This is a genomic window from Natronorubrum texcoconense (assembly GCF_900100335.1).
Classification (GTDB): domain Archaea; phylum Halobacteriota; class Halobacteria; order Halobacteriales; family Natrialbaceae; genus Natronorubrum; species Natronorubrum texcoconense.
Genome location: NZ_FNFE01000009.1, coordinates 54375 through 169717, shown reverse-complemented (window position 1 = coordinate 169717; position 115343 = coordinate 54375). Strand labels below are relative to the sequence as shown.

At 64.6% G+C, this 115343-nt stretch carries 100 protein-coding genes and 2 pseudogenes (2 of these 102 cut by a window edge); 54 read left to right on the top strand and 48 right to left on the bottom strand.

The annotated features are described in order from the left end of the window. The 3 genes from BLT08_RS21340 to BLT08_RS21330 all read left to right on the top strand — a co-directional run. Positions 1–610, top strand: partial view of a DUF91 domain-containing protein gene (locus BLT08_RS21340; protein ID WP_090312118.1) — the 3' portion only. It extends 167 nt beyond the left edge of the window; only the last 610 of its 777 coding nucleotides appear in the window; its start codon lies beyond the left edge, outside the window; the stop codon is at positions 608–610. A 351-nt stretch (positions 611–961) separates the two neighbouring features. Next, positions 962–2026: a tRNA-intron lyase gene (gene endA, locus BLT08_RS21335; RefSeq protein ID WP_090312114.1), complete on the top strand. Its 1065-nt coding sequence runs from the start codon at positions 962–964 to the stop codon at positions 2024–2026. Between the two features lie 54 nt (positions 2027–2080). Next, positions 2081–3220: a tubulin/FtsZ family protein gene (locus BLT08_RS21330; protein ID WP_090312112.1), complete on the top strand. Its 1140-nt coding sequence runs from the start codon at positions 2081–2083 to the stop codon at positions 3218–3220. Between the two features lie 264 nt (positions 3221–3484). Here the strand turns inward: BLT08_RS21330 and BLT08_RS21325 are convergent, their stop codons facing one another. From BLT08_RS21325 to BLT08_RS21310, 3 genes are all read right to left on the bottom strand, one after another. Continuing rightward, positions 3485–5254 carry a gamma-glutamyltransferase family protein gene (locus BLT08_RS21325; protein WP_090312110.1) on the bottom strand — a complete coding sequence of 590 codons (1770 nt, stop codon included), beginning with the start codon at positions 5252–5254 and terminating at the stop codon, positions 3485–3487. A 287-nt stretch (positions 5255–5541) separates the two neighbouring features. Then, positions 5542–5742, bottom strand: coding sequence for a hypothetical protein (locus BLT08_RS21315; protein WP_090312106.1), 201 nt, complete (start codon positions 5740–5742; stop codon positions 5542–5544). Positions 5743–5850: 108 nt separating this feature from the next. Then, entirely contained in the window at positions 5851–6780 is a 930-nt protein-coding gene (locus BLT08_RS21310) for an ornithine cyclodeaminase family protein (protein ID WP_090312174.1), read from the bottom strand. 188 nt (positions 6781–6968) lie between these two features. On the opposite strand from BLT08_RS21310, the gene BLT08_RS21305 reads away from it, so the two are divergent. Next, positions 6969–7289 (top strand): hypothetical protein, encoded by a 321-nt coding sequence (locus BLT08_RS21305; protein WP_090312103.1) that lies wholly within the window; start codon positions 6969–6971, stop codon positions 7287–7289. A gap of 39 nt (positions 7290–7328) precedes the next feature. Here BLT08_RS21305 and BLT08_RS21300 read toward each other — a convergent pair whose 3' ends face one another. Then, entirely contained in the window at positions 7329–7727 is a 399-nt protein-coding gene (locus BLT08_RS21300; RefSeq protein ID WP_090312101.1) for a methylated-DNA--[protein]-cysteine S-methyltransferase, read from the bottom strand. A 107-nt stretch (positions 7728–7834) separates the two neighbouring features. Here BLT08_RS21300 and BLT08_RS21295 point away from each other — a divergent pair, with 107 nt between their 5' ends. The 3 genes from BLT08_RS21295 (at position 7835) to BLT08_RS21285 (ending at position 12483) form a co-directional block, all read left to right on the top strand. Further along, complete coding sequence (locus BLT08_RS21295; protein WP_090312099.1) at positions 7835–9205, top strand: geranylgeranyl reductase family protein; 1371 nt, start codon at positions 7835–7837, stop codon at positions 9203–9205. Between the two features lie 110 nt (positions 9206–9315). Beyond that, positions 9316–10941 (top strand): tryptophan--tRNA ligase, encoded by a 1626-nt coding sequence (locus tag BLT08_RS21290; RefSeq protein WP_090312097.1) that lies wholly within the window; start codon positions 9316–9318, stop codon positions 10939–10941. A gap of 72 nt (positions 10942–11013) precedes the next feature. After that, positions 11014–12483 (top strand): hypothetical protein, encoded by a 1470-nt coding sequence (locus BLT08_RS21285; protein WP_090312094.1) that lies wholly within the window; start codon positions 11014–11016, stop codon positions 12481–12483. A gap of 13 nt (positions 12484–12496) precedes the next feature. Here the strand turns inward: BLT08_RS21285 and BLT08_RS21280 are convergent, their stop codons facing one another. Both BLT08_RS21280 and BLT08_RS21275 read right to left on the bottom strand, forming a co-directional pair. Continuing rightward, the gene (locus tag BLT08_RS21280) at positions 12497–14161 is read right to left on the bottom strand and encodes a sensor histidine kinase (RefSeq protein WP_090312093.1); all 1665 of its coding nucleotides are present in this window, start codon (positions 14159–14161) and stop codon (positions 12497–12499) included. 125 nt (positions 14162–14286) lie between these two features. Further along, the gene (locus BLT08_RS21275; RefSeq protein WP_090312091.1) at positions 14287–15228 is read right to left on the bottom strand and encodes a UbiA family prenyltransferase; all 942 of its coding nucleotides are present in this window, start codon (positions 15226–15228) and stop codon (positions 14287–14289) included. 530 nt (positions 15229–15758) lie between these two features. Between BLT08_RS21275 and pheS the strand changes: the two genes are divergently transcribed. Both pheS and BLT08_RS21265 read left to right on the top strand, forming a co-directional pair. Then, complete coding sequence (gene pheS / locus BLT08_RS21270; RefSeq protein WP_090312089.1) at positions 15759–17285, top strand: phenylalanine--tRNA ligase subunit alpha; 1527 nt, start codon at positions 15759–15761, stop codon at positions 17283–17285. Then, positions 17285–19159, top strand: a complete 1875-nt coding sequence (locus tag BLT08_RS21265; protein WP_090312086.1) for a phenylalanine--tRNA ligase beta subunit-related protein — start codon at positions 17285–17287, stop codon at positions 19157–19159. Before pheS ends, BLT08_RS21265 begins: the two co-directional genes overlap by 1 nt. Before the next feature lie 231 nt (positions 19160–19390). On the opposite strand, the gene BLT08_RS21260 is transcribed toward BLT08_RS21265, so the two are convergent. Beyond that, complete coding sequence (locus tag BLT08_RS21260) at positions 19391–19588, bottom strand: SymE family type I addiction module toxin (protein ID WP_090312084.1); 198 nt, start codon at positions 19586–19588, stop codon at positions 19391–19393. Between the two features lie 241 nt (positions 19589–19829). Between BLT08_RS21260 and BLT08_RS21255 the strand changes: the two genes are divergently transcribed. The 3 genes from BLT08_RS21255 (at position 19830) to BLT08_RS21245 (ending at position 23603) form a co-directional block, all read left to right on the top strand. Beyond that, complete coding sequence (locus tag BLT08_RS21255; RefSeq protein ID WP_090312173.1) at positions 19830–20138, top strand: non-histone chromosomal MC1 family protein; 309 nt, start codon at positions 19830–19832, stop codon at positions 20136–20138. A 414-nt stretch (positions 20139–20552) separates the two neighbouring features. Next, on the top strand, positions 20553–21881 hold the full coding sequence (locus BLT08_RS21250; protein WP_090312080.1) for an MFS transporter: 1329 nt from the start codon (positions 20553–20555) through the stop codon (positions 21879–21881). 198 nt (positions 21882–22079) lie between these two features. Beyond that, positions 22080–23603 (top strand): amidase, encoded by a 1524-nt coding sequence (locus tag BLT08_RS21245; RefSeq protein WP_090312078.1) that lies wholly within the window; start codon positions 22080–22082, stop codon positions 23601–23603. Positions 23604–23635: 32 nt separating this feature from the next. Here the strand turns inward: BLT08_RS21245 and BLT08_RS21240 are convergent, their stop codons facing one another. The 4 genes from BLT08_RS21240 to BLT08_RS21225 all read right to left on the bottom strand — a co-directional run bounded on the left by BLT08_RS21240 (position 23636) and on the right by BLT08_RS21225 (position 26275). After that, entirely contained in the window at positions 23636–24310 is a 675-nt protein-coding gene (locus tag BLT08_RS21240) for a type 1 glutamine amidotransferase (RefSeq protein ID WP_090312076.1), read from the bottom strand. A gap of 124 nt (positions 24311–24434) precedes the next feature. Beyond that, a complete protein-coding gene (locus BLT08_RS21235) occupies positions 24435–24767 on the bottom strand; it encodes a DUF7344 domain-containing protein (RefSeq protein WP_090312074.1) in 333 nt (110 codons plus the stop codon). Positions 24768–25014: 247 nt separating this feature from the next. Then, entirely contained in the window at positions 25015–25236 is a 222-nt protein-coding gene (locus BLT08_RS21230) for a hypothetical protein (protein ID WP_090312072.1), read from the bottom strand. Positions 25237–25315: 79 nt separating this feature from the next. Further along, positions 25316–26275, bottom strand: coding sequence for a DUF368 domain-containing protein (locus BLT08_RS21225; RefSeq protein WP_090312071.1), 960 nt, complete (start codon positions 26273–26275; stop codon positions 25316–25318). A gap of 309 nt (positions 26276–26584) precedes the next feature. Here BLT08_RS21225 and BLT08_RS21220 point away from each other — a divergent pair, with 309 nt between their 5' ends. The 3 genes from BLT08_RS21220 to BLT08_RS21210 all read left to right on the top strand — a co-directional run bounded on the left by BLT08_RS21220 (position 26585) and on the right by BLT08_RS21210 (position 30418). Continuing rightward, entirely contained in the window at positions 26585–28639 is a 2055-nt protein-coding gene (locus BLT08_RS21220) for a MutS-related protein (protein ID WP_090312069.1), read from the top strand. A gap of 88 nt (positions 28640–28727) precedes the next feature. Then, complete coding sequence (locus BLT08_RS21215) at positions 28728–30152, top strand: amidohydrolase family protein (RefSeq protein WP_090312067.1); 1425 nt, start codon at positions 28728–28730, stop codon at positions 30150–30152. A gap of 98 nt (positions 30153–30250) precedes the next feature. After that, entirely contained in the window at positions 30251–30418 is a 168-nt protein-coding gene (locus tag BLT08_RS21210) for a DUF1059 domain-containing protein (RefSeq protein ID WP_090312065.1), read from the top strand. A 132-nt stretch (positions 30419–30550) separates the two neighbouring features. On the opposite strand, the gene BLT08_RS21205 is transcribed toward BLT08_RS21210, so the two are convergent. After that, entirely contained in the window at positions 30551–31807 is a 1257-nt protein-coding gene (locus BLT08_RS21205) for an RNA-guided endonuclease InsQ/TnpB family protein (RefSeq protein ID WP_090312063.1), read from the bottom strand. Positions 31808–32308: 501 nt separating this feature from the next. Here BLT08_RS21205 and BLT08_RS21200 point away from each other — a divergent pair. Beyond that, entirely contained in the window at positions 32309–33439 is a 1131-nt protein-coding gene (locus BLT08_RS21200; RefSeq protein WP_090312061.1) for an ORC1-type DNA replication protein, read from the top strand. Positions 33440–33452: 13 nt separating this feature from the next. Here BLT08_RS21200 and BLT08_RS21195 read toward each other — a convergent pair whose 3' ends face one another. The 4 genes from BLT08_RS21195 to BLT08_RS21180 form a co-directional block, all read right to left on the bottom strand. Further along, positions 33453–35480 carry an SLC13 family permease gene (locus BLT08_RS21195; RefSeq protein WP_090312172.1) on the bottom strand — a complete coding sequence of 676 codons (2028 nt, stop codon included), beginning with the start codon at positions 35478–35480 and terminating at the stop codon, positions 33453–33455. 268 nt (positions 35481–35748) lie between these two features. Beyond that, positions 35749–36759, bottom strand: coding sequence for a DUF7972 family membrane protein (locus tag BLT08_RS21190; RefSeq protein ID WP_090312059.1), 1011 nt, complete (start codon positions 36757–36759; stop codon positions 35749–35751). After that, positions 36752–36955, bottom strand: coding sequence for a Sp36 family protein (locus BLT08_RS21185; RefSeq protein WP_090312057.1), 204 nt, complete (start codon positions 36953–36955; stop codon positions 36752–36754). Before BLT08_RS21185 ends, BLT08_RS21190 begins: the two co-directional genes overlap by 8 nt. 129 nt (positions 36956–37084) lie before the next feature. Continuing rightward, positions 37085–37351 (bottom strand): DUF7553 family protein, encoded by a 267-nt coding sequence (locus BLT08_RS21180; RefSeq protein ID WP_090312055.1) that lies wholly within the window; start codon positions 37349–37351, stop codon positions 37085–37087. A gap of 124 nt (positions 37352–37475) precedes the next feature. Between BLT08_RS21180 and uvrB the strand changes: the two genes are divergently transcribed. Beyond that, positions 37476–39530 carry an excinuclease ABC subunit UvrB gene (gene uvrB / locus BLT08_RS21175; protein WP_090312047.1) on the top strand — a complete coding sequence of 685 codons (2055 nt, stop codon included), beginning with the start codon at positions 37476–37478 and terminating at the stop codon, positions 39528–39530. 221 nt (positions 39531–39751) lie between these two features. Continuing rightward, positions 39752–42046, top strand: coding sequence for a vWA domain-containing protein (locus tag BLT08_RS21170; RefSeq protein ID WP_090312045.1), 2295 nt, complete (start codon positions 39752–39754; stop codon positions 42044–42046). A gap of 23 nt (positions 42047–42069) precedes the next feature. On the opposite strand, the gene BLT08_RS21165 is transcribed toward BLT08_RS21170, so the two are convergent. Beyond that, complete coding sequence (locus tag BLT08_RS21165) at positions 42070–42258, bottom strand: hypothetical protein (protein WP_090312043.1); 189 nt, start codon at positions 42256–42258, stop codon at positions 42070–42072. Between the two features lie 435 nt (positions 42259–42693). On the opposite strand from BLT08_RS21165, the gene BLT08_RS23525 reads away from it, so the two are divergent. Next, a complete protein-coding gene (locus BLT08_RS23525) occupies positions 42694–44022 on the top strand; it encodes a hypothetical protein (RefSeq protein ID WP_245724309.1) in 1329 nt (442 codons plus the stop codon). Then, positions 44015–44707: a hypothetical protein gene (locus BLT08_RS21155; protein ID WP_090312041.1), complete on the top strand. Its 693-nt coding sequence runs from the start codon at positions 44015–44017 to the stop codon at positions 44705–44707. The genes BLT08_RS23525 and BLT08_RS21155 overlap by 8 nt, the downstream gene beginning before the upstream one ends. 963 nt (positions 44708–45670) lie before the next feature. Here the strand turns inward: BLT08_RS21155 and BLT08_RS21150 are convergent. From BLT08_RS21150 to BLT08_RS21135, 4 genes are all read right to left on the bottom strand, one after another. Beyond that, positions 45671–46147: a GNAT family N-acetyltransferase gene (locus tag BLT08_RS21150; protein ID WP_090312039.1), complete on the bottom strand. Its 477-nt coding sequence runs from the start codon at positions 46145–46147 to the stop codon at positions 45671–45673. A 115-nt stretch (positions 46148–46262) separates the two neighbouring features. Continuing rightward, positions 46263–46559: an SUI1 family translation initiation factor gene (locus tag BLT08_RS21145; RefSeq protein ID WP_090312036.1), complete on the bottom strand. Its 297-nt coding sequence runs from the start codon at positions 46557–46559 to the stop codon at positions 46263–46265. Between the two features lie 287 nt (positions 46560–46846). Further along, positions 46847–48604, bottom strand: a complete 1758-nt coding sequence (locus BLT08_RS21140; RefSeq protein ID WP_090312032.1) for an excinuclease ABC subunit C — start codon at positions 48602–48604, stop codon at positions 46847–46849. Between the two features lie 26 nt (positions 48605–48630). After that, the gene (locus BLT08_RS21135) at positions 48631–49362 is read right to left on the bottom strand and encodes a hypothetical protein (protein ID WP_245724308.1); all 732 of its coding nucleotides are present in this window, start codon (positions 49360–49362) and stop codon (positions 48631–48633) included. A gap of 123 nt (positions 49363–49485) precedes the next feature. Between BLT08_RS21135 and BLT08_RS21130 the strand changes: the two genes are divergently transcribed. The 4 genes from BLT08_RS21130 to BLT08_RS21115 all read left to right on the top strand — a co-directional run bounded on the left by BLT08_RS21130 (position 49486) and on the right by BLT08_RS21115 (position 52966). After that, the gene (locus BLT08_RS21130; RefSeq protein ID WP_090312029.1) at positions 49486–49755 is read left to right on the top strand and encodes a DUF7967 family protein; all 270 of its coding nucleotides are present in this window, start codon (positions 49486–49488) and stop codon (positions 49753–49755) included. Positions 49756–49920: 165 nt separating this feature from the next. Continuing rightward, a complete protein-coding gene (locus tag BLT08_RS21125) occupies positions 49921–50847 on the top strand; it encodes an ABC transporter ATP-binding protein (RefSeq protein WP_090312026.1) in 927 nt (308 codons plus the stop codon). Then, complete coding sequence (locus BLT08_RS21120) at positions 50844–51815, top strand: ABC transporter permease (protein WP_090312024.1); 972 nt, start codon at positions 50844–50846, stop codon at positions 51813–51815. Before BLT08_RS21125 ends, BLT08_RS21120 begins: the two co-directional genes overlap by 4 nt. A 143-nt stretch (positions 51816–51958) precedes the next feature. Further along, the gene (locus BLT08_RS21115) at positions 51959–52966 is read left to right on the top strand and encodes an ArsA family ATPase (RefSeq protein WP_090312021.1); all 1008 of its coding nucleotides are present in this window, start codon (positions 51959–51961) and stop codon (positions 52964–52966) included. Positions 52967–53045: 79 nt separating this feature from the next. On the opposite strand, the gene BLT08_RS21110 is transcribed toward BLT08_RS21115, so the two are convergent. The 3 genes from BLT08_RS21110 to BLT08_RS21100 all read right to left on the bottom strand — a co-directional run bounded on the left by BLT08_RS21110 (position 53046) and on the right by BLT08_RS21100 (position 57015). Continuing rightward, positions 53046–54290: an MFS transporter gene (locus BLT08_RS21110; RefSeq protein WP_245724307.1), complete on the bottom strand. Its 1245-nt coding sequence runs from the start codon at positions 54288–54290 to the stop codon at positions 53046–53048. 121 nt (positions 54291–54411) lie between these two features. Next, positions 54412–56496: an NAD-dependent DNA ligase LigA gene (gene ligA, locus BLT08_RS21105; protein ID WP_090312015.1), complete on the bottom strand. Its 2085-nt coding sequence runs from the start codon at positions 56494–56496 to the stop codon at positions 54412–54414. 123 nt (positions 56497–56619) lie between these two features. Further along, positions 56620–57015: a 2Fe-2S iron-sulfur cluster-binding protein gene (locus BLT08_RS21100; RefSeq protein WP_090312012.1), complete on the bottom strand. Its 396-nt coding sequence runs from the start codon at positions 57013–57015 to the stop codon at positions 56620–56622. A 172-nt stretch (positions 57016–57187) separates the two neighbouring features. Here BLT08_RS21100 and rio1 point away from each other — a divergent pair, with 172 nt between their 5' ends. The 5 genes from rio1 to thsA all read left to right on the top strand — a co-directional run bounded on the left by rio1 (position 57188) and on the right by thsA (position 61809). Continuing rightward, a complete protein-coding gene (rio1, locus tag BLT08_RS21095; protein WP_090312010.1) occupies positions 57188–58063 on the top strand; it encodes a serine/threonine-protein kinase Rio1 in 876 nt (291 codons plus the stop codon). Between the two features lie 106 nt (positions 58064–58169). Next, the gene (locus BLT08_RS21090) at positions 58170–58352 is read left to right on the top strand and encodes a hypothetical protein (RefSeq protein WP_090312007.1); all 183 of its coding nucleotides are present in this window, start codon (positions 58170–58172) and stop codon (positions 58350–58352) included. Between the two features lie 57 nt (positions 58353–58409). Next, positions 58410–58913 (top strand): metallophosphoesterase, encoded by a 504-nt coding sequence (locus BLT08_RS21085; protein WP_090312005.1) that lies wholly within the window; start codon positions 58410–58412, stop codon positions 58911–58913. A gap of 336 nt (positions 58914–59249) precedes the next feature. After that, on the top strand, positions 59250–59807 hold the full coding sequence (locus tag BLT08_RS21080; RefSeq protein ID WP_090312003.1) for a KH domain-containing protein: 558 nt from the start codon (positions 59250–59252) through the stop codon (positions 59805–59807). A 340-nt stretch (positions 59808–60147) separates the two neighbouring features. Then, complete coding sequence (thsA, locus tag BLT08_RS21075; protein ID WP_090312000.1) at positions 60148–61809, top strand: thermosome subunit alpha; 1662 nt, start codon at positions 60148–60150, stop codon at positions 61807–61809. A gap of 319 nt (positions 61810–62128) precedes the next feature. Here thsA and BLT08_RS21070 read toward each other — a convergent pair whose 3' ends face one another. The 3 genes from BLT08_RS21070 to BLT08_RS21060 all read right to left on the bottom strand — a co-directional run bounded on the left by BLT08_RS21070 (position 62129) and on the right by BLT08_RS21060 (position 64152). Next, positions 62129–62557: an HVO_A0114 family putative DNA-binding protein gene (locus BLT08_RS21070; RefSeq protein ID WP_090311996.1), complete on the bottom strand. Its 429-nt coding sequence runs from the start codon at positions 62555–62557 to the stop codon at positions 62129–62131. Further along, a complete protein-coding gene (locus BLT08_RS21065; protein ID WP_090311994.1) occupies positions 62554–62835 on the bottom strand; it encodes a toxin-antitoxin system TumE family protein in 282 nt (93 codons plus the stop codon). Before BLT08_RS21065 ends, BLT08_RS21070 begins: the two co-directional genes overlap by 4 nt. Before the next feature lie 81 nt (positions 62836–62916). Further along, positions 62917–64152 (bottom strand): MFS transporter, encoded by a 1236-nt coding sequence (locus BLT08_RS21060; protein ID WP_175529407.1) that lies wholly within the window; start codon positions 64150–64152, stop codon positions 62917–62919. A 225-nt stretch (positions 64153–64377) separates the two neighbouring features. Between BLT08_RS21060 and BLT08_RS21055 the strand changes: the two genes are divergently transcribed. Continuing rightward, positions 64378–65376: an ornithine cyclodeaminase family protein gene (locus BLT08_RS21055; RefSeq protein WP_090311991.1), complete on the top strand. Its 999-nt coding sequence runs from the start codon at positions 64378–64380 to the stop codon at positions 65374–65376. Between the two features lie 18 nt (positions 65377–65394). Here BLT08_RS21055 and BLT08_RS21050 read toward each other — a convergent pair whose 3' ends face one another. From BLT08_RS21050 to BLT08_RS21025, 6 genes are all read right to left on the bottom strand, one after another. Then, on the bottom strand, positions 65395–66225 hold the full coding sequence (locus tag BLT08_RS21050) for a YqjF family protein (protein WP_090311989.1): 831 nt from the start codon (positions 66223–66225) through the stop codon (positions 65395–65397). Between the two features lie 103 nt (positions 66226–66328). Beyond that, positions 66329–68989 (bottom strand): leucine--tRNA ligase, encoded by a 2661-nt coding sequence (gene leuS / locus BLT08_RS21045; protein ID WP_090311987.1) that lies wholly within the window; start codon positions 68987–68989, stop codon positions 66329–66331. Positions 68990–69148: 159 nt separating this feature from the next. Then, entirely contained in the window at positions 69149–69568 is a 420-nt protein-coding gene (locus BLT08_RS21040; RefSeq protein ID WP_090311985.1) for an Hsp20/alpha crystallin family protein, read from the bottom strand. A 74-nt stretch (positions 69569–69642) separates the two neighbouring features. Beyond that, complete coding sequence (locus BLT08_RS21035) at positions 69643–70101, bottom strand: peroxiredoxin (protein WP_090311982.1); 459 nt, start codon at positions 70099–70101, stop codon at positions 69643–69645. A gap of 139 nt (positions 70102–70240) precedes the next feature. Then, complete coding sequence (gene pheA / locus BLT08_RS21030) at positions 70241–71053, bottom strand: prephenate dehydratase (RefSeq protein ID WP_090311980.1); 813 nt, start codon at positions 71051–71053, stop codon at positions 70241–70243. A gap of 69 nt (positions 71054–71122) precedes the next feature. Further along, positions 71123–71488: a group I truncated hemoglobin gene (locus BLT08_RS21025; RefSeq protein ID WP_090311978.1), complete on the bottom strand. Its 366-nt coding sequence runs from the start codon at positions 71486–71488 to the stop codon at positions 71123–71125. Between the two features lie 205 nt (positions 71489–71693). Between BLT08_RS21025 and hemC the strand changes: the two genes are divergently transcribed. The 5 genes from hemC to BLT08_RS21000 all read left to right on the top strand — a co-directional run bounded on the left by hemC (position 71694) and on the right by BLT08_RS21000 (position 76460). Then, entirely contained in the window at positions 71694–72839 is a 1146-nt protein-coding gene (gene hemC / locus BLT08_RS21020; protein WP_090311976.1) for a hydroxymethylbilane synthase, read from the top strand. Then, positions 72840–73667, top strand: a complete 828-nt coding sequence (gene cobA / locus BLT08_RS21015) for a uroporphyrinogen-III C-methyltransferase (RefSeq protein WP_090311974.1) — start codon at positions 72840–72842, stop codon at positions 73665–73667. Between the two features lie 12 nt (positions 73668–73679). After that, positions 73680–74432, top strand: coding sequence for a uroporphyrinogen-III synthase (locus BLT08_RS21010; RefSeq protein WP_090311972.1), 753 nt, complete (start codon positions 73680–73682; stop codon positions 74430–74432). Between the two features lie 117 nt (positions 74433–74549). After that, a complete protein-coding gene (locus tag BLT08_RS21005; RefSeq protein ID WP_090311970.1) occupies positions 74550–74909 on the top strand; it encodes a hypothetical protein in 360 nt (119 codons plus the stop codon). Positions 74910–74954: 45 nt separating this feature from the next. Beyond that, positions 74955–76460, top strand: a complete 1506-nt coding sequence (locus tag BLT08_RS21000) for a RecJ family nuclease (protein WP_090311967.1) — start codon at positions 74955–74957, stop codon at positions 76458–76460. A 17-nt stretch (positions 76461–76477) separates the two neighbouring features. Here the strand turns inward: BLT08_RS21000 and BLT08_RS20995 are convergent, their stop codons facing one another. Next, positions 76478–77233: a PHP-associated domain-containing protein gene (locus tag BLT08_RS20995; protein WP_090311964.1), complete on the bottom strand. Its 756-nt coding sequence runs from the start codon at positions 77231–77233 to the stop codon at positions 76478–76480. Between the two features lie 821 nt (positions 77234–78054). Next, positions 78055–78444 (bottom strand): hypothetical protein, encoded by a 390-nt coding sequence (locus BLT08_RS20990; RefSeq protein ID WP_175529403.1) that lies wholly within the window; start codon positions 78442–78444, stop codon positions 78055–78057. 196 nt (positions 78445–78640) lie between these two features. Between BLT08_RS20990 and BLT08_RS20985 the strand changes: the two genes are divergently transcribed. Next, entirely contained in the window at positions 78641–79012 is a 372-nt protein-coding gene (locus BLT08_RS20985; RefSeq protein WP_090311960.1) for a DUF5783 family protein, read from the top strand. Positions 79013–79084: 72 nt separating this feature from the next. After that, complete coding sequence (locus BLT08_RS20980) at positions 79085–79450, top strand: NifU family protein (protein WP_090311957.1); 366 nt, start codon at positions 79085–79087, stop codon at positions 79448–79450. 181 nt (positions 79451–79631) lie between these two features. On the opposite strand, the gene BLT08_RS20975 is transcribed toward BLT08_RS20980, so the two are convergent. Then, positions 79632–80537, bottom strand: coding sequence for a ketopantoate reductase family protein (locus BLT08_RS20975; protein ID WP_090311955.1), 906 nt, complete (start codon positions 80535–80537; stop codon positions 79632–79634). Between the two features lie 40 nt (positions 80538–80577). Next, positions 80578–80877 carry a TFIIB-type zinc ribbon-containing protein gene (locus BLT08_RS20970; protein ID WP_090311953.1) on the bottom strand — a complete coding sequence of 100 codons (300 nt, stop codon included), beginning with the start codon at positions 80875–80877 and terminating at the stop codon, positions 80578–80580. A gap of 463 nt (positions 80878–81340) precedes the next feature. On the opposite strand from BLT08_RS20970, the gene BLT08_RS20965 reads away from it, so the two are divergent. Continuing rightward, on the top strand, positions 81341–82249 hold the full coding sequence (locus BLT08_RS20965) for an alpha/beta fold hydrolase (protein WP_090311951.1): 909 nt from the start codon (positions 81341–81343) through the stop codon (positions 82247–82249). Positions 82250–82730: 481 nt separating this feature from the next. On the opposite strand, the gene BLT08_RS20960 is transcribed toward BLT08_RS20965, so the two are convergent. After that, positions 82731–87863 carry a DNA polymerase II large subunit gene (locus BLT08_RS20960; protein ID WP_090311949.1) on the bottom strand — a complete coding sequence of 1711 codons (5133 nt, stop codon included), beginning with the start codon at positions 87861–87863 and terminating at the stop codon, positions 82731–82733. A 1-nt stretch (position 87864) separates the two neighbouring features. Further along, positions 87865–88284 (bottom strand): PPC domain-containing DNA-binding protein, encoded by a 420-nt coding sequence (locus tag BLT08_RS20955; RefSeq protein ID WP_090311947.1) that lies wholly within the window; start codon positions 88282–88284, stop codon positions 87865–87867. Between the two features lie 305 nt (positions 88285–88589). On the opposite strand from BLT08_RS20955, the gene BLT08_RS20950 reads away from it, so the two are divergent. From BLT08_RS20950 to BLT08_RS23225, 6 genes are all read left to right on the top strand, one after another. Next, a complete protein-coding gene (locus BLT08_RS20950; protein ID WP_090311945.1) occupies positions 88590–90191 on the top strand; it encodes an ABC transporter substrate-binding protein in 1602 nt (533 codons plus the stop codon). 93 nt (positions 90192–90284) lie between these two features. After that, positions 90285–91283 carry an ABC transporter permease gene (locus BLT08_RS20945; protein WP_090311943.1) on the top strand — a complete coding sequence of 333 codons (999 nt, stop codon included), beginning with the start codon at positions 90285–90287 and terminating at the stop codon, positions 91281–91283. Positions 91284–91303: 20 nt separating this feature from the next. Next, complete coding sequence (locus BLT08_RS20940) at positions 91304–92323, top strand: ABC transporter permease (RefSeq protein WP_090311941.1); 1020 nt, start codon at positions 91304–91306, stop codon at positions 92321–92323. Positions 92324–92325: 2 nt separating this feature from the next. Continuing rightward, entirely contained in the window at positions 92326–93606 is a 1281-nt protein-coding gene (locus BLT08_RS20935; protein ID WP_245724306.1) for an ABC transporter ATP-binding protein, read from the top strand. Continuing rightward, a complete protein-coding gene (locus BLT08_RS20930; RefSeq protein ID WP_090311939.1) occupies positions 93603–94958 on the top strand; it encodes an ABC transporter ATP-binding protein in 1356 nt (451 codons plus the stop codon). The genes BLT08_RS20935 and BLT08_RS20930 overlap by 4 nt, the downstream gene beginning before the upstream one ends. Positions 94959–95184: 226 nt before the next feature. Further along, a complete protein-coding gene (locus tag BLT08_RS23225) occupies positions 95185–95340 on the top strand; it encodes a hypothetical protein (RefSeq protein WP_175529402.1) in 156 nt (51 codons plus the stop codon). A 128-nt stretch (positions 95341–95468) separates the two neighbouring features. Here the strand turns inward: BLT08_RS23225 and BLT08_RS20920 are convergent, their stop codons facing one another. From BLT08_RS20920 to BLT08_RS23220, 3 genes are all read right to left on the bottom strand, one after another. Next, on the bottom strand, positions 95469–95975 hold the full coding sequence (locus tag BLT08_RS20920; protein WP_090311934.1) for a hypothetical protein: 507 nt from the start codon (positions 95973–95975) through the stop codon (positions 95469–95471). A gap of 58 nt (positions 95976–96033) precedes the next feature. Further along, a complete protein-coding gene (locus BLT08_RS20915) occupies positions 96034–96552 on the bottom strand; it encodes a DUF7974 family protein (RefSeq protein WP_090312170.1) in 519 nt (172 codons plus the stop codon). A gap of 449 nt (positions 96553–97001) precedes the next feature. Further along, on the bottom strand, positions 97002–97163 hold the full coding sequence (locus tag BLT08_RS23220) for a DUF7556 family protein (RefSeq protein ID WP_175529401.1): 162 nt from the start codon (positions 97161–97163) through the stop codon (positions 97002–97004). Positions 97164–97293: 130 nt separating this feature from the next. Between BLT08_RS23220 and BLT08_RS20910 the strand changes: the two genes are divergently transcribed. Continuing rightward, entirely contained in the window at positions 97294–98145 is an 852-nt protein-coding gene (locus tag BLT08_RS20910; RefSeq protein WP_090311933.1) for a CBS domain-containing protein, read from the top strand. Continuing rightward, a complete protein-coding gene (gene glyS, locus BLT08_RS20905) occupies positions 98138–99922 on the top strand; it encodes a glycine--tRNA ligase (RefSeq protein WP_090311931.1) in 1785 nt (594 codons plus the stop codon). Before BLT08_RS20910 ends, glyS begins: the two co-directional genes overlap by 8 nt. A 128-nt stretch (positions 99923–100050) precedes the next feature. Here glyS and BLT08_RS20900 read toward each other — a convergent pair whose 3' ends face one another. Next, positions 100051–100368, bottom strand: coding sequence for a hypothetical protein (locus BLT08_RS20900; RefSeq protein WP_245724305.1), 318 nt, complete (start codon positions 100366–100368; stop codon positions 100051–100053). A gap of 253 nt (positions 100369–100621) precedes the next feature. On the opposite strand from BLT08_RS20900, the gene BLT08_RS20895 reads away from it, so the two are divergent. The 6 genes from BLT08_RS20895 to BLT08_RS20870 all read left to right on the top strand — a co-directional run bounded on the left by BLT08_RS20895 (position 100622) and on the right by BLT08_RS20870 (position 111805). Further along, positions 100622–101212 (top strand): diacylglycerol/polyprenol kinase family protein, encoded by a 591-nt coding sequence (locus tag BLT08_RS20895; RefSeq protein WP_090311927.1) that lies wholly within the window; start codon positions 100622–100624, stop codon positions 101210–101212. Between the two features lie 184 nt (positions 101213–101396). Continuing rightward, positions 101397–102872, top strand: a complete 1476-nt coding sequence (gene dacB / locus BLT08_RS20890) for a D-alanyl-D-alanine carboxypeptidase/D-alanyl-D-alanine endopeptidase (protein ID WP_245724304.1) — start codon at positions 101397–101399, stop codon at positions 102870–102872. A 183-nt stretch (positions 102873–103055) separates the two neighbouring features. After that, the gene (locus BLT08_RS20885; RefSeq protein WP_090311922.1) at positions 103056–104708 is read left to right on the top strand and encodes an HTTM domain-containing protein; all 1653 of its coding nucleotides are present in this window, start codon (positions 103056–103058) and stop codon (positions 104706–104708) included. A 315-nt stretch (positions 104709–105023) separates the two neighbouring features. Next, positions 105024–107537, top strand: coding sequence for a DEAD/DEAH box helicase (locus BLT08_RS20880; protein ID WP_090311920.1), 2514 nt, complete (start codon positions 105024–105026; stop codon positions 107535–107537). A gap of 204 nt (positions 107538–107741) precedes the next feature. Next, a complete protein-coding gene (locus tag BLT08_RS20875; protein ID WP_245724303.1) occupies positions 107742–109835 on the top strand; it encodes a cation:proton antiporter in 2094 nt (697 codons plus the stop codon). Between the two features lie 380 nt (positions 109836–110215). Next, entirely contained in the window at positions 110216–111805 is a 1590-nt protein-coding gene (locus tag BLT08_RS20870; RefSeq protein ID WP_090311917.1) for an HTTM domain-containing protein, read from the top strand. Between the two features lie 25 nt (positions 111806–111830). On the opposite strand, the gene BLT08_RS20865 is transcribed toward BLT08_RS20870, so the two are convergent. The 3 genes from BLT08_RS20865 to BLT08_RS20855 all read right to left on the bottom strand — a co-directional run bounded on the left by BLT08_RS20865 (position 111831) and on the right by BLT08_RS20855 (position 113589). After that, entirely contained in the window at positions 111831–112544 is a 714-nt protein-coding gene (locus BLT08_RS20865; RefSeq protein WP_090311915.1) for an Sjogren's syndrome/scleroderma autoantigen 1 family protein, read from the bottom strand. A gap of 91 nt (positions 112545–112635) precedes the next feature. Further along, positions 112636–113064, bottom strand: a complete 429-nt coding sequence (locus BLT08_RS20860; protein WP_090311912.1) for a GNAT family N-acetyltransferase — start codon at positions 113062–113064, stop codon at positions 112636–112638. A gap of 60 nt (positions 113065–113124) precedes the next feature. Beyond that, positions 113125–113589 (bottom strand): TIGR00725 family protein, encoded by a 465-nt coding sequence (locus BLT08_RS20855; protein ID WP_090311910.1) that lies wholly within the window; start codon positions 113587–113589, stop codon positions 113125–113127. A gap of 253 nt (positions 113590–113842) precedes the next feature. Here BLT08_RS20855 and mdh point away from each other — a divergent pair, with 253 nt between their 5' ends. Then, positions 113843–114757 (top strand): malate dehydrogenase, encoded by a 915-nt coding sequence (mdh, locus tag BLT08_RS20850; protein ID WP_090311908.1) that lies wholly within the window; start codon positions 113843–113845, stop codon positions 114755–114757. Between the two features lie 54 nt (positions 114758–114811). Here the strand turns inward: mdh and BLT08_RS20845 are convergent. Continuing rightward, positions 114812–115057: pseudogene (locus BLT08_RS20845) on the bottom strand (cytochrome P450); the annotation flags it as partial. A 41-nt stretch (positions 115058–115098) separates the two neighbouring features. Here BLT08_RS20845 and BLT08_RS20840 point away from each other — a divergent pair. Next, positions 115099–115299, top strand: a pseudogene (locus tag BLT08_RS20840) (helix-turn-helix domain-containing protein); the annotation flags it as partial. Between the two features lie 34 nt (positions 115300–115333). Here the strand turns inward: BLT08_RS20840 and BLT08_RS20835 are convergent. Next, positions 115334–115343, bottom strand: partial view of a ferredoxin gene (locus BLT08_RS20835; RefSeq protein WP_090312169.1) — the final stretch only. The gene runs 236 nt beyond the window's last position; 10 of the gene's 246 nt are visible here — the last part of the coding sequence; its start codon lies off the right edge, out of view; it ends in the stop codon at positions 115334–115336.

The window sequence follows — 115343 nt, the reverse complement described above, 5'->3', positions numbered from 1 at the left end:
CGACAGCGTCTCGAGCGACCGCGCGAACGACTTCACGCTCGTGGCGAAGAAGGACACCCAGACGCTGCGGATCGCCGCCCACGACCAGGACGGCTTCGCGCACTATCCGGCCTCGGCGGCCGGGACGCCCGTCGGGCGCTGTCCCGACTGCGACGGCGCGCTTGTGCGCTCGAACGGCGTCCACTGCGTCGGCTGCGGGGATCGGTACGGAGTGCCTCGAGACGCGACGATTCGCGAGGAGCAGTGCGACTGCGACTGTGGCCTCCCGCGGATGCGCGTCGAGCGCGGGCTGGCGTTCAACGTCTGTCTCGACCGCTCGTGCGAGTCCCTCGACGACGCCGTCCGAGAAGCGTTCGACCGCGAGTGGGCCTGTCCGGAGTCGAACTGCGATGGCGACCTTCGAATCCTCCGACGCGGCGGACTCATCGCCGGCTGCGAGCACTACCCAGACTGCGACACCGGCTTCGCCGTCCCCGCGGGCGTCGTCGACGGCGAGTGCGGCTGTGGGCTGCCGACGTTCGAAACCCGGAGCGGGACCCGGTGTCTCGACGCGACGTGTAAAGAGGTGCTCGGAGAGCCGCTCGAGGCCGAATCGACGGCAAGGGACTAATCTAACAACGCGCTCCAGAGCGAACCCCATCCACCGCGCTACAGCGACCCGACCAGCCGCTGCGGTGGGTGGGACTGAAAGGGGCTGGCGTTGAGCGGACGCTTTGCGTCCGCGATGCTCGGAAGAGCTTGCTCTTCCGTTGTGCTGGGCGAAGCCCGACAGCCCAAGCACCGCAATCGAACGAAGTGAGATGCGGAGCGCAGGGTCGGCGCGCGAGTTCAGCGTGCCAGGGGCTTTCGAGACGGTCGAATCAGTCGCCGCTGCTCGAGTATCGTCCGCCGATGCTCGCCATCCGTCACCGACTAGGAATCGATCCGCAGCCCCTTAGTCCCGGCCGGCGAAACCCCGACTATGACACTCGAGGGGCGGTTCGACGAGGATGCGGGCGTCGTCCGCGTGGGGAGCGACGCGCGGCAGCGCTATCACGACTCGCGGGGCTACGGCTACCCGCTCGAGGGCAACGAGATCGCCCTCGCACCGATCGAGGCGGCGCACCTCCTGTATCGCGGGGACCTCGAGGCGGTCGTCGACGACGCGAGCGGCGACCGTCTCGACTTCCGCGCTTTCGCGGCCCGCGAACCCGGCGAGAAGTTCGGCGTCCGGTTTCTGGTCTACGCCGACCTCCGTTCTCGTGGCTTCTACCTCTCGCCGGCCGCGGAGCCGTGGGTTCCCGACCCGCCCGAGGGAGCGGTCGATTTCGCGGTCTTCCCCCGCGGGAAGGGGCCACGAGACGGCGAGACCGAGTACGCGCTGCGGGTGATCGGCGAGCGGACCGACGTGCCCGCGAGCGACCTCGAGGACGCCGTTCTCGCGGTGGTCGACGAGGAGAGCGAGATCACGTACTTCGACGTATCGTCCCGCGATCCGTCGGGATCGTCGACCCCCGACGCCGCGTTGCCCGACGGCTGCGAGGCCGACCTGCTGGCCGATCGGGTCGTCGTCTGGGAGCCTCCGTTGTCCCTCTACGAGACCACCTTCTACGGCCAGCCGCTCGAGGGCAGAGAGTACGACGAGCCGACGCTGCAGTTGTCGCTGCTCGAGGCGGCCTTCCTCGCCGAACGCGGGGCGATCGATCTCGATCCGGAGACGGTTCGCGACCGGGGCCACGAGGTCGAAGGCGAGCGGTTCGCCCGACGACTTGCGGTCTACACCGAACTGCGCGAGCGGGACGTCGTCCCGAAGACGGGCTACAAGTTCGGCGCGGACTTCCGAACCTACGCCGACGTGGAGTCCGTCGAGAACCTGGGTCACTCCGAGCTGCTGCTCCGGGTCCACCCCGACGACCACGTCTTCGAACCCCGGGACCTCGCGCTCGACGTGCGCCTCGCCCACGGCGTCCGCAAGACCATGGTGTTCGCGCTGGTCGACGGGGCCGGCGGGATCGACTGGTGGTCGGTCGAGCGGTTGACGCCCTGATCCGGGCCCCGCGCGAGCGCAACCATAAAAACCCCGACGCGAGAGGGTAGCCGTATGCAACTCGAGGTGATCGGCGTCGGCGGCGCGGGCTGTCGGATCGCCGACGCGATTCGGGCGGCGGAGCCGGCTGGAGGCTCGTTTCTCACGGACGTCTTCGCGTTCGATACCGACGAAGCCGACCTACAGCGGACGGTGCTCCCCGAGTCACACCGCTATCGCTACGGCGCGGAATCGGCGTTCGACGACGGGCTCGAGGCCGCGACGGAGACCGGACAGGAACACGCCGCGGAACTGCTCGAGGTACTCGAGCGCGGTAGCCCCACCGAGGCCGACGCGTTCCTCGTCGCGGTCGGTCTCGGTGGCGTGACCGGCGGCGGAACGGTCCCCGCGCTCGTCGCGGCGCTGCAACGAACCTACGACGAGTCGGTGTACGTCCTCGCGACGTTGCCGGCTGACCGGGAGTTCGATCCGAACGCCGGCGAGCCGTCCGGCCTCGGCGGTGGCTCGAGGAAGGCCTCGGCCGGGGAGAATACGCCGCCGCGACCCGACGCGGCAACGAACGCGGTTCGGACGCTCGAGCGACTCGAGGGGGTGGCGAGCGCGATCGTTCCGTTCGACAACGAGACGTGGCTCCGACCCGGCGAGGAGCTCGCCGATGCACGCGATCGGTCGAATCGAGCGCTTGCGACGCGAGTCGCGGCCGTCTTCGCCGGCGGCGGCGAGTCGGATGGTCCCGTCGCCCAAACCGTCATCGACGCGAGCGACATCGAACGGATCGTCGGCAACGAGTCGGCCATCGTCACGCTCGGCTACGCCGAACAAACGGTCGAGACCACGAGTTCGAAGTTCGGACTCGGACTGCTGCCGACGGAGCGGGAGGTCGAAGCCAGAGAGGCCGTCAGCGCCGTCGAGACTGTCGTCCGAAAGGGAATAAGGGGGAAGTTGACGCTCGAGTGCGAGCCCGAAACCGCGGCGCGCGGACTCCTGATCGTCGGCGGCCCGCCCGCGTGGCTCAACCGACAGGCGATCGCCGAGGGCCGGCGGACGCTCGAGTCTGCCATCGGCGGCTCGGGAATTCTGGGCGGGGACGCGCCGCGGCCCGACGGCGAGACGGTGTTCGCGGGCGTGGTGCTGGCTGACGTGGAGTCCGATCGACTCGAGGAGTTGCGAGCAGCTGCGGCCCGCTCGACGTAACTCCAGTACGAACACGGCGTCGGGCGAAGAAACTATTTTTCGCACTCCGACGAGACGAGTGTTCTGCTCACCCTGGCAGCAGTGATTTCCACGTCCTCCCCAACCGATTCATTCAGTCGCTGGCGCTCCTTCACTCATCCCTCACACGAGTTCGAGCCGCGCCTCACCTGGCTCACGGGTCGCTTCGCTCCCCCTTCGCTTCGCTCGTCGCGGCTCAGCGCGTGCCACCGCACGTGGTCTGATCGGTACAGAACAAACGTCGGTTCAATCCGTCTCCGGCTCCGTAACCTCACCCTCGGCAGTCGAGATTCTGGGTTCGGCTCCGGTCTCGAGTGACTCCCCATCCTCCTCGAGCACGATCATCGTCGCGGAGCCGACCGACGGGGCGTCGACGACGTCGTGACCGCGATCTGCGAGCTCCTCGCGGACGTCCTCGGGGTACTCCGCCTCCATCTCGAGCGTGTTCTCGGCCTCCCAGGGAACGTCAGTCGACGGGAACGCCGTGCTCACGAACCGGGGGTGGTCGATGGCCGCCTGGGCGTCGTGGCCGAACTCGTGGACGTGGAGGAACTGCTGGGTCTGGCCCTGCGGCTGGGTGTCCACGCCGGTGTTGCCGCCCAAGATGTAGGGCTGGCCGTCGCGGACGGCCATGTAGGGGTTCGAGGTGTGTCGGACCTTGTACCCGGGCGTGAGCTGATTCGGGTCGTCGTCCTCGACGGAGAGCATTCGCATTCGGTTGTTGATGTGGATGCCAGTGTCGCCGACGACGAGGAACTGCGCGCCCAGACTGGTCGTTACCGCGGCCGCGTTGCCGTCGCCGTCGACGACGTGGAACGTGGTGGTGTGATCGGCGTTTCCGACGGACGAAACCGGGTCCTCCTCGAGTCCCGAGTCGAACGGCCACTCCACCGCACTGTCCATCTCGATCCGCTCGGCCTGGTCCGCGGCGTACTCGTCGTCAAGCAACTCCTCGACGGGGACGTCGACTCGCTCGGGATCGCCCACGTGGTGGTAGCGGTCCGCGAACGCGAGTTTGATCGCCTCGGCCTGCAGGTGGACGGCGTCGGCGTCGGTCGAGTCGAGGTCGTCGAAGTCGTACTCTTTCAGGGTGTTCAGCGCCAGTAGCTGCGTGATTCCCTGACTGTTGGGCGGGTTCTGGTAGACGTCGACGTCATCGTCGTACTCGATCGAGAGGGGGTCGACGATCTCGGCTTCGAACGCCTCGAAGTCCGACAGCGTGAGGTAGCCGTCGTGTTCGTCGCTAAACTCGACGATTTCCTCGGCGATCGGACCGCGGTAGAAGTAGTCTCGAGCCGCCTGTATCGCGTCGCTGCGGTCCTCGTCTCCCTGTTCGTCGGCGGCGTCGGCGAGCGCCCCGAACGTATCCGCCATCTCCTCCTGATAGACCGTGTCACCTTCCTCCAGGAGGTCGCCGTCGGAGTGGTAGATCTCGGCGGCGTCGGGACGGTCGTCGATCTCGTCGGCCTCGTTCTCGAGCCAACTCCGCAGTTCCGGACTGGCGGGATACCCCTCTCGAGCGGTCTCGATAGCGGGTTCGAGCACCGCATCGAGGTCAAGTTCGCCGTATTCCTCGAGCCACAGCATCCAACCGTCCCAGGCGCCGGGAACGACGGCCTGGTGCATCCCGGCTCTCTCCGCACGTTCTTCGTACTCTTCCGGCGAGGCCTCCGATCCGACGGGTCCCACGCCGTCCAGACTGGTGATCTCCTCGTCCTCGGCGTCGTAGTAGAGCGCCCAGGTACCGCCGCCGAGCGCGGAGGAGAACCAGGGCTCGACGACGCTCAGAGCGCAGGCGACGGCGACGGCCGCATCGGCGGCTGTTCCCCCGTCCTCGAGAACCTCGAGTCCGGCCTCGGTCGCGAGTTCGTGCTGTGAGACGACCGCGACGGATCCGGCTCCGTTCTGCGCTTCGTCGGACTCCTCGACCGAGAACCCGGTACACCCGGCAACGCTTACGGCACCGATCCCGCCGGTACCCGCGAGAAACTCGCGGCGGCGGACGTTCGTGTCCATGCCGGGTAGGCGGGTGACGCGAAGTAAAGTGGCGCCGGACGTTTCGGGACGTAGTGAGATATTATGGGTGGGGGTGTCGAGAAGGCGGAGACGAGGTCGGGGCTAGTCGCTCGGTACAGCCAACCGAACGGCGCGCGTCTGGGCCGCAGTCGACGCGCGTGCCGTCCCGAACGGCGTCTCGCTTCGCAACAGTCGGTTACCAGTGTTCGGACGATGGGCCGCTGCGAAGCCGAATCGGCCACCAGTGTCTCCGATGATCGACGGTCGACGAACGACGGCGAACTGCACTACAGGTCTCGAAACTCGGGGTAGGGACCACTCACGAGAGAATACGCAAGAACCAGTATCGATGCGCCAGCGAGGTAGAGCCCAATTTCGTCCTGATTCGCGAGAAACGGCACGGCCAGAATTGCGAGCACTACCGCGGCCAAAATCGTCCGAATCGAGCGAAGATAGGCTTCCAGCGCCGGACTGATCTCCTCGGCCATACGCGTCCGGTACCCGAGGAAGTTATAAATAATTACTGATACGAGGTGTTCGACAGCATCTGCCTCGAGCCTCCGACGATGTCGAGCGCGTTGCGCGACTGGCGGTGGTCACGCGAACGCCTCGAGGAATCGCGATCCGAGCACGACCTCCGTGCCGGCCAGCCCGACCGAGCAGAACAGCGTCACGTCGGCCGCGGCCGTCCGTCCGAGAGTCGGCTCCTCGAGCACTTCGGCGAGTTCGAGGAGCCGGCCGTCGTACTCGCTCGAAACGAGATGGGGACGGTCGTCGGCGTCGACCTGTGGCCGGGAATCGGTCGCGACGGCGTCGGCTCGGTCGACCACCTCGAGCGGCAGTTCGTGGGCGTCCCGGAACTTCGGTCCGATCGTGGTGACGTGGGTTCCCGACTCGAGCCAGTCGGGGTCGAAGACGGGCTCCACACTGTCGGTCGCACAGACGAGTGCGTCGGCCTCGCGGACGACCGACTCCGGATCGTCCACCGCGCGGGCGGCCGGTTCGACCTCGTCGTCGACCGTCTCAGCGAACGCGTTTCGGCTCGCTTCCGTCGGGCTGTAGACCAACACCTGATCGAAATCCCGAACCGCACAGGCCGCGCCGACCTGCGCTCGAGCCTGAAAGCCGCTGCCGAGCACGCCGAGCGTCTCGCTGTCTTCGCGTGCGAGGCAGTCGACCGCGACGCCGCCGATCCCGCCCGTTCGGAGGCCGCCGACGGCGTGGCCGACGAGCAGCCCCTCGAACGCGCCCGTCGTCGCGTCGAAGACCGCGACGAGTTCCGTGTGGGCCGCGCCCGATTCGGGGTAGGTCTCGTAGACGCGAAATCCCGCGGCGTTCGTCGATCCGGTCGCGGCGCCAGCGGTGAACACCAGGTCGCCCGCGCCGGCGTCGACGGACCAGCGCGGCGGCGCCTCGAGCGTTCCCGCCGCGCGTTCGGCGAACGCGTCGGACATCGCGTCGACGACGGTTTCGTAGTCGAACTGGGCGTAGACGTCTCCGTCGGTGAGGATCGGAAAGCCGGGCATGCTCGATCCGTCGGTCGCGACTGACATAACGGTTCAGCGGCTACTCGAGCCAGTTACGAAGACTCGAGCGGGAGCGCCAGCCTCGAGGCGAACCCGTGTCACCGACGACTGAAATCGAGTTCGGTAAGCCGCCTTACTGAAATGTTTTTCAGATTACAATTATGCCGAACGGCTCCCTCTGTAACAGTATGTGGAGACACCACCCGTCGCACCCCGAACCCGTCACCGCCCGCTCGATCGCCGCCGGCTTCCTCGTGGTCGCCGGTCTCGTCGCCGTGCTGGTCGCCGTCGACTACCCGACAGCCGCCGTCACCACCCTCGCGGTGGTGATAGCCGGGGTTCTGCTCGTCCGCCGACTCCGGCGCGCTCAAATCCTCGAGATTCCCGGCACTCGCGTCGGTCTGCAAGTCACCGTGTCGAGGTCCCGAGACGCTGCCCCGACCGTCGCCGAGTGCTCGATCGCGCTCGTCGACAGGGACGAATCGTCTGCAGAGGCGCGCCCCGGTTGAGTTCCCGTATCGATGACCTTGCGCTCGTAGTCGCCCGGTCTACGCCGACTCGCCCGGAAGCACCGCCCCTTCGTGCTCGAGCAACTCGCGTTTCAGGTCTAGCCCGCCGCCGTACCCGGTGAGCGAGTCGACGCCGACGATCCGGTGGCAGGGGACGATGATCGGAATTTGGTTTCGGCCGCAGGCCTGCCCGACCGCGATCGGCGCGCTCTCGAGCTCCCGCGCGATATCGCCGTACGTTCGCGTTTCGCCGGCCGGAATCTCCGTCATCGCCCGCATGACCTGTCCCGTGAAATCGTCCGGATACTCGATCTCGAGGTCGAATTCGGTCCGCTCGCCGGTCTCGTACTCGCGGACCTGCTCGCGGATCGCCTCCGGCCCCGCGTCGATCCTCGAGGCGGCTATCTCTCGGTCCCGACCGAAGATGCTGATCTGCATTCGCGACGCTGTTCGTCGGCTGGGCGCTTTACTCTATGTTTCGACGGCGGCGTCACGCGAAGCACCGAAGTATGAGTATTTTTCCCCGCGGAACCGAAGGGAGTACCATGACCTCGTTCGAGTACGACGTCGCGATCGTCGGTGCTGGCACCGCCGGCTGTTACGCGGCATCGACGATTTCGAAGGCTGGATACGACGTCGTCATCGTGGAGCGAAAGGACGCCGAGGAGGCCGGACACATCGCCTGTGGCGACGCACTGAAGGGAGCCGACGAGTTCCCGAAGGCGATTCCGAAATCCGAGATCGCCGACGCGTTTACGAATACGGCCGTCGACCACGGTCGCTTCGAGATTCCACAGGAGGACGCCGTACTGGACATTCCGGTCCCGGGTGAGCTCGCGGTTATCGACCGCTGGGAGTTCGGGCGACAGCTCATCGGCTCGGCCGAACGCGCGGGCGTCGACTTCCACTACGACACCGTCGTACAGCGCGTCACCCAGGACGACGACGGCCGCGTAACGGGCTTCGAGGCGAAGCGGGCGGACGAACGCCGGTCCTACAAGGCGACGGTCACGCTGGACGGCGCCGGCGCGCTGTCGATTCTCCAGGACACGATCGATTTCGACGGGACGACGTTCGATACGAACGTGCGGTACTCGCAGTTCTCCTCGGCCTACCGCGAGATCATCGAGGTCGAAGAGCCGGTCGAGTGGGACGACGCCCTCGTGGTCAAACCGACGAAACGCTCCGCGGGGTATCTATGGTACTTCCCGCGGACGCCGACGGAGATCAACGTCGGCCTCGGCTTTCAGATGAACGAGGAGCCGATGCAGTTGGTCAGCGACCTCCGGGAGGACATCAGCCAGCGCCCGGAGCTACGGGGAGCGACGGTGAAGGACAAGCTCGGCGCAGCGCTGCCGACGCGTCGACCGTACGACTCGGCGACGGCACCCGGCTACATGGCCATCGGGGACGCGGCCGCCCACGTCAACCCGATCAGCGGCGGCGGGATCGGCGGGGCGGCGTACGCCGGCCAGTACGCCGGCGAACAGGCGATACAGGCGCTCGAAAAGGAGGACGCGAGCGAGGAGACCCTCTGGCGGTACAACGAGCGCGTGATGGATCACTACGGCGGCCGGTACGCCGCGCTCGACGTCTACAACGTCTTCGCGACGGCGTACGATCTCGACGACCTGCTGTCGTTGCTGGCGGCGCTGCCCGGCGAACAGCTCTCGAACGCGCTGTACTCGGGGTCGTCGAGCGTCGGCCTCGGGCTGAAGCTGAAAGTGCTGTACGAGACGGTCGGCCACTGGGGGACGCTGAAGAAGCTCTACGATACGAAGGGGCTCGCCGATCGGCTGCTCGCTCACTACGAGACGTATCCGTCATCGCCGGACGGCTTCGACGCGTGGCAGGCCGAACGGAACTCGATCATGGACGAGATCTACGCGGCGACGGGTGCGGAAACGAAGTACTAGCGCTGCCGGAGACGCGTTCCGTAGCACGACCGGTTGCCGTCGCCTCTCGTGACGGTCCAGCGCGGCGAAGCCGAAGGCTTTTGCGCGGTGGCGCGCGAAAGGAACCAGTAATGACCGGAGACGACCCACTCGAGGAGTCCGAGTCAGGGGAACCGTTGACCGATGGAGGTGACGAGACCGCAGAACCGCAGTCGGCGCTTCGAGCCGACGGTGGCGCTGCCGGTGCCGACGATGTTGCCCTCGACCCCTGGGGATCCTCTTCCGTCTCCGACTACCGGAAACTCTTCGAGGAGTTCGGTATCGAGGAGTTCGACGAGATTCTGGACGAAGTGCCCCATCCGCACTACCTGATGCGCCGCGGCGTGATCTTCGGTCATCGGGATTACCGACCGGTCGCAGAGGCCTTGCAGAACGACGAGCCAGCGGCCGTTCTCTCCGGGTTCATGCCGACCGGCGACCCCCACATCGGCCACAAGCTCGTCTTCGACGAGATCATCTGGCACCAACAGCAGGGAGCCGACGCCTACGCCCTGATCGCCGACTTAGAGGCCAACTCGGCCCGCGGGATGAGCTGGGAGGAGATCGACGAGCACGCCCGGAGCTACCTGCTCTCCCTGCTCGCGCTCGGCTTCGATCCCGAGGACGGAACGCTCTACCGCCAGTCGACGAACCGCGAGGTGCAGGACCTCGCGTTCGAGCTCGGCGCGGAGGCCAACTTCTCGGAGTTCCAGGCGATCTACGGCTTCGACGGCGAGACCGACGTCTCCCACATGCAGAGCGTGGTCACCCAGATGGCCGACATCCTCTACCCGCAACTCGAGGAGCCAAAACCCACGGTCATCCCCGTCGGCCCGGACCAGGACCCACACGTCCGACTGGCGCGGGATCTCGCCGAGCGAATGCGCTTTTTCAAGGTGAGCGAAGCGTACGCCAGCTTCGAACTCGAGCCGGAGGAACGCGACCTCGTCGCCGAGTTCTACGAGCGACTCGATCCCGCCGACTTCGACGACGACGACCTTCGCTGCGTCCACGTCGCCGAGGCGCTCGAGGAGACGCCGCTGTCGGAGATCGACGCGGACGCCGACACGCTGAGTTCGGTGCTGACGAAACTGAACGAAGCAGGAATGGAACCGGTCCGTCCGCGCACTCGCTTCTTCGATCGACGGGCAACCGACGACGCCTTCAACGCGCTCATCGACGCCATCGAGGGCGAGAAACGGGTCTACGAGAGCCACGTCGACGCCTTCGAGATCGACCGCGCCGAAGCCGAAGAGCTCGCCAGGCAGGTCGAAGTCGAGAACGGCGGCTACGGCTTCCAGCCGCCGTCGTCGATCTACCACCGGTTCATGACCGGCCTGACGGGCGGGAAAATGTCCTCGTCCGTGCCCGCGAGCCACATCTCCCTGCTCGACGACCCCGAAGACGGCTACGACAAGGTGAAGTCGGCGACCACCGGCGGCCGCGAGACGGCCGAAGAGCAGCGCGAGAAGGGCGGGAAGGCGGACGAGTGTCCCGTCTACGAGCTGTACGCCTACCTGCTCGCCGGCGACGACGACGAGTTCGCCAAGCGCGTCTACGACGAGTGCGTCGGCGGCGAACGGCTCTGTGGCGACTGCAAGGAACAGGCCGCCCAACTCATGAAGGAGTTCCTCGCGGACCACCAGGAAAAACGCGCGGAGGTCGAGGCGTTGCTCGAGGACGCCGACATCGAACTCGAGTCGCCGCGTCGACGATAATCAATCTCGTTCGTTTTTTGTCACAGAATCTAGAGAGAAAGCATATCAGTAGTCACGATGTAGCCCGGGTCGATGGAGACCGGCCGAGCCGGCGCCCCGAGCCGAGACGTCGTGCGCTGTGCCGATATTCTCGGCTCCTTCGGCGTCACGCCCGCCGACGTGCGCGCCCAGCGCCGGGAGTACCACACGACGGCTCCGCCCGGCCGTGCGGGCGGCGACACCTCGCTCGAGCAGATCATCGCGGACGTGCTCGCCGACGAACGCGACCGAACAGCGACGGTTCGACAGCTGATCTGCCACGGCGACCGTGGCATCGCGTGCTCGGCGCGCTACGCCCAGCGAGCGCTAGGGCGCGAACTCGAGGCCGTCTTCGCGTCGATCGGCTGGTCGCTCGAGTGGACGCGGACGGGACCGGCCGAAACAGGACGCGACCGGCTGGAACTCGCCGCCACGGATCCGAAGGAACGCACTCGTGAGGCGACGGTCACCTACCCGCAGACGCCGCTGGCGGACGACAACCTGCCCGCCGTCTTGCGCGCGGTCGACGACCGATTGCTCGCCGGGACCGGCGCGACGGTCGTCCTGTTGTCGGCCGGCGTCGACCGCTGGCGGGCCGCAGTTATCGAAACGAAGGAGCTAGAGCGCCTTCGGGAGCGGTACGGTCAGCAAATTTCGGCGTTCGATCGGCCGCTGTTGCCCGAACACGACCTCGAGGCGTACGTTCCCGCAGACGACGATCTCGGAGGAGGTGATGACGACGGAGACGTCGGGGTCGACGATCCGAACGGCGCGTACGAATCGGGTCCGTGGCCGGTGTGGGCGCTCGAGCGAGCGAAACGGCGACCGTCACTCCTCGACGGCGGGAGCGACGTCGCCCCACGGGAGACGGACGACACCCAGTCCTCGGTCGCGTCGCTCATCGAGGAAGCCGAATCGAAGGGGAATGAGACGGCAGCGAACGAGGGGGACGAGACGGCAGGAGCGCCGTCGACACAATCCCCGTCGATCGAAACCGACGGCTTCGAGATCCGAGGCGGCTCGCCGACGGTCTCGAGGGTGAGCGACGACGACTCGAGCCCCGAACCCTCGCCGAAGGACGTGGCCGACGCGATGCTCGAAGACCAGCGAGAGCGAACGGCCGAACGACGCGACGGACGCGACAAACGCGACAAACGCGAGCGAGCCGACGAAGGCGATGAGTCGTCGGACGACGGGTTCGGCACGCTCTCGGGCTCCTCGAAGACCGCTCGAGTCGGCAACGACTCTTTCGGGACCGACGACGAGTTCGAGACGGCACACGACCGCTACAGCGCGCTCGGGGTCGCCCTCGGCGCCGGCGGCGCCGTCAGCGTCGAGGGACTGCTCGAGGACGACGAGTTCCTCCCCGAGCTGCCCGCGGCCGAACCCGAGGAGACCCGCATCGAGTTCGCGGAGTCGTTCGATCCCGACGCGGTGACGACGGCGAAAGCGGCCGGCGAGCAAGCGGGGTTCGAGTGGGTCGATTCGGGCTCGCTCGAGACGACGCGCGTCTCGAACGGGTAGTCTCCCGTCGCTCTCAGGGCGCGGCCTCGTTCGACTCGTCGCCTGATTCGCCGGACGGGCACAACAGTGGGACCTCGATAGTCACGACCGACCCGGTCGGCTCGTTCGTCCCGAAGGTCACCGAGCCGCCCGCGATTTCGACGCCCCACTTGGCCAACCAGAGGCCGAGACCGCTCCCGTGGTCGAGCGGCGTCTCGGTCCCGCGTTCGACCGACGATCGCTCGTAGGCGTCGATTCCGGGGCCGTTATCCGCGATACGGATCCGCACCCGGTCGTCGTCCGCCTCGACCTCGATTCGAACGAACGGGCCCGAGCCGGTGTTGTGTTCGATGCCGTTTTCGACGAGGTTCGCGAACACGGGCTCGAGAACGTTGGCGACGTAGATCCCCTCGAGATTCGAGTCGCGTTCGATGCGAGCGTTCGGGTACTCGGTACGGACGGCCGTGCTCACATCGCGGAGGAGCACCTCGAGTGAGACGGGCTCGATCGATTCGCGTCCCTGTTCGAAGACGTCGATGATTTCGCGGGCTTTGGTCGCCAGCGATTCGATACGTCGCGCACTCGCCGTGATTTCGTCGGCGACGTCCTGATTCGCGCCGTCTGCGAGCAGTTCCGCGTAGCTGCTGATGACGTTCGTCTCCGTCCGGATGTTGTGTCTGAAGACGCGGTTCAGGACCTCGTGGCGCTGTTGCTGTCGCACGTGCTCGCTGATATCGTGAAACGTGATGACGTGGCCGATCGTTCGATCCTGGACGTCGGTGATACGCGTCGCCGTCACGTCGTACAGTCGCTCGTCGTCTCTGCTTCGGAACGGGCCTTGCACCGAGACCGAGCCGTCCGACGAGACGTGGAAATCGTCGGGAACGGCTTCTCGAAGCGGACTCCCCAGCACAGCACGAGGTACCGTTCCCAGAATCGCCGCACCGGTTTCGTTGATGTCGACGACGTAGTCGTGTCCGTCGACGACGATGGCACCGTCCGGCATCCGCTCGAAGAGCAGTCGGCGTGCACGCGGGTTCGGCGACGGACTCGTCCCGAAGAGCTGAAACCGCGTGAGTGCGCCGAGGCAGGCGACCCCGGAGATCGAAAACGCGACCGGTGTAGGGTCGAGACCCGGGATCGGAATCGCCCCCAGGAGAAAGAGGAGGTTGCTCGCCCACGGCGCCACGATCCCGATCAGCAGTGCGGCGCTTTGCCCTCTGAACGGCAGCGAATCGTTCCGAATCAGCTCCAAGAGTGGAACGGCTCCGAGCAGTCCGAGCAGGTAGGTGTAGGCGGCGATCACCCAGAACCAGGGGCCGGGAGTCCGGCTGAGCAACAGCATATCGCCTTCGTAGACGAGTCTCGAGTCGGTGTAGAGCAGGCTACTGTCGGTCAATGCAAAGATTACGGTGAGGACCGGAACGATCGAGACGAGCGCGACGTAGCGTGGCTGGACGTACCGATCCCGGCCGGTGTACTCCAGCGAGAAGAGCAGCCAGCCGACCGGAATGGCGACGACGCCGATCCACCTGAGATTCGCCCAGAAGACTTTCCCGCCGAGCGTCGATGCCTCCAGATCGAAAACGAGGAGCGCCGACCAGATGCACTGTCCGGTGAGCATCACGACGAGCGGGACGGCGCCCGGCTCGGGTCGTTCTCGCCAGGCGAGGAGTGCCGCCGCTGTTCCGATCGCCACGGTTGCAAGTAATATTCCCGACAGAAATGTAAGAGAGAACACCGATGCAGGAGAGAGGTCCCGTTAGCTATTAAACGTGCGGAAAAATCGTGCTATCGAAAGATGTTCGCAGCTCGTCAGTTGAGTCAGATCAGCAGTACGACGAACGCAAGGACGACGAAGACGACGAGGTACTCGCACTCGGCAGCCTTCGCCAACAGTCGCTCGTTCTCGTACCGGCCGACCAACGACGTGATTCCCAGGGAGTAGGCGATTCCGGCGAGCAGCGGGACTGCCAGCACGGATGGGATGTAGCCGGCGTAGACTGCGAACGCGACGAGTCCGGCCGTACAGCAATCGATCCCGGCGAGGATCCTGCGCGTCCGGTCGACGCCGAAGACGACCGGAATCGTCAGGACGCCGATCGCCCGATCGCCTTCGACGTCACGGACGTTCGGAATCTCCGTGTTCGTGAACACCCGGAGAAAGAAGTACGCGAAGACGAACAGCGCCGACATCGTGACGGCACCGTCGGCGAACGCGAGCGGAAGGAACGTCAGCGTCACGGCCCACGCGAGTGCGACCACGATCGTGTTGACGAGGAAGACGTCTTTCAACCGACGGACGCGCATGCCAGAGTCGGGAATCCAGTCCGTGGCGTAACACACCCAGAACACCCCCGGAAGCAGCGTTATCGCGAGCGCGACTGGTCCACCGAGAACGGAGAGCGCGACGGCGAGTCCGTACGCGATCGATGCCAGCACGTAGAGGGCGTCCCGATATCGTCTGACGAACCCCGCCTGTCCGGGGTTCGACACCGCGTCGGTGTCGACGTCCGCGAGGCGGTCGTTGGTGTAGACGGCGAAGACGACCAGTCCGACGACGATCACCGCCGGGGTCAGTGACAGCGAGAGGAGAACCGAGACGATGACCACCTCGGCCATCGCGATCAGCGCCAGATACGTCGAACTGTACACCAGTGCGTTCCAGAACCGGCCGATACTCGAGGGAAGTCGAGCGAGCAGCGAACTGCGTCGCGCTACTGTCGTGTGACTCTCGTCTGAGAGCGTGTGATTTTTTCGTGCCATAGTTGCGGTAGTATTCGAGAGCGGCCGTCCGGTGGCGGCTCCGTACTGAATGTGTCGTCTATGCTAACAGATATGCGTATGGATTGCACAATGGTTACATTAACAGCCGAGAGTGGACGATTGAACTGTCAACTGCGACTGCGAATAGGATGTATAAAATGACAAGAAAGTATGTTTCAGCGAATCTGGTGAATGAATTTTGTTCGGGTGTGGATCGGCGACGGATGGTCATCGGTCCGGTCCGCAGCACGAGAACCGCAGCGAGCGCAACGTTTTTCGCCCGCCGTCGAGAGACAGGACGTATGGCACCCGAATCCCACGTTCGTGCCGGTATCGGTGACCGACCGTTGCGTTGCAATCGGGGATTCGGCTTCTTCTTTGCCCGGTGACTCCTGGCCGGTGGAGCCGCGAGCACACACACCGTGTCCTCGCCGCGAAACCGACCGTTCGACGTGGTCCGGTCGGGGGTCGGCCGGGCGGGCAGTATCGGAACCGCTAACTGACCGACACGCAGCCATACGAACAAGCGAATGCAACTTCCAGCACAACAGGTCGCGGTCTTAGAGGCCGCGAGCGCAGACGAGGCGGAGTCCGTCGACGCCCTCGCTGCGGCGACCGACCTCCCTCCCGAGACCGTCACCGGCGCGGTGTTCGAACTCGAGGAGGTGGGGCTGGTCGCCGTCGCGGAACGTGTCGACGAAACGATCGCGCTCACCGACGAGGGCGTCGAATACGCGGACGAGCAACTTCCCGAGGTTCGACTCTACGAGGCCGCGCTCGAGGCCGGCGGCGATAGCGACCCCGTCCAGATGGGACGAGTCATCGGCGCCTCCGGGCTCGAGGGACCGCAGGTCGACATCGCGCTCTCGAACTACGCCCGCAAGGGGTACGGCGTCATCGACAGCGGCGAGATCACGGCCGACCCGGACGCTGACCCGAGCGCGGACGCGGAAGCGAACGCGCTCGAGACGCTCTCGGGAGCCGACGACGCAGCCGTCGAGAGCGTCGACGTCGACGCGGACACCCTCGAGGAACTCGAGCGGCGCGGCCTGCTCGAGCGCACCGAGTCGACCGTCCGCGAGGTGACGCTGACCGAGCGCGCCGTCACCGAACTGATGGCCGGCCTCGAGACCGCCGAGACGGTCGGTCAGGTCACGCCGGAACTCCTGACCAGCGGGGAGTGGGAGGACGTCGAGTTCGCCGAGTACAACGTCGAGGCCGACGCCGAGACGTTCGAGGGCGGAAACGTCCACGTCCTCCGGCAGATGTCCGAGCGCGTCAAGGACGTCCTCGTCGGCATGGGCTTCCAGGAGATGGACGGCCCGCACGCCGACGCGGACTTCTGGATCAACGACTGTCTGTTCATGCCCCAGGACCACCCTGCGCGAACGCACTGGGACCGGTTCGCCCTGGAACAGCCGAGTCACATCGACGAGTTGCCCGAGGACCTCGTCGAGCGCGTCGAACGCGCCCACCGAGAGGGTATCGGCGAGGACAGCGAGGGGTATCACTCGCCGTGGGACGAGGACTTCGCCCGCGCGCTCGCGCTTCGGGGCCACACCACCTCGCTGTCGACCCGATACCTTTCGGGCGAAGAGATCGGCGAGATCGAGCCGCCAGCGCGCTACTTCAGCGTCGAGAAAGCCTATCGAAACGACACGCTCGACGCCACCCACCTGCTGGAGTTCTACCAGATCGAGGGCTGGGTGATGGCCGAGGATCTCTCGGTTCGGGACCTCATGGGCACCTTCGAGGAGTTCTACGCCCAGTTCGGGATCGAGGACATCCAGTTCAAACCCCACTACAACCCCTACACGGAGCCCAGCTTCGAACTGTTCGGCACCCACCCCACGACGGGCGAACTGATCGAGATCGGCAACTCCGGCATCTTCCGCGAGGAGATGCTGGACCCCCTCGGGGTAGAGTGCGACGTGATGGCGTGGGGGCTCGCGCTGGAGCGACTCGCCATGCTGACCACCGGCGCGGAGGACATCCGCGACCTCCACGGCACGCTCGCCGACCTCGAGTTCCTGCGGAACGCGGAGGTGACCTACTGATGCCCACCGTCGATATCGACCCCGACGAACTGCGAGAGTTAACCGGTCGCGAGGAGAAGAGCGACGACGAACTGAAAGACGACCTGTTCGGTCTCGGCCTCGAGTTCGAGGGGCTGACCGAGGACGGGGAGTTCGAACTCGAGTTCGCACCTGACCGACTCGACCGCCTCTCCGTCGAGGGCGTTGCGCGCTCGATGCGCTACCAGTACGGCGACGCCCGCGGCGTCCACGTCCCCTCGCCGAACTCGGCGGAGTGGACCATCGAGGTCGACGAGTCGGTGCCGGACGAGCGACCGTACGTCACGGGCGCGGTGATCCGCGACGTGAACTTAGACGAAGACGCCCTCGACTCGCTCATCCAGCTACAGGAGAAGCTCCACGCGACGATGGGACGCAAGCGCGCGAAGGGCGCGATCGGGATCCACGATCTGACGATGTTGAAAGGAGGCGATGCGCTACGCGCATCGGAAAATGCGAGCGGCGACGAGCCGCGAGCGGGTTCCGCCACCGAGGGAGCCTCGACCATCCAGTACGTCGGCGTCGAACCCGACGGAGATCGGTTCGTCCCGCTCGACTCGGATGAGGAGATGACTCCCGCAACGGTCCTCGAGACCCACCAGACCGGCCAAACGTACGCCGACCTCGTCAGCGGCTACGACCGGTATCCCGCGATCTACGACGATATCGGGCTGTTCTCGTTCCCGCCAGTGATCAACGGTCGCCGAACCGAAGTCTCGACCGAGTCGAGAGATCTGTTCGTCGAGATGACAGGCACCGACCAGTGGACGATCGACAAGATGCTGAACATCGTCTGCTACGCGCTCTCGGCGCGCGGCGCGACGATCGAGGACGTGACGATAGCGTATCCGGATCACGAACTCGTTCGACCGGATCTCTCGACGAAGACGAAGACGGTCGCTCACAGCCGCATCGAAACCATCCTCGGAATCGATCTCGATCCCGACGAAGTGATCGATCTGGCCGAGCGGTCGGGACTCGAGGCCACGAAAAGCGAGGACGGAGAGACAGACGACGAGAGCACCATCACGCCGCTGGAGGATCGGGATGGACTCGAGGAACGAGGCGCCGCGGAGGGCTCGGAGACGTCCCAGACAACCGACGGCACCGCGTCGTCGGGCGCCCTCGTCTACGACGTGACCATCCCGCCCTACCGCGTCGACGTCCTCCATCCGTTAGACGTCATCGACGACCTCGGGCGCGCCTACGGCTTCAACGACCTCGAGCCGACCTACCCCGACGTGGGGACCGTCGGCGGTCGCCACGAGCGCTCGCGTCTCGAGCGCGCCGTGCGCACCCAGCTCGTCGGACTCGGCTTCGAGGACCTGCTGAACTTCCACATGAGCAACGAGGAAGAGAACTACGAACGCCTCGAGATAGCGCCGGGGTCGGACGCCTACGGCGCGGGCGAGCCGGCGACGATCAAGGAGCCCTACAGCGAGGACTACACCATCCTGCGGACGTGGCTGCTCCCCTCGCTCATGATGGTCCTCGAGCGAAACACCCACCGCTCGTACCCGCAGCACCTCTCGGAGATCGGCTTCCGCGCGGCGCTCGACGACAGCGAGAACACCGGCGTCGGCGAGAGCCGCCACGTCGGGGCCGTCCTCGCGAACCACGACGCGGGCTACGAGGACGCCAAGGCGCGGCTGCAAGCGCTCGCGCGTAACTTCGACGTCGACCTCGAGACCCCACCGACGGAGCACCCGGCCTTCATTTCGGGTCGAACCGCGTCGGTCGTGATCGACGGCGAAGACGTCGGAATCGTCGGCGAGATCCATCCGAAGGCGCTGATCGAGTACGACCTCGAGGTGCCGGTTGCGGCGTTCGAGTTCGATCTCGAGGCGCTGCGGTAATCGAGGTCGGGTTTTCGTCTCAACTTCAGAGGCGATCCACGGCGGTAATCCGACGTAATGTACCGCGAGCGAACGAAGTGAGCGAGCGGGCCGACGACTGATGTGGAGTAAGCGAAGCGTCACGGAACGGAAGGAGGAGTGCTTTTGATCGAGCTTTTACCGAAGGACATTGCGCTGTGTGGCAGCTACGCTGCCGCCAGCGCAACAGACTGCAGAGTAAAAGCTCGGTTGTTAGAATTCGTGTTCGACGTCCTCTTCGTCCGCTTTCTGGATGATGATCTTCCCGTCACGAACTCGAACGAAGACTTCATCACCGATATCCATGCCCGCGACCTCGAGTTCGTCCTCGTGGAGATTGAGGTGGACGTTGTGATAGTTGCCGTCTTCGTCTTTCGCGCCGCTTGGACTCAGCTTCTTTTTCCGTACCATCGCGGGATTCTATGACGAACTTCGCCGTAGGATATACTTAAGTGTTTTCGACGCCTCGACGAGTGACCGTGTCACGCATGGGATGGGCGAATTCGGGCCGCCGCCGCTGCTGTGACGACGGCTGCAGATATTGCGGGAAAATGGCGTAGGCCATACACTTAAAGATACCGGCGCAGTCGGTCGGTTTTCGGGGATATCTTTATGTCGGATCGTGTGCTGAAGTAGCATGGAGTCGAAAACCATGGTACGTGAAGACGGTAAACGAAACTTTGCACTGCGCGAGTCGGGCGGCGACGAGTCGAGCGTCTTCTCGGGGAACACTCCCCGTCAGGCGGCCCTCAAGGCGGCCCGACGACTCGAGCCCGGCTCGAGTGAAGACGACGCGGAACGTGTAGAGCTCAGACTACGAGAGAAAGGGACGAGCAAAGTACACATCTACGAAGGCTGGGCGTGGGAGGAGACGGCCCCCGACGACAAGCCCGACTGGATGCCCAACGAGATCACGGAAGCGAACGTCTCGAAGGAAGGGATCGAACACCTCGAGGAGTGACGTGCCGACGATCGTGTTTTCTCGTTCGCCACCCCTCGAGTGTCGAATGTCTAATTTTCTGCGCACGTAGAAAAAATTCGGTTGTTTCTCCCGGCAATAGCGACATCTGTCACGTCCTTAAGGGTCAGCAGAAGGGTCTAATGTAATGCCCACTGCGTATTATTGTTAGGTCCGACTAAGAAATACGTTTATATGGATTCGAGCATCCAGAGTTGGTCGTAATATGAGGTCAATCGGTCACAAAATCAAGGAGAGAAAAGACGTTTGCGGACCTCCTCTGGAGAGTGTCTGGACGGGTAAACGATCCGGAGACGGCGAGCGGGCCGTCGTCCCAACGCGAGAGACGGCGACCACCGGCGCGCCCGGTCGGTCGCTCGCTCGCTCGAGTGACGGAACAGAACGCGAGGGAGACGTATGATCGACCGCAAGTGGATCAACCTGCTGCTCGCGACGGCGATGTTCAACCTCGGGTTCGTGATCTGGTTCTCGTTCGCCCCGTTCACGGGCGAGATCGCCGACGAGTACGGACTCTCGGTGGCCCAACTGGGACTCGTCTCGAGTGCGGCCGTCATCGCCGTCCCGCTCGGCCGGATCGTCATCGGTCCGCTCACGGACAAGTTCGGCGCGCCGGTTACCGCCGGCATCACGCTGGTGATCGTCGGGATCTTCTCGATCATCAGCGCGTTCGCGCCGAACTACGAGATCTTCACCATCTCGCGCGTGATCGCCTCGCTGGCGGGGATCACCTTCGTCATCGGCATCCAGCACGTCGCCCAGTGGTTCGAAGAGGAGAACCTCGGCCTCGCGGAGGGGATCTTCGCCGGCGTCGGGAACGCCGGTGCGGGCCTCGGCGCGTACTTCACGCTCCCGCGGATCTTCGGCGACGGCTACTCCGACGCGCTGTTCGCGTCGAACTGGCGCGCCGCGTTCTTCTACACCGGCGTCATCGCCATCGTGCTCGGAATCATCTACTTCGTGGTCGGTGACGCCGCGAAGACCGAGGAGCGACGCCAGGCGGCCAAGCAAGGCGTCAGCCTCCAGCAGTGGATCTACATCGCCACTCGCCACGGCGCGGTCGTGCTCTCGGCGGCGTACATCATGACCTTCGGTCTCGAGGTCGCGATGAACGGCTGGCTGGGCACCTACTACCGCGAAGGCTTCGGACAGGGCGACCTCGTCATCGCGGCGACGTTCGCGGCGACGTTCTCGATCGCGGCCGGATTGCTTCGCCCGCTCGGTGGCTACATCAGCGACGTGATGGCCCGAAACGAGAAAGACATCCTCCCCTGGTTCGAGGGCCGCTACCGCGAACAGTGGACGTTCGCGACGATGGCCTTCGTCGTCCTCGCGCTGTTCGGGATGACCGCCGCCGGGCTGACCGGCAACATCTACATCGCCGTGGCCGCGGGCTTCCTCGTCGGCGTCGGCTGTGCGTTCTCCGAGGGAGCGATCTTCGCGCAGGTGCCCGCGATGTTCCCGAACAACTCGGGCTCCGTCGCCGGCATCGTCGGCGGTATCGGGACCGTCGGCGGCTCGGTCTACCCGCTGCTGTTCGCCGCGCCGTTCCTCCCGAACCTGCATATGGGGTACGCCGTCGTCGCGCTCACCATGATCCCGATTCTGGCGCTGACCGCCTGGGTGTTCCAGCCGGAAATCGCCGAGAACGCGACCGAAGACGGCTGGTTCGTCTCCGAGAACCCGGCCGCGACCTCGAGCGCCGCGAACGCGACGAGCGACGACTGATACTGTCTGCTGTACGTCAGTTCCGGTGGGGCCGTGACCCGTCCGACGGTCCAACCGGAAAATCGGTACAGCAAACCGTATGAGACTGGTGGCTACCACCCCGGATTCGATCCAGCGGCGCTGATCGATTTTCACGAGCGTTCGACAGTCTCCGAGCGGAGGATTACGCCCTTTAGCACCCGCGGTGTCGGCCACAGTATGCCGATTCGACCGCCGACGGAAGACGACCTCCGCGCGCTCGGTGACTCGCTGTTTCTCGATCTCACCGACGAGGAACTCGAGTTCTTCGCCGAGATGGCCGAGCAACGAGCCGAAGCCTACGAGACGGTTCGCTCGTACGACCCCGTCTCGCGTCTCGGCGGAAGCGAACGCCGCGAGCGCAGTGCCGGCGTTCGCGTTCCCGACGAAGATAATCCACACAACGCGTGGGTGAGCCGCTGTTACGTGGCCGGCGACGACGGCGGCGAACTGGACGGGATGGAGATCGCTGTCAAGGACAACGTCTGCGTCGCCGGCGTCGAGCTGACCTGCGGCTCGCAGGTCGTCGAGGGCTACGTCCCAGACGTCGACGCGACCATCGTTACCCGGCTACTGGAGGCCGGCGCGGACATCACCGGCAAGGCGAACATGGACGACTTCGCCATGACGACGACGGGCCACAGCGCCTTCGGGACGATCACGAACCCCCACGACGACGACCACCTCGCGGGGGGCTCGAGCGGCGGGAGCGCCGTCGTCGTCGCGACGGGCGAGGCTGACGCCGCGATCGGTTCGGATCAGGGCGGGAGCGTCCGGATTCCGGCCGCACTCTGTGGTGTGGTGGGTCACAAGCCGACCTACGGACTGGTTCCCTACACGGGCTGTATCGGACTCGCACACGCGATCGATCATCCCGGGCCGATGGCGTCGGACGTCGAGACCGCCGCGCGAATGCTCTCGGTGATCGCGGGCAGCAACGAACGCGACCTGCGAGCCGCGAGCCCCGTCCCGGTCGAGCCCTACCACGAGAAGCTCGACGGCGACGCGACCGACCTCTCGATCGGGCTGCTCCGGGAGGGGTTCGACCATCCCGACGCGGACGAGGGCGTCCTCGAGCGAGTCCACGGCGCCCTCGAGACGCTCGAGGAGCGGGGCGCGAGCCTCGAGGACGTCTCCGAACCGATGCACCGCGACGCCGAAGACATCCACACCGTCTGTACGGCGGAGGGCCTGCTCGACGCGATGATCGGGGAGGGGCTCGGCCACGGCTGGAAGGGCTGGTACAACACCTCCTGGATCGAGTTCTTCGGCTCGGCGCGGCGGGTACAGGCCGACGACTTCCCGGCCCCGCTCAAACTCTCCCTGCTCGTCGGCGCCTACGCGAACGAGACGTACCACTCGCGGTACTACGCCGACGGGATGAACCTCGTCGTCGAACTCACCGAGCGCTACGACGCGCTCCTGGAGGACCGCGACTTGCTGGCGATGCCGACGACGCTGCGGACCGCGCCCGAACACGAGCCCGAGTTGGATCAGTACGATCGGCTGCGAGCGGAGAAAGTTCCCGCCAACACGACCGCGTTCAACCGGACCGGCCATCCCGCGATCAGCGTTCCCGTCGGCGAGGTCGACGGGCTTCCCGTCGGGCTGATGTTCGTCGGCTCGCGGTTCGACGACGCGACGGTTCTCGACGCGGCGGCAACGCTCGAGTCGGCGCTCGCGGGTGAAGAATCGGGCTCGTAGCGACGCTCGAGTCTTCGACGATCGACGCGTGATTACTCGTCTGAGTCGCTCGAGTCCGCGACCATCGACGCGAAGTTCTCGATGACACGAGTCGCGTTCACGTCCTCGAAACCGTGGTCGTCCTCCTTCCAGTCGAAATCGGCCGCGAGTCGGTCGCGCAGGTCAGCGGTGAACTCGGGGTGGAACTGGACGGTCCACAGCGGGGCCGTCCGGTGGCGCGTCGCGAACGCGTGGTAGTAGTCGGCCGAAGCAATGACCTCCATCTCGTCACCGACCTCGGTAACGACGTCGCCGTGCGTGACGGGGACGACGGACGAGACGTCGTCGAAGAGCGGGTCGTCGGCGAGGTCGGCGTCGACCGGCCGCGCGGTCGTTCCGACGTGTTCGACGGTCCCGCCGAGCGCCGCGTTGGCGATCTGGTGGCCGAAACAGACCCCGAGCGTCGGAATCTCGCGGTCGATCAGTTCGCGGACGAGCCGCTGCTGGTCGGCGATCCACGGCCGTTCGTCGACCTCGTAGACCCCGGCCGTACTCCCCGTGAGGACGACGCCGTCCGCGCGCTCGAGGTCCGGACGCTCGCCAGCAGGGTAATCGATCTCTCGGGTGCTGGGGGCAGCGCTCGAGACGAATCCCGCGAGCGCGTCGCAGTGGTACTCGGCGTCGGGGTCGACCTCGCTTCGAACGACGACGATCGTCGGCGATTCCATTGGTGGGCGTTGGGTCGAGTCGAAAATAGCAGTGTCGGTCGATCGGTGTATCCGGGGACCCGTTCGAGGCGAGAACCGGGCCTTCGAGTTGGACGTTCGAGACTGGACGCGTTTCAGAACCGGGTCACTCCTCCGGTTCCTCGATGAGCCGCGCGATGTTCACGAACGTGTCGAACTTCGGGGGTGCACCCTGAATCTGGACGGTCCCCTGCTCTCGATCGTACTGGATGAATTCGACCTCGGCGGCCCGCGGAAGGTGCGTGTGCGTCAGCTCGAGAGCGATGTTTTCGAACGCGTCCGCCGACCGATCCGGCCGCGTTGGATCGTCCTCCCACTCGTCGATCCGCTCGACGAGTTCCCTGATGGCCACCGGCCCGTCTCGCTGATCGAGGTAGTACAGCGCGTACCGTCGGCGCTTGTCCTCGAGTAACTTGAACACGGTACCTACGTTCACCATGACCGAGAGTAGCACTGCGTGGGTTTATGTTCGGAGGACCGTTTCCCACGGAGCTGTCACGTCAGGAACGGATTACGGGCGAGACAGGGGATATTACCGGAGCGAGACGGGGGCAGCATCGCCGGAGACGGATGAATAATAGACGTTCGGTACACCGATTACGGATCGATCCTGCCGGACAAAGCCCGGCGCGCGATCGCTCTCGTCCGCTGGATTGGTCAGTCGCTCACACCAGCCACCCGACCGGCTACGTCGGACTCGAGCCCGAGTGCCCGCTGCGAAGCAGTTTGAGGAGACCCTGTGCGGCCAGGCCGACGACCATCCACTTCCAGGCGAGGACGGCGACGCCGAGCAACAAGAGCGCGCGAGTTCGCCGACCATCGCTGAACGCCTTCTTCGCCTCCGAAAGCACCGAGACGACCGTCAGTGACCGCGTCGCTGTCGAGCCGAGGAGTTTCTTGAGTACCATACCTGTCCTTGGGGATCCGACTGGATAACGAGCGCCCCGGAGCGCGCAAGCGTGTCGATCGGTGAGTTCAGTCGCCCGATCACTCCGGATCGAAGCCGCCGACGAGGTACTCGAGTGCGAACAGTGCGATCGCACCGAGAGCCGCCCAGCCGAAGGTCAGCGCGATCGTCTCCGTCGTCCAGGCGTGCGTCTCGCCGATGTTGTGTAACGGAGCCGGCACCGAGCCGGCGATGAGACTCACCAGGAAGACGAGCGTCAGTTCGCGCTGACGGGCCAGCGCCGCGCGGACGACGCGAGCGATCGTCACGAGGCCGACGAGGCCACCGGCGACGAACAGTGCGACGGTCGTCCCCGGACCGACGGCGGCCCCGATCGACCCCCCGGTGACGAGCTCACCGAGCGCGCGAACGAACGCGCTCAGTTCCGAGGAGAGGAAGACGTACTGCCCGAGCAGGATCAGGATCAGCGAGCCGGAGATCCCTGGCAGGATCATCGCGCTAATCGCGATCGCGCCGGCGACGAAGATCACGGCGCGGCCCCCGCCGGGCAACTGGACGACGTCGGCGGCGACCAGCAAGGCGAGCGTCACGCCCGCGATCGCGACGCCGACGTGTTTCGACGACGACCACTCGAGGCTCCGGCCGAGGGCGATCGCCGAGGCAGCGATCAGCCCGGTGAAAAAGCCGAAGAGGGCGACCGGATGGGAGTCCGCGAGTGACGAGACGGTCCCGGCGATGAGCACGACCGAAGTAACCATCCCGATACCCAGCGGGATCAGGAACTGGAGATCCATCTCGACGAGGGCCTCCCGCGCTCGAGGCCGTCGGTCGGACCGGTATCCCCTGAGGACGGCGGCGGCTCGACGAGGCGTGAGTGCGGTGACGGCGGCGATCAGTCGTCCGTAGAACCCGAGGAGGAGCGCGACGGTGCCGCCGGAGACACCGGGGAGTGCGTCCGCCGCACCCATACAGAGCCCGTAGCCGTAGATCCGGAGCAGTTCGAGGCGGTCGAGGGAGAGATCGGTTCGGTCGTATTCCATAGGTTCACTCGTAGCGTCCCGGACTCGCGTTCCGCAGCGACTCCGCTGGTCGCCACCGATCCGAGCCTGTTCGATCGGGTCGCCGGTTCGTCTGCATACGTAGTCGGTCGCCACCCGGCCGTATAAAAGTGCAACGACACCATCAGCCGCTGTAGCGGCCACGAGAAATCGTTTCGGTTGTTCCTCCTGGTAGCAACTCCCACAGACGACGTCGAGTGCCAGGTATGGTGCGCCACGCGACTCTGCCGAGTCTCGACCACCGGGCGGGAACTTTTTCTCGCTCCGGTTTGATACGCTGCTCACGAAGCTATGGACCTCGAGTCGATCCCGGGCGTGGGCGAAAAGACGGCTCGGGCGCTCGACGCGCTCGAGGAACCCGAGCGCGCGCTGCGAAGCGGCGACGTCGCGACGATCGCGACCGCGCCGGGGATCACCCAGGGTCGGGCCGCGCGAATCGCGCGCGGCGCGATCCGGCAGGAACACGACGATCCCGGCGGCTTCCTCGCGACCGATCGCGCGCGCGAGGTCTACCGGAACGTCCTCGCGTTGCTCCAGGCGCGAACCGTCACCGACTACGCCGCCCAGCGACTCGAGACGATCTACCCCAGTCCCCGCCGATCCCGTATCGAGGAGGTACAGGCGTTCGCGAGCGACGCCGTCGAGCGCGACTTCGACGACGACGTGCTCGAGGCCCTCGACGGCGTGGAGCCGCTCCGACAGCCCGGCGACGTCCGGGTCCGTGAGCGCTGTCTGGCGACCACCGACGCCGAGCGCTACTCGGAAGCGCGAGAGGCGATCCCGGAGCTCTCCGTCGAGGTCGTCGAGGACGCACAGGGGCTGGCCGAACTCGCGCGAGGCTACTCGACGGTGTTCGCGCTCGACGAGTCCTTCGCCGGCGTCACCGTCGAGGGCGACGTGCAGGTTCGGCCGGACGCGCTCGAGAACCCCGCGGAGGTCGTCCCCGAGCGGCCGCTGGCCTTCTTCGCGCGCAATCGCGACCGACTGCAGGCCGCCGTCGAGGTTCATCAGGCAGCCGGCCTCGAGCCGGCCTGTGACCTCGAAGCACTCGAGGACGGCCTCTCGCGGCTCGACGAGGACGGCACCGTCGCGGGCGACGACGAACTCGACCGACTGACGACGGCGGTCGACGATCTCGACGCGGCGGCGAGCGCGGCCGAGAGCGTGGCCAACGACCACCTCAGACAGGCAATCCGCGAACAGGACGTGACGATCGAGGGGGCGGACCTCCTCTCGCTGGTCGAGCGCGGCGCGGGCGTCGACTCCCTGCTTTCGCGAGAGTTGGCGGACGAGTACGCCGCAGCCGTCGAGGCGGCTCGAGACCACCTCGTCGACGCGATCGATCTCGATCAAGGCGAGGCTGAGATCGCCCGCCGAGCGTTCAGCGACGAGCCGACGTTTCCGGTCGAGCGCGACGAGGCCGTCGTCTCGAGACTCCGCGAGGAGCTGACGGCGGCGAAGGAACGACGCGCCGGTCGACTCAAGCGCGACCTCGCGGCCGATCTCGCCGACCAGCGCGAAGATGCCCGACAGCTGGTTCGGGACGCCCTCGAGCTGGACGTCGAGCTGGCGATCGCCCGATTCTCGCGCGAGTTCGAGTGTACGATGCCCGAGTTCGTTGCCGAAGACGCTTCCCGCAGCGATTCCGACGACGCAGTCGGTTTCGCCATCGAGGGCGGCCGATCACCGCTGCTCGACGAGCCGCTCGAGGCCATCGACCCCGTCGACTACGAGGTGTCTGGCGTGGCCTTGCTCTCCGGCGTCAACAGCGGCGGGAAGACGTCGACGCTGGACCTGGTCGCGAGCGTCGTCGTGCTGGCCCACATGGGCCTGCCCGTTCCCGCCGAACGAGTGCGGCTGCGGCGGTTCGACGACCTCCACTACCACGCGAAGACCCAGGGGACGCTCGACGCGGGCGCGTTCGAGTCGACGGTGCGAGAGTTCGCCGACCTCGCAACGGGCGGCGAGGGCTCGCTCGTGCTGGTCGACGAACTCGAGAGTATCACCGAACCCGGCGCGTCCGCGAAGATCATCGCGGGCATCCTGGAGGCGCTCTCCGACAACGGCGCGACCGCCGTCTTCGTCTCCCACCTGGCCGGCGAAATCCGCGAGATGGCCGATTTCGCGGTGACGATCGACGGGATCGAGGCCGTCGGACTGGTGGACGGCGAACTCGAGGTGAACCGGTCCCCGGTCAAAGACCACCTCGCGCGGTCGACGCCGGAGCTGATCGTCGAGAAGCTGGCGAACGAAGCCGGCGAACCGGTGGCGGCCAACGGCGGAGAGCCGTCGGCCGGCGACCCCGAACCCGTCTTCTACGACCGGCTGCTCGAGAAGTTCGACTGAGTCGGCGGAGTCGGCAACGGCGTCTCTGAGACGGGCGGCGATTGCCGACTCGAGACCCCTTTTGGAACCCCCGCTCGTGGACCGAATCATGGACCTCGCGATCACGAACACGCTCGCGTTCACGATGGCGGACGAGCGACTCGGCGTACTCGAGGACGCGACGGTCGCCGTCGACGGCGGCGAGATCGCCTTCGTCGGCCCCTCGAGCGAGTTCGACGGCGACGCCGATCGAACGATCGACGGCTCGGGCCGAGTGACGATGCCGGGACTGGTGAACTGCCACGCACACACCGACCTCACCCTCCTCCGCGGCGGCGCCCAGGACGTCCCCGAGATCGAGTGGATGAACCGCTCGCTCGGGCCGCTTTCGGACGCGATGATCGCCGAGGACCGGGTCGCCGGCGCTCGGCTGGGGGTCCTCGAGGCCCTCCGATCGGGGGTGACGACCGTCGGGGAGTACGCGACGAACGTCGGCGAACTCGTCGAGAACGCCCACGAGCCGCTGGGCGTCCGCGTCGTCGCCGCCGAGACGATCAACGCGGTCGGCGACGATGCGAGCGATCTCGGCCCGGACGAGCCGTATCCGCTCGAGGAGGAACGAGGACGGAACGCGCTCGAGCGCAACGAGGCGCTGTTCGACGCCTACGCCGATCACGAGCGGGTTTCGTGTCTGTACGGCCCGCAAGCGCTGGATATGGTTCCGTCGGCGCTCCTCGTGGAGATCCGCGACCGGGCCGCGAAACGGGATCGCGGAATCCACATGCACGTCGCACAGGGCGAGCGCGAACGCCGCCAGATCGAGGCGCGCTACGGCGCGGGCGAGACGACCGTCGGGGTGCTCGAGGAGCTCGGACTCGTCTCCGAGCGGCTGTTGGCGGCCCACCTGCACGGCGCGACGGCCGACGAACGCGAGCGACTCGCCGCGGCGGGGGTCAGGATGGTCGCGAACCCGAGTTCGATCGCGGCCATCGACGGCGTCACGCCGCCGATCGTCGAGTACCGCGAACACGACGGAATCGCCGGCGTCGGCACCGATCAAGCGCCGGGGCCGGGCGGCCACGATTTCCTCCGAGAGCTTCGGACGACGGCGCTGCTCGCGAAGACCGAGCGCAGGGATCCGACGGCGTTTCCGGCCTGGGCGGCCCTTCGCGTCGCGACGATCGAGGGAGCCCGCGCGCTCGGTGTCGACGATCGAGTCGGCTCGCTCGAGGCGGGCAAACGAGCCGATCTCGTCGTCTTCGATCTCGACCACCCCTCGACGGCACCGACTGTCTCGCGGCCCCTGCACACCGCGGTACCGAACCTCGTCTACGGCGCGAACGCCGGCGTCGTTGACTCGGTGATCGTAGAGGGTGACGTCGTCCTCGACGGCGGCGACGTCGTCACGGCCGACGAGGACGCCATTCTCGAGGCCGCGAACGACCGCGCGGCGGCCGTCTTCGATCGAGCGGCGGACGCGTGGCGACGCGCCGACTCGAGGCTCGTCGAACGCGTCGAGACGGGCTGGCTCTGAGGGGAGCAAACACTCGCAGGTGCGGACCGCAAATCGCACCAGGGGATCTGTACTATGCAAGTGTAATACCTACCACCGTCCGCGGCCGATGCTATGCTATGCCCTATCAATTCGACTGTTCGGAGGGGAGCTGCCAGTTTATGATCCGTTCGAGCAGCGGCGACGAGGTGGAACGGCTGGTCCGAGCGCACGTCCGGATGACCCACGGCGGCCGGATCGATTCGGCGGATCTCGAGCGCGGCATGGAACGGATCGAACTGACGTAAACTACCCCACCCTACTCCCTCGGCGCTACGCGCCTCGGTCCTTGAGGGTAGCGTGGGACTTCCGTCCCACGGACCATGCGAACGGGCCTGCGGCCCGTGAGCAGATGGGACTTTGATGTGGACTCCCGGCAATCAGTCACCAGCCAATTGCTGGTGACTCTTCCCATTCAACATCCCACCATTTATACGCACGTCTACTGGTGCGTCTCCGCCCCCCGACGTAGGCGAGGAACGGAGTCTGTGTATTCGCTTCCGAGCATACCGCGTCCCGATGTTCTTCGCGGCGTTGTAGTCCGCGTTCACTTCGTATCCGCACTTCTGGCAACAGAAGTGCTCTCCGTGGCGGTTGTCATCGTGCGTGAACCCGCAGTCCGTCCGAGAACAGCGTTGGGACGTGTAGTTCGGCTCGACTTGTTCCACGGAGATGCCCTTCTCAGGTGCCTTGTAGGAGACGTACTCGTAGAGGCGTCGAAACGCCCATATGTGGTGCCACTTCGCCTGCGGAAGACGCTCTCGAATGTCGGTCAACTCCTCGAACACGATAACGTCGCAGTCATGTTCAACGGCTTCCGTGACGAGTTCGTTGGCGACGGTGTGAATGTACTGTTTCCGCCATGCTTCTTCACGCTTCCCGAGTCGAAGCAAGACGTTGTGTGCGGCCTGCGTGCCGCGTTGTTGCATCTCTCCACGTCGCTTCTCGAACTCGCGGCACCAGTGGTCGTAGTCGTCTCCCTGCCAGAACGTGCCGGTCGAGGAGACGGCGAGACTGTTAACGCCGAGGTCGATACCGAGGACCGTTTGGTGCTCGGCATCTTCCGAAACCTCAGACGACTTACCGTCTCCATCGGAGTCGTACTTCCGAGTGGTGATGTGGAAGTAGAACTCGTCGTTCACTGCGTCGTACTGGAGCGTACTCGCTCGGAACTCAAACTCCTCGGACAGCACGTACCGCTCATATGGTGTGGGGCTGTCCGAGGGAAGTTCAAAGTCGCACTCGACACGCCCGTTGACAGTCGAGAGTGAGACTTTGTTCCGGTAGAATGTGGCGCTCCGTTTGTCGTAAAGCATACTCCACGACGTGAACTCCGGCCGGCTCACTCGTTTTCCTTGTTTCCACCGTTCGACGCATCCGTTAACGGCGTGGACAGCACGTCGGATGGCTTCTTGAACGAGGTTCGCGGTGAGGTCGGTTTCCTCGCGGAGTTCGTCGTAAAGAGCGTCTCGTGCGGTCGTGTTGACCGTGACGCACTCGGTGTAGGATTCGTCGGACCAACAGAACTCGGCGGCACGGTTGGCGCAATGAAGGAACTGCCGGGCGGATTCGTGGAGGTCGTCGCGTCGCTCGTCGGGAACGACGAGCTTGACGGGCGCGGTACGCCGAACCCCCATATTTCAGATGGGGTTCTGATGGTTATTAAACATTCGGGCGTTGGGCGGTCGCAGTATGTCGGTTGTGACGTACCATGTCGGTTTCTACTCACGGGCCGCAGGCCCGTTCGCTCCTTGAGGCCGGAGGCTCCACCTCAAAAATGCCGAAACGGCAGGCTATGAACGTTCGAATCGGTACAGCCCCGAGAAGGGCTGTCTCGGTCACATAGGCGCGGGATAACGGTTTGGAGAGTGTGGATCGTTCCTCGAAGAGGGACGAGCTTGAACATTATCCCGCTAACAGTGCCATTACGCCAGTGGTTGTTAAGTATTTTCGCTAGATCTAGAGAACACCTGTTATTTACCGGTTTATTTGTAGACGAGTGTCTCTCGAGTTTGCGGTGCGATAGCTCGCCACGAACGGGTAATTCGACAGTACGCCACACACGTCCAGTGCCCCCTGACGCGCCGCTTTCGGTTCGCTGCGAAGAACTAAGTAGCTACGAGAGCGTGGTGAAAGTGATGGTGGATGACCCCGACGGGGGGATGTTGTCGTGGGACGAGTCCGTGTTCAAGAACGAACACGTCTTCGAAATCGACTACGTTCCCGAGACGTTCAAGCACCGCGAGGGCCAGACCCAGAGCCTGACGTACGCGTTGCGTCCGGCAGTTCGAGGGTCGCGGCCGCTGAACGTCGTGGTCCGCGGACCGCCCGGAACTGGCAAGACCACGTCCATTCAGAAACTGTTCGACGAGGTCGGCGCCCAGACCAGCGACGTCCGGACGATTCGCGTCAACTGTCAGGTCAACGCGACGCGCTACTCGGTGTTCTCGAGGCTGTTCGAGGGGACGTTCGACTACGAACCGCCCTCCTCGGGCATCTCCTTCAAGAAGCTGTTCGGTCAGATCGCCGAGAAACTCGTCGAGGAGGACAAGGTGCTCGTCGTCGCCTTGGACGACGTCAACTACCTCTTCTACGAGAACGAGGCCTCCGACACGCTGTACTCGCTGCTCCGCGCTCACGAGGAGTATCCGGGCGCGAAAATCGGCGTCGTCGTCGTCTCCTCCGATCCCGCACTGGACGTCATCGACGAACTCGACTCGCGAGTCCAGAGCGTCTTTCGGCCCGAAGACGTCTACTTCCAGGTGTACGACCAGCCGGAGATCGTCGACATCCTCTCCGAACGCGTTACACGCGGCTTCCACGACGGCGTCATCTCCCGAGAGACGTTAGAGCACGTCGCCGATCTCACCGCCGACAGCGGCGATCTCCGGGTCGGCATCGACCTGCTCCGACGGGCCGGGCTGAACGCCGAGATGCGCGCCAGTCGTACCGTCGAGATGGAGGACGTCGAAGACGCCTACGAGAAATCGAAGTACATCAACCTCTCCCGAAGCCTCTCCGGACTGACGGACACCGAACAGGCCTTGCTCGAGGTGATCGCCCACAACGACGGCGATCAGGCCGGCGACGTCTACGAGGCGTTCCGCGACCGGACCGACCTCGGCTACACGCGCTACTCCGAGATCGTCAACAAACTCGATCAGTTGGGGCTGATCGACGCCGACTACGCCGACGTCGACGGCCGCGGGCGTTCGCGGTCGCTCTCGCTATCCTACGAGAAAGAGGCGGTGCTGGATCGCCTCGAGTGAGCCGACACCGTTTCTAAACGCCCCAGATGAGAACGATACCGATCGTCGTCACGACCGCCAGCAGGAGCTGTAGCGGTCCGCCGACTTTGAGGAAGTCGGTGAATTTGTACCCGCCCGGGCCGTAGACCATCAGATTCGTCTGATAGCCGACCGGCGTCATGAACGAGGTCGCGGAGGCGAACATCACCACCAGGAGAAACGAGAACGGCGCTGCGCCGAGGCTCCCGGCCGCGTCGACCGCCACGGGGAGCATCAGTACGACCGTCGCGACGGGAGTGATGACGTTCGCGAGGAGTCCCGTCACGATGGAAAACAGTAACAGGACCGCGACGAGCGGGAGGAATGCGGCAGTCGAAACCAGCGCGGTGGCGATGATCTGGGAGCCGCCGGTCGCTTCGAGGGCGGCGCCGAGGGGAATCACGCCCGCGAGCAAGAACACGATGTTCCACGAGACGGCGTCGTACGCGTCGGTGGTCGACAGACAGCCGGTGACGATCATGAGGAAGACGCCGGCGAACGCAGCGATAGCGATGGAAACGAGACCGAGCGCGGCGGTGGCGACCACGCCGGCCATGATTCCGAGCGCGATCGGCGTCTTCGGCGACAGCGGCGCGACGTCGTCGATCCCGTCCTCGAGCAGGCGGTCGACGGCGTCATCGTCGACGACGACGAGATCGCCGGTTTCGGTCGTGTGTTCGATCGTTCCGGGAACCGTCTGGACCAGGAGGAGGTCGCCGGCCCGGAGTTGGACCTCGCCGAGATCGGTCCGGAGCAACTCGCCGTCGCGACGGATCGCCAGCACGGTCGTCCGATAGAACTCGCGGAGACGCGTCTCGGAGATCGTCTTCCCGACGAACGACGACTCCGGCGGAACGATCGCTTTGGCGAGCACTCCCTCGTCCCCGGACTCGTCGAACGTCTCTTCGGTGACCGGCTTTCGGGGGAGTTGGTGGACGCCCTGGTTCCCGACGAAACGGTTGACCGCCTGCAGCGTGCCGTGGACCGCGAGCACGTCGCCTTTCCGGATTCGTCGGTCCGTTTCGATCGGGACGAACGCCTCCTCGTTCCGGTGGGGTCGCTCGACGGTGGCGTCAGTTTCGGCTCGCAGTTCGACGCTCTCGTTGTGTCGGTGCTGCCGGTCGCGCGCCGTTTCGCCGAGGCGCGCGGTGTCGTCCTTCGGCGTCGCGTCGTCGTCATCGTACTGGAGCACGTGCTCGTTCTTCTCGGGTCGCACGTCACGGCCCCCGTTCCGACGGACCTGCAGGATGCGAACGTCGGCTTCGGTTCGCTCCTCGAGTTCGTCGACCGTGAGCCCGACCGGTTCCGAATCCGCACCGACGCGGACGTGAGCGAGGTGGTCCTCGAGGTCGAACTCCTCGACGAGGTCCGCGTCGACCGGGATCCGTGCGGGCGTCAGCCACCGGCCGACGGTCATGAGGTAGCAGAGGCCGACGGCCAGAATCACGACGCCGAGGAGAGTGAATTCGAACATGCCGATGGGCCCCCGACCGAGCAGGTCGACGGCGAACTCGCTGGCGAGCAGGTTCGTCGACGTGCCGACGAGCGTCAAGGTGCCGCCGAGGATCGCCGCGTACGAGAGTGGTAACAGCAGCTTCGACGGAGAGACGCCGGTCTTCTCGGCGAGGTCCGAGATCATCGGGATGAAGATCGCGACCACCGGCGTGTTATTGATGAATCCCGCGATCGGCCCCGTCGTCGCGACCGTCGCCGCCAGCGCGCGCGTTTCGTCCCCGTTCGTAAACGCCGCGAGCGAGAGGCCAAGTCGCTGGACGAGGCCCGTCCGCTGGATGCCCGCACTGAGCATGTACATCGCGACGATCGTGACCGTCGCCGTGTTAGCAAAGCCCGAGATCGCCTCCCGGTGGCCGACGCCGGTCAACGGCTCGAGGACGGCCAGCGCGACGATGATCCCGATCGCCGTCACGTCGTTCGGTATGAGTTCCGAGACGAACAACACGAGCGCGACGGCGATGAGTCCGAACACCACCAGCGCACCTGCGGGAACGTCCGCACCGATCATCATTCGCGCTCCGGAAGACGGCTATCAGTCATTCGTGGTGTATGTCTGCCGTCGGTAAATCTATGTTTCGGGTGCGTATTCTCGGCTGCGCCGATCGAACATGTGTGGTCCGAGGCGTCGTCGAGCGACTCGAAGAACTCGAGTTCGAAGCGGCGGTTCCGGAGCCGGGGCCGGGCGCGCGGAGCTGATACTGTCGCTTCCGTCGGTTCAGTTGCGGAAAACGAGACGAAGCTGTGCAGTCGGACGGGCGCAGATCACTGCTCTCAAATCAGCGCTGGGAACTGCGGAGGATCAGCGGCCCGATCGCGAGCGTTCGCTTCGCGGCGGTCGCGATCCGCAACACGTACGCGGTGAGGAGGAAAAACGGGACGAGCGTGATCGTAAAGCCGACCGCGACGATCCACAGCACGTTCTCGACACCGGCGGTCGTGCCCGGAGCCGTGGACGCGTCGACGAACGTGAACACCGATCCGGCGACCAGCAGCGCCGGAATCGCCGCGTAGAGGATGAGCCGCGAGAGGTCGATCAGCTCCCACTGGAAGTACAGCGTCTTGACGTGCTCGCGGGCCGGTCCGAACATCACGAGTGCCGTCCGGAGTTCGTCGATGGCGTCCCGATGGTTGTCGTCCAGCGCGTCTTCGTAGTCGTCCTCCAAGCGCTCGAGCTGAAAGATCTTCCAGGAGTAGTTGTAGTCGAGCGCCGCGTTCAGGACCTCGAAGGTGCCGAACTGCGCGCCGTCGAGCTGATCGCGAACGGTGTCGGCGTTGCCGACCAGGCTCTCGGTGAACTCGTCGACCTCGTCGGCCAGCTCCGGATCGTCGACGCCGTCGATCGACGACTGAAACCCCTCCGCTCGCGACTCGGTAGCGTTGATCAGGTTTCGCAACAGCGCCGACGGATCCGCCGGCGACGGCTTCCCGACGAGATCGGTGACGTGATCCCGGAAGTCCATCGTCTCACTCATGCGGCGGTGTTGCTCCCCGAGCGGGCCGTTCTCCTCCGAGATGATGAGCTGGCTGATCGTGACGACCAGCGTGACGCCGGTGATGAGCGCCCCGATCATCGCCGAAAACAGCGTCTCGATCACGCCGCGCTCTTCGAGCAGTACGGAAAGCGGGGGCTCGAGCTGCGAGCCGACGCCGACGAAGAGGGCGAAGAAGACGACCGAGAGCACGACGGTCACGATCGTCCGGTTCGCGCCGAGCAGCAACCAGAGCTTGAGCCGACTCTCGTCGGCCCGCTCGCGCATGGTGTCCTGCGTACCGACCTCGTCACTCATCGGTAGCGCTCCCGGGTCGTTTGAAGACGAGGTACTTCGTCCCGCCGCCAGTGTACTCGATGGTCGACACCAGTTCCCAGCCGTCGGCGCCCAACTCGTTCAACTCCTTCGAGGGGTCGACGGCCTCCTCCATCGTCGGCCCGCGCGGCGGTTCGATGACCGTGTACTCCCACGACGAACCGGCTGCGTGACTCATGGACGGATCCTCTACGGAGCGATGCAAAAGGGTCGTGCGGTGATACGCCGGGCTGAGGGGGTCTTCGCGCCTCGAGTCGTCCGGCATCGAACACGCTCGAGTCGGCTGTCGGCGGGTCGTCGCCGCAGATCAGGCCTGATCGATCGTCTCGCGGTAGTCCTCGGTCGTCTCGATGGCCGACTCGACTTTGTCCTTGGTGTTCCCATCGGCCTGCTGGCTGACCTGTCGAAGCGTGTTGAGTCGCTCGTCGAGGATGGCGTGGTCGGGTGCCGTATCGCTCATCGTGTAGTCGGCGAAGGCCTCGGCCGTTTCACGGATGTCGTCGCGGACGTCGTCGTCTGCGGATTTGGCCGCTTCCTCGAGATCGTCGCGCGCCTGCTGGAGTTGTTCTGTCATACGTCCGGCCACCACGAGACGACGCATAACGATTGGGCGAGCATTGGCCACGTGCGGGTTTCGCGGAGACGGATCGTGAGCCACATGCGAGCGCGTAAAGTGCCTCGAACCCCTGACTCCGACAATGAGTGAGACTCGAGGCCCCCTCCAGCCGGACCGTCCCGACGTGGACCGACCGTTCGAGGTCGACGCGCCGTTCGACCCCGCGGGCGACCAGCCCGAGGCGATCGAGCAGTTAGCCGCGGGCTTCAAGTCGGGGATGGACAAACAGACCCTGCTCGGGGTGACCGGATCGGGGAAGACGAACACCGTTTCGTGGGTGATGGAGGAGGTCCAGAAGCCGACGCTCGTCATCGCCCACAACAAGACGCTGGCTGCCCAACTGTACGAGGAGTTTCGAAATCTCTTCCCCGAAAACGCCGTCGAGTACTTCGTCTCCTACTACGACTACTACCAGCCCGAGGCCTACGTCGAGCAGAGCGACACCTACATCGACAAGGACGCCTCGATCAACGACGAGATCGACCGCCTGCGCCACTCCGCGACCCGATCGCTCCTGACGCGCGAGGACGTGATCGTCGTCGCCTCGGTCTCCGCGATTTACGGCCTCGGTGACCCGCGAAACTACATCGACATGTCGCTGCGACTCGAGGTCGGCGAGGAGGTCGGCCGCGACGAGTTGCTCAAGCGGCTGGTCGACCTGAACTACGAGCGCAACGACGTCGACTTCACGCAGGGCACCTTCCGCGTTCGGGGCGACACCGTCGAGATCTACCCGATGTACGGCCGCTACGCCGTTCGCGTCGAACTCTGGGGCGACGAGATCGATCGGATGGTCAAGGTCGACCCCCTCGAGGGCAAGACCCAGGGCGACCAGCAGGCCGTCCTGATCCACCCCGCGGAGCACTACTCCATTCCCGAGACGAAACTCGAGAACGCGATGGACGAGATCCGGGACGACCTCGATAGACGGATCTCGTACTTCGAACGCGCGGGCGACATGATCTCGGCCCAGCGCATCGACGAGCGAACCACGTTCGACCTCGAGATGATGCAGGAGACGGGCTACTGTTCGGGCATCGAGAACTACTCGCTGTACCTCTCGGATCGGGAGTCGGGGGAGGCCCCCTACACCCTGCTCGACTACTTCCCGGACGACTTCCTGACCGTGGTCGACGAATCCCACGTCACGCTGCCGCAGGTCCGCGGCCAGTACGCCGGCGACAAGTCCCGGAAAGACTCGCTGGTCGAGAACGGCTTTCGGCTCCCCACGGCGTACGACAATCGCCCCCTCACGTTCGAGGAGTTCCAGGAGAAGACCGACCAGACGCTGTACGTCTCGGCGACGCCGGGCGACTACGAGCGCGAGGAGAGCGAACAGATCGTCGAACAGATCGTTCGGCCAACCCATCTCGTCGATCCCGCAATCGAAGTCGCGGACGCCACCGGACAGGTCGACGACCTCATGGACCGCATCGACGACCGGATCGAGCGCGACGAGCGAACCCTCGTGACGACGCTCACGAAGCGGATGGCCGAGGATCTGACCGAGTATCTCGAGGAGTCCGGCGTCGACGTCGCGTACATGCACGACGAGACGGACACCCTGGAGCGCCACGAGATCATCCGCTCCCTTCGATTAGGCGAGATCGACGTGCTCGTCGGGATCAACCTCCTTCGGGAGGGGCTGGACATCCCCGAGGTGAGCCTCGTGGCGATCCTCGACGCCGACCAGGAGGGATTCCTCCGAAGCGAAACCACGCTCGTCCAGACGATGGGCCGGGCGGCTCGAAACGTCAACGGCGAAGTCGTCCTCTACGCCGACGAGCCATCGAACGCGATGGAATCAGCCATCGAGGAGACCCAACGCCGCCGCGAGATTCAGCGCGAGTACAACGATGAACACGACCTCGAGCCGACGACCATCGAAAAAGACGTCAGCGAGGCGAACTTGCCGGGGAGCAAGACCGACACCTCGAGCGTCTCCGGCAAGGACCTCGCGGACGAAAACGAGGCCGCCCGCTACGTCGAAGAACTCGAGGATCGGATGGAAGAGGCCGCGGGCAACCTCGAGTTCGAGTTGGCGGCTGATATCCGAGACCGGATCCGGGAGGTTCGGGAAGAGTTCGAACTCGAGGGCGGCGACGAGGGAATCGCGCCGCCGTCCGAAGAGTTCTGAGTGGGGCGGTTTGAGACGGTCTCGAGTCCGGGACGAGTGCGCGCGGACCGGTCCCGGTTCTAGCTTATTGTAACAATCTGAAATTACTGGTGTGGATTATGTATATCTTTAATGGTGGTTTTGGAATGCGTTCTTAATATCTATTCTTATTGGATAGATATCAAAATTGTATTTTTATCTTTTATATGAATATTTAAATACCGATCATTGAATCGTGGGGCATGGGGGACACCAGACAGGAATTGGTTGCAATATGCTTCGCCGTACTCATGGCGACCTCGATGATCGCCATGCCTGCACTCGCGACTGGTCCGAGTGCGACCACGGTGAACGACCGATCAAACGGATTACTCGGCCAGGCCGACGGTCCACCAGGTCACGGTGACGGACCACCGGGACAAAACGGCGGTGGCCCGCCTGGGAACGGTGACGGACCGCCTGGACACGATCGGGGCGACGCGAACGTGACGGTGACAGAACTCGAGTCGAACACGTCGATCGAGGCAGTAGTGAACGCGACCGAACGGCTCGGAGACCTCGATCTCGAGGACGAGGCTGCGTCGACGGCCGCAAACGAGACCGTCGCCGCGATCAACGCCTCGCTGCAGGAGTATCGGCAGTTCGAGTACGCCGACTCACGAGAATCGTTCGAGCAGTTCGCCGAGGCCCAGCGATCGCTCGCAGACCTTTCAGACGCCGTCGACGAGGACGACGAAGCGATCGTCGACGAGATCAGTCGCGAACTGTACACGGCGAGCGATCGGAGCGCCCGACTCACCGTGGTCGACGCCAAGACCGTCGTCGCCGCAAACGAAGACGAGTTCCGCAATCCCGGCCAGCGACAGTCGGCCGAGAGCGCGCTCGGGAATTCGATTGACGCACTCGAGCGAGCCGACGACACCGGCGGAACGGACGCTGAGCCGGCCGATCGCGCGGAAGCGCTGACCCACCTCGAGAACGCTTGGAAACACGGCGAGCGGGCGCTCGATAGAGTCGAGAAAAACACCGAGCCGACCCTCTCGGTTTCGCAGGAACGGGCCTTCGAGCGCGACGGCACGATCCTCGTTCCGCTCAGGGCGACTCTCAATGACGTCCGTCCATACGCCTACGACGAGGTCGAGGTCACGATCGACGGCGATGGCGAGGCCGACGGCCTCTCGTTGATCGCTGGCGAGTCGGCTGGTTCGACCGCGAGCGGAGTGACATTCGTCGACATCGGTGCGGATCCCGCGAACGTCAACGCCACGGTGACCGCAACGGCGACACACGACGCCGATCGAACGGTCGAGGCGACGGCGGAGATTCAAGTCGACGAAGACGCCGTCATCTGGGATCGACCCGGCCCCGACGAGTACCAGGAGGTCGAGGTCTCGAACGAATCCGCCGGTGTCGCCGCCGAGGTGGCTGGTGACGGCCTTCACGAGACCGACATCTCGGTGATCGACGAGACGCCGGCAACCGACGACGCGTACCGCGCCGGACCGATGGTTCGCATCGAGAGCCAGCAGGAGTTCGACGAGGCGACCGTCGAAATTCCGATCGACGGTGCCGACCTCGAGCGGGACGGAAACCTCTCCGTCGTGACGTGGGATCCCCACAGCGAGGAGCCCTGGACGGCCGTAGAGACCGAAATCGATCGTGACGCCGGCATCGCGACCGCCGATGTCGACCACTTCTCCTTTTTTTCGGTGTTCTGGATCGACGACTGGGAGGACCAGACGAGCGACACGATCACGCTCGATGGGAACGAAACCGACGGTGACGTCGGTAATGGGGACAGTATCGAGAAAGCGGACTTCGCGTTCGTGATCGACGTCAGCGGTTCGATGAGCGGCGACCGGATCCACTACGCCCGGGAAGCCGCCCAGCGGTTCGTCGGCGCGTTTGAGGACGACGAACGCGGCGCGCTCGTAGAATTCGAGTCCTCGTCCAGGCTGGTCGAGCAACTGACCACCGATCACGACAAACTAAACAGCAGCATCGAGTCACTCTCCGTCGGCGGTGGGACCAACACCGGTGCCGGCCTGCAAGACGGAATCGACGAACTCGAGGCCAACAACTGGGACAACCGCTCGAAGACGATCATCCTGCTCGCTGATGGCGGGACAAACCGCGGCTCCGATCCGGTCGGTATCGCGAGCGAGGCCGCCGAAACGGGCATCGACATCAGTACGATCGGACTCGGGAGCGGTATCGACGAGGACGAACTCCGCGCGATCGCCGGCGAGGCGAACGGTGACTTCTATCACGTCGAAAACTCCGAGGACCTGCCGGACACCTTCGAACGCGTTGCCGAGAACGAAACCGGCGTCGGCCTGACCGACACGAACGGCGACGGCATTCCGGATCTCGTCGCCGAGATGGACCTCTCGATGCCGACCGGCGAACCCGGCGTCGTCGGTGAACCGTCGATCTGGATCCGATCGCCCTCGATACCAGCGGCGACGGCATTCGTGACAACGAGACGGTCGATATCAACTATCGCGTCCACGAGGAAAACAACGAAACGAAACTGACTGCACAGGTCACCTACGCCGAGTCACATCCTGCGCGGATCGATACCACCGGCGACGGACTGACCGATGCCGAGCAACAGGAGGACGGCTGGGAGATCGCCTACACGGACTCGCGGGCCGACTCGCTGGAGGTACTCGGCGAACTCGAGGACGCCGACGACCTCAACGATCTCGATGCCGTAGACGAACTCTTCGAGACGACACGCGTTCACGCGAACCCGCTCCTCAACGACACCAGCGGTGACGGGCTATCGGATCGCGAGGAGGTCGAGGAACTGGGAACGGATCCGGAAGCGACCGACACGACCGGTGACGGCGTTCCGGACGCCGACGCGGCGGACCCGACGCTGTTCGATATCAGTTCGCCGGAGGTGACCGTTACCTACGCCCACTTCGACGATCCATCCGCCAGCGTCTCCGTCTCGATCGGTTGGGGCGGTGTCGACGTCGACGCCGAACTCGACACCACCGGCACGTACGAGGCACGCTTTATCGCGGAAGACCAGGCCGGACTCGGTGAGGCGCGGATCGTCCAAGACGGTTCGGTTAAGAATACGACCACCCTCACGGGAACGCACGACAGCAGTAGTCTCGAGTTCGAGACGGGAACGCTCTCGACGTTCGCCGATCTCTTCGAAGGGACCTCCGTGACGATTCAGATCGACGACCGCCACGAGACCATCGAGGAGGTAGGAACGACCGAGGCGGAAGCCATCGAGGTCGGCGGCATCTTCAATCAGGTGTCCGAAGAGCTTCGTGCTGCTGGGCTCTCCAGTTCTCAGGTCGAAGAATCACTTGGCTTCCTCGAGGGAACGACGACCGGTGCCGGTGAAACCCTCGGTGGAATCCTGGCGATCTACGACGATCCGTACGTGATCGTCGAAGCGGCGCGGGCGATCCCCGAGGCCGTCGAGAATTTCGACGAGATCATCGAGGCGCTGCCAGCAGCGATCGAAGACCAACAGCAGTTCAACAATCCCCACGAGCCCGGTGACCGGTACTACGACGATTTCCGAGATGGCTGGTACCAGGGCTACTTCTTCTGGTTCGTCGTCGAGATGGCGGTTCCGGCCGGCGAGGCCGGCAAGGCGCTCAAGAGCACCGACACGGTGCAGTCGACGGTCAACCGGATCAGCACGCCCCAGGTTCAGCGGGCTGCCCAGGTCGCAAAACAGGGCGGTCAGACCGTGACGGCGCCGGTCAGATATAGTCGTCAGCAGCTCTCTCAGGGGCTCCACGGTTCGATCGGGCTGACACGAGAGGCTGGCGAACGAGTGCTGAGCGAGGTGCGAACCGTCGGTGGCCAGTATCAAGTGGCGAAAATCCTTGACCGGAACGATGTTGATGGCGGTGAAATCAGCCGGATCGATGGGGATAGCCAAGCCAAAACGGGATCTGCTACCCTGCGAAGTGGTGATGATGCGGGGCGTGTACTGGCCGACGGCGGTCCTGATCCGGTCGCTCGTGCCTATCAGTTAGATCTCGACGTGAACAACGAGAATCTCGTTTCGAACCTGTTCAGACACAGCGATGAGATTGACCTCGAACGGGTGATCAACGATCTCGAGGAGCTGAACCGACCAGATGCTGATATTCAGGGCGTTGATGAACTTGCACTACGGCTTGCTGGAGGTGACCAGAGTAATATTAAGGGGGCAGCGTTCGAAGCAGAGGTTGCTGTGTCTCGTGGCACTGATAACGTCGAGGCCATCGGGAAGTCAAATCCACATTCGCGTGGCGAGATTGATATCGAGACTGCCGATGGTCGAGTAATCGAAACGAAGAGTGGAGATTACACTCAAGCTGCGGCAGGGAGCGATAGATACACTGATTTGGAGAATCAGATCGGTCATTACCAGCAGTACACAGACGCTGAAGGAGGAACGATCGAAGTTACGTTCCGAGAAGAACCCCACGGTGACATCAAAGGTATGCTCGACGCCAACGACGTTGAGATAGAAATCTACAATGAGTGAGCTCCTATCCATCCCGTATCTGCTCGAGGAAGAGCTACGATCTCGGGGTATCGAGAGATTGCTCCAGTTTTGTTTCGATGAGTTGCAATGTTCGCGGTCACCACCTGACAGCGAGGATACGACTCAGTTCGGCTATACTACCGAGGCGATAAACGGAATTCGATACGATTGTTCAATCGATGACGCAATCGACAGCATCGCCGGAGCGACCGGCGGCACGATATGGTTGTGGTACGACGATCTCAATGTCGGAATTCACATTCACGGCTGGGCAGCTGATCGTCCGTCCGTTCCGAATCTTTCACTCTCGGTTGACGAGTGGTATGTGAAGCCATGGCAAAACGAGCAGCCAGCCCTTATTCACGACTTTGTTGTCGAGTTGTACGACTATCTCTCGCCGAGGTACGTCTATGGAGACACGTACCTCGACGAGTCATCTCTCACTGCTGAGGGATTCGAGGCGGGTCGTCTGGAGGAGATATACTGGGTGAACGGATTCGGACCGAACATGGCTGACCGGATCGGCCGGGAACGGTTGTTGCACGCACCGGCGTGGCGAGTCGACGACTGTGCGGACGGTGGCGTCTTCCTCTGGGAGTCACCATTGCCGCTGTCTCAGAATCGCCAGGAAACCGATGATACGCTCCGGTCGTATTTCGACCTAAATTCCCGCTCCGTTACCTGAAGCGGTCACCGGAAATATGGCCCAAATTTCGAGAGAGAATCGACTCCGATAACTGCTACACTCAACGCGAACCACCACAATGACTGCCGTAACACAAGACGGGCGTAGGCTCGTCATCGACGATAATCGGATCTGTCTTCCGGCAGCGATTGAATCGACGATTCAGGTAGCAGATACCGTCGTTGTATTACTTGATCCCGATGGGAACGTCACCTCGAGCCAAAATATCTGGGAGTTCAACACCGATGGAACCCGCCGTTGAAAAGCCGAAGCGCTCCGCGCACCAGCGGGTGATACGAATTGTTACGTCGATGTGTGGTGCGAAGGGACGACGTTATGGGCAGCTGATTGGAAGGGGGCGGATCGCATCGATCTAGAAACCGGGAAACATATCAGTACAAACTCTCGGAAACAGCACCTGTTGATTCCTACGGTTTCTACTGTTTTCCGGAACGCCGGCGAACGGCTTCTGAGCCAGGTTCGGTTGAGTGGCCAGCAGGTAACGGTTAGTGGATCCCGATATGCAAAATTCGGCGTATCGTCATCGGAAGGGATTACGGGTGTCGTCTACCGGACTATCAAACACGGTGACGCCCACCGTATTCCGGATTTCGATGGTGGTGGATACGCTTACGTGCGCGAAATCAAGCGGATAAGACATGACTGTAATTACCGGTAATAATGGATTCACCGTGACTGCATATCCAGGGCAACCAACGAACATCGATATGTGATATCTAGAACGATAGAAGAGATACACCCGAACGCCCAATACCAGGGGACAGTGTACACGCAAACCGTAGTCGTCAAATTCAACGATACCACAATGAAACTGTTTGACGGGACAGTAACTGTGGCGACCGAGGAGCACATCGGCGAATCGGTAGAGTTGCAAATCACGGTCCAACCCGTTGCTCTCGACCGGAGCCCGCGTGCACAAGCAGGAATTACACCACGAGACGACTACAGTTCCAGCGTGTACACCGCTTCGTCGTACTGTTCGCCCTCGATTGTGACCTCGCCGGTGTCGGTCCGTTCGAAGCCGAGTCCCTCGTAGAACCGGCGGCTGACGTCGTTGAACGCGAAGTCGAACGAACGGACGCGGTCGACGTCGTACATCTCGAGCCGCTCAATCAGGTACTCGTGCAGGTGGGTCCCAACACCCGCTCCCTGCGCCTCAGGTGCGACGTACATTCGGAGGATGTCGGCCGTATCGCCCTGTGCGACGGCGTGCGTGAAGCCGACGATCTCACCGTCCAGTTCGACAACGAGGACGACCGTCCCGGGAGCCTCGAGGGGCATCGAGTCGGTGGTGTACCAGTCGTCGACGGTTCGGTCGATCAGATCGGCCTCGAGTTCGTCGTACGTATCGTGCCACGTTTCCCGGGCGACGGCTTTGATATGCTCGAAATCCTCCGGGTTCGCTGGACGAATGTTCATGGTCTTCCTTGACAATACTGGCATAAAGTGACTTCGACTGGTGATGCAGCCGGAAATCGGCGTCCTGACCGCGAAATCGGGGACTAGCCGGGACGTGACCGGTACCCACACTCGGCTACTCGCGAACGTCGTAGCCCCGCTCGCGGAGCAGGTCGGGGACGCGATCGCGATGGTCGCCCTGGAGTTCAATTCGTCCGTCGTCGACCGTCCCGCCCGTCCCCATCGAGCTTTTGAGGTCCGAGGCGATCGATTTGATCTCGTCCGACTCGAGATCGAACCCTTCGACGATGGTCACCGGCTTGTCGTACCGTCGGCTCTCCGTCCGGATCGAGAGCATCTGCTGGGACGTCTCGAGGTCGCCCTGGCTGTCGAGTTCGTCGAGCAGGTCGTCGAGGTCGTCGTCGTTTGCCATAGGATACCGTAAGACGCTGCGGGGGATAGCCCTGTCCCTGCCGTCGCAACGGATTGGCTCGAGTCGCGGCCCCGTTTCGTACGGACGACACGGCTGACTGGTGAAACGACAGTCCGTAGGCACATAGAGACGGAAGTTCCGTGCCATCTATCGGCACCCACGATTACCCACATGGGCAACAGAAATCACGGACACGCCTGCCGACACTGTTGCGGCGGCGTGGCGACATCATCTGTCACGAAATCGGGAATGTGACGCTATCCAATGGGTGGCGGTCGATAGCCGCGTTACAGCCTCGATTTGAGCGTTTCAGCCGTCTTCTGTCCGACTCCGGAGACGCTCTCTAAGTCCTCGAGGCTCGCCTCGCGGACGTTCTCGACGCTCCCGAACCGGCCCAGCAACCGCTTCCTGGTTTCGGGGCCGATACCCGGCACGTCGTCCAACACCGTCTTCACCTCGTCGCGGACGGTCTGGTGGTACTGCACCGCAAAGCGGTGGGACTCGTCGCGAACCCGCTGGAGGAGATGCAGGTGCGGGGCGTCGCTGGGCCAGACGAACTCCCGTTTCGGGGTCACCACGCGCTCTTCGGCCTTCGCGAGCGCGATGGCGGGTACGTCCCAGCCGACGTCGGCCAGCGCGTCGCGTGCGGCCTCGAGTTGGCCCTCGCCCCCGTCGATCACCAGCAGGTCGGGATCCGGCCGATCGTCTCGGCCCTCGACGGCGCGGCTGGCGCGCCACTCGAGCAACGCGCGCATGTTGTCGTAATCGTCGTTCTGATCGGTCAGCTTCTTCCGCCGGTAGTCGGCCTTCTCGGCGCTGCCGTCGACGAACGTGACGTTGCTCCCGACCGCCGCCTTCCCCTGTGCGTGGCTCACGTCGAAGCCCTCGATTCGCCGGGCCGAGTCGATCTCGAGGGCGTCCGCGAGCATCCCGCACTCGTCGCGGCCGCCGACGTTCCGTCGGGCGTTCTTGAGCGCGAGTTCGACCAGTTTCGCTTCGCGCCCGGCGCCAGGCACGCGGACGGAGACGCCCTCGGCCTCGAGCCAGGCGGCGACCTCGCTATCCCCGTGGCGTTCGGGCAGGAGCAGGGCGTCGGGCAGGTCGCGCTCGGCGTAGTACTGGACGATGAAGGCGGCGAGGACGGCGGGGACGCCGCCCGTGTCGGTATCGTTCGCCCCGACGTCCGCACCCGGCGCCTCGAGCGTGTGTCGGTCCCGATCGACCAGTTTGCCGGTCTCGGCGCGCAGGCGGGCGACGGTCGCGTCCTCGCCCTCGATGGCGACCCCGAGTACGTCGACGGCGCGTTCGTCGCTCCGCGCCTGAACCGCCTCACCGCCCTCGCCGTGGAAGGCTTCGACGGTCTCGAGTCGATCCCGCATGTTCGCGGCCCGCTCGAAGTTCTGGTCCTCGGCCGCCGCCTCCATCTCCCGGCGCAGCGGGTCGGCGAGGATACCCGTCTCGCCCTCGAGGAATCGCTCGACCGCGGTCACGTCCTCGGCGTAGCTCTCGAGGTCGATCTCGCGGGTGCAGGGCGCGGTACAGAGCCCCATCTCGTAGTCGAGACACGGCCGGTCGCGACCCGCGTACTTGTGGTCCGAACAGCCGCGGATGCCGTAGGTCTCCCGCAGCGCTTTGACGACGGTTTCGACCTGCCCCTTGTTCGTGTAGGGACCGAAGACGGTGGCCGACTCCTCGGGGTCTCGAGTGATCTCGATCCCCGGGGCCTCGTGGCTCGTCAGCTGCACCATCGGGTACGACTTGTCGTCCTTGAGCCGGACGTTGTACCGCGGCTGGTGGCGCTTGATCAGGTTCGCCTCGAGGAGCAGCGCCTGCGTCTCGGTGTCGGTGACGGCGATCTCGATCTCGTCGGCGCGGTCGACCATCCGACGGATGCGCGCGCTTCGCGGATCCGCGTACGATCGGACGCGGCTCCGGAGATCGACCGCCTTCCCGACGTAGAGCGTGGTGCCCTCGAGCCGGAACTGGTAGACGCCGGGCTCGCGCGGTAACGATCCGGCTCGGTCGCGAACCCCCTCGGCGTTCATCGGCGGCCCTAGAACCTCAGTGGCTTTCAGCCTGACTCCTCGGGGTCGTCCGTCGGGTCGGTCTCGGTCCCGTCGGGGGGTCCCCTCGCTTCGTCCGCGTCGACATCGGTCTCGTCGGCTGGAGCGGTCGATCCTCTCTGCTCGCCTGTCTCGCCTGCGTCAGCCTCGACGACCGCGTCGCTACCGATGGGTCCCGGACCCGGGGCGATCGCCTCCTGTAAGTCGACCTCCCGCTCGGCCTCCAAGTCGTCGTCGCTGACCGGCACCGAGATATCGTCGCCGCCGCTCACTCGAAGGAGAAGTCGGCGCGAGCGCGACCCGATGTACTGGACGAAGAACGCGGCGGCGATCAGCAACAGGAGGACGCCGATCGCGAGGACGGTCAGATCGAACACCGTGAGGAGGGTTTCGACGGTTTCGAGTGCGCCGCCGGCGATCCCCGTCGTGCCTTCGACGTCGAAGTTGTCGGCGATGCTGGCGAGGTCGTAGGTCATCGCGACGAGCAACACGCTCAGCGCGAGAAACAGGACGATCGACCCCCAGACGAGCGGGGCGATCGAATCTTCGGTCTCGATGGAGACCCGGGCGACGTTCGGCCGCTCGACCGTCCAGTAGTTCGGTCCGTCGCCGCCCTCGGTGAATACGAGGACGCGATCGTTCGTGACCACGAACGTCGCTCCCTCGAGGTCGACGCGTCGCTTCACGCGTTCGCCGTCGTACAGCAACTCGTCGACGTGCTCGCTCCAGACTCCGAGCATTCCGTCTCGAGGTTCCACAGTAGCCCGCAAGTAGCCCGCGGCGTTTCGCGTGAGTCGAGAACTAGTCGTCGTGTTACCATCAAACACAATACATTCTCGGGTCTCGGCGCCCAAATTCGGAGCATGAGTGACTCGACGGTCCAGTGCTGGCTGGTCGAACGAACGTTCGACGACCGCAACCTCGTGACCATCGTCTACGCGACGCCCGACGGCTCGCGCTACCAGCAGCGGGAGCGCTCCGCGACGTCGCTACGCACCGGCGCCGAGGTCACCGCGGCGACGGAGATTGCCGAAACCGAACTCGAGCCGGTTCCCGACGAGGAGACCCGAAAACGGTACGCCGAGGAAGCCGAGCGAACCGCCGAGCAGTACGATCCCGACGATCCGTTATAAAGGACGAGATCGGCGACTGCGAGTCGGGAGTTGCGTCGAAAACGACTCCGAGACGGCGTTCGACTCGGACGTTCCATCGAGAGACAGTTTGTTCCTCCGGACAAAACGGAAGATCAATACAACGAAGTAACAACTCTTATCGGCGAACGGTGAGACCACACAGCCATGCCAGCTATCACAGTCGATAGCCTGACCAAATCCTACGGTCAGGAACTCGCGCTCGATGACCTCTCGTTTCAGGTCGAAGAGGGCGAGGTCTTCGGCTTTCTCGGTCCGAACGGAGCCGGCAAATCGACGACGATCAACGTCATTCTGGACTTCATCCGGCCGACCAACGGCCGGGTGGAGGTGCTGGGGATGAACGCCCAGGCACACAGCCGCGAGATCCGCTCGCGGACCGGCGTCCTCCCCGAGGGCGTCGAAACCTACGACCGGCTGACCGCCCGCCAGCACCTCGAGTTCGCCATCGACTCGAAGGACACCGACGACGATCCCAGGGAACTGCTCGAGCGCGTCGGTCTCGCCGACGCCATCGACAAGAAGGCAGGGGGCTACTCGAAGGGGATGTCCCAACGACTCATGCTCGCGATGGCCCTCGTCGGCGAACCCGACCTGCTGATCCTCGACGAGCCGTCGACGGGGCTCGACCCCAACGGGGCCCGCGAGATGCGCGAAATCGTCCGCGAGGAGAACGCCCGCGGCGCCACGGTGTTCTTCTCGAGTCACATCATGGAACAGGTCGAGGCGGTCTGTGACCGCGTCGGCATCCTTCGGGACGGCGAGATGGTCGCCGTCGACACCGTCGAGGGGCTTCGCGACTCCGTCGAGGGCGGAACGAGCCTGCGGGTCACCGTCGACCGGATCGACGACGACGCGCTGCAGGCGGTTCGGTCGCTGCCGGACGTCAGCGATGCCGTGGTCGAGGGCGAGAGCCCGCCGACGCTGGTCGTACAGGTTAGCGGCTCGAAGACCGCCGTATTGACCGAACTCGAGGACCGCGGCGTCGAGGTCCGCGACTTCACGACGCGTGAGGCCTCGCTCGAGGACGTCTTCCAGTCGTACACCACGGGAACGGAGGTGGAAGCCCGATGAGCACCGAGTCCGGCACCGCAACGGGATCGGAGTCGACCTCGAGTTCGATCAATCTCACGAGCGTCCGGGCGATCGCGAGGAAGGACTTCCAGGACGCCGTCCGGTCCTGGATGTTCTGGGGACTGAGCGTCTTCTTCTTCGTGTTACTCGTCGCCGTCACGGGAACGATCTCGTACTTCGGCGAGGATATCGCCGCGGAGGGAGCGACGACGGAAGTGCTCGTTCTCTTCGTCAGTCAGATCACGCGGCTCGTGATCCCGCTGATCGCGCTGATCTTGGGCTGGAAAGCGATCGCCGGCGAGCGAGAGACGGGGAGCATCAAGATCCTGCTCTCCTTGCCCCACTCCCGAAAGGACGTACTGCTCGGGAAACTCATCGGCCGGTCGGCAGTCCTCTCGCTGTCGCTCGTCGTCGGGTTCGTGCTCGCCGCGGTCATCGTCGCGGTGTTGCTCGGCGGCTTCGACGTCGTCGACTACTTCAGCCTGCTCCTGATGGCGATCGTCTACGGTATCGCCTACACGAGCATCGCCGTCTCGCTGTCGTCGCTGACCCGCTCGACGACCATCGCCGGCGCCGCGATGTTCGGCATCTTCATCCTGTTCTACGTCGTCTGGAACGCGATCCAGTCCGTCTTCCAGCTCCTGATGAATCGTGGAACGATCGAGGGAGTCAGCTACACGACCGAGGGTATGGGACTGGACGGAACCACCGAACAAATCACGCGCGAGCGACTCCCCGACTGGGCGCTGTTCATCGACATGATCGATCCCGGAAACGCGTTCCAGAACACGATCACGTTCCTCGGCTCGTTCGGCGGTGAGGATATGGGAACGACGTACCCCGCGGATTGGTTCGCGAACGGCGTCCCGTTCTACCTCGAGAACTGGTTCTCCTTCGTCATCCTGCTCCTGTGGATCGTCGTCCCGATCGCGATCGCGCTCTACCGATTCGATCGCGTCGATCTCTGAGGCCGGTTCCGTTCGTGCGCTGATTTTTGCGTTCGATTCGTCTCCCTCGCGAGTTCGGCCGTCAGTGAAGAGACGCCTCTGTCGCCGGCCGCGTCTCACTCGCCGGCACTCGGCTTAGGTAGCTGCCACGCCTACGCGAGTCCGTGACCGACTGCATCTTCTACGGCGGGAAAGGCGGGGTCGGGAAGACGACCTGTGCGGCGGCGACCGGTCTCGAGCTAGCCGATTCGGGCCGCCGAACGCTGATCGTCTCGACCGACCCGGCCCACTCGCTGTCCGACTCGCTCGAGGCCGATCTCGGGCCCGAACCCAGCGAGGTCGATCTGGGAGCCGGTCCCGGTCTCGAGGCGACCGACGAGGGCGACCTCGAACTCGACGCGGGCGGCAGCCTCTGGGCCGTCGAGATCGACGCCGAAACCCAGCAGGAACGCTACGAGAAGCTAGCGACGGCGCTCGCCGCGGATCTCCGCAGCGCCGGCATCCGCCTCTCGGACGACGAAGTCGAACGGATCTTCGCGTCGGGCGCGCCGGCCGGCGGGGACGAGATCGCCGCGCTAGACCTGCTCGTCGAGTACGTCGATTCGGGCGAGTGGGACGTCGTCGTCTTCGACACCGCCCCGACGGGCCACACGCTCCGGCTGTTCGACACGCCCGAGGTGATGGGGCCCGCCCTCCAGACGATCCAGTCGCTTCGCGGGCAGGCCAGCCGAATCGGCACCGCCGCCAAATCGGCGGTGTTCGGCCCGATGTCGATGATGGGCAGTGGGAGTACCGACGGCGAGGAGAGCCTCGGAGCTTTTCAGGAACGTCTCGAGCGCGCCCGCGACCTGTTGGTCGACCCCGAGCGAACGGAGTTTCGCGTCGTCCTCATCCCCGAGGGGATGGCCATCGCCGAGTCCGAGCGCCTCGTCGAGAAACTCCGCGAGGGCGGGGTTCGCGTCGACCGACTCGTCGTGAACCGCGTCTTCGAGGACCCCGACGAGGGCTGTTCGCGCTGTCAGTCTCGGTACGAACGCCACGCGAAGCGGGTATCGGAGGTCCGCGAGACGTTTCCGGATCTCGAGGTCGTGACGCTGCCCGAGCGGGAAGGGGAGGTGCAGGGGCTCGAGGCAGTGTGGTCGATCGCCGATCGACTGCCGACTCCCGCGTAGCCGAACGCGGCTGAAGCGTCGCGACCGCTGCTCGTATCGGAGCGACGAGGGCCAAACGTGAGTGTCGTCGGAATGAGGATTAGTCGCCGGTAAACCACAGGACGGCGAACGAGGCGGCCAGCACGACGCTCACCGTAGCGATGGCGGGAAACGCCGCGACGACGCCCCAGCGAGTCGAGAGGACGCCGAACACCGCCGGGCCGCTCGCGCTGCCGATGGCGGAGCCGGTCTGGATGACGCCGAACAGGCTTCCGCTCGAGCCCGTCTCGGCGTGCTGGGAGACCATCGCGTTCTTGACCGGGTAGCTGGTGTACATGCCGGCGCCGATGACGGCGAACCACACCGCCAGGATCACCGTCAGGACGCCGATCGGTAGCTCGCCGAAGACGGCCGCCAGCGCCAGCGTGGCAGCGACTAGTACGGCGGTGAGAAGCGAGGCGCCGATTCCCAACGCGACCCGATCGAACCGATCCGCGAGGTCGCCGGCGTACAGCGAGGCGAGACTGCCCCCGACCAGGAGGGCGAAGAACGCGACGTTTCCGACCGACGCCGACGTTCCGGTCTCCGCGGCGACGTAGGCCGTCGTGTAGGTCTGTATCGCCCGATGTTGCATCGACAGCACGAGCGTGACGAAAAAGAGGACGACGACGCTCTTCGTGATGGTGAGATCGAACGAGAGATCCGCCGAACGGATCGCTTGCCGGATCGTCTTCCGGGATTCGCCACCGTCGGTCCGTGGGTCGTCTGTCCGCGAGTCGTCGGTGCCAGCCGACGTCGCGTCGCTCGGAGTCTCAGCCGTGAGAAAGAGGTAGACGACCAGACAGCTCACGGCGAGTCCGATCGCGACGCCGGTGGCGAGGGCGAGTCGCCAGCCCGCAACCGCGGCGACGCCGCCGACGATAACCGGCGCGGACATCGTCCCGAGCGCGCCGCCGAACCCGAACACACCCATCGCCTTCCCCTCGGTCGCCTCCGTCTCGTAGTCGCTGACGAGCGCCATCCCCGTCGGATGGAACGCGCTGCCGCTGATCCCGGCGATGGTCTGGGCGACGAGCAGCGTCTCGTAGCTCTGTGCGGTGCTCGCCAAAAAGATCCCCGCGGCCATCCCGAACAGGCCGCCGACGAGGAGTCGCTCCTTCCCGATTACGTCGGCGAGCATGCCGGCGGGAAGCTGGAAGAGGACGTACATGAGAAAGAAAATGGTGACGAGAAAGCCCGCCTGTCCGTAGGTGATCCCGAGGTCCGCGACGAGCAGCGGAATAATCGGCGGGATCACGATCGCGAAGAACTCGTTAACCCCGTGGCCGACGGTGATCGAACCCACCGCTCTCGGACGGGAGACATCGCGTAAGCGTCTGAGCAGAGTCAGCACGGTGCGCTGCAATTACGGTCGTTCGTACTAAAGCCGTCGGAACCCCGTCCGTTTGGCCGGCAGTTCTCGACGCTCACTCGAGGTCGATCCCGTACTCGCCGAGCAGTTCCCGGAACTCGTCCTCGTCGATGATCGGCACCTCGTTGTCCGCCGCGTCGTCGCGCTTCGTCTGGCCCGGACTCTCGCCGACGACGAGGTAGTCCGTGTTGCCCGAGACGCTGCCCGTCGCGTTCGCGCCGTGAGCCTCGACGGTTTCCTGAGCCTCGCCGCGGGTGACACCCTCGAGCGACCCCGTGAAGACGAAGGTCAGCCCCTCGAGTTCGTCGCCGCCGGCCTCGAGTTCGGTCTCTTGCGGCGAGACGTGCTCGAGGATGTCGTCGACGGCCGCGGCGTTCGCCTCGCTCGTGAAGAAGTCGTGGAGCTGTTGGGCGACGGTCTCGCCGACGTCGTCGACGCCCTCGAGTCGCTCCGGATCGTTCTCGGCAGTCTCGCGAAACGCTTCGAACGTGCCGAACTCGCGGGCGAGTTCGCGGGCCGTCGTCGGCCCGACGTGGGGAATGCCCAGCGCCGAGCAAAAATCAGCGAGAGGCGGCTCGCGGCTCTCCTCGAGTTCGGACAGCAGGTTCTCGGCGCTCGTCTCGCCCCAGCCCTCGAGTTCCGTGAGGGCCTCGCGCTCGAGTTCGTAGAGGTCCGCGACGGATTCGAGCAAGCCGGCGTCGACGAGCTGGCGAACGCTCTTCTCGCCCAGTCCCTCGAGGTCGAGGCCGTCGTCGCTGGCGTAGTACTCGATCGACCGGCGCAGTTGGGCGTTACAGGCCAGCCCGCCCGTACAGAACGCCATCGGCCCGTCGCGCTCGACGGCGCTGTCACAGACCGGGCAGTGTTCGGGCAGTTCGTAGTGGCCCTCACTGTCCTTCTCGACGACCTCCTCGACGTAGGGGATGACGTCGCCAGCCCGCTGGACGCGGACCGTGTCCCCGATATTGACGTTCTTTACCGCGATCTCCTCAGGGTTGTGCAGGCTGGCTCGGGAAACGGTGACGCCGCCGACGTCGACCGGCTCGAGGAGGGCGACCGGGGTCAGACGACCCGTGCGGCCCACCTGCACCGCCACGTCGACGATCGGGGTCACCTCCGCGCGGGCGGGGAACTTGTAGGCGAACGCGTAGCGGTCGTGGCGCGCCGTTCGGCCCAGTTCCTCGCGAGCGTCGCGGTCGTCGACCTTGATGACGGTGCCGTCGATCTCGTAGCCCAGATCGTCCCGCGCCTCGAGCATTCGGTTGCGGTAGTCGATCGCCGCCTCGATGTCGTCGGCGTACTCGACGTGCTCGGTGACCCGCAGCCCCCACTCCGGGAAGCGCTCGAGTTCCGCGCTGTGGCTGTCCTCGAGGTCGCTGGCCTCGAGCACGTCGAAGTAGAACACCTCGAGCGGCCGTTCGGCGACGATCGAGGGGTCGAGTTGGCGGATCGTTCCCGCGGTCGCGTTCCGGGGGTTCGCGAAGGGCTCTTCACCGCGTTCGATCCGCTCGCGGTTGTGTTCCTGAAATGCGTCCTTGGGCATGTAGACCTCGCCACGAACCGCCAGAAAATCGGGGTAGTCGCCGTGGAGTTGCTGTGGAACGGATCCGATCGTGCGGGCGTTTCGCGTGACGTCGTCGCCCTCGCGGCCGTCGCCGCGGGTGACGGCGCGCTCGAGCGAGCCGTCCTCGTAGACGAACGCCATCGAGACGCCGTCGAACTTGGGTTCACAGACGTACCGAACCTCACCCACCTCCCTTCGCACCCGGTCGTCGAACTCCCGCACGTCCTCGGCCTCGCCGCTCTGGTCGATCGAGAGCATCGGCGCGACGTGTTCGACCGTCTCGAACGCCTCGAGCGGTTCGCCGCCGACGCTTCGCGTCGGGCTGTCGGGGTGGGAGCAGTCGAAGGCGTCCTCGAGGTCCTGCAGACGGGAAAAGAGGGCGTCGTAGGTTCGGTCGGCGATGGTCGGATCACCTTCGACGTAGTACCGGCGGTCGTGTTCACGGATGGCCTCCCGCAACTGCTCGACCTGCTGTTCGGCCTCGTCCGCCGAGAGCTCCGCGACCGGTTCGAACTCCGTCGGCGGATCCCGGAGGTACGGATTCGCTTCGTCCGCGTTCTCGTCGGTGAGTGACATTCGTTGCTCGAGGGTTGCTTCCCGGACCCGTTAACGTTACTGACGCGTCGCCGCCGTCGATCCGACGAACGGCGCTCGGCAGCGGTCGACCGCCACCAAGACCGAACCTGTCGGCTCGAGCGACTAGCTCCAGGGGCTGCCGCCGACTTCCGAGCGCACCCTCGGACCGACCTCGACGCGACAGTCCGTGCGGACGAGCGCGATACACAGCAGGACGTACCCCGCTCGCTGCTCGCGGTCGGTCAGGGCCGTCGGTGCGCGTCGGTAGTCGAACGCCGCCGCGGCGTCGATCGGATCGGTCGCGCGGTCGCCGTCACCCGCGGCCGCGTCGGGTTCGGCCCCGTCCTCGTCGATCGCGCGTAGTCGACCGACGCAGGCCGTACAGGTTCCCTTCCGACAATCGTACGGGAGCCGAATGCCCTCCCGTCCGGCCACCTCGAGCACCGTCTCCCGCGGCCCGACCGCGACCCGTTCGGTGCGACCGTCCGGCCACTCGAGGGTGACGTCGTGTCCCGTCATCGGTCGCGCCCCGCCGCTCGCCGATGTGCTGTGTGACTCATACGACTGGTAGGGGCCACAGCGAGAAAAGCGTCGGCGTGGCAGCGTCCGACGGGCCGGACGCGGGGCGGCGAGAGCGACCGAACACCGATACCCAGTCTTTACCCGCACCGCTCTCGTAGAGGCCGACTAGATGGGACAGGGAACGGATACGGAGTTCGGACTGGTCGACCTCGAGGAAGTGGAAACGCCGGGCGACGAGTGGGAGGAGATCGACGTCTCGGAGACCGAGGCCGACCGGATCGCTCGCAAGCGCGACCGCGAGTTCGAGCAGTTCGAAGAGCGGATCAAAGACGCCGACCAGTTCAAGGTCGAGCAGTCGGTGTTCGACGACGCGACGCTGGCGGCGCTCTACAAACTCGTCCAGGACGGCTACGTCGAGGCCTTCGGCGGGCCGCTCTCGACGGGCAAGGAGGCCAACGTCTACCACGCGCTGGGCGACGACCGCGACGTCGCGGTCAAGATCTACCGGATCAACGCCTCGAACTTCCGGCAGATGCGCGACTACCTCGAGGGCGATCCCCGATTCGAAGGCCTCGGCGGCAAGAAAAAGGACGTCGTCCTCGCCTGGACGAAGAAGGAACTCGCGAACCTCGAGCGGGCCAGAGCGGCCGGCGTTCGCGTACCGGAGCCGATCGCCACCGAGCGAAACGTGTTGGTCATGGAGTACATCGGCGACGACGACGGCCGCGCGAAACGGCTCGGCGAGGTCCACATCGAGAACCCCCAGACCGCCTACGAGGTCATGCGCGAGTACATGCGCCGGCTCTACTCCGCGGGCATCATCCACGGCGACCTGAGCGAGTACAACGTTGTCTTCGACGAGGGCCAGCTCGTGATCATCGACGTCGGACAGGCCGTGACCGTCCACCACCCGAACAGCCGGACGTTCCTCGAGCGCGACTGCCGAAACGTCGCGAGTTTCTTCTCGCGGCAGGGGATCGAAACGGACGAAGACGAGTTGCTCGAGTTCGTGACGAGTCCGGAACCGGATCCCTCGCGGGACTGACTGCCACGGCAGCAAGGGCGGCGAAGGCACCGACGAACGGACCCGATATAGCCGCCACGACATCGAAGGTCTCGCTTTTTCTCCGACGGATCACGACGGCTCGAGTATGACCGGGTGTGAAAGCCGGGAGCCGTGTGTCCACAGGGCGAGCCACCGGATCGGTGTCAGGCACGCGACGGGAGAGCGGATCGTCTACTGGCACTACTGTCTCTGCCATTTTCGGGCAGAGATGCGGCGACTCGACGCGAGCACGTACTTCGACGTCGTCGACGTAGGTGCGCTGTCGTAGCTGGAACCAGATCACACCCCCCGAACGCATTTGGGTCTCGCAGTCGCGTCATAGCGTATGAACATCGGGATCATTTCGGACACCCACGACAACGTCGAAGCCATCGAGCGCGCGACCGAGATCTTTGAAGAGGAGGGCGTCGAGATCGTGATCCACTGCGGCGATTTCATCGCCCCCCTGATGGTCGGCTACTTCGGCGAGTTCGAACTCCACGGCGTCCTCGGGAACAACGATGGCGACGTCGCGAACCTTCAATCGCAATTCGACGCACTGGGCGGCGAGAGCGAACTCCACGGCCGCTTCGCGAGCCTCGAGTTCGACGGCCTTTCGTTCGCCGTTCTCCACGGCGAGAGTCTCGAGGAGGTCGAGGCCATCGCGGCCGGCGAGACGTACGACTTCGTCTGTTACGGCCACCACCACGAGCGCGAACTCTCGGATGAGGGTCGAACGACGGTGCTCAACCCCGGTGCGCACGTGCTGGCGAAGTCCGAAGCGGATCGGACGGTCGCGGTCGTCGACACCCTTTCGAAGTCGGTACGGTTCCGGTCGGTGCTCGAGTAACGTCTCGACTGGTCGCTCGCCGTTCACTCAACCAACGGAATCGGTACGGGCACCGCGGAAGCCCCCGACCCGTTCGTTCCCACCCCGTATCGGCTGGCCGATCGAACATCCGCGGGTGGGAATGAAAGGGGCTGCCGGGATCCGGGAAGACGGACGACGCAAGCACTGGAGAGGCGAGCGAAGCGAGCCTCGAAGCGCGCAGCGAGTCCTTCGACTGGATCCCGGCAGGGGCTTTCGTGGTGGTATCAGTAGCCGTCATCGAGAGAGACAGACCGAAACGCGCAGCCAGAGCTAGCGGACCAAGCGCTTAACCTCGCTCAGCTAGTACCGTTTCGTATGCAACACGTGAAGATTCCGCAGGACCGTATCGGCGTGCTCATCGGCGAGGGCGGCGAGACGATGCGCGAGATCGAAGCGGAAGCCGAGGTGCGACTCGACATCGATTCGGAGAACGGCTCCGTCGCCGTCGATACCGTCGGCGATCCCGTGCTCGGTCTCAAGGCGCCGGATATCGTCCGTGCGATCGGCCGCGGCTTCGCCCCCGAGGCGGCGTTGCGACTGCTCGAGGACGACATGATCATGTTCGACGTCGTCGATATCGACGCCGCCGCGCGCAACACGAACGACATGAAACGCAAGAAGGGACGACTCATCGGCGAGGGCGGCCGAACCCGCGAGCTCATGGAGGAGCTGTCGGGCGCCAACGTCGTCATCTACGGCTCGACGCTCGGGATCATCGGCGCGCCCCAGCAGGTCGACGTCGTCCGAACGGCCGCCGAGATGCTCCTCGACGGCGCGCCACACGGCGCCGTCTACTCGTTCCTCGAGGAGAAACACAACGAGATGAAACATCAGGGCATGCAGTACCACCGGTTCCCCGGCGGCCAGTCCTGATCCGGTCTCTCCGTTTTCGGTTTCGACTCGCCTTTGGCGATCGCCACAACCGCTGCCGTTCGTGAGCGCGCCCGGCCGCCGCCGATCGACTCGGGACTGAGACCGCGGCTACGGAACTGGGAGCGCGATGGTGAACGTGCCTGACCACACGAGCGGAGCCACCGGCCGCCATACGGCGAATTCTCACGCTCCGACGCCGGATGATTGTTATAAATACCAGTAACACGGCTGGCGGTGAACTGCCGTACGACACCCTCGTAGTGGGATTTGACTCGTACGTTCTCGAAAGGCTTATATAGAATCACAAACAATCCTTCGCTTGACTATGGCACAACAGCAGATGGGCAACCAGCCCCTTATCGTTCTCTCGGAGGACAGCCAGCGGACGTCCGGCAAAGACGCGCAGTCGATGAACATTCAGGCCGGAAAGGCCGTCGCCGAGTCCGTACGGACCACGCTCGGTCCGAAGGGGATGGACAAGATGCTCGTCGACTCGTCGGGTAACGTCATCGTGACGAACGACGGTGTCACACTCCTCTCGGAGATGGAGATCGATCACCCCGCCGCCGACATGATCGTCGAAGTCGCCGAGACCCAGGAGGACGAAGTCGGCGACGGCACCACGAGCGCCGTCGTCGTCTCCGGTGAACTGCTCAGCCAGGCCGAGGACCTCTTAGAGCAGGACATCCACGCGACCACCCTCGCGCAAGGATACCGAGAGGCCGCCGAGGAAGCCACCGAGGTACTCGAGGACATCGCCATCGACGTCGACGAGGACGACACCGAGATTCTCGAGCAGATCGCCGCCACCGCGATGACGGGCAAGGGCGCCGAGAACGCCCGCGACCTGCTCTCCCGACTCGTCGTCGAGGCCGTCCGCTCGGTCGCCGACGGCGACGAGGTCGACACGGACAACATCAAAGTCGAGAAGGTCGTCGGCGGCTCGATCGACAACTCCGAGCTCGTCGAGGGCGTCATCGTCGACAAGGAGCGCGTCTCCGACAGCATGCCGTACTTCGCCGAGGACGCCAACGTCGCGCTCATCGACGGCGCCCTCGAGATCAAAGAGACCGAGATCGACGCCGAAGTCAACGTCACCGACCCCGATCAGCTCGAGCAGTTCCTCGAGCAGGAAGAGGCCCAGCTGCGCGAGATGGCCGAAGCGGTCGCCGACGTCGGCGCCGACGTCGTCTTCGTCGACGGCGGCATCGACGACATGGCCCAGCACTACCTCGCACAGGAGGGCATCATCGCCGTCCGTCGCGTCAAATCCAGCGACCAGGGCCAGCTCGCCCGCGCGACCGGCGCCACGCCCGTCTCTTCCGTCGACGACCTGACCGAGGACGACCTCGGCTTCGCCGGCAGCGTCGCCCAGAAGGAGATCGCCGGCGACCAGCGCATCTTCGTCGAGGACGTCGACGACGCCAAGGCCGTCACCCTCATCCTCCGCGGCGGCACCGAGCACGTCATCGACGAGGTCGACCGGGCCATCGAGGACTCCCTCGGCGTCGTTCGCACCACGCTCCAGGACGGTAAAGTCCTCGCGGGCGGCGGTGCCCCCGAAGTCGAGCTCTCGCTCGCGCTGCGCGACTACGCCGACTCCGTCGGCGGCCGCGAACAGCTCGCCGTCGAAGCGTTCGCCGACGCCCTCGAAGTCATCCCGCGCACGCTCGCCGAGAACGCCGGACTCGACCCCATCGACTCGCTCGTCGAACTCCGCGCCGACCACGACGCCGGCGAGACCACGTCCGGCCTCGACGCCTACACCGGCGACACGATCGACATGGCCGAAGAAGGCGTCTACGAGCCGCTTCGCGTGAAGACCCAGGCTATCGAGTCCGCCACCGAGGCGGCCGTCATGCTGCTTCGCATCGACGACGTCATCGCCGCCGGCGACCTCGCCGTCGCCGACGACGACGGCGACGACGAGATGCCGCCGGGCGGCGGTGGCATGGGCGGCGGCATGGGCGGTATGGGCGGTGGCATGGGCGGCATGATGTGAAACTAAATTTTGTTCTGCGGGCGCGGCGAAGCCGCACCCTCGGCAAAATTTAGTATAAAAGCCTCCTCGCTCCGTTTCGGGACGCTCCACGTCCCTTCACGTCGCTCGTCGGCCCGAGCGCTTCGCGTTCGGTGAACGGCTTCATTCGGGTTCTTCGAACCGCTCACTCGCCGACGAATGGATTAGGGAGAACTTCATCGGTCGCAGAACCCAGGTCTGTGACGTGAGTGGTGAAACGGGGAGTTCCACTCCATTCGATTCGTCTCTCGAGCCTCGAACTCCGCTACAGTACGTTCTCGGCTACTGCCGAGTCACTCTCTCACGACACAGCAGGAGACGAGTGGTTCCCGTCGTCGTCGAACGGAAACCGGATCGAAAAGTCGATGGAATCCGCACCGCCGCGCAACTGTGGCGTCTTCGACCGGCCAGTGTCCTCGAACTCCACGACACCCAGCGACTCGAGTTCCTTCAGGTTCCGGTGGACCTCGCGATAGTCGCGATCGACCACTGCTGCGGTCTGGCGAATACTCGCGGGCTGTTTCGTCGCGATCGCCTCGACCAGTTCGAGGTTCGAAACGCGCATCAGCCGCTCGATATCGCTGTACTCCTCGAAGTTGAGGATGTGACGGACGTCCTGTTCGATCGGATCACCAGTTTCGCCAGCTTCGGCTCGCTTGAGGCGAGCTCGAGCGGCGTCGCGATGCTCGTCACGCTGTCCGAAGGTGATTTTGAGTGTGTTTTCAGTCATCGTTCGTGTTCGACCTCCTCGACGAATCGGTCCCGAAGCGCCATCATGCCCGGAAACTCGATTTCTTCGATACCGTCGGGCGTGTGGCGCTCGTGTCGTCCGACGGTTTGGTTTTCGTTATCGTAGCGGATAATGGTGCCACGGCCATCGACGTACCCGTAGTGAAGCGCGTAGCGGTAGCCGCTCGGGTACTGGGGATCGTCGGTCGAAAGTATCTTCCGACGGATGATACGGTTGCCAACCCGATCTTCGACGTCTTCGATGACCGCATACCCCATTCGTGTCATATGGGACGTTTCCCATCAAAATAAATGTATGGGGGAGATCCCATCAGTATCGGAGCAAACGGACGAAAGCACTCAGTCCTCGCTCTGCGCTCGAGCCCCCGCCCCCTGCCACGCGCCGAACCGCGAGATGGCGACCAGTAGACCCCAGGAGAGCGCCATGCCGACGAGCGCGAAGCCGATCAGGAGGCCGAAGAAGGCCTCGAGGCCGATCCCGAGCGCGAAGCCGCCGAGGGCGATGCTCCCCGCGCCGAGGCCGAACTCGCCGAGGTAGGTGTAGCCGTAGGAGAGCCCGCGGGCGTCTTCGGGCGTGTGGACCGCGACTGCCTCCTGGTAGAACGGCTGGATCGCGAAGAGGAAGAAGCCGAGAATCGCACAGAGGACGATAATCGGGCCGAGCCCCATCTCTCGCACCGGGACGAAGGCGACCGCGAGGACGGCGAGTACGGCGAAGATACCGGCGAGACCGCGCTCGACACGAATCCTGTCCGTGAGTTTCCCGCCGGCGTACTGGCCGGCGATGCCGACGACGAGCAGGCCGACGTAGATGTAGTCCGCCGGCTCGATCCCCTCGAAGCCGGTCGGCAAGTCGAGGACGGCCATCGCCGGCGCGTCGTGGAGAATTTCGGGGAGGTACGTGAGAATACCGCGGTAGAACAGCCCCTCGAAGGTCACGATGGCGAAGACGACGGCGAACGCGCTCGCGAACAGGGCGCGCGACCCGGAGACGAACTCCGAAAGCGAGAGCGGTTCGGAGGCGTCGGCGACGTCGTCGGCGTCGACCGCAGCCGCCGGATCGAAGTTCGCGCTGAGTCCGTACGCGAGACCGACGAAGCCGGGGACGGCGAGAACGGCGGCGACGAGTTGCCACTCGAGGCCAACCATCAGGAGCGTCGCGGTGACGAACGGGCCGAGCGCGATGCCGACGTTACCGGCGATGCCGTGGTAGGCGAAAACCGTCGGCCGCTCCTCGACGCCGGTGCTGATCAGCGCGAGTCCGGCGGGGTGATAGACGCTCGCGGCGACCCCCCACAGAACGAGGGCGAGCGCGATCGTGGCGATCGAGGTCGCGAACGCGAGCACAACGAAAGCGAGCGCCATGCCGCCGAGACAGATGAGGATCAGTCGTTTCGGTCCGTAGCGATCCGTGAGGACGCCGGCGGGTAGTGCACCGAGGCCGAACGGCGCGTAGCCAAGCGCGACGATCAGGCCGAAGACCGCAACGCCGGCGTCGGGGAACTCGGTCAGCCAGACGACGAGAAAGATCGGAATCGAGGTCTCGAACCAGTGGACCAGCGAGTGGCCCAGCATCGTGAAGTTCGCGATCGCTCGATCGTTGTCGGGAAGTCCGAACACAGTTCGTTCAGTGCGATAGTACACCCGCTATCGATATTTAACTGGTCGTATTTCGGCCGTTCGGTCGAGTTGCCCGAATAACAAGTTCGGTGGAGACTCGCCGCACGTCGGCACTGAAACCCCGACTGTGTCGGCCTGACAATTCGAACCTACTAAGACGGTGCCGCAATATTCGCCACTATGAACACGCTTCTCCTGGACAGCGACGACGTCGACGACTACGCGCAACTCGGCGACGTCATCGACGCGGTCGAGCAAGCATTCGCCGCGTTCGAACGCGGAGACACGCAGATGCCCGCGAAGTCCTACATCGATCTCCCGCAGTACAACGGCGACTTCCGATCGATGCCGGCCTACCTCGAGACCGACGACTGGGACGCCGCCGGCCTGAAGTGGGTCAACGTCCACCCGGACAACCCCGGAGACCACGACCTGCCAACCGTTCTGGGAACGATGATCTACTCCGACCCCGAGACCGCTTTCCCGAAGGCGATCATGGACGGCACGACGCTCACGATGAAACGTACCGGCGCCGCGGCAGCCGTCGCGACTGACTACCTCGCCGTCGACGACGCCTCGAGTCTCGGGCTCGTCGGCGCTGGCGTCCAGTCCTATACGCAACTCGAGGCGATCAGCGAGATCCGATCGATCGAGGAGGTCGTCGTCTCGGACCCGGACGACGCACGCGTCGACGCGTTCATTGACGCTTACGACGATCGGTTCGACGTTCGCGCCGGTTCGATTGCGGAGGCCGGCCACTGCGACATCCTCTCGACGGTAACCCCCGTCAAGGACCCCATCGTCGGCCCGGACGACGTCGGCGACCGCACCCACATTAACGCGATCGGGGCCGACGCGGAAGGGAAACACGAACTGGCCGACGACCTCCTGCAGGCGGCCACGATCGTCATCGACGACCACGAACAGTGCACCCACTCGGGTGAGATCAACGTCCCCTACCACAAAGGCACTTTGACCGACGACGACATCCACGCCGAGATCGGCGAGGTCGTCGTCGGCTCGAAACCGGGCCGAACGGACGAGACGGGCGTCACCGTCTTCGACTCTACCGGACTGGCCATTCAGGACGTCGCCGCGGCACACGTCGTCTACGAGAACGCTCGAGCGGCGGACGACGGCCAGCCGTTCGATCTCGTCGGCGTCGGCGACGCGAACTGAAATCGCGTCCGCGTCGGACTATCGTCGATCGCGGAGCCGCCGGGGAATCGATCCCGTCATCCGAAGTTCGTCGCAGTAGTAGACGACGGGGTCGCCCGTCGGCTCCGGCAGGTCGTTCGCCTCGAACATCGTATTCTCGTCGATCGTGACGGTCGCCGGCTGCAAGGGCCACGGGTCGTGTGCGATTTCACCCGACAGGACGCCCCGATTCTCCTCGGCGGCGTAGAACCGCCGCCGCTCGACGAGCCAGTGCGCCAGCGTTCCCGGCTCCGGGATGAAAACCTCGTCGTCGGGCTGATACGTCGCGGAGAACCGCGCTGTGGACTGGTCGTCGTCGAACCGCGGTCGAGCACCGACGGCGGTCTGGCTCCGCGTGCTCGAGAACGAGACGCCCTCGTCGTTGGCACCGACTCGCATGTGGGCGTGGTAGACCGGCAGCCGAGTCGTTCGGCCGACGGTCGCGGCGACCAACGGGCTTCCGACGTCGATACTGAAGAAGAACAGGCCGGGATCGCCGCGGTGGCGGACGTACGTCCGGACGTTGAGTTCGGCGACCGCCGTTCGAGTGATCGGTGGCGATCCGCGGAGGCCGGCGTTCGTGAGCACGAACGGGAGGACGCTGAGCCAGGCGTCGCCGTCGTACGTCTCGAGCGTCAACTCGTCGGGTACGTGCGAGCGAAGCGCGTCGGGATCGACGGGCCAGTTGAGAAACGATCCGTCGCGCCACGTCATCGACGCGACGTGTGGCGCGGTCGGCGACGACCCGTCAGCAAACGTCCATCGGAACGGGTCGGTTCGTTTCCGGTGTCGTGTCCGCGTGCGTCTCTTTCTCTCGTTCTGTTGTGTCATCCTCGAGAACCAGCGCGAGGGCTGTGCGTCACGATACGGCGGGAAGCGATATAAATCAGACAGCCGTCTGTTAGATGTGGTGGAGGTTCGACACCGACTGCGGTCAGTCCTCGATCTCGATCGCCGGTCGGCCGGGTTCGGCGTTTGTGAGCACGCTGTCGTCAGCTTCCTCGGCGTGGACGACCGACACCGGCGCGTCGAACTCGCGTTCGATCAGCCACGCCGCGGACTCGAGGGCCGCGTGCTCGTCGTCGGGACCGAGCGTCATCGAGAGCGCCTCGCGTTCGGCCTGCAGGTCCTGTCCGTAGCTGGCGGCGGCGTCGCCCTGCTCGCGAATGTGTGATTCCTGCATGAGTTCGCCGATCAGGTTGTCGGCGTCGCTCTCGATGGCGATCTCGAGGGCGTCGTACGTCCAGTCGGGCGCGACGACGACGTCGATCGCCTCGGGGTCTTCGATACCGGCCACCTCGACGATGTCGCGGATATCCTCGCGGGTGTTCTGGACCAGCCGTCGGCGCTTGGCGACGTAGTCGCGGTCGACCTGCGCGGTCGGCCACTCGGCGTCGACGACGAAGCCGTCGTATCCCAGTTCGTGCCACAGCTCTTCGGCGAGGTGGGGAGCGACCGGCGCGAGCAGGCGAACGACGGCCGACAGTCCGCGTTCGTAGGTTTCGGCGTGGGGTTCGGCGTAGTCGGCGTACTGCCGGAGCGTCCGAGTCAGATCCTGGGTCTCGCGCAGCGCTCGGTTGAACGTCAGCTCGTCGTACTCGCCGCTGGCGATGGCGATCGTCGCATCGATCTCTGCGTCGACGTAGCTGGCGATGGCGTCGTCCTCGCCCTCGGGATCGTCCGACACGTAGCCATCCACCATCTCCTGCAGTCGACTCAGGAAGGCGTACGTCGACCGAACGCCCTCCTCGCTCCAGTCGAAGTCGCGTTCGGGCTGGGCGGCCTGCATCATGAACAGGCGGGCCGTGTCGGCGCCGTACTCCTCGACGATCCGCTGTGGCGAGACCGTGTTCCCCTTCGACTTGGACATCTTCTCGCCCTCCAGCTGGACCATCCCCTGGGCCAACAGGTTCTCGAAGGGCTCGCGGTGCTCGAGCCCCTCGTAGTCGGCCAGCACCTTCGTGAAGAACCTGGAGTACAGCAGGTGCATCACGGCGTGTTCGATGCCGCCGACGTACTGGTCGACGGGCATCCAGTCGTTGGCCCGCTCGAGGTCGAACGGTACGTCGTCCGCGTCGGGCGAGACGTAGCGCAGGAAGTACCACGAGGAGTCGACGAAGGTGTCCATCGTGTCCGTCTCTCGAGTTGCGTCGCCGCCGCAGTCGGGACAGGTCGTCCGTTTCCACTCCTCGGCTTCGTCGAGCGGATTTCCGGTGGTGTTGATGAACTCCGGCAGCTCGACGGGCAGATCCTCCTCGGGCACCATGACGGCGCCGCAGTCGTCGTGGCAGTGAACGACCGGGATCGGCGTTCCCCAGTACCGTTGGCGGGAGATCCCCCAGTCGCGAAGCTGGTACTGCGTGGACTCCGCGGCGCTGTCGATATCCGCGGTCAGTCGTTCGCGGGCCGTCTCGCTCTCGAGACCGGAGTACTCGCCCGAGTTCACGAGCACGCCGTCGTCGGTGAACGCCTCCTCGCTGACGTCCGGCGCGTCGGGGACGGTCTCGCCGTCCCAGTCGTCGGGTTTCGGCGCGATGACCGGCTTGATCTCCTCGTCCATCTTCGTCGCGAAGGCGTGGTCGCGCTCGTCGTGGCCCGGGACGGCCATCAGCGCGCCCGTCCCGACGTCCGAGAGGACGAAATCGGCGACGTAAACGGGAATCTCCTCGCCCGTCACGGGGTTCGTCGCGGTCAGATCCGTCGCGACCCCGTTCGGTTCGTCACCTTCGGGGTCCGCTTCGTGCTCGACGAACCGATGAACGTCGTCGTCCGCCTCGGCCAACTCCTCGCTGATCGGGTGGTCCGGCGCGAGCGCAAAGAACGTCGCCCCGTGGATGGTGTCGACGCGGGTAGTGAAGGCCTCGACGGATCCGTGACCTGCCACCTGAAACTCCAGTTCCGTCCCGAACTGCCGCCCGATCCAGTTGCGCTGCATCTGGCGCACCGAGTTCGGCCAGCCCTCGAGATCGTCGATATCCTCGAGCAACTCGTCCGCGTACTCGGTGATCCGCAGGAACCACTGCTCGAGTTCGCGCTGTTCGACCGGCATCCCACAGCGCCAACACAGTTCGTCCTCGCCTTCGACCTGTTCGTCGGCGAGCACGGTGCCGCAGTCTTCACACCAGTTGACCTCGGCGTCGCGGCGCTCGACGAGTCCTTCCTCGTGGAACCGCGAGAAGAGCCACTGGTTCCACTGGTAGTACTCGGGCGTGCAGGTAGCGATTTCGCGATCCCAGTCGTAGCCAAAGCCCATCGACTCCATCTGGTCGGTCATCGTGTCGATGCAGTCGAACGTCCAGTCCCGCGGGTTAGTGTCGCGCTCCTTGGCCGCGTTCTCGGCGGGAAGACCGAAGGCGTCCCAGCCCATCGGGTGGAGGACCTCGTCGCCCTGCATGCGTCGGAATCGCGCATAGGCGTCCGTAATCGTGTAGTTTCGGACGTGGCCCATGTGGAGTTTGCCCGACGGGTAGGGGTACATGCCGAGGACGTACGTCGGATCCTCGACGTCGTCGGGCGTCCGATAGGCGTCTTCGTCGTCCCACGCCTCCTGCCAGCGCCGTTCGACCGCCGCGTGGTCGTATCCCGCGTCGCTCATTCTTATATACGTGTCCGGGCGTCGCCGCCCTATAGCTTTCGTCATGCCGTCCAAACGAATCGACACTCGGACGAGGAATCGTCGTCTCGAGGCGTCAGTGGAAAACGACGCCGATCGAAAAAACGGTTGGAACGGACGATCGACGTATCCGAAACGCGGTCACTCGATGTCGATCTCTTTCGACGTCTCGCCGCCGGTAACCTTCGGCAGACGAACCGTCAGCACGCCGTTCTCGTAGCCGGCCGACACCTCCTCTTCCTCGACCGGTTCCGGCAGCCGGATTCGACGGTTCGCCGACGTTCGCGTCCGTTCGCGTCGGAGGTAGCGCCCCTCCGACGAGGCTTCCTCGTCCTCGCGGCTGGCCTCGAGGCGCAGCGTTCCCTCCGAGAGCGTCAGTTCGATGTCGTCGGTCTCGTAGCCGGGTAGATCGGCCGTGACGAGGTATTCTTCACCCGTGTCGACGACGTCGGCCGGGACCGACCCCGGCACCTGGAGACCGCCGCTGGTCATCCCCGATTCGACCTGCCGGCTGACGCGGTCGAGCATCTCCTCGATATCTTCGAACGGGTTCTTTCGCATACTCGCTGCTACGGGTTCGAGCAGGATAAATTCTGCCCGCGGTAGAAGGTCACAACCGGTAGTGACCACCAGTCCTACTCCGGCAGCGACACCAGCCCGTCGTCGAGCGCGTCTAACAGGATATCACGCGCGTGTCCGTCCGGGTCGACGCTCTCGTAGACCGCCTTCACCTCGCCGTCGGCGAGGAAGAACGTCGTCCGCGTCGTAACGCCGCTGTCACGCAGTTCGACGTCGAAGGCGTCGGCGATCTCGGCGTCCGGATCGGCGAGCAGATCGAACTCGAGGCCCTCCTGCTGGCAGAAGGAGTCGTGCGAGTCGACGTCGTCCCGCGAGACGCCGTAGACGTCGACGCCCGCATCGCGGTAGGTCTCGTACTCGCGCTGGAACTGGTTGGCCTCGATCGTACAGCCGGGGGTGTCGTCTTTCGGGTAGAAGTAGACGACCGTCGGCTCGTCGAACTCGAGGCTGACCGCCTCGCCGTCCTGGTTCGGTGCGGTTACGGTCGGGGCATCGGACCCTTCGTCGAGTGTCATATGCGTACTCCCGCGGGGATGCGGAAAACCGTTTGTGGTCCGAGAAAGCAGACCGGTAGAATCGCAGCGACGCCGCTCAGCGAACGAGGTTAAAGCGGATCGTCTCGGGACCGCACCACTCCGGTTTCGAACCGCCGACCTACCCGACCACGTGCTCGGTATCGTACGACCCCAGCCGCCGAACCCAGCCCTTCTCCGCTAGCTCCTCGAGATCCTCGATCGCCTCCTTCGTCCGGGACTCGTAGAGGCCGGCTTCGATGTCGACGTGGAAGACGTAGTCGCCCAGTCGCTGGCCGCTGGGGCGAGATTCGACCCGCGTGAGGTTGATGTCACGGTTCGCGAAGGGCTGGAGGAGTTCGAGCAACAGCCCCGGGTAGTTCGCGTTCGGATAGACCACGAGCGAGCTCTTGCCGCCGCCCTTCGAGCGCTCCTCGGCGGGCGCGAGCGCGAAGAAACGCGTCGCGTTCGAGTCCTGATCCTGAATGTCCTCGGCGAGGACCTCGATGCCGTCGCCGCCGTTGTCCGGGTGAGCGATGCCCGCGATAGAGGGATCGTCGCGGGCGAACTCGACGCTCTGGGCCGTGCTCGCGACGGCCTCGAGCGAGGCGTCGGGGTACTCGCGCTCGAGGTAGGAGCGACACTGGGCGAGCGCCTGCGAGTGGCTGGCGACGGTGTCGAACTCCGGCCCCTGTGCGAGGAGCGCGTGTTTGATGGGGGTGACGATCTCGCGGACGACGGCGACGTCGTACTCCGCGAGTGCGTCGAGACTCTCCGTGACGGAGCCCTCGATGCTGTTCTCGATCGGGATGACGCCGCGGTCGTACTCGCCGCCCGCGACGGCGTCGACGATCGCCGTCACCGACTGGCGGAAGTCGATCTCGTCGCCGTTCGCGACCGCCGTTGCCGCCCGGTGTGAGTAGGTTCCTTCGGGACCCAGCGTAACTGCAGCCATTGCGTGGTGATACCCGCGACGGGATGAAAAGACCTCGGGTCCCACAGGAGTCGACCGTCGGTTCGTGACTTAGGCCGTCACCGTGACGATATCGTCCTCGTACTGGCCGACGGCTTCGAGGACCGCGTTCCGGTCGTCCGCCGGGACCTCGAACTCCTCGAGCGTCGCCTCGAGATGGGCAACGATAGCGTCGAAGTCGGGTTTCGTGATCCCGAGGTCGTCGTGTGCGGCCTCCATGTCCGCACCGGAGTAGTCGACGGGACCGCCCGCGACCGCGCTGATAAACTGAGTCTGGTGGGCGCGTTGTTTCTGCATATCGACGTCGTCGAAGTAGTGGGCGACCTGTTCGTCCGCAATCACGCGTTCGTAAAACCGGTCGACGACTGCCGCGATGGCGTCCTCGCCGCCGAGTCGGTCGTACAGAGTTTCGCTCATCCGGCCGGTCCTACGAATGGCGGGTGTATAAGTGTCCGTCCGAACGTGTTCCCGTCGGAATTTCCGGAAGAGAGATATCGTCGATATCGGTCAGGTTCCGCCGCAAATCGATCACAGCGAAGCCCTGTAGACACATATAATCGAGTCGACCGGTTAGCGGCCGACAAGCGTGCGCTTTTCATACCCGAGGCGACGACTCATCCCTATGAGAACGCGCGGGACGCTTCGATTGGCGACACGGGGGTCCACACTCGCTCGGCGGCAGGCCTCGCTGGTACAGGAGGCCTTAGAGGATCGGCGGTACGAGGTCGAACTCGTCACCGTCGACACGACGGGCGACCAGATCAGAGACGAACTGATCCATCGACTGGGGAAGACCGGCGCGTTCGTCCGCGAACTCGACGAGCGCGTCCTCGAGGGCGACCTCGACGGCGCGATCCACTCGATGAAGGACATGCCCACCGAACAGCCCGAAGAGCTGGTGACCGCCGCGGTGCCGGAGCGCGGGAAGCCGGGCGACATCCTCGTCACGCCCGACGGCTCGACGCTCGAGGAACTCCCCGACGGCGCGACCGTCGGCACCTCGAGTCTCCGCCGTCGCGCGCAACTGCTTTCCGAGCGACCCGACCTTACCGTCGAGCCGCTGCGCGGAAACGTGGATACGCGCCTCGAGAAACTGCTCGCGCCCGCGCTGCAGGCGGAACACGAGGAGCGGACGGAAGCTGACAAAGAGCGCAAGGGGAACACCGGGAACGACGACTTCGAACCCGAGTTCGACCAGACCGTCGACGACTGGTTCGACGGCCTCTCCGAACTCGAACGACAGGCCCTCGGCCGCGAGGTCGAGACCGAGTTCGACGCGATCGTGCTGGCCCAGGCGGGCCTCGAACGCAGCGGCTTCGCTCAGTACGTCGACTACCGGAAACTGCCGACGAACGCGTTCGTCCCGGCACCGGGCCAGGGCGCGCTGGCGGTGACCGCGGTCGACGGCGAGACGGCCCGCGAGATCCAGTCGGTGATCGATCACCCGCGCAGTCGCGTCGAGACGACCGTCGAACGGACGATCCTCGCGGAACTCGGCGGCGGCTGTATCGCGCCGGTCGGGATCTACGCGGTCGTCCAAGGCGAGTACGTCCACGCGAACGTCAGCGTCTTCGACCGCGACGGCGAGGAGTCGGTCGTGGCGGGCCGCGATCTGCCGATCGAGAGCCACGTCGAGGCCGCTCGCGACTTCGCGCAGGATCTGGCCGATCGCGGCGCAGCAGAACTGATCGAGCAGGCTCGAAAGGCAGCCGACGAAGACGAGGACGAAGCCGACATCTCCGAGGAAGAGAAGCCGGAGGGGAAGTAGATGACGGAGACGGACACGTCGACTGATTCCACCGAGTTCGAATCCATCGACGTCGACCCCGGCACCGTCTACCTCGTCGGCAGCGGTCCCGGCGACCCCGAACTCCTGACCGTCAAGGCCTACCGGCTGCTCGAGTCGGCCGACGTCGTCCTCCACGACAAGCTTCCGGGCCCGAAGATCATCGAGATGCTCCCCGAGGACCGCCGCGAGGACGTCGGCAAACGCGCCGGCGGCGAGCGCACGCCCCAGTCCGAGATCAACGAGCGACTGGTCGAACTCGCCCGCGAAGGGAAGTTGATCGTTCGGCTCAAAGGCGGCGACTCGTTCGTCTTCGGCCGCGGCGGCGAGGAGGCCGAGTATCTCGCGGCCCACGATGTACCATTTGAGGTCGTGCCCGGAGTTACGTCGGCCATCGCCGCGCCCGCGGTCGCCGGCGTCCCGGTCACCCATCGCGATCACGCCTCCTCCGTCTCGTTCGTCACGGGTCACGAGGATCCGACCAAGGAGGAGTCCGCCGTCGACTGGGGCGCGCTCGCCGCGACCGGCGGCACCATCGTCGTTCTGATGGGCGTCGGCCGGCTTCCCGACTACACGAAAGCCCTGCTTGAGTCCGGCATGGCCCCCGAGACGCCCGTGGCCCTCGTCGAACGCGGCACCTGGCCGGGCCAGCAGGTTGCGACGGGAACGCTCGAGACCATCGTCGACGTCCGCGACGAGGCTGAGATCTCTCCGCCCGCCGTGACGGTGATCGGCGACGTCGCCGGCAGTCGCGAGTCGGTGGTCGACTTTCTACAAAACGACTACGGCGACGTCAGCGAGGACGACTGAGAGGGGCCCACGATGAGTGAGACACCAGAGACACCCACTGTTGCCGTCTTCCGGCCCGACGACGAGCGGATCGCAGATGCGATCAGCCTGCTCGAGGACCTCGGTGCCGACCCCGTAGCGGACCCGATGCTCGCCGTCGAACCGACCGACGCGACGCCCCGAACCGACGCCGAGTACGTCGTCTTCACGAGCAAGACGGGCGCGGAACTCGTCTCGGAGGCGGGCTGGGAACCCAGCGGCGAAACCGTCTGTGCGATCGGTCCCGCGACGGCCGACGCGCTCCGCGGGGAGGGGTACGCGATCGACGTCGTTCCCGAGGAGTTCACCTCGAGCGGACTCGTCGAAACGCTGAAAAACGAGGTCGACGGGGCGCGCGTCGAAGTCGCCCGCAGCGACCACGGCAGCCCGGTGTTGCTCGAGGGATTCGAGGCCGCGGGTGCGTACGTCCACGAGACGGTCCTCTACCGGCTCGTTCGGCCCGACGAGAGTGGCGAGTCCGCCGCGCTCGCCGCCGCAGGCGACCTCGACGCCGTCTGCTTCACCTCGTCGCTGACCGTCGAACACTTCCTCGAGGCCGCGGCCGAGCGCGGACTCCGTGCGGAGGCACTCGAGGGGCTGGCCGAGACCACCGTCGGCGTCATCGGCGCGCCGACGGCCGAAACAGCGGCCGCACACGGAATCGACATCGACGTGGTGCCCGACGAGGCCACGTTCGAGGCGCTCGCGCGGGAGACGCTCGAAGCCGTTCGACGCGCCGGCGAGTAGCCCAATCGATTACGCGATCGAACCGAGCAGACGAGCGTAGAGCGCGTGAGAGTCGCACACAACCAGAGCTGGCAAGGTCAATATCTTCCCCCGTGAGACCCCTTCTATCTACTGTCTATGGCAGTCGAAACGTTTCGTAAGGGTAGTCTGGATCCGCCGAACTCCGTCGGGCTCCGAGCCGCGTTTCTCGTCCTCTGGGCGATCGACGCCATCGCAGCGACGCTGTTCTTTCTGGTTCCGTACGCGACCGAACTCAACCCCGTCACCGTCCTGTTCTATCAGCTGTTCGGACTGCCTGGCGTCCTGCTCGCGGCCCTCTGCTACGCCGCCGCCGTCGTACTGATCGGTCACGTCCTCTCGGACCCGATGGACGTCCGCTTCATCGGGATAGTCGTCGTGCTGTACACCCTGTTCGCGGTCAACAACATCCTCCTGCTCCTGTTCCGCGAACCGGTGGTCGAGATGCTCTTTCTCTGAACCAGACCGCAACTTTATGACCGAAGCCGCACCAACGATACCTCCATGGCTGGGCCAGTACCCGAACTCGAGGATCGTGCGACTCGGTGTGCGACGCGGCTGTGCGACGCCGACCGCGTGCTGCTGGCCTCCCACATCGACGCCGACGGGCTGACCAGCGCCGCAATCGCCGCGAGCGCGCTCGAGCGGGCCGAGATCCCGTTCGAGACGGTCTTCGAGAAACAGCTCGACGAAACCGCTATCGCCGAGATCGCGGCGACCGACTACGAGACTGTACTCTTCACCGACTTCGGGAGCGGCCAGCTCGATATCATCGGCGAACGCGAAGACGCGGGCGACTTCACGCCCGTCATCGCGGACCACCACCAGCCCGCCGACCGGGAGACCGAGTACCACCTCAATCCGCTCCTGTTCGGGATCAACGGCGCCTCAGAGCTCTCGGGTGCGGGTGCGAGCTACGTGCTCGCCCGCGCGCTCGCGGAGGTTCAACTTTCGGCTGAAGAGACGTCGGCCGACGGCGACCGGACGGAGCCGCGGTCCGACGGCGGGATCGTCACCGCGAGCGGGACCAGCGACGCCCGCGCCGACAACCGCGATCTGGCCGCGCTGGCCGTCGTCGGCGCCGTCGGCGACATGCAGGCCTCGAGCGGCGAACTCCACGGCGCGAACGCCAAGATCGTCGAAGAGGGCGTCGAGGCCGGCGTCGTCGAGACCGGCACGGATCTCGCGCTCTACGGGAAGCAGACCCGCCCCCTCCCCAAGCTGTTCGAGTACGCCACCGACGTCCACATCCCCGGCATCTCCAACAGCGAGGGCGGTTCGCTCCGATTCCTCGACGGACTCGATCTCGACCTAAAACAGGACGGCGAGTGGCGCCGGTGGTCCGGCCTCTCGAACGACGAGAAACAGACCGTCGCCAGCGCACTCGTCCAACGGGCCGTCTCGAAGGGCGTTCCCGCGTCGAAGATCGACCAACTCGTCAGCACCGCCTACGTGCTGCCCGCGGAACCCGTCGGCACCGAACTCCGAGACGCCAGCGAGTTCTCGACGCTGCTCAACGCGACTGCTCGCTACGAACGCGCCGACGTCGGTCTCGGCGTCTGTCTCGGGGATCGGGGCGACGCACTCGAGCGCGCGCGAAAGCTCCTCCGGGATCACCGGCGGAACCTCTCGAACGGGATCGACCTCGTCACGCGCGAAGGTGTTACACACGAGGAACACCTCCAGTGGTTCGACGCGGGCGACGAGATCCGCGAGACCATCGTCGGCATCGTCGCCGGGATGGCGATGGGGAACGAGGGGATCAGTCGATCGAAGCCGATCCTCGCGTTGGCGGTAAAAAACGAGGACGAGGTGAAAGTGTCCTCCCGCGGGACCCACAATCTGGTCCGCCAGGGGCTCGATCTCTCGGTCGTCATGGGCGAGGCCTCTCGAGCCGTCGGCGGCGACGGCGGTGGACACGACGTCGCCGCCGGTGCGACGGTACCGAAAGGCGAGGAAGAGACGTTTATTGAACGAGCCGACGAGATTGTCGGCGAGCAACTGTCCTGAACGGCGCGTCGCGATCGTTAGCTCGATCGATCCATCGACGCCGGCACCGTCGGCACCAGCGGCGCACGCTTGGTCAACAGATACGTCGACTTACGAACCGCCCCCTTGGCGTACTGGACCGTGCTCTTGTGAATCGGCGTGCGCTTGCCGCGGATCTGTGTTCGGCCCTCGAGGATGGCGTCGACGAGTTCGTCGCCATCGATATCCGCTTTGGTCGGGTTCTCGGCGTCGGGCGTGACGAGGATTTCCGTGTAGGCCTTGCCGACGTTGGGAAGGTAGTGGGCGTCGCTCGCACCGATTTCCGGATAGTCGCGACGGCGCGCGAACGTCCGGGCGCGACGGTTTCGATAGCCCGTAAAGACCATCGAGTTGTAGGTCTCGATCGCGTCGGCGTCCTCGATCCGCCGTTTGCGGACGCCGTGACGGCTGCGCTGGAAGGGGTGGGGGACGATCGCGATTCCGCCGAGTTCACGAACGGTTTCGACGGTTTCCATGAACGGTTGACCGGGGTCGGGGCGCTCTTCGACGCCGATCGCCAGCAGGTGGCCGTGGCGAGTCGACACCTCGACGCCGGGAATGCCGATCAGGCCGTACTCCGGCGCGAGTTCGGCGGCCCGAATCGACTCGCTGATCTCGTCATGATCGGTGATAACGACCCCGTCGAGGCCGATATCGGCCGCCTGCTCGAGGATGAGTTCGATCGGTTCGTGCCCGTCGTACGAGTCGTCCGAGTGGACGTGGAAGTCGATAGCAAAGGGAATCTGAGATATCATAGGACCATCGGGTGGCTTCCGTGCCTACCCATTCGCAGACGAAAGCATAAGCGCTCCGCTGGATATCTTCCCGACGGGACGGAGGATTCAATATCGCACTATGGGATTCATAGCACGATTACTCGGCAGTTCGATCGACGAATGACGGGAAAGCGTTGCAGACGAATCGGGGCGTCGAACGCGTATACTCCCTCGAGAGACCAAACGCGGATCGAACACCACCCATCGAACGTCGGCGCTCGAAATGACCGACGCAGTTCGGGTTCGTGAGAGTCCAATTACAGCGCTGGGGTTCGAACCGGCCCCGACCCTGCTGCAACTCGACGTAATCGGGCGAGGCGTCCCGGACCGAGCAACGTATTGCACAATGAGAGCGCTCGATCACCGAACGAGAGGTGGCAGTACGTATATCACCGTGCGCGCGAGGGCCAAATCGGTGGAACTCTGTCGTGGATTCGATACGGTAGCACCGCAGAGACTGATAGACAATACTCACCCGACCGACGCTATCCGCACACTGGAGTTCGCAACTCCAGTAGGTCAGCAAACTCCGCTCTCGAATCGGCGGTAGACGAATCACCCACGAGTCGAACTCTTCTGCGCCGAGATTCGACAGCCACGGTTAGTCGAGAAACGTCTCTGAGCACGTTCCCTGTGTAGCCGTGATCTGAAACCGCCCGCACAGCACGTCGGACCACCGTACGAACGACAGAAGCCACCCTCCGGAGCCCGCAGATCACGGACGGGCGTAATTGAGCACGGTTATATTGTATACTGCTATATCGAATCGGCTGTACGCCCTATCGACAGGGATAGGACGCTCACTTCGTCGGGGACTGTCCGTCCGGAACGACGTCCGAGAACCGCACTCGGTCGAGGATTTCCTGTACCTCGATTGGGCCGCCCAGTTCGTCGACGGATTCGTGGATGTGGTGCATACACTGCAGTACGCCCTCGACGGCCGCTCGACGAGTCGAGACGCGGCCGATCGACTCGGCGATCGTCCGATCACCGAGCGAGTACTGGTATCGAAGTTCCCAGCATCGACTGAGTCCGAGTCCGGGATGAGACCGATTCGCCGCCGTTCGATCGGCGACGAGCTCGATCGGCGGCTGTCTGTGACGATACGCGAACTGGCCGTCGCAAAACATCACGGCTCCCCATCCCGGTGGCAGTTTTTCGCGTGGAATGGGGGGATTATCCGGGGACATGTGCCTCGTGAGGAGCGTCGCAGGAGTGTTGGTTCCGCTTGCGCACGCATCCTCCGTATGTAGGACACCCCTACCGGGTTAGCTGGTTGTCACATTCTGAGAACGAGTCCCGCGGCGTAGAAATCAACCGCCTGAATCATCGCGCAACTGCCGACCGATCGTCCGACTTTTGTCTCCGCTCGCCTTCGGTTCGCCTATGGCCGACTTCGATCCCGAGAAATTCGAAGACAAGTACGCGAACTACTTTCCCGAACTCCAGCAAGCGTACAAGAACGCGTTCAACCGAATGAACGACAACTACGACTCCGAACTCGTCCACGCGATCGACCAGCAGGTGCTGAACGAGAGCGAACCGTTCTACGAGGGTAGCGCGGAGCAAAGCTCCGCGGATGATTCGAGCGGGCAAGGCCCGCGAGAACACGACGGGGAGTTCCGCATCGAACTGCCCGACAACCCCTACGGACGACTGTCGGGCGTCCTCGTCGAGGAAGAGCGATTCGAGCAGGTCCTCGAGAAACACGTCGAGGAGATCGAAACCGAACTCGAGCGCGTCTTCGGGTTCGCCTGATCGACCGTAACGTGTTCCCAGACGAACATAGATGACGGAAGGTTTAGGGGGTCTCGTACCCAAGCGAATCGTATGAGTACCGAGACCCAGAACGACGGGGACGACCTCGAGGACCGCGTCGCGAACTTCCTGCGTCGGAACTTCCCGCAGATTCAGATGCACGGTGGTAGTGCGGCAATCCAGGACCTCGACCGCGAGACCGGCGAGGTCACCATCGCGCTCGGTGGCGCCTGCAGTGGCTGTGGCATCTCGCCGATGACGATCCAAGCGATCAAGAGCCGAATGGTCAAGGAAATTCCCGAAATCGAGCAGGTCAACGCCCACACCGGCATGGAGGGCGAAGCCGACATGGGCGGCGGTGGCGGCATGAGTCCATCGTTCCCCGGCGAAACCGTCGACGACGGCGACGCGGACGAAGGTCCCGAAGCCCCGTTCTAAGTTCTCGAGCGTTCGATTCGTTTGTTTTCGACTGAGATCACAGTCTCTGAGCCGCCGGTACGGTCGCGAGTTGATTATGAAACCAACGACGGCGTGACATCGTGGCCGAACAGCGCGAACGCTCGCCGTCGGTCGATCACTACCGATTTCGTATCGTCACATGCAGTGTACTGGTGGTCGATTAGCGAAGGCCGCGTCCTCGCTCCCACGTCCGAATCAGTGCCGTCAGAAGGCGGTTCGTCGGTGTCTCGAGCCCCAGTTCCGATCCTCGGTCGACGACGAATCCATTGATCGCGTCGATCTCGGTGCGTCGCTCGGCGAGGATATCCTGGTGCATCGAGGAGGTGTTCGCCGCGGTATCGCCGGCAACGGACTCCATCGCGTCGATAGCCACACGATTCGACAGCTCCACGTCGTCTGCGCGGGCAACGCGAGCCGTCTCGCGTGCGGCCGCGCGCGAAAGGTCGTTTGTCTCGCGCTCGAGCACGGCTCCGTTCTCGGTTCTGGTCAGCGCCGTCACGGCGTTGATCCCGGCGTTGACGGCGAGTTTCTCCCACAGGCGACGGGGCATGTCGTCGGCGACGGTGGTCTCGAGGCCGGCCGCCGAAAACAGGTCGCCGATCCGTTCGGCCCGCTCCGATCGGCCCCCCTCTCGCGCACCGAGGACGACGTCGCCGATACCGGTGCACTCGATTACACCCGGCTCCCGCAGGAGCGCGCCGTAGGATATCGTTCCAGCGAGAACAGATGACTCGAGTTCGGTTGCGAGCGTCTCCTCGTTTCCCATCCCGTTCTGGAGGGAGAGGACGGTGTCGTACGACCCAGTCCCGAGGGTTTCGGCGGCTGCCGCCGTGTCGAACGATTTGACCGTGACGATCGCGAGGTCGGCCGAACGGTTGCGACCGTCGGTCGTCGCATGGGGAGTGGTCGTCGCCTCGAGTTCGCCGACGAGCTCGAGACCCGTCTCGCGAACGGCGCGCACGTGGGGGTCGCGTCCGACCAGCGTGACGTCGTGTCGTGACTCGCGCGCGAGGACCCCACCGACGAGACTGCCGAGGCTGCCGGCTCCGAAGACCACGATCTCCATGTCGGAGGCTGGGGCCACCGCGATAAAAACGGTTGCCGTCTTAGTCCTCGGTCCAGTAGTAGAGGTTCTCGCGTTCGGTCCCACAGGAGGGACAGCTCTCCGGCAGGTCCTGGTCGAGTTCACCCATCTCGCCACACTCGAGACAACGCCACATCAAGTGTGCTTCACCGAACTCGTGGCCCGACCGAACGTGGTCTACGCTCAGTCCCTCGAAGCCGTCGCGGAGGGTGACGTAGAAGCCATCCTCGTCGAAACCCCGAATGTGGCCGACCTGTTCGCCGTCCTCGGTGTAGAGTGCGGTTCCGAAGCCGAGTCGCGGGGGATCTTGCTCTGTGGCCATGTGGATAGCTCACGCTTCGAAGCGGCATAAAGCCGTCACGGTGTTCAGATCGGCTGACTAACGCGGTTGTGGGACTCTCTCCGAACCGGAGACGAGTAGAGGATAAACGAATAGCCGCGATACCAAATGCGCGACACCAGCGGCGACGGCTCCGACTTCCGTCAAATCCGTGTCAGAGTACCACACGGTAATAGAAAACAATATACAGCCCCCGTGCAGATACTCGGACCATGATAGATCGTCGCACCACTGGGGGATCCACCGGTGCGTTCCCAGTCAACCCACACCGTTTCGTACCGCCCGCGTACGAACCACGATGGGTGACTGGTGATAGAAAGACCGACAACGGGCGAAGCAAAGTGGCGACTATGTGCCCTCCATCGGCGCTTGCGGAGCGACGACACCGTCGCAGTTCGATCTCCGGTTCAACCGTTCGCCATCCCGTAAACGGCGTGATCCGACCATGACTGGCACCGGCGTCGCGACCATCGGCGACTGCCGGATCGCCTATCGGCGGGCCGGCACGAGCGGTCCGCCCGTCGTCCTCTGTCACGGGGCGGGCATCGACGACGCGACGGTTTCGTGGCGACACGCGATCGACGCGTTGTCGGAGGAGTACCGCGTTTACGGCCTCGATTGGCCGGAGTACGGCCGGAGTACGGGCAACGTCACACACACCATCGAGACGTACGTCGACATCCTCGAGGGGTTCATCGAGACGATTCCCTACGAACGAGTCTCGCTCGCCGGCATTTCGATGGGCGGCGGGGCCGCACTCGGCTACGCGCTCGATCACCCCGACCGCGTCGAGCAGTTGGCGCTCGTCGATAGCTACGGCCTCGGGGGTCGACTCCCGAACGCGCTCCCCTGGAAACTCCTCTCGCAGGTCCCGGGGATGACCGAGTTCGGCAAGATCGCCGCCGGCGCGACGACCGACAGCGTCCGCATGGTGCTCGATAACCTCGTCGCCGACTCGAGCGCGCTCCCCGAGCCGTTCGTCGAGGACGTCAGGCAGAAACTGATGGAACCGGGCTCGATTCAGGCGTTCAAGGCGTTCCAGAACAACGAGCTCTCGTTCAACGGCCGCGTCGCGACGAACTTCGTCGACGAACTCGACTCGCTTGCCGTGCCGACGCTGCTCGTCCACGGGAAAGAAGACCCGCTCGTTCCCGTCGAGTGGTCGGCTCGCGCCGCACGCCGGATTCCGGACGCCGAACTCGATCTGATCAGAAACTGCGGCCACTGGACGCCTCGAGAGCGCCCCGAGCGGTTCAACGAGAGTCTCTTGGAGTGGTTACCGGACTACCGACGCGTACCGAAACCGCGGTATCCGAAGGCGCAGATGCCGGGTGTGACTCGAGCGAGTTACTGATCGGTTTCGGCTACTGTTTTAGCGAAATGGCCGGGAGCATGGCTCGAGCAACGCGAGAGTCGTGCGACTCTACGGGAGAGCTTGCTCTCCCGAGCATCGCGGACGCGAGCGTCCGCTCAGCGGGGAAGGGCAAGCGGGTGACCGACGCTCATCGCGAGTGAGGCCGAAGGCCGAGGGAGCGAGCCGACGACTGATATGGAGAGCGCGGCGCTACGCGCCGCGACAAAGCGAACGGCAAAGCCGTGAGCTGAGGACGCTTCGCGTCACGAAATGGAAGGAGGTGTGTCTTCGTGAGTTTAGCGAACGAAGGCTCGGAAGTCGCAGCCTGCGAGCGATAGCGAGCAGGATCGTCTTCCGGTGCTTTTAATCGAATTTTTGCCGAGGGCGTGGCGAAGCTACGCCCGTGGATCGAAAGACGCCCCTGGCGTCTTTCGTCATCACGAGAGAGCGAAGCTCTCTCGAACGACAGAGCAAAACTTCGTTACATGAAATCCTCGATCCCACTCTGTTTGTTCTTGTCGTTCTCGAAGATGCTCTCGAGGGCCTTCTCGAGCACCTCTAACCGCTGTTTCGTGTAGTCCCGACAGTCGTACTCGTCGGCGACCTGAATCGCGGTCTGCATGTACTTGTTCACGGAGCCCTTGTGGACCGTGAGATTGACGCGGCCGCCACACTCCCGACAGTCCCCGGTCAGGGGCATCCGGCGGAACTTCTCGCCGCAGTCGAGACAGCGGGTCTCCTGGCGGGAGAACGCACGGAGATTCCCGATGAGGTCCGGCAGGAAGTGGTACTCGATGACCCGCTCGGCGACGTCGGTCTCGTCGACGGACTCGAGTTTCCGCGAGAGTTCGAGCTGGGCGTCCATCTTGTCCATCATCGAGCCGAGCGTCTTGTACGCCGAGAGGTCGGGGCCCATCGCGATGTCGGTGGTGTCGTGGGTGTGCTCGAAGCCGGTGTACTCGAGGTCGGTTCCCAGCGTGTCCTCGCCCATCTGGATGTCGACCGATTCTGGGTCGGCCTGCTCGAGCGTCGCGAGGTAGAACTCGCGGGGGTACTGGGAAACGATGTCCATGTTGTGGGCCTCGTCGTCGATCTCGGAGGGGTCGATGCGGGAGGACATGACGAGAGGTGCGTCCATCTTACCACCGCGTTGATCTGGCAAAAAGCTTTGACTAAAGTTCAATAGGCCGTCCATGAGCAGCATGACGCAATCCTCGTCACCGTCACACTGGCCGACAAATACGTCGTTTGCGACGAGTGTATTCGTTTCCTGTACAGTGAGGCAGTACGTATGATCGATATCGCTCTCGACGATTTCGACCGAGGTGACTTCGTCGAACCAGATCTCACCGCCGTCAGCGAGCAGACGCTGCGTGCGTAGCTCCGTCGTCTCGAGAACTGATTCGATCGTTTCTTGTTTTCGGTCGAGGTGGAATCCGACACGCTCGGCGAACCGGGCCGCGTTTTCGGACGTGATTTTGAGAACCTGCGACTCGAATTCTGGGGTCTCTTCCTCGTCACCGTAGAATTCAGCAACTGCACCAGTAGTCGGACAGTGTGTTTCGCGATAGGTTTTCGTTGCAATCCCAAACCGTTTCAATGCTGCAACGAGGTCAGTTGCGAGGTCGTCGCTTACCGTCGTTGCACGGATATCGATTCGCTCGCTGGAGGTACTTCCGTCTCCGCTGAAATATGCTGCGAGGAACGCTCGCAGGTGTGGTCGTGGGCTATCGAGAACGAAGTCGGGAATCCGTTTGTCCTCCGCGCCCGACCCAAGCTCGAGTACATCTGCGAATAGCGTCGAAACGAGACGACTCGAAACCGTCACTTTCCACTCGTTCTCTTCGAAGGCATCGATTGACAGGCTGTCTTTGAATGCGCGAACAATCTCATCCCGAGGCACCTCGTCAGGCGTGCAGATCGTCGTTTGATAGAACGAGCCGTTTTCACGGCGGGTGAACCCTTCAGCAGCGTAGTAGCCGAGCACTGTTGCGACAGTTTCGTCGATTTCGAAGTGGCGACGGACAGTCGCCGCATCCCGTTTCACACCGAGTGCAACGTCATCCGAAATTCGCTCGATGAGCTCCGTCTCGCTGAACAGCGAAAGGAGCGGAGCAACCGGAACGCTATCTCGATTCACCCAGTTGTACACCGTCGATTGAGAGAGTTCCAGTCGTTCTGCGACCGGCTTGAGATATGCCTGTTCCGGAGTTGCGTCGTCGAGTAGCTCTTTGATCCGGTCGGAGCCGAGCCCCCGGATGGTGAGCGATTCGTTCGGGACTGCATCCGCGTCGATAAACGCTTCCAGCAAATCGAACGATTTCGCCGTCCCTTCGAATTCGATCGATTTCGGTGTAGGAAGTTCGTCACCGGCCGAGAGTTCTCGAGCGTCTATGGACGCTAATCCGGAGGGAGACCACTTCCGGAACGTGTGATCCGGAGTTACATTCAGTGTTCGGCCGCTCCGCGTTTCTATCCGGACGAGATGATCGGGGGCCGGGTGTTTCGAAAGCGCTTCGATGGGCTGTTCGACGGGTGTTCCATCGGTAGTGACTGACGGAACGCTGAGACCTTCGACATCCTGCACGAGCGTTCCGAAGTCGTCTTTGTCGGGATTCGTCAATCGTCGTTCGACGAGCGACTCGATCGGTTCGTGGTGCCATGCGTCTGATTCGTCCTGATACCAAAGTTTCGTTTCGGGGTGGAAACAATTCCGCCGCTTAGCGGCGTGAAAGTACGGATGAGCATATCCGACGGCCGCGCTCGTGAAACCGATCACCCTTCCGACAGTTGCCGCACTCGTGTGCGGCGCCATCCCGAAGACGAGTTCGCCGACGAGCTCCTGTCGGTCGTCGATCTCGTAGAACCGTTCGAGCCCGTAGTACTGCTCGAGCAAATCGTCGATGAAGTCCGCGGTCTGCATCATGTGCTCGGCCGCGCCGTCCGAGAGGACGATGTCCTGCACCTTGAGTTCGACCAGCTGGTCCTCGTGAGTCAGGGGGTCGCCACGCATATCCTCCTCGTAGCCCAGCGCCTGGAGTTGGCCGACGTCGATGTCGAGTTCGGCGGCCCGAACCGACGTGACCGGCAGGTCGGTCATGTCGTAGCGGATGGTGCCGTCTTTGAACGTCGAGACGTCGTGTTTCGCCCGCAGGATCCCCTTCTCGATCGGTTCGGGGACTTTCGTGTTCGAGGACAGCCCCTTGACGCCTTTCAGGATCTCGAAGGCGTTCTCCCGTTCGCCGACCGACTCGAGGGCGTCGCGGTACTCCTCGTGGATGTCGACCTCGATGTTCTCGACGCAGGTGGCCTCGCGCTCGCAGTGGCCGCACTCGACGCGGCCGGCCTCGTCGGGTTCGATTCGGGTATCACAGTCGGGACAGCGGTAGTCGGGTTTCGTTCGGGCCTCACAGTCCGGACAGCGGTTCTTGAACGTCTCCGTCTCGCAGTCCGGACAGCGGTTGCGGCCGATCTGGACCTCGACGACGCCGGGCGTGTCGGACATCGTCTCGGCGTGTTTGGCCGCGTTGGCGACGTTGCGCTGTGCGCCGCCGGCCTCGCCGATGGGGAACAGCGTGTGGACCGGCGGGCTCAGGTCGCGGCGTTCGGACTTTTCGGGCCGGCCCATCCGGTTGCCGATCCGCGTCGGCGCGCGTTCCCGAACCGCGAAGGGGGCGACCTCGTTGACCGCCTCGATGGCGTTGTCGCCCTCGGTCTCGTGGCCCCACGTCCGAGCGTGCTCGGAGAGGTCTGCGTCGCTCCAGGTGCGCTCGAGTTCGACGCTGGGCGTCCCGTCCTGCCCGTCGGCGTCGAGTGCGGCCCCGTCGGTGACGGCCTGTCGTGGTTCACACCCGAGCGTTCGCGCGAACGGCCGCCAGTCGTCGATCTCGATCAGGCCCTCGTCCGACCGCTGGCGGTGTTCGATGATGATCGTCTCGAGGGCCACCGCGGTCGATTCGTCGTACTCGATCACGAGCGTCCCGTCGCCGTCGGCGTCGTTCTCGACGCGGCCGTCGGCGACGGTCGCCGCGAGATTGCAGAACGTCTCGACCGAGATATCGTGCCAGAGGTAGGTGTACTGCGGGTGCAGCGGCGCGTCGTACTCCGTGGCCCACTCGAGGGCCTCGTCGGCGTCGGGGAATTCGAGATCGATTCGAGGGTCGTCCTCGAGAGCCTGCGTGTCTGCACCGGCGTCCGCCATGTCCTGAATCCACCACTCGTAGACGTAGGAGGCCGGGGCGAGCGGGTGGTTGTTCTCGACGAACTCGCCGTAGTTGACCAGATACTCGCCGGTATCGAGGATCTTCTCGACGCCGTTTCTGATCTCGAGAGCCTCCTCGGGGTCGTCGATTCGGCGAACGTCGCCGTTTGCGAGTTTGACCGTCGGGCCGTCGATGCTGTCGACGGGGATGACGCCGTGGGCCTTCCCGGGCCGTTCGGTCTTGATCTGGGTGCCGGTCGCGAGGAAGTCGTCGACCAGATGCATCGTCGCGGGGTGGACGCCGCCGGTCGCAAACCCGTGATTACGCGCGCGGCCGTACCGGAGCCGAAAGCCGCCCTCCGCGCTGGGGTGGGAGAAGACCGGCCGGCCGGCGATCAGGTCCCGAAGGAACTTCGTCGACGGCTCGGCTCGCGGCGGGCCGGCCGATTCGTCGGCTGCTTCGCCGTCGGCGTCGTCAGCGTCGTCGTCGCTCCCGTCCGTTTCCGCGTTCGCTTCCGTCTCGTCGCCGTCTCCGTCGGCACCACCGTCGTCGGCCGTGTCACCCTCGTCGTCGGCGTAGTTGCCGTCGATCAGATCCTGCAGCCACGGCCAGTCGACCTCGTCGAGATTCCGGGTGTAGCGCTGGATCTTCGGGGCCTTGAGCGCGATCCCCTCGGCCATGACGAGACACATCCCGCCGCGGGCGCTGTTGGTGTCGACGCGCTCGAGATCGCGAAAGCCCGAAACCTCCTCGTCGCCGGTGGCTTCCCCGTCTAACATGATCGGGAGGTTCTTGGCGATGAACTTGGCTTCCTTCGCCTTCGGCGTGTACTGGAGACCAGTCTCCTTGTCGTAGAGCGCGAGCTCCTCGGCGTAGCGTTCAATCTCCTCCTGACGTGCGCCGTACTGGTCGATGCCGACGAGCGCTCGCGTGTAGTCCGCCACGAGCACGGAGAGCGCCTGTGCGGTCCCGCCCGCGGAGCGGATCGGGCCGGCGTAGTAGACGTTGACGAACTCGGTGCCGTCGTCGTTGGTGAGAATTTCGACCCGGTCGATCCCCTCGATGGGCGCGGCGACGACACCCTCGGTGAGCAGGGCGACCGCGGTCCGAACTGCTCCTTCGATCTTCCCGGCTTTCGTCTCGTAGTCGCCGACGCGGCCCTCTGCGAAGTCTTTGGCGAGTTCGAGGGCGGCCTCCTCGCGGGACATCTCGCCCTCGAGTTCGCGGACGCGCTCGGCGACGCCGTCGATCCCGAGGATGTTCTCGACGCGGTCGGCCATGTCCTTGGCGACCGGAATCTCGACCTCGGGTTCGGGATCCGCGCCGCGTTCCTTGGCGCGCTCGGCGACGTCGAACGCCTCGTCTAGCTGGGACTCGAGTCGCTGGAAGTACCGGGTATCCTCCTCGCGCATGTCAGAGCCAGAGGTCGAGTTCGGTGGTTTCGTCGTACTCGCGCACCAGTTCGTCGGCGAAGACGCGCATGTAGACTTCGCCCGCCCAGACCGTCGCCTCGTTCAGGTGGCCCGCGAGGGCGTCGCCGTCGGGGTCCGAGAGGACCGCGTGGGTGTGCGCGAACCGTTCGCCATCTAGCCAGGAGACGTTGCCGACGCAGCTGGCGACCTCGAGCGGCTCGTCGAACTCGACGGCCTCGTACGTGCAGTCGTCCTGGTCGTAAAACCAGATTTCGGCGTCCTGGACCGCTCCGAGGGCCTGGAACCAGGCCGCGTCTGCCTCGACCTCGTCCGCGAGCGACTCGATTTCGGCCCGCCAGTCGGCGCCGGTCTCGAGGCGGGCGACATACTCCGATTCCGTCTCGACCGCCCTGTAGTTCATACCAGATATCACCGGTGCTACGACAAAAATGTCACTGGTCCACCGCCGGCCAGCGTCGTCCGACGCCTCGACAGATCCGTTCCCGCGACGAGGTCGCCGGCGCCTGCGCGTCTCCCCGCGAGTGAGCGAGTAGGTGAAGCGGTGACGAGAGTGCCACGGCGCTGTGCAGAATCGTCCACTACCGTAAGAACAGTCTCACCGAAGCGGTGAACTGTCGGTGCCTGCATCTGTATGTCGACGGTAAAATCGGCTTGAAAACCGTAGGTCCCTGCTACCAATGTACATAGAACTGAAAGGCTAGCAGGATGGTATCAGATCAGCTCACCGCCACGCGACGGCGGCTTCTCGCATCAGGTGCAGCGGTCAGTGCTGCGATGGTTGCAGGGTGTATCGGTGGGAACGGAGGGCCGGGAGACGACGGTCTCCTCTACACGCAGGAGGTCAATCCGGAGGGTGACTTCGATCCGATCGTGTCGAACGACGCCTATAGCGCCCAGGTCATCCACCAGGTGTACGACGGGCTCTACGAGTACGACTACGACCTCGAGCTCCAGCCGAAACTCGCCGCCGGCGAGCCCGAGGAGGAGGAAGACGGCGAGCGATACATCATCGAGATCGTCGACGACGCGGAGTTCCACAACGGTGACCCCGTCACCGCCGAGGACGTCGCCCACTCGTTTACCGCACCCGTCGAAGAGGACACCGACAACCGACCGGAGTACGACTTCATCGACGTCGACGGCACCGAGGCCATCGACGAGCACACGGTGCAAATTGATCTCGAGCACGAGTACGGGCCGTTCGAGACGCTGACGGTGGCGACGTACGTCGTCAACGAGTCGGTCCGAACCGACGATCCGGGCGAGTACAACACGAACCCCGTCGGCTCCGGTCCGTTCACGTTCGAAGACTGGACCTCCGACGAGTTCGTCGAACTCGAGGCCTGGGACGACTACTGGGGCGATCCCCAGCCCGAACTCGAGTCGGTCCGATTCGAGGCGGCCGAAGACGACGCGGGCCGGGTCTCACAGATTCTCGCGGGCGACACGGACGCGATCGCGACCGTCCCGCCGGAAGACTGGGACCAGATCGACGGCGAGGAGGGGATCGACGTCCACCGGACCGAGAGCCCGTCGTACATGTACGTCGCGTTCAACTGCAACGAAGGAGAGACGACGGATCCCGACGTCCGTCGCGGGATCGCCCACTCGTTCTCGATGAGCGAGTTCGTCGACGCGAACCTGGGCGAGAGCGCAACGCCGATGAATGCGCCGATTCCGCCGATCGTCGACGAGCTCGGCTGGGACTTCCCGATGGACGAGTGGGAGGAACAGACGCCGGAGTACGACCCCGACGAAGCCGAGGAGTTACTCGAGGAGGGACTCGACGATCCGGACGACTGGAGTCCGACCATCATCGTCCCGCCGGACGACGTCCGCATCGCGCTGGGCGAACTGATCGCCTCGCGGCTGGACGAACTGGGCTACGATGCCGAGGTGCAGAGTCTGGACTTCGCGACGCTAACGGACACCTACATCTCGGGCGATTCGGACGACTACGAGATGTACATCCTCGGCTGGACCGGCGGCCCCGACCCCGACGTCTACCTCTACAACCTCTTCCACGAGGAGAACGCCGGCGTCACGCAAGGACACTTCTACGAGGGAAGCGACGACTTCCACGACGCCATCCTGGAGGCTCGTCAGACGGCCGACCAGGGCGACCGACGCGAACTGTACGTCGACGTTATCGACGAAATCGTCGAGGAACTCCCCGTCATGGCCGCCTACTCCGAACACAACACGATCGCCACACAGGAGTACGTCAACGACATGCAGCCACACCCGAACGTCTCGTACAATCCGGAGCTCGTCTCCGACGAGAACAACGTCAGCCTCGACGAGTAATCCTCGAGGCGGCGTTTCGGGATCGGCACCGACAGCGACCAGAGACAGATCACAGGACGATGGCGCGGACACCGTAATCGCAGAGACGAACACATGGGACTGCTCCGATACACGATCTACCGACTGATACAGGCGATTCCGGTCCTGATAGGGATTTCCGTGATCACGTTCGTGTTGGCGAACCTGGCACCGGGCGACCCCGTTCGGCTGATGCTACAGGGCCAACAGGCCGACGAGGAACTCATCAGGACGATCGAACAGCGCTACGGACTCGACCAGCCGCTACACGTTCGCTACTGGAACTACATGACCGGTCTCGTACAGGGCGATCTGGGCTACAGTATTCACCGCGACCGTCCGGTCGCCGACCTGATGCTCGAGCGGACCGGGCCGACGCTCCTGCTCGTGCTGTCGGCGTACCTGTTCGCGATCCTCACGGCGATTCCGCTCGGCGTCATCGCGGCCAAGCGCCGGAACGAACCGACCGACCACATCTCGCGGATCGTCGCGCTGATCGGCGTCAGCACGCCATCCTTCTGGATCGGCATCATGCTGATCATCGTCTTCGCGGTCAAACTCGGCGTCCTGCCGTCGGCGGGGCTGGTCTACCCGTGGCAACCGCCGGAAGCGGCCGGCCACGGCAGCTATCTCGAGCACTGGAGCGAGACGATCAGACACCTGATACTGCCGATGATCGCGCTCGGGACGTTGCAGATGGCGACGCTGATGCGAGTCGAACGGACCCAGATGATCGAGTCGCTGCAAGAGGAGTACGTCAAGCTCGCTCGCGCGTACGGCGTCCCCGAGCGGACGATCCTCCGGAAACACGCCTTCCGGTCGGCCCAGCTGCCGATCATCACCATCATCGGTCTCAACCTGTCGACGGCCCTCGGCGGCGCCGTCCTGGTCGAGACCGTCTTCGCGATCAACGGGATCGGACGGCTGTTCATCGAGGCGATTCAGCAGCTCGACTATCAGCTAATCATGGGGATCACGATGGTTCTCGGGTTCATGTTCGTCATCGGCGTCGTCATCACGGACATCTCCTACGCGTACATCGATCCGCGCGTGACCTACGGGGAGCGTGACTGACGATGGGAGGGACATAACACATGGCTACGACCGAATCACAACTCGATGACCAGCAACCGGACGCCGAGGGCGGATCGGCCGACGAGGAGTTCGAGGCGCGCGTCGGCTGGCGCTACACGCTGAAGAAAGTCAAGCGGGACGCGACCGCCCGAATCGGGCTCTACATCGTCGCGTTCGTCATCTTCATCGCGGCGTTCGCGGCGATCGATAGCAATCTCTCGCGGCTGACGTTCGGTGCGCTCTCGGACTACACCGCCGCGCAGGCGCTCCCGTTCTTCGACCACCCGACGCGGATTCCGCCGCCGGGCGAAGGGAACCCGAATCAGCCGCCGATGTTCCTCGACGGCGGGACGCTCTCCCAGCCGCTCGGGACCGATCCGCAGGGCCGCGACTACTTTACCCGCATCGTCTACGGCTCGCAGGTGTCGGTCAGCGTCGGGCTCGCGGCGACGGCGATCGGGCTGATCGGCGGGACGATCATCGGCTCGATCGCGGGCTACTACGGCGGCTGGGTGGACGACGTGCTGATGCGATCGGTCGAAACGGTGTACGCGATTCCGCCGCTCGTGCTGATCATCGTCTTCACCGTCTTCGTCAGCGGCGGGAGCCCCGACATCCAGTACGCGGTGATCGGCGTCGGCATCGCCTTCATCCCGGTGTTCGCTCGGATCATCCGCAGTCGGGTGCTGTCCGTCCGGGAGATGGACTACATCGAGGCCGCCCGCGCTGCAGGGGTAAAGGACCGAAACATCATCCGCAGACACGTCATCCCGAACAGCTTCGCACCCGTGATGGTGTACGCAACGCTGCAGATCGGCGTCACGATCCTGATCGTCGCCGGCCTCTCCTTTCTCGGCTACGGCGCCCAGCCGCCGACGCCCGACTGGGGAGAGATGCTCCGGATCGCCCACGGGCGGTACATGCACTCGAACATCTGGCTGTCGATCTGGCCCGGGCTGGCGATCCTCGTGACCATCATGGGATTCAACCTGTTCGGCGACGGGCTGCAGGACGCGCTCGATCCGCGGATCAAGAACTAACTATGAGCTCCGAACCACTCCTTCGCGTCGAGAACCTGAAGACACAGTTTTTCACCGAAAGCGGTACCGTCCGCGCCGTCGACGGCATCTCCTTCGAGGTCAACGAGGGCGAGATCGTCGGACTCGTCGGTGAGTCGGGCGCCGGCAAGTCCGTCGCCTCGATGAGCCTCATGCGCCTCGTCGAAGAGCCCGGCGAGATCGTCGGCGGCGAGGTCACCTACAAAGGCGAGACCATCTTCGGCCTCGAGGAAGGCCCTGACGGCGAACTCCGGGAGCGAGACGACATGCTCTCGGAGTCCGAGATGCGCGAGCGGATCCGGGGCCGGGAGATCGCGGTGATCTTCCAGGATCCGATGGAATCGCTCAATCCCGTCTTTACCGTCGGGGGCCAGCTCCGGGAGTTCATCGAGATCAATCGCGACCTCCCGAAAGACGAGGCGAAGGTCGAAGCGGTCCGAATGCTCCGCGAGGTCGGGATTCCGGACCCCGAGGACCGGTACGAGGAGTATCCCCACCAGTTCTCGGGTGGGATGCGCCAGCGCGTGCTCATCGCGATGGCGCTGGCGTGCGAGCCGAATCTCATCATCGCCGACGAGCCGACGACCGCGTTGGACGTCACCGTCGAGGGCCAGATCCTCGATCTCGTCGACGACCTGCAGGATCGCTACGACACGAGCTTCATCTGGGTCACCCACGACATGGGCGTCGTCGCCGAGATCTGCGACCGGGTGAACGTGATGTACCTCGGCGAGATCGTCGAACAGGCGCCGGTGGACGAACTGTTCTACGAGACCAAACACCCCTACACGGACGCCCTACTCGACTCAATGCCCCGGCCCGACCGGACCGTCGACGAACTCGACCCCATCGAGGGGGTGATGCCCGAGGCGATCAGCCCGCCCTCGGGCTGTCGGTTCCACCCCCGCTGTCCCGACGCGCGCGAGGTCTGTACCCGCGTCCACCCCGACACGCTCGAGGTCGATCGCGCCGACGGCCACCCCCACCGCGCGGCCTGCGTGAAACACGACGTCTTCGACGTGGGCTACGACGAGAGCGCGCCGCTCGAGGCGGGCGACGAGGCCGAAACGGACGTCGGTGGGGCCGCGACCGATCCGGAGGAGGATCCGGAGACGCCTGTCGAAGAGGAGCAAGCGTCTACAGACGGGGGTGAGCGACCCGAAGGATCGCGATCCTCGTCGGACCATAGGTCCGACGTAGGTGAGGCGAGCGAAGCGAGCCGAAAACCAGAGAATGAACCCGGCGGAGGTGAGTCCAGACAATGAGCACGCCCGACGACCCCATCGGCTTCGGCGAGAGCGATATCGCCCACGGCGAGACGCTCCTCGAGGTCGACGGCCTGACGAAGCACTTCGCCTCCGACTCGGGACTGCTCGCGGGCATCAACCTCGAGACCGATCGGTTCCCGCCGGTGAGTTTCGGCGTCGATCAGGTCGAGGCCGTCGACGACGTCACCTTCGAGATCAAGAAGGGGGAGACGCTCGGGCTGGTCGGCGAATCGGGCTGCGGGAAGAGCACCCTCGGGCGGACGATCCTGCGGCTGCTCGATCCGACCGACGGGACGATCAGCTTCAAGGGCGACGATCTGGCCGATCTGAGCGGCGAGGAACTACGCCAGAAGCGCTCGGAGATCCAGATGATCTTCCAGGATCCACAGTCCTCGCTGGATCCGCGCATGAAGGTCGGCCAGATCATCGAGGAGCCAATGGGTGCCCACGACATGTTCGACGACGAGGGCCGCGAGGCGCGCGCAAAGGAGTTGCTCGAGAAGGTCGGGCTCGATCCGCGCCACTACAACCGACACCCCCACGCCTTCTCGGGCGGCCAGCGCCAGCGGATCAACCTCGCGCGTGCGCTGTCGGTCGACCCCGACTTCGTCGTCTGCGACGAACCCGTCTCCGCGCTCGACGTCTCCATTCAGGCGCAGGTGATGAACACGATGGAGGAACTCCAGGAGGAGTTCGGCCTCACCTACCTCTTCATCGCCCACGACCTCTCCGTAATTCGCCACATTTCGGATCGCGTCGCGGTGATGTATCTCGGCCACATCGTCGAACTCGCGGAGAAGGAAGAGCTGTTCGAGAACCCCCAACACCCCTACACGAACGCGTTGCTCGAGTCGATTCCCGTCCCCGATCCGCGACAGTCGGGGGTTCGGGGCGTCCTCGAGGGCGAAGTGCCGAGTCCGCAGAATCCGCCCTCGGGCTGTCGGTTCCGGACGCGCTGTCCGCGACTGATCGCCCCCGACGAGTACGAGATCGGCGAGGAGGAGTGGTCACACACTCGAGCGTTCATGCGCGCGGTCAAGCGGCGGACGTTCGAACCGATGTCGGCCGCCGAGATTCGTCAGGAGTTCTTCGACGGCGAGTTGCCACGCGGCGGGGCCGGCGAAATTATCGGGGAGGCAATCGAACTGATCGCGACCGATCGAGAGGGTGGGACCCGCGACCCTGACAGCGACGACGACGATGTCGAGGAGAACTGGGAGGAGGCCACCGACCTCCTGCTCGGGCGGTTCGCAGAACAGAGCATCTGTGCGCGCGAACGGCCCGCCTACGACCTCGAGTCCGAACACGGGTCGGGAACGCACTTCGCGGCGTGTCACCTGCACCGGTGATCGGTCCGGCTTCGGACGGCATGCCACCCGTTTTGTCTGTTTTTGTATGTTTGTGAAATGACCTCGTGACTCGATCAACTGTCTCGAATATTCGGCACTTATTCGCATCGAGGAGCTCTGAGGCCCCCGTTGGCGATATGATCGATCCTGTGGACGTCGACGCCTGACTAACACAATCTTTCATCTCGAAAATACTTATATGCACGCCGCGTCTTTTTACTCTTGTATGAGTAAGATACTCGCCACCGTCACGGCAGGCAGCCGACGAGTCGCAAAGGCCCGACGAACGATCGAGCACTCCCCACAGTTCGGCGGAGATCAGGAGACGGACGGTTACAGCCCGTCGGGACAGATCCCACCCGGCGGCTTCCTCACTGGGTGAGGACGAACCGATGGCCCCGTCTCGCGGACGCACTCTTCCTTTTTCACTTCCCTCGACACCACGAAGCGACCGCTACGGATCGGCCGATAGCTCGCGTTGCCGGTTACCACTCGTTCGCGAATGCGATCTCACTCGAGCACCGACGCCGGATGCTTGAGATAGACGTCCTGTTCGACCACTCGCTGATAAACGTCGTAGAGCGTCTCGACGGCTGCTTCGTCGGGCTCGAACCGGACGTGGGGCGCGGCGTGATACCCCCGACAACTCACCAGAAAGAAGTACAGCGTTCGGTGGTGGTCCGGCGTCGCGTCGACTACGCCCAGCGACCGCCCGCCGAGGTCGCCCGAGAAGTCGTTGAGCAGCGCCGCGATGTCGTCCACCAACTGTTCGTCCGGCCGGTACTGCGGGATGCCGAACGACTGCTGCATGAACGTCGTCGCCGCCTCGAGCATCGGGTTCGAATCGATCCCCGTCGGATCTACGGCTCGAAACCGCTCGTACAGCGCGAGCAGCGTCGAGAGCTCCTCGTGCGTGACAGCGATCGGCAAGACTGGCTCGCCGCGCGGGAGCGAGTAGTCCGGAAACGTGTGCGAACTGGGGTTCGGCAGCTGAGAAAACACCTGCTCGAGAGACATGCGTGCGACTACGAGACACACACCCAAACGGTTACTGGTGGCAGGAATCGGACGATGGCTACTCGAGTCGGATCGTCGTCGCGTCGCTCGGCTGAAAGACGCCGTCTTCGGTCGCGACGAACGCGCGGAGTTCGTACTCGCCGGGGTCGGGCACGATCGATTCGGCCATCCCGCGGTCCGTCGTGCGCTCGAGGCGACCGTTCCAGGTGAACGTGACCTGTTTGCGCTCGCCCCCGCCGAACCGGAACTCGGAGGGGCGAATGCGGGTGTAGCGGCGCTCGTCGCTGGCCTCGAGGTCGCCGTCGAACGTCCACCCCCAGCGGCGCTGTCGGGGCGTCGGAATCGAGACGGGCAGCGGGAATCGGTTCTTGAAGTCGACGGTGATCTCGACCGGCTCGTCGAGTTCGTAGACGTCGCGGTCGGTGTCGATCGAGACGGCGATGACACGCCGAGCGAGGGCCGTCGGCACGAGTGCGGCGAGGAACGTCGCTATTGTGTAGCGCGAGTCGTCGGTCTGAAAGCCGAACTCGTCGTCCGCGTCGGTCCCTCGCTCGTCTCGTGGTTGCGGACCGACCATCGAGTGAGGGTCCAACGCTCACCCACTAAACTGTGGGGCCGGACGACAGTTCGTGCGAGGTCTCCGTTGGAGTCGAACTCGTTCCGACCGCACGACCGCTCGCGAATAATGTTCAGTATAGACCGAGATGTTCCCGCCCGACTGAACAACCCACGTGCGGTGGCGCGCGCTGAGCCGCGGTGAACCGCGGCTCGAAATTGCGCGAGGGATGAGTGAGCGCCTCTGGCGCGAACGAATCGGCTGGGGAGGACGTGGAACTCATCGCCGCCAGCGGCAGCAACACACTCGTCCTTATCAACCCTCATCGAAACACCTCCGTTCACTAAGTCCGTGTATACGACGAACCGGAGGCGTTAACGCCGGTTCTTCGTAGTACTAACTGGAGTGCAGGATCGAAATTAGAACAAAATTGGCATCTCGAGCCGTCCGCTGTTTTTCCCCACCCCCAGTTATCGCCAGGCCGGAAGTGTCGGCGCGTCGTCTACCTGCATCGAGAGCCAGGCATCGTCGGCCGAGATATCGGCGATGACGTAGTCAGTACTCGAGCTACTCGAGTCGATCGAACCGACGACGGTGTCGTCGGACGTCATGGCGTGGGGGTTCGTCGCCATGTATGAGACTGTCTCCCACTCATATATAAACTCGTCGAATCGGACTATCTCGCCAACCGACTGATCGGCACCGCCATCGCGGGCGTACGAAACACTGGGTTTATACTCATTTTCGCCGTACCGTGGTGATATGAACGTAGCCGACGCCATGACGCCCCGCGAGGACGTGGTCACCGTCGAACTCCCAGGCACCCGCTCGGACGTCCTGGAGTACCTACAGGAGCGGTCGTTCTCCTCCGTCCCGGTCGTCAAATCGACCGAGGACGGCCTCGAGTACCGCGGACTCGTCTCGCGGGACGTCCTGATCGAACAGCCCGATGAGGACCAGCTCGTCATGCTGATGGACGACGTGCCGACGACGACGGCCGACACCGCGCTCGAGGACGTCGCGCGACTGATGGTCGACGAGGGCGCGCGTCGCGTTCCCGTCGTCGATGGGGAGTTCGAGGGGATCGTTACGGTAACGGACGTGATCCACGCGATCGCGACGGGCGACCAGGAGACCGACGGCACGGTCGAGGGCTACGCGAGCACGGACGTCAACACGAGCTACGAGGGCGCGCCGCTTCCGGTCGCCGAGCGCGAACTGTACTACGCGAACGTTCCCTACACCGTCGCGCTTGACGAGGAGGGCAAGATGAGCGGCGTCCTCACGGAGGTCGACATCATCGACGTCGCCCGCATCGTCGAGGGCGAAGAGGAGACGGGCGACAACTTCCCGGATCAGGACTCGGAGTGGTCCTGGGAGGGGATCAAAGGCGTCGGGAGTCGCTACCTGCCCACGCGGGACATCGAGATCCCGAACGGACCCGTCAGCGAGTTCATGAGCGGTGACGTAGTGACTGTCTCGGCACAGACAACGGTTCAGGATGCCGCCCAGCAGATGATCAGCAACGATATCGAACAGATTCCGATGCTCACGGGCGAGCAGTTGGTCGGCATCGTCTGTGACGTCGACCTCCTGGAGGCACTCTATGAGTGAACACGAACACGCGGAGACGACGGCGACGACGGACGAATCGACGAGCGAGCAGCTGGTCGAACTGGCCAAACGGCGGGGCTACTTCTTCCAGTCCTCGGGCGCCTACGGCGGCGTCGGCGGCTTCTACACGTTCGGTCCGCAGGGTGCATCCTTGAAGGGCAACGTCGAGGACGCCTGGCGCGACCGCTTCGCCGTCGCCGAGGGGAACATGGAGATCGACGCGCCGACGATCATGCCCGAGCCAGTCTTCGAAGCCTCGGGCCACCTCGACGGCTTCGACGACATGCTCGTCGAGTGTCCGGAGTGCGGCGAGAGCCACCGCGCGGACCACGTCGTCGAGGACAACACCGAGTACGAGGACGCCGAGAGCCTCCCGATTCCGGAAGTCGAAGAGGTCATCGCCGAACACCAGCTCGTCTGCCCGTCCTGCGGCGCCGGCCTCGCCGGCCAGGCCGTCGAGGCGTTCAACCTCATGTTCGCGACGAACATCGGTCCCGGCGACTCCCAGCCCGGCTACTTACGGCCAGAGACCGCACAGGGCATCTTCGTCGAGTTCCCGCGGCTGAAGGAGTACGCCAGAAATCAGCTTCCGTTCGGCGTCACCCAGATCGGCCGCGCCTACCGCAACGAGATCAGCCCGCGCCGGTCGATCATCCGAACCCGCGAGTTCACGCAGGCCGAACTCGAGTACTTCGTCGACCCCGAGGAGGACGAGCCGGACCTCGAGTCGGTCGCGGACGTCGAAGTCACGCTCTACCCGGCCAGCGAGCAGAACGCCGAGGACGGCGACGAAATCGAGACGACCATCGGCGACGCCGTCGAGGAGGGCGTTATCTCGAGTCCGTGGGTCGCCTACTTCCTCGGCGTCGCCAAGCCGTGGTACGACGCGGTCGGCGTCGACATGGACCGGTTCCGGTTCCGCCAGCACCTCTCGGGCGAGCGCGCACACTACGCCAGCGACTGCTGGGACGCCGAGGGCGAGATCGACGGCAACTGGATCGAGCTGGCCGGCTTCGCCTACCGCGGCGATTACGACCTCTCGAAACACGCCGAACACTCCGGCGACCGCTTCACCGTCTTCAAGCAGTACGACGAACCCAAGACGGTCGAACGAGCCACCGTCGACCCCGACATGAGCTACCTCGGGCCGGAGTTCGGCGGTGCGGCTCAGGACGTGGTCGAGGAACTCGAGGCCCTCGCTGGCCGCGATCGAAGCGCCTTCGACGGCGATACCGTCGCAATCGATCTCGAAGGCGAAACACACGACCTCCCCGTCGAGAAGACCGGCTTTTCGGTCGAGGAGCAGACCGAAGCCGGCGAGCACATCGTCCCCCACGTCGTCGAGCCGTCCTTCGGCGTCGACCGCCTCGTCTACACCGTGCTCCACCACGCCTATCGGGAGGACGAAGTCGACGGCGAGGAGCGGACGTATCTGGACCTCGAGCCCGAAGTCGCCCCGACGTTCGTGGGCGTCTTCCCGCTGCAGAACGACGCGGAACTCGAGGCCCAGGCCGACGAGATCCTCGATGACCTGCGCGCGGAAGGACTGTCGGTCACGTACGACGACTCGGGCAACATCGGTCGACGCTACCGCCGGCAGGACGAGGTCGGCACGCCGTTCTGCGTGACGGTCGACTACGAGACGGTAGAAGACGAAGAGACGACTGTCACGGTTCGCGAGCGAGACACGACCGACCAGAAGCGACTGCCGGTCGAGGACCTCGCGGAGACGCTGGCCGAGATTCGAGAGGGCGACTTCGAGTTCGAGGAGTTGTAGCGGACTCGAGTTCAATTTCTGCGTTTGATTCAGGTTCGAGACGGCTTCGTACGGATTGCTGCCCCGACGACCGGCACAATCGAAGACGGGTTCGCTGTCGCATCGAAAACGACGCTCGGACGTCCGTCTCAGTCTGGACTCCAGTCCCCGAGATCACGAGCGACGAGCAAGTGAGCGAGAACGTAGAGCGGGACCGTGATCATGACACCGATCATACCGTCGACGGCGATTTCGGCCGGAACCGGCGGCAGAAACAGGAGCGCTAGCACGGCGACGATTCCGATTGCGATGACGAGAATGCGTCCATCCGGCCCGAGATTTCGGGTCGCCGATCCGATCCGCCGACCGATCGGCGACTGGGCGAGCGGTCCCAGCACGATCGCACCGACGACGACCCCGACGGCGACCCAGCGCCAGTCGTGCACGGTGGACGCATTGAGCGCCACGAGGAGGACACCACAAACGGCACCCACGAGATCGCTATTTGTCGGCGGTCGATTCGGAAAGAACCCGTACCAGCGTTCCATCCTTCTTGAGTCCCGATTATCGCGGCTGAACCGAATAGCTATCGGTTAGCCAACAGCTCCGCCGGAACCGGCCTCGATCGATCGCTCGAGGGGTCACCGATGACCACACCCGTCGACCCCGCGGCGCACACAACCGACGGACTGAAGGTCCCGTTGTCCGAGGGAAAACGTGATGGCTGACGAACTGAAGCGACGACTCGTCCACTCGAGCGGGGCGGGTCTCGTCGCCCTCTACCTCCTCGCAGATTACTTCGAACTCGGGCTGACGTGGCCCCGGTTTCAGGTCCTGATGGTCGCCCTCGCCGTCGGTACGATCGGTCTCGAGTTCCTCCGGCTCCAGGTCGGACTCGACTGGCAGATCTACGACAAACTGACGCGCGACTACGAGCAAGACCAGTTCGCGGGCTACGGGTACTACATGGTGAGTATGACGATTGCCGTGCTCCTGTTCGATCCGCAAATCGCCCTCCCAGCGATGCTGATGCTCGCGCTCGGCGATCCGATCAGCGGGGCCGTCTCCGACGACAGCCTCAAGTTCGTCAAGGGGCCGAAGGTGCTCGTCACGATGTTCGTCGTGAGCGCGATCATCGCCGCGCCGTTTCTCTACGAGACCCCGCCCGCCGTCCTCGCGGCGGCGCTCGGCGCGACCATCGCCGACGGAGTCAAGGTTCGGATCGGCGACTACATCGTCGACGACAACCTGACGATCCCGATCTACGCGGGTCTGTTGGCGTGGGTCGTCCTCGAGTTCGTCCCGATCTGATCGAGTCGGAGCGGTCTCTCTGCAGATATCGAAGTTCTCACCGTCGAAATAGACCATTTTCGAACCAACAAGAATCGAGCACTCGAGAGCGATCGGCGGGGCGTCGTTCGGACGTTGTTGGATTCGTGTGACTGTTACACTCTATCATGATAGGCGTGCACGTTAGTACAACTACTCAAGAACAGTGCAACGAACCATGTTCGAGACGTTTCGACTTGGCCGACGGCGATTCGTACAGGCGACGGGACTCACGATGATCGCGGGAGCGGCGACGGGCGGGCAGGTGTCGGCCGCACCCGAATCCGACTCCGGGGAGCCGCCGGTCGACGCCGGCGACGTGTTCGACCACCTCGATCGGGCAGCGATCAGCGTCTTCGCCCGGGATCTCGAGACCGGCGAGCCGATCGCCGACAGCGGTTCGGCCCGGCCCGTTCCGCCGGCGTCGACGACGAAGGTGTTGACGACCGCGACCGCGTTCGACGAACTCGGCCCCGACTACCGGTACGAGACGACCGTCGGCGTCGTCGGCGACCGGCGAAACGAGCGGGTCGTCGAATCGCTCGGGATCGTCGCTCGAGGCGATCCGGACGTGACGGCGGCGGATCTGGAAGCGCTCGCGGAAGCCGTCGCCGAGACCGGCGTCCGGCGAGTCACCGACCGACTCGTCGTCGACGTCTCCGCGTTCGACGACGGCGAGCACGCGCCGGCGTGGACGCTCGGCGACGCGGTGAACTCCTACGGCTCGAAGAGTTCGGCGTTCGTCGTCGATCACAACGAAGTCGAGGTTACGGTCAGTCGGCGGGGCGACGACTGCGAGTTCGACGTCGCGGTCGAACCCGATTCCGGACTGATCGACGTCGACGTGGACCTCGAGTGCGTCGACGAGGACCGATTCGTGACGATCACGGCGCCCGACCACTGGACGAACACCGTCGAGGTCGGCGGGCGGATGGTGCCCGACGACGAGGCGACGGCGGACGTCCCCGTCGGGACGCCCAACGAGCACGCGGCCGGCGTCTTCGTCAGGGCGCTCGAGGAGGCGGGGGTCAGCATTACTCCGGGCGGAGCTGGGCTCGAACCCGCGGTCGATATCACCGACGAGCCGATCGAACTCACCGAAGAACTCGCGACTCACGAGTCGCGACCGCTGTCCGCGATCGCGGACGGACTCAACGACTGGTCGTACAACATGGTGGCCGAGAACATCGCTCGGACGGTTGCCACCGAACGGGACGGCGTCGGCTCCTGGGCCGCCTGGGAGGGAATCCTCGGGGCGGCGCTCGAGGACGCGGGCGCCGAGACGGCGCAGATCCGCGACGGCTCCGGGCTCTCCAGACACGACCTCGCGTCCGCGCGCGACGTCGTCGCGATGATCGAGTGGGGGCTCGAGGCGGAGTGGAGCGACACCTTCCGCGAGACGATCCCGATCGCTGGCGAGGAGGGGACGGTCAGGAACCGTCTCACCGACGTCGAGCCGACGGTTCGGGCGAAAAGCGGCTCGCTTCGAGGCGTGACGTGTCTCGCGGGCGTCGTCGAGGACGACGAGGAACCGATCGCGAGCTTCGCGGTCCTCGCGGCGAATCTCACCGGCGAGCGGGCCAGCGGCGCTTCGCCGCGGGTGGACGAACTCGTCGCGAAGATCGCCGACGAAGCGACGTAAGCGGTACTTGGGGGACGGACATCCGACTCGAGTCTGCAAAGCGCTGGTGCCGTCGACGCACGGGAACGATACCGACGCGATCAGCGCGCACGAAGCGTTCCATCGCGACCGGTCCGGACGGTTCCGAACGGCAACTCTCCCGATAGAAATACCTATAGTGTTCGGTTAGAATCACGTTGACAGATGGGTCCCGCTCTTCGTCCCGCCCTCCTCGAGTCGGGACGCCGGCTCCGAACCGCTCTCCACCGGCGCGTTCAAATCGATACGCGAACGCTGGCCGTCTTTCGAATCTTCGCGGGGCTGCTCGTCGTCGCCGACCTGCTGCTCCGGTCGCGGAACTTTTGGTACTTCTACACGGACGAGGGCGTCGCCCCGCGGTCGCTGGTGCTGGAAGCCTCGGCGAGCGATCCGTTCTCGATCTATCACCTGACGACGGATCCGACGCTGATCGCGGCCCTGTTCGTCCTCCAGGGGCTGATCGCCGTCCAGTTGATCGTCGGCTACAAGACGCGACTCGCGACGGTGTTGACGTTCCTGTTCGTCGTCTCGCTGGACCACCACAACCCGTTCGTGCTCAGCTACGCCGACACGCTCTTTCGGCTCCTGCTGTTCTGGGCCGTCTTCCTCCCGCTGGGCGAGCGCTGGTCGGTCGACGCAGTCCACGCCGGCCGCGAGCCCAGATCGGTCGTCGCGAACGCCGCGACCGCGCTGATCATGGGCCAGATGGTCTACATGTACCTCACGAACGGGATCATCAAATCCCAGTCCGACGTCTGGACGAGCGGCGACGCCGCGCCGCTGGTGCTCGGCATCGACGAAATTACCTTCCTGCTGGGCGACACCATCCGCCAGCTTCCGGTGTTTCTCGAACTCGGCGGCCTGATCTGGTTTACCATCCTCCTCCTCTCGCCGCTGTTAATCTTCCTCCCCGGCCGCTGGCGATACCCCCTGATCGGCCTGTTCGCGGCCGGTCACCTCTCGTTCGCCATCTCGGTTCGCATCGGCGCGTTCCCCTACGTCGCGCTCGCGGGGCTGCTCGTCTTCCTTCAGACGCCGTTCTGGGACGACCTACGGCGGCTGGGACGGTACGCGGGGATCGATCTCGAGCGGCTCTCCGCTCGCGCCGGGTCGCTCGAGCGGGTCGCCACCCAGTTCCCGAACTATCGACTGGACTCCGACCGAGCGGTTCGGCTCCGCGGCCACGCCTACACGCTCGCGCTCGCTGCTGTCGTCGTCACGCTCCTGTTCGTCGCGGCCGTCATGGTGTTCAACGTCGGGGCCGCGCTGGCCGACGACGAGAGCGACCAGCCGATGGAAGACCGGGTCGAGGGGACGGTCGAAGAGACCCTCGCCGAGACGAGGGGCGTCAGTCAGGTCGAATCGACCGCCTCGAGGTTCGGCGTCGATCAACCCATCGGCTGGGGCGTCTTCGCCGGGCCGGATCCGCGGACGACGGACCGCTACTACGTCTTCCCCGCCGAAACCGAACACGGCGAGGTAGTCGACGCCTACACCGGAGGGCCGTTGATCGACGAGCGACCCTACGACGGCCAGTTACAGAAGCAGTACGACACCTACCGGGAGCGGTTCTACATGAACAGCGTCCGCCGCGGCAGCGTCCAGAACGCGGTCCCCGAACAGCTGGCCGACCACATCTGCGAGCAGTGGGCCGAAGATCACGACGAGGAACTCGCCTACGTCAACATGTACGCGGTCCACGAAGACGTGACGTCCGAGACGATTACCGACCCGGAGAATCGGGAGCGAGAGTACCTCGAGATCTATCGCCACGGCTGCGGCGACAACGAGCCGAAAGTGATCGAACCGCCGGAGTGAGACGGTTAGATACGTACGGCAGCGTGGATCGTCCGTTGTACAACCGGCAGCGAGCGTCCCACCGCCGTGAGACGATCATCGATCGCCGATCTGTCGTTTCATCGCGTTCCGTGCTGCTCTAGCCCGCTGCGCCGCGTCAGTCTCTTCCCAGAGTCCGGCCCCGTCAGGGAGATCGTCCATGGATGGCAGTATTCGGTATCGTCCAAAATTCTTGTCTCCAGTGGCACGAGCGGAGGCCGTCTCTCGAACAACGGGTGGTTTCACTTCCGCTACGGTACGAGAACCCTTATTCGCGCCGACGATGAACCATCGCCAATGGCAGCAACGGACGAGGGCACAGAGATCCCCTCCATCGAGCATCCACTCCTCGAGCCGAACTTCTTAGAGCGCCGGCTCTACCAGCTCAAACTCGCCGGCACGGCCGCGAACGGACACACGCTCGTCTGTCTCCCGACGGGTCTCGGGAAGACCACGGTGAGCCTGCTCGTCACGGCGCGTCGACTCGAGGAAGTCGGCGGGAAGGCGCTGATGCTCGCGCCGACCAAACCCCTCGTCCAGCAACACGCCGATTTCTACCGCGAGGCACTGCAGATCCCAGACGAGGAAATCGTCGTCTTCACCGGCGACGTCAGTCCGGACGACCGCGCCGAAACCTGGCAGGAGGCGACGGTCGTGATGGCGACGCCGCAGGTGATCGAGAACGACCTCGTCGGGAGCCGAATCTCGCTGTCCGACGTCACCCACCTCACCTTCGACGAGTGCCACCGCGCGACCGGCGACTACGCCTACAACTACATCGCCGAGCGCTACCACGTCGACGCGAGCCAGCCGCTCGTGACCGGGATGAGCGCCTCGCCCGGCGGCGACGAGGAGGCCATCCTCGAGGTCTGTGCCAACCTCGGCATCCAGGACGTCGAGGTGATGACCGAGGAGGACGCCGACGTCAGCGAGTTCACCCACGACACCGACGTCGAGTGGGAGCGAATCGACCTTCCAGAGGAGGTCCTCGAGATCCGCGACGCGCTGAACGAGGTTATCAAAGACCGCCTCGAGAAGCTCAAGGAACTCGGCGTCGCGAAATCGACCCAGCCCGACCAGTCCCAGAAAGACCTCAACCGGATGCGGGCGGAGCTCCAGCAGCTGATCAACAACGACCAGTCGGAGGGGTTCAAGGGGATGTCCGTCCACGCGGAGGTGATGAAGCTCCGACAGGCCGTCACGCTCGTCGAGACCCAGAGCGTCGAGGCGGTCTGTCGGTACTTCGACCGCCAGCGCAACCAGGCGCGGTCGTCGGGCGCGTCGAAGGCCAGCCAGCGGATGGTCTCCGATCCGCGGGTTCGGGAGGCCATGCGCAAGGCCGAGAGCTTCGACCAACTGCACCCGAAGTACCGCAAGACCCGGATGCTGCTGGCCGAGACGCTGGGGCTCGAGGGCGGCGAACGGGTCATCGTCTTCACCGAGTCCCGCGACACGGCCGAGGCGCTGACGGAGTTTCTGAACGACAGCTTCGACGCCAAGCGCTTCGTCGGGCAGGGTGACCGCGAGGGATCGGACGGGATGACCCAGAACCAGCAACAGGAGGTGTTAGACCAGTTCCGCGCCGCCGAGTTCGAGGTGCTGGTCTCGACGTCGGTCGCTGAAGAGGGGCTGGACGTCCCCGAAGTCGACCTCGTGCTCTTTTACGAACCCGTCCCGACCGCGATTCGATCCATCCAGCGCAAGGGACGAACGGGCCGCCAGTCCGAGGGCCGCGTCGTCGTCCTCATGGCCGAGGACACCCGCGACGAGGCCTACTTCTGGATCTCCCAGCGCCGGGAGAAGGAGATGGAGTCCGAACTGCGCGAGTTGAAAGGGATGGCCGACACGCTCGCCGAGGAACTCGACGATTCTCAGCAGGCGCTGTCGGATTTCGACGACGGCTCCAACAGCGAAGCGAAAGTGAACGGGAACGACGGAAATTCGACCGCAGTCGGCGATTCTTCCAGTGGAAGTGAGGGGGTTTCGGCACAGCCCGGACTGCAGGATTTCTCGAGCGACAACTCGGAGGCGAGTACCAACGAACCGGGTACTGTAGACGAGCAACCGGGCGACGAGGAGGGCGAATTCGAGGGCGAAACCGTCGACAACGAACGCGACGCCGTGGAAACTCACGAACCCCACGCCGACGGCGACGGAATCGAGATCGTCGCCGACCAGCGCGAGATGGACGCCAACATCGCGCGGGATCTCTCGAGGCGCGAGGAGATCGAAATTCGCCTCGAGACCCTCGACGTGGGCGACTACGTCTGTTCGGACCGGGTCGTCGTCGAGCGCAAGTCCGTCGCGGACTTCGTCGACTCGCTGGTCGGCGGCGACCGCTCGATCTTCGAGCAGGTCGGCGCGATGGCCCGCCACTACTCCCGGCCGATCGTGATCGTCGAGGGCGACGGCATCTACGAACAGCGGGACATCCATCCGAACGCGATCCGCGGCGCGCTCTCGAGTCTGGCCGTCGACTTCGGCGCGAGCGTGTTGCGAACCGACGGCGAGGACGAGACGACCGAACTGCTCGCCGTGATCGCCGGCCGCGAGCAGGAGACGTCCGACCGCGAGGTGTCGGTCCACGGCGAGAAGGGAGCGAAGACGGTCGCCGAACAGCAGGAGTACGTCGTCTCCTCGATCGCCGAAATCGGGCCGGTGACCGCGCGATCGCTACTCGAGGAGTTCGGCACCGTCGAAGCCGTGATGATCGCGAGCGAGGACGAACTGCAGGCGGCCGACGGCGTCGGCGCGGTGACAGCAGAACGAATGCGGGAGGTCATCGGGACCGAGTACACGGGGTCGAACTGATCGACAGCCGAAGTACTGACTCATTACGGCTCGAGCGGCTGGCTGTTTCCACGAACTACTGAAAGGCGATCGGAACGAGAGACGATCATCGAGGGCGCCCAGTGACAGACTCTACGACGTTCAGCGAGTGCATCCAGTGAGACCTCACGGCGACCGAGCGACAGTGACGGGATGAACGGAGCCAACCTGAGAGGAGCCTCGTCGATGCAGTCGACGACGACCGCGGAGACAGCGACGCCGCTGGCGACCGGCCCGTCGCTGACCCCGCCGTTCGACGACCCCGTGCTCATCTTCGGGCTCGCGATGGTGATCTTCCTCGTCGCGCCGCTCGTCCTCAAACGCTACCGACTCCCCGGAATCGTCGGCGTCATCTTGATCGGGGCGGCGATCGGCCCGAACGGCGCCCACCTGCTCGAGCGAGACGCGACGATCCAGTTGCTCGGCGAGGTCGGGCTGATCTACCTGATGTTCATCGCGGGCCTCGAGATCAACCTCAACCAGTTCATCGAGTACAAGGATCGGAGCATCGTCTTCGGGCTGTTTTCGTTCGTTATTCCGCAGGCTATCGGAACGGTAGTCGGCGTCTACCTGCTGGATCTAACGGTTGCCGCGGCGTCGCTGTTCGCGGCCATCTTCGCCTCCCACACGCTGCTCGCCTACCCCGTCGTTAACCGTCTCGGCATCGCGACGGACGAGGCGATGACCGCGACGATCGGCGGCACGATCCTGACCGATACGCTCGCCCTTCTCGTGCTCGCGGTCGTGATCGCGTCCGTCGACGGGGCCTTAGACGCCGCCTTCTGGCTGCAACTCGGCGTCGGACTGACGCTCTTTTTCGTCGGGATCTGGCTGCTCGTGCCCCGACTCGGACGCTGGTTTTTCCGCATCCACGGCGAGGAGAGCTACTTCGAGTTCCTGTTCGTGATGGCCGTCCTCTTCATCTGCGCCTTCCTCGCCGAACTCGTCGGCGTCGAACACATCATCGGGGCGTTCCTCGCCGGTCTCGCGCTCAATCGGTTGATCCCCGAGTCGGGGCCGCTGATGAACCGCATCGAGTTCGTCGGTAACGCGCTGTTTATCCCCTTCTTCCTGCTCTCCGTGGGGATGCTCGTCGACGCGAGAGTGGTGCTCGAGGGGACCGGAACGCTCGTGATCGCGGGCTCGCTGATCGTGATGGTCTTCGCGACGAAGTACGCCGCCGCGTGGGCGACGGGGCGAGTCTACGGCTACGACCGCGACCAGGTGCTCGGCATGTTCGGTCTCTCGGTCGGCCAGGCCGCCGCCGCGCTCGCGATCGTTCAGATCGGCTTCGAGGCGGGCGTTCCCGGCTTCGATCAGAACATGATCAACGCCGTCGTACTGATGATCCTCGTGGTGAGTCTGGTCAGTCCGGCGCTCGTCGAACGCGCCGGCGGCGCACTCGTTCGCGCACGCGAACACGAGGAGTACGATCCGAGCGATACGCGACAGCGAATCCTCGTCCCCGTCTCGGCGAGTTCGAAGTACAAGGAGTCGCTACTGGATCTGGCGTTTACGATCCGCAGCGAGCGCGACGACGAACCGATCCACACCGTCGCGGTCGTCCGTCCGGACGCGAGCACGCGAACGGAGGCAAAAGTCGCCAAAGCGGAGGCGCTGCTCGACGAGATGGAGGCCTACGCCTCGAGTGCCGAAGTCCCGATCGAGGAACACACTCGGGTCAATCACAACATCGCCTCCGGCATCGTCCACTCGGCCGTCGAGAACCGGATCACCACGCTCGTCATCGGCTGGGACGGGGCTCGCTCGCGGACCCAGCAGGTGTTCGGCCACACCATCGATCGGGTGCTCAGTCGAACCACCCAGCTAGCGCTGGTCGGTCGAGTTCGAGAGCGGCTCAACACCACTCGACGAATCGTCCTCGTCCTCCCACCTGGGATCGACCACAACGACGGCTTCTCCGAGGCGCTGCACACGGTGAAGCTCATCTCCGAGCAGACGGGCGCGCCGATTCGGGGACTCGTGATCGGCGGAAACCGAGAGCAGTGCCAGCGACTGTTCGGTCTCGTCGAGCCGGACGCACCCGGCGAGTTCGTCGACCTGAACGGCTGGGACGAACTGCTCGCGACGCTCCGCGACGACGTTCGTTCGGACGACCTCGTCGTCTGCATGAGCGCACGCCGGAACGATATCGGGTGGGACCCGAGACTGCAGACGCTCCCGAAGAGCATCTCCACCCTCACGAACGGGAACTTCGTCGTGATGTATCCGGCCACCGAGGAGCGAGCCGACGACCGACAGTTCCTCCGGTTCTCCTGAGCACCGGTTTGTGGCTCCGAGTTCCGAACGTTTAGCGGCCGATACGGACTCTGAGTGGCGATCCTACGGCCGTTCGGCGACACTCGAGCCGCGACCCGAAGCGAGCGTAGTGGTCTCGAGCGGAGTCGTGCTGAACAGAAAACATATACCGGATGCCTCTCGATTGCGAGCAGACGTCGACCGTCGTCCGCGACGGCCGAGACAGTCCCCTCCACCCCGACTCTACGACGAATCGGAGCCGTTCCGTCTCGCGGACGACGTCACTACGCCCTCACGATGACCGTCAATGCACCTGCCAGATCCGCCCACCCCTCGTCCGGAGTCGATCGACGAACCGTGACCGAAACGACTATTTCGTCGTTGTTGACATCTAGTATCGAATGGAGGGCTCCGTGAGACCCCGACTCGAGACGCTCGCACGGCGAGTGCAGCGAAACGTCGCCCAGTGTGTCCGGATAGACACGCGGACGCTGGCCGTCTTTCGGGTGTTCGTCGGGCTGCTCATCATCGCGGACGTGCTGTTGCGGGCGCGTAACTTCACGCACTTCTACACCGAGGAGGGAGTCGTTCCGCGGTCGCTCGCGATGGAGTTGAGCGCGGACAACGCGTTCTCGTTCTACCACCTGACGACGGATCCGACGCTGATCGCCCTTCTAATGGGGATCCAGATTCTAATCGCCGTCCAGCTGATCGTCGGCTACAAGACCCGGATCGCGACGATCCTCTCGTTTCTGTTCGTCGTCTCGCTCGACCACCACAACCCGCTGGTGTTGAGCTACGCCGACACGCTCTTTCGGCTCCTGCTGTTCTGGGCCATCTTCCTGCCACTCGGCGAGCGTTGGTCCGTCGACGCCGTTCACGCCGGCCGCGACCCCAGACCGTCGGTCGCCGGCGTCGCGTCCGCGCTGATCCTCTGCCAGATGGTCTACATGTACTTCCTCAACTGGTACCACAAGTCCGAAAACGAGCTGTGGACCAGCGGGGAGGCGACGCCGCTGATCATGGGCCTCGACGATATGACGTTCCTCTTCGTGGGCTACGCCCGACAGTTCCCGGTGTTGCTCGAGCTGGGCAGCTACATGTGGTACTACATGCTCATGTTCTCGTGGCTGTTGCTCGTGCTGGTCGGGCGAAAGCGCATGTTCCTCGTCGCGCTGTTCGCGGGCGGCCACGCCTCGTTCATCCTCACGGTCCGCATCGGGGCGTTCCCCTACGTCGCGATGGCCGGCCTGCTGTTGTTCCTGCAGGCGCAGTTCTGGGACGATCTGAAGGCCGTCGCCGCACTCGTCGACTTCGACACTGACCGACTCACCGGACCCCGAACCAGACTCGAGTCGGTCGCCGCCGCCGTCCCGTACCCGCGCGTGACCGCGCCGTCGCTGGACCAGATCCGGACCGGCGCCTACAGCGTCACCCTCGGCGTCGTCCTCGGCTCGCTCGTCCTGCTGTCGATTCTGTCGTACATCCCGGCCGTCGCGCTCATCGACGGGAACTCGACGCCCGAGGAGCGGGTCGACGACGTGGCCTCGAGTTTCGGCGTCGATCAACCCAACTGGAGCGTCTTCGCGCCGAACCCGCGGACGACGGACCGCTACTACGTCTTCCCCGCCGAGACCGCGGACGGTGATCGGATCGACGTCTACAACGATCGGCCGTTAACCTACGAGCGGCCGTCCGAAGAGCTCCACACCCAGTACGACACCTACCGCTACCGATTCTACATGAACAGCGTCCGCAGCGGCGGATTCAACGACAACGACGTGCCGCCGATCCTCGCCGATCACCTCTGTGAGACGTGGGAGGAGGAGTACGGCGTCGAACTGACGCACGTCAACATGTACGTCGTCTACGAGGACATCACCTACGACACCATCGACGATCACGAGAACCGAGACACCCGCACCTCACAGCTGTACGAGCACGGCTGCGGCGACAACGAGCCGAAAGAGATCCAGCCGCCCGACTTCTAACGGCTACCGGACGATCATCCACCGCTCACCGCAACGTCTCGAGCGTCTCGCTCGCCTCGCGAGCGGCCTCGAGACACTCCTTCGCGTAGCGCGGATCGTCGGTCTCGGCGGCCTTACGGGCGAACTTCTCGAGGGACTGCACGAGCGAGGCGTGGGCGGACTCGAGATCACCGTCGGCCGGCGAGGAATCGGCGGCCGGGCGACGGCCCTCGAACGACCGAGGTGAGGGGGTCGGCGACGGGGTCTCGGGCCGCGGCTCGTCCCCGGTGCTCGAGTCGACCGCGGGGTCGGGAGTGGAACCGATCTCAGGGCTCGAGTCATCTTGTGCGCCTGAATCGACTGGGTCGTGCCCGCGGGCGGCAGCCGAATCGACCGCTGGACTCCTGTCAACGGCCGTCTCGTCAGCCCCTTCGTCGTCCGGACTCTGTGGTGCGCGATTAGGTGCGGAACCCGCTTGCTGGTTGGCTTCGGTACGGCCCTCTTCGGCAGCCTCGTCGGCCGGCTGGGCCTCGAGCTCCGTCCCCTGAACGGCGTCGGGATTCCCGTGACAGCTCGGACAGAACGTGGTACCGTCCTCCTGAAAGAGCGGGTCGCCGCAGGTGCCACAGTGGGCGTTCGTCATCGTGGCTCCTTTGAGCAGCAGGTCGCTCATGCGCTGGGTCGCCTCCCGCTCGCGTTCGTCGCGCTCGTACTTCTCCCGGAGTTTCTCGCGTTCGGCTTCCTTGTCGAAGTCGCTCATGCTCGTCTAGAGGGAGTGGAACGTCGAAAAAGCTGCGAACGGTCGCGCGTCGAGAACGCGCCGAGCGATCGCCACTCGAGTCCGCGGTAGCTCACTCCGTACGCCGGTACAGCCCCTTCGAATCGGGTCGGACCGGTTCGTAGCCGAACCCCTCGTAGAAGCCGTCGACGTCGGCGATCAGGTTCACGTACGCCTGCGACGGCGCCGTTTCGTTGATATAGTCCTCGAGAGCGGTCATGATCCGCGTCCCGAGCCCCCGTCGCTGGTGGTCCGGGTGAACCGCCATATCCGAGATCTGGTAGACGGTGCCGCCGTCGCCGACGATTCGGCCCATCCCGACGGGTTCGTCGGTCGGCTCGTGGACCACCACGACGCCGTACAGCGAGTTCGGGAGGCCGCGTTCGACCCCCTCGAGCGAGCGCGGCGGCATCCCCGCGGCCTCGCGTAACGCGGCGAACGTCTCGGGGTCGGGGAGTTCCTCGCGAATGTGGTACGGGTCGGTGTCGTCGGCGTCGGCCATACGGCACTCGACACGCGCGCTGAAAAAGACGGTTCCGGGTTCGGGTCCTGCCACCGGCGCTCAGGGCTCGCCCTCGAGCGCGGCCTCGACGGCGTCGACGGCCGCTTCGGGACTGTCGACGGTCACGAGGTCGATTCCGATCTCGGAGACGTCGTGGGTCTCGAGGCCGACTACGGGACGGTCGTAGATGCCCGCGAAGCCGATTTCGGTGAGCGTGCCGACGCCGCCGGTGAGCGCGATAACCGCGTCGCCGTTCAGCGGGACGAGCGCGTTCCGGGCGTGGCCCAGTCCGGTCGCAATCGGGACGTCGACGTACTCGTTCGCGTCACCGGGACGGTCGCCGGGCAAAATTCCGATCGTCGTTCCGCCCTCGGTTTTCGCGCCGCGACAGACGGCTTCCATCGTTCCACCGCGGCCGCCACAGACGACCGTGTGGCCGCGAGCGGCGAGTTCGCGGCCGACGGCTTCGGCGCGGGCCGTCTGTTCGTCGGTGATCGCTCCGCCGCCGATGACGCTGACTCGCATACGGGAGTGACTGCGGGCGCGGACAATGATCGGTTCGGTCTCGAGTGGTCTCGACGAATCGTCGGGCTCGAGACGAAACGATCGTCGACGTTTCGGCCTCCGATGGCGGTATTCACGCCGAAACGTGGTATTTTGCCGACGATTGCTGCGCATCGAAATGAGTTCGACAGCTGTCGACATAATTCTCGTCAGATCGTTCGAAGGAGGAGTTTTCGACGGATTTAACGCGTGGGACGGTGGATCATTACGTGGTATGACGAAAGTTAGCGTGGTCGGCGCGGCCGGGACGGTCGGGGCCGCCGCAGGCTACAACATCGCACTTCGGGATATCGCGGACGAACTCGTCTTCGTCGACATTCCGGATCAGGAGGATACGACGATCGGACAGGCTGCGGACACCAACCACGGGGTGGCCTACGATTCGAACACGACGATCCGGCAGGGCGACTACGAGGATACGGCGGGATCGGACGTCGTCGTCATCACGGCCGGCATTCCGCGCCAGCCGGGCCAGACGCGTATCGACCTCGCGGGCGACAACGCGCCGATCATGGAGGATATCGGCTCCTCGCTCGCGGAGCACAACGACGACTTCGTCACCGTCACGACGTCGAACCCCGTCGATCTGCTCAACCGTCACCTCTACGAGGCCGGCGACCGGGCTCGCGAGCAAGTGGTCGGCTTCGGCGGTCGACTCGACTCCGCTCGCTTCCGGTACGTCATCGCCCAGCGCTTCGACGTGCCCGTCCAGAACGTCGACGCGACCATCCTCGGCGAGCACGGCGACGCCCAGGTGCCCGTCTTCTCGAAGGTCCGCGTCGACGGCCAGGACCTCGAGTTCACCGACGAGGAGAAGGAGGAACTGCTCGAGGAGCTCCAGACCTCGGCGATGAACGTCATCGAAAAGAAGGGCGCCACGGAGTGGGGGCCGGCGACCGGCGTCGGCCACATCGTCGAAGCGGTCCTGCGAGACACCGGCGAGGTGCTCCCCTGCAGCGTCCCGCTCGAGGGTGAGTACGGCCACGAGGACACCGCCTTCGGCGTCCCGTGTAAGCTCGGCTCGAACGGCATCGAAGAGGTCGTCGAGTGGGACCTCTCGGAGTTCGAGCGCGACCAGCTCGGCGAGGCCGCCGAGAAGCTCTCCGAGCAGTACGACAAGATTTCGTAATCGTTGCTCCGACTCGCGTTTTTTCACGGCAGATCGAGCGCTCGAGCCCTGCAGTCAGCTCACGTTCGGACGCGAACTTCGAGCGGTCCGGGAATCGAACGTGATCCCGACGGACGGCTCGAGCGAGTCGCTGACACGGTCGAATTCGACGTGGCGGGCGATCGTCGCGAGCGCGAGTTTGAGTTCGGCCATCGCGAATCGCATACCCGGACAGTGACGCGGGCCGCCGTCGAACGGGAAATGAGTGTACTCGGGTCGGTCGGAGTCGGACTCGAGCGTTCGACCGTCGTCCGTCCGCTCGGTTTCGGATCCGTCCCCGAGTTCGTCTGCGAGCCAGCGCTCGGGTCGAAACGTTCGCGGGGAGACTCACCGCTCGACAGTTCGAAGCGATGGAAACGGCTCGAGAATGCGGCTACTACGACGTTCCGCGCAACGGGTCGCTCGAGGAAGTCGCGTCGGCGTTAGCCTGCTCGGAGAGCGCGGCGTCGACCCTGCTCCGGACGGTCGAATCGAGGCTGGTGGACGTGGCGTTGCGACGGTAACGGCGCGGAAAACCACGGACGGTCGACTCGAGAATTAGGGGATG

Coding starts and splice junctions, on each gene's coding strand:
- endA (WP_090312114.1), top strand. CDS start 962: ATGACACTCGAGGGGCGGTTCGACGAGGATGCGGGCGTCGTCCGCGTG.
- BLT08_RS21330 (WP_090312112.1), top strand. CDS start 2,081: ATGCAACTCGAGGTGATCGGCGTCGGCGGCGCGGGCTGTCGGATCGCC.
- BLT08_RS21325 (WP_090312110.1), bottom strand. CDS start 5,254: ATGGACACGAACGTCCGCCGCCGCGAGTTTCTCGCGGGTACCGGCGGG.
- BLT08_RS21315 (WP_090312106.1), bottom strand. CDS start 5,742: ATGGCCGAGGAGATCAGTCCGGCGCTGGAAGCCTATCTTCGCTCGATT.
- BLT08_RS21310 (WP_090312174.1), bottom strand. CDS start 6,780: ATGCCCGGCTTTCCGATCCTCACCGACGGAGACGTCTACGCCCAGTTC.
- BLT08_RS21305 (WP_090312103.1), top strand. CDS start 6,969: ATGTGGAGACACCACCCGTCGCACCCCGAACCCGTCACCGCCCGCTCG.
- BLT08_RS21300 (WP_090312101.1), bottom strand. CDS start 7,727: ATGCAGATCAGCATCTTCGGTCGGGACCGAGAGATAGCCGCCTCGAGG.
- BLT08_RS21295 (WP_090312099.1), top strand. CDS start 7,835: ATGACCTCGTTCGAGTACGACGTCGCGATCGTCGGTGCTGGCACCGCC.
- BLT08_RS21290 (WP_090312097.1), top strand. CDS start 9,316: ATGACCGGAGACGACCCACTCGAGGAGTCCGAGTCAGGGGAACCGTTG.
- BLT08_RS21285 (WP_090312094.1), top strand. CDS start 11,014: ATGGAGACCGGCCGAGCCGGCGCCCCGAGCCGAGACGTCGTGCGCTGT.
- BLT08_RS21275 (WP_090312091.1), bottom strand. CDS start 15,228: ATGGCACGAAAAAATCACACGCTCTCAGACGAGAGTCACACGACAGTA.
- pheS (WP_090312089.1), top strand. CDS start 15,759: ATGCAACTTCCAGCACAACAGGTCGCGGTCTTAGAGGCCGCGAGCGCA.
- BLT08_RS21265 (WP_090312086.1), top strand. CDS start 17,285: ATGCCCACCGTCGATATCGACCCCGACGAACTGCGAGAGTTAACCGGT.
- BLT08_RS21260 (WP_090312084.1), bottom strand. CDS start 19,588: ATGGTACGGAAAAAGAAGCTGAGTCCAAGCGGCGCGAAAGACGAAGAC.
- BLT08_RS21255 (WP_090312173.1), top strand. CDS start 19,830: ATGGTACGTGAAGACGGTAAACGAAACTTTGCACTGCGCGAGTCGGGC.
- BLT08_RS21250 (WP_090312080.1), top strand. CDS start 20,553: ATGATCGACCGCAAGTGGATCAACCTGCTGCTCGCGACGGCGATGTTC.
- BLT08_RS21245 (WP_090312078.1), top strand. CDS start 22,080: ATGCCGATTCGACCGCCGACGGAAGACGACCTCCGCGCGCTCGGTGAC.
- BLT08_RS21240 (WP_090312076.1), bottom strand. CDS start 24,310: ATGGAATCGCCGACGATCGTCGTCGTTCGAAGCGAGGTCGACCCCGAC.
- BLT08_RS21235 (WP_090312074.1), bottom strand. CDS start 24,767: ATGGTGAACGTAGGTACCGTGTTCAAGTTACTCGAGGACAAGCGCCGA.
- BLT08_RS21230 (WP_090312072.1), bottom strand. CDS start 25,236: ATGGTACTCAAGAAACTCCTCGGCTCGACAGCGACGCGGTCACTGACG.
- BLT08_RS21225 (WP_090312071.1), bottom strand. CDS start 26,275: ATGGAATACGACCGAACCGATCTCTCCCTCGACCGCCTCGAACTGCTC.
- BLT08_RS21220 (WP_090312069.1), top strand. CDS start 26,585: ATGGACCTCGAGTCGATCCCGGGCGTGGGCGAAAAGACGGCTCGGGCG.
- BLT08_RS21215 (WP_090312067.1), top strand. CDS start 28,728: ATGGACCTCGCGATCACGAACACGCTCGCGTTCACGATGGCGGACGAG.
- BLT08_RS21210 (WP_090312065.1), top strand. CDS start 30,251: ATGCCCTATCAATTCGACTGTTCGGAGGGGAGCTGCCAGTTTATGATC.
- BLT08_RS21205 (WP_090312063.1), bottom strand. CDS start 31,807: ATGGGGGTTCGGCGTACCGCGCCCGTCAAGCTCGTCGTTCCCGACGAG.
- BLT08_RS21200 (WP_090312061.1), top strand. CDS start 32,309: ATGGTGGATGACCCCGACGGGGGGATGTTGTCGTGGGACGAGTCCGTG.
- BLT08_RS21195 (WP_090312172.1), bottom strand. CDS start 35,480: ATGATCGGTGCGGACGTTCCCGCAGGTGCGCTGGTGGTGTTCGGACTC.
- BLT08_RS21190 (WP_090312059.1), bottom strand. CDS start 36,759: ATGAGTGACGAGGTCGGTACGCAGGACACCATGCGCGAGCGGGCCGAC.
- BLT08_RS21185 (WP_090312057.1), bottom strand. CDS start 36,955: ATGAGTCACGCAGCCGGTTCGTCGTGGGAGTACACGGTCATCGAACCG.
- BLT08_RS21180 (WP_090312055.1), bottom strand. CDS start 37,351: ATGACAGAACAACTCCAGCAGGCGCGCGACGATCTCGAGGAAGCGGCC.
- uvrB (WP_090312047.1), top strand. CDS start 37,476: ATGAGTGAGACTCGAGGCCCCCTCCAGCCGGACCGTCCCGACGTGGAC.
- BLT08_RS21170 (WP_090312045.1), top strand. CDS start 39,752: ATGGGGGACACCAGACAGGAATTGGTTGCAATATGCTTCGCCGTACTC.
- BLT08_RS21155 (WP_090312041.1), top strand. CDS start 44,015: ATGAGTGAGCTCCTATCCATCCCGTATCTGCTCGAGGAAGAGCTACGA.
- BLT08_RS21150 (WP_090312039.1), bottom strand. CDS start 46,147: ATGAACATTCGTCCAGCGAACCCGGAGGATTTCGAGCATATCAAAGCC.
- BLT08_RS21145 (WP_090312036.1), bottom strand. CDS start 46,559: ATGGCAAACGACGACGACCTCGACGACCTGCTCGACGAACTCGACAGC.
- BLT08_RS21140 (WP_090312032.1), bottom strand. CDS start 48,604: ATGAACGCCGAGGGGGTTCGCGACCGAGCCGGATCGTTACCGCGCGAG.
- BLT08_RS21135 (WP_245724308.1), bottom strand. CDS start 49,362: ATGCTCGGAGTCTGGAGCGAGCACGTCGACGAGTTGCTGTACGACGGC.
- BLT08_RS21130 (WP_090312029.1), top strand. CDS start 49,486: ATGAGTGACTCGACGGTCCAGTGCTGGCTGGTCGAACGAACGTTCGAC.
- BLT08_RS21125 (WP_090312026.1), top strand. CDS start 49,921: ATGCCAGCTATCACAGTCGATAGCCTGACCAAATCCTACGGTCAGGAA.
- BLT08_RS21120 (WP_090312024.1), top strand. CDS start 50,844: ATGAGCACCGAGTCCGGCACCGCAACGGGATCGGAGTCGACCTCGAGT.
- ligA (WP_090312015.1), bottom strand. CDS start 56,496: ATGTCACTCACCGACGAGAACGCGGACGAAGCGAATCCGTACCTCCGG.
- BLT08_RS21100 (WP_090312012.1), bottom strand. CDS start 57,015: ATGACGGGACACGACGTCACCCTCGAGTGGCCGGACGGTCGCACCGAA.
- rio1 (WP_090312010.1), top strand. CDS start 57,188: ATGGGACAGGGAACGGATACGGAGTTCGGACTGGTCGACCTCGAGGAA.
- BLT08_RS21090 (WP_090312007.1), top strand. CDS start 58,170: ATGACCGGGTGTGAAAGCCGGGAGCCGTGTGTCCACAGGGCGAGCCAC.
- BLT08_RS21085 (WP_090312005.1), top strand. CDS start 58,410: ATGAACATCGGGATCATTTCGGACACCCACGACAACGTCGAAGCCATC.
- BLT08_RS21080 (WP_090312003.1), top strand. CDS start 59,250: ATGCAACACGTGAAGATTCCGCAGGACCGTATCGGCGTGCTCATCGGC.
- thsA (WP_090312000.1), top strand. CDS start 60,148: ATGGGCAACCAGCCCCTTATCGTTCTCTCGGAGGACAGCCAGCGGACG.
- BLT08_RS21070 (WP_090311996.1), bottom strand. CDS start 62,557: ATGACTGAAAACACACTCAAAATCACCTTCGGACAGCGTGACGAGCAT.
- BLT08_RS21065 (WP_090311994.1), bottom strand. CDS start 62,835: ATGGGGTATGCGGTCATCGAAGACGTCGAAGATCGGGTTGGCAACCGT.
- BLT08_RS21060 (WP_175529407.1), bottom strand. CDS start 64,152: ATGCTGGGCCACTCGCTGGTCCACTGGTTCGAGACCTCGATTCCGATC.
- BLT08_RS21055 (WP_090311991.1), top strand. CDS start 64,378: ATGAACACGCTTCTCCTGGACAGCGACGACGTCGACGACTACGCGCAA.
- BLT08_RS21050 (WP_090311989.1), bottom strand. CDS start 66,225: ATGACACAACAGAACGAGAGAAAGAGACGCACGCGGACACGACACCGG.
- leuS (WP_090311987.1), bottom strand. CDS start 68,989: ATGAGCGACGCGGGATACGACCACGCGGCGGTCGAACGGCGCTGGCAG.
- BLT08_RS21040 (WP_090311985.1), bottom strand. CDS start 69,568: ATGCGAAAGAACCCGTTCGAAGATATCGAGGAGATGCTCGACCGCGTC.
- BLT08_RS21035 (WP_090311982.1), bottom strand. CDS start 70,101: ATGACACTCGACGAAGGGTCCGATGCCCCGACCGTAACCGCACCGAAC.
- pheA (WP_090311980.1), bottom strand. CDS start 71,053: ATGGCTGCAGTTACGCTGGGTCCCGAAGGAACCTACTCACACCGGGCG.
- BLT08_RS21025 (WP_090311978.1), bottom strand. CDS start 71,488: ATGAGCGAAACTCTGTACGACCGACTCGGCGGCGAGGACGCCATCGCG.
- hemC (WP_090311976.1), top strand. CDS start 71,694: ATGAGAACGCGCGGGACGCTTCGATTGGCGACACGGGGGTCCACACTC.
- cobA (WP_090311974.1), top strand. CDS start 72,840: ATGACGGAGACGGACACGTCGACTGATTCCACCGAGTTCGAATCCATC.
- BLT08_RS21010 (WP_090311972.1), top strand. CDS start 73,680: ATGAGTGAGACACCAGAGACACCCACTGTTGCCGTCTTCCGGCCCGAC.
- BLT08_RS21005 (WP_090311970.1), top strand. CDS start 74,550: ATGGCAGTCGAAACGTTTCGTAAGGGTAGTCTGGATCCGCCGAACTCC.
- BLT08_RS21000 (WP_090311967.1), top strand. CDS start 74,955: ATGGCTGGGCCAGTACCCGAACTCGAGGATCGTGCGACTCGGTGTGCG.
- BLT08_RS20995 (WP_090311964.1), bottom strand. CDS start 77,233: ATGATATCTCAGATTCCCTTTGCTATCGACTTCCACGTCCACTCGGAC.
- BLT08_RS20990 (WP_175529403.1), bottom strand. CDS start 78,444: ATGTCCCCGGATAATCCCCCCATTCCACGCGAAAAACTGCCACCGGGA.
- BLT08_RS20985 (WP_090311960.1), top strand. CDS start 78,641: ATGGCCGACTTCGATCCCGAGAAATTCGAAGACAAGTACGCGAACTAC.
- BLT08_RS20980 (WP_090311957.1), top strand. CDS start 79,085: ATGAGTACCGAGACCCAGAACGACGGGGACGACCTCGAGGACCGCGTC.
- BLT08_RS20975 (WP_090311955.1), bottom strand. CDS start 80,537: ATGGAGATCGTGGTCTTCGGAGCCGGCAGCCTCGGCAGTCTCGTCGGT.
- BLT08_RS20970 (WP_090311953.1), bottom strand. CDS start 80,877: ATGGCCACAGAGCAAGATCCCCCGCGACTCGGCTTCGGAACCGCACTC.
- BLT08_RS20965 (WP_090311951.1), top strand. CDS start 81,341: ATGACTGGCACCGGCGTCGCGACCATCGGCGACTGCCGGATCGCCTAT.
- BLT08_RS20960 (WP_090311949.1), bottom strand. CDS start 87,863: ATGCGCGAGGAGGATACCCGGTACTTCCAGCGACTCGAGTCCCAGCTA.
- BLT08_RS20955 (WP_090311947.1), bottom strand. CDS start 88,284: ATGAACTACAGGGCGGTCGAGACGGAATCGGAGTATGTCGCCCGCCTC.
- BLT08_RS20950 (WP_090311945.1), top strand. CDS start 88,590: ATGGTATCAGATCAGCTCACCGCCACGCGACGGCGGCTTCTCGCATCA.
- BLT08_RS20945 (WP_090311943.1), top strand. CDS start 90,285: ATGGGACTGCTCCGATACACGATCTACCGACTGATACAGGCGATTCCG.
- BLT08_RS20940 (WP_090311941.1), top strand. CDS start 91,304: ATGGCTACGACCGAATCACAACTCGATGACCAGCAACCGGACGCCGAG.
- BLT08_RS20935 (WP_245724306.1), top strand. CDS start 92,326: ATGAGCTCCGAACCACTCCTTCGCGTCGAGAACCTGAAGACACAGTTT.
- BLT08_RS20930 (WP_090311939.1), top strand. CDS start 93,603: ATGAGCACGCCCGACGACCCCATCGGCTTCGGCGAGAGCGATATCGCC.
- BLT08_RS23225 (WP_175529402.1), top strand. CDS start 95,185: ATGAGTAAGATACTCGCCACCGTCACGGCAGGCAGCCGACGAGTCGCA.
- BLT08_RS20920 (WP_090311934.1), bottom strand. CDS start 95,975: ATGTCTCTCGAGCAGGTGTTTTCTCAGCTGCCGAACCCCAGTTCGCAC.
- BLT08_RS20915 (WP_090312170.1), bottom strand. CDS start 96,552: ATGGTCGGTCCGCAACCACGAGACGAGCGAGGGACCGACGCGGACGAC.
- BLT08_RS23220 (WP_175529401.1), bottom strand. CDS start 97,163: ATGGCGACGAACCCCCACGCCATGACGTCCGACGACACCGTCGTCGGT.
- BLT08_RS20910 (WP_090311933.1), top strand. CDS start 97,294: ATGAACGTAGCCGACGCCATGACGCCCCGCGAGGACGTGGTCACCGTC.
- glyS (WP_090311931.1), top strand. CDS start 98,138: ATGAGTGAACACGAACACGCGGAGACGACGGCGACGACGGACGAATCG.
- BLT08_RS20895 (WP_090311927.1), top strand. CDS start 100,622: ATGGCTGACGAACTGAAGCGACGACTCGTCCACTCGAGCGGGGCGGGT.
- BLT08_RS20885 (WP_090311922.1), top strand. CDS start 103,056: ATGGGTCCCGCTCTTCGTCCCGCCCTCCTCGAGTCGGGACGCCGGCTC.
- BLT08_RS20880 (WP_090311920.1), top strand. CDS start 105,024: ATGGCAGCAACGGACGAGGGCACAGAGATCCCCTCCATCGAGCATCCA.
- BLT08_RS20875 (WP_245724303.1), top strand. CDS start 107,742: ATGCAGTCGACGACGACCGCGGAGACAGCGACGCCGCTGGCGACCGGC.
- BLT08_RS20870 (WP_090311917.1), top strand. CDS start 110,216: ATGGAGGGCTCCGTGAGACCCCGACTCGAGACGCTCGCACGGCGAGTG.
- BLT08_RS20865 (WP_090311915.1), bottom strand. CDS start 112,544: ATGAGCGACTTCGACAAGGAAGCCGAACGCGAGAAACTCCGGGAGAAG.
- BLT08_RS20860 (WP_090311912.1), bottom strand. CDS start 113,064: ATGGCCGACGCCGACGACACCGACCCGTACCACATTCGCGAGGAACTC.
- BLT08_RS20855 (WP_090311910.1), bottom strand. CDS start 113,589: ATGCGAGTCAGCGTCATCGGCGGCGGAGCGATCACCGACGAACAGACG.
- mdh (WP_090311908.1), top strand. CDS start 113,843: ATGACGAAAGTTAGCGTGGTCGGCGCGGCCGGGACGGTCGGGGCCGCC.